This window comes from Aliiroseovarius sediminis (genome assembly GCF_022678485.1).
Lineage (GTDB): Bacteria > Pseudomonadota > Alphaproteobacteria > Rhodobacterales > Rhodobacteraceae > Aliiroseovarius > Aliiroseovarius sediminis.
In genome coordinates this window covers 342,103-427,972 of sequence record NZ_JALBYP010000021.1, presented here as the reverse complement: position 1 = coordinate 427,972, position 85,870 = coordinate 342,103, and the positions used below count along the sequence as shown (strand labels likewise).

Below are 85,870 nucleotides of genomic sequence, written 5' to 3'. Positions count from 1 at the left end.
TGTGAACTCACGGCGAAGTGCAACTATCTGATATCGTTTCTATTCTATCCCATTGCTAATTGCCAGCAGCTCGCTTTCAAAGACCTCTGCAGGCGTTCTATAGCCAAGGCATTTGCGCGGCGTGGAATTGAGGCGGTGGCAAATCGACCTCAAATATCGATTTGTCAACGCCGTCGGATCGGTCGAGCGGGGCAGGTACTTTCGCAACCTGTTGTTGGTATTCTCGACCGTACCTTTCTGCCACGGCGCCTGCGGATCGCAGAACCAGCTGTCCGCGCCGATCCCGTCTTTCAGCTTGCGCCAGGCCGAGAACTCGGTGCCTCGGTCGAAGGTAATCGACTGGCGCGCATCCGCGGGCAGAGGCGCGAGGCCCTGGATCAGGGCTTCCATGATCGGTTTGGACTGGCGGTCCTCGTTTCGCATCACCACCGTGTAGCGGCTGACGCGCTCGACCAGGGAGGTGACGTTGATCTTGCCGTGTTCCTTGCGGAACATCATCAGATCGCACTCCCAGTGGCCGAACTCGGTGCGCTCGGAGACACGTTCGGGCCTGTGTGACAGGCTTTGGCTGTCGAAGATGTGGGTTCGGTTGTGTCGCCGATACCCTCGCGGTCGGCGGCGTCTGCGATGCTCTGGGAGGTGGCGATAGAACTGTTCTTCGCGGCCGTCCTTCGAGTAGGCGAAACGGTAGATCGTCTCGTGGCTGACACGGACCGGATGGCGCTCCAGGCGCATGCGACCGGCGATCTGTTCGGGGGACCAACCGGCCTTGAGGCGGTCTTCGACGGCGGCTTTCAGCTCGGGGTTCACGATCAGCTTGCGGTGGACGGCACGGCGCTCTTCGGAGAGGCGTTGCGCGGTCACCGAGTAGTAGCCGTTCAACTCCGGGATTTCTTTGTCGTCATAGTAATTGCGCTTCAGTTCGCGGTAGATCGACGACGGTGCGCGGCCCAGCCGGTCCGCAATTTCGGGAACCGGCATTTTTGCGTCATGCCATTTGTCGATCTTGCGGCGCTCTTCGAACGTCAGGTGAGAGTAGTGGCTTCCCATTCATCAATCTCCATGCAAACCTCTGTTTGAATACAGAATTTGCACTTCGTTTGTGAATCCACCTGAAGAAAAAGCAATTACGCATAATCAGTATTATGTAATATAGTGGTCGGTTATGACTGCGCGCTGTAAATACCACATTTCGTTAGGACCGGCCTTTCTCGCAACGCGCTTCTTCCGCAATCCAAGCGGTTGGATATTATTTTGGAACCCTCTGACGGGATCGACGTTGTCTTGCTGAGCGCGCTGATGCGCTGATACGACAAACTGACAGATTAACCGTAAAGGGAGATCAAGACCATGAAACAGTTGATGTTTTCGACGGCCCTTGTTGCCGTAACCGCTTTGCCCACGATGGCGCAGGATGCAAACACCATGTTCCACGCCGAAGCCAACGCAATGGAGATTCACGCCTCTGACTTTATCGGGATGCGCGTTTATCGTGCTGAGGATGCGCAGGAAGATGCCTATGAAGGGATGCAGGATAACTGGGACGACATTGGCGAAATTAACGACGTGATTATGAATCGCGACGGCGACGTTCAAGCCGTTCTGGTCGACATTGGCGGCTTTCTAGGCATAGGTGAAAACCAAGTGGCCGTGAAGATGGATGCAATCCGGTTCGTGTCTGACAGCTCGACCATGGATGACGAGGCCGACTATTTCCTTGTCATGAATGCGCCGCGTTCGGCCTTGGAAGAGGCGCCTGGTTACGGCAGTATGGATAATTCAACTGACGATGCGAACATGTCGGATGCCGACGTCGCACCGGTCGCTGATCAATCGGAGGTCACGCCTGACACGACGCGCGCGCCGATCGTTCGCGAAGGGTATATGGCGATGGAGGAAACCGATCTGACCGCTGAGACACTGACCGGCGCACGGGTTTATGACACCAATGACGAAGATATCGGCGAAGTGTCTGAACTGCTGCTGACCGACGATGGCAAGGTCAAATCGGCGGTTGTCGATGTAGGCGGCTTCCTTGGTATCGGTGAAAAGCCGGTGGCGCTGGAAATGTCCAAAATCGACATTCTGCGCTCGGATGATGGCTCGGATGTTCGCGTCTATGTGCCCATGACCAAGGAAGAACTGGAAGGCATGCCCAACTACGACGGGTAACGCCTGATCCTAAGTTATATATTTGGGCCAGCCGTCTTGGCTGGCCCTTTTTATATAAGGGCAACGATCGTAACGTTCGCCCCCTACCCCAACGTTCGTCCACTACGCCGCTGGATGGTACGGCTAGCACAGACGCCCCGTTTTAATCTCGGTTAACCCTCGACATTTCCCGCATATGTGGCAAAGACTGTGGATAGCCAAGGGGATTATGCCGATGACGTCGCTGCTCGTATTGAACGGACCGAACCTGAACATGCTGGGCATCCGCCAGCCAGAGGTCTATGGACGCGTCACCCTTCCCGAGATTGAGGCCATGTGCCAAGATCACTGCCGCGCCCTGAATGTTGATTGCGTGGTATTTCAAAGCAACTACGAAGGCGCGCTGATTGATCAGATCCATGCCGCTCGGGGCATTCATGACGGGATTGTCCTGAATGCCGGCGCGTACACGCATACATCAGTTGCGATCATGGATGCGGTCGCCTCGGCCGAAGTGCCTACGATCGAGTTGCACCTGTCCAACGTCCACGCCCGCGAAGCCTTTCGCCATGTCAGCTTTCTGTCCAAGGTCGCGGTGGGCACGATCTGCGGTTTTGGCGCGCATGGCTATGTGTTGGCCATTGATGCGATGGTCGCTCACCTGGCCAATGACTGAGGCGCTCTTATGGATCAGCGCCTGCTCGTTTACTTGGACAAGATTTGCCACAGTCAAAGCATTGCTACGCTGTGGGATATTCACTGCGGTGCCATGCAGGATTTCGGGTTCGACCGCTTAATCTATGCGTTCAGCCATTTCATGACGCCAAATTCCTTTGGCCCGCGCGAGGATTTTTTGATCCTTTACTCGCATCCTGCCGAATATATGCAGCGGATCTATCAGGATGGCCAGCTTTACGAACATTCGCCAATGATCGAATGGGCCGCCCATAACTATGGCGCGTGCAGTTGGGGCTGGGTCCAGCAGAACCTGTCGCGACTTAGCCCGGAAGCCCGTCATGTGCTTGAGATCAACAGCGAGCTGGGCGTGACGGCAGGCTATACGATCTCATTTCCTGAAACGTCGTCATGCGCGCGCGGGGTGATGGCCCTGACTGCAAGACCCGGGCTGTCACAACAAGATGTGGATCAGATCTGGACCCAGCATGGCCGAACGATCGAGGCGATGAACCATGTGGCGCATCTGAAGATTATGTCATTGCCCCAACAGACCGACCGCGCAAAACTTTCGGCCAGGCAACGCGAAGCGTTGGAGTGGGTGGGTAATGGCAAAACCAATCAGGATATCGCCACGATCATGGGTGTATCACCGGCCACGGTCGAAAAGCACCTGCGAATCGCACGCGCCAAATTGGGCGTCGAAACGACCGCGCAGGCCATTTTGAAGATCTCTTACCTCAATCAGATTCGCTCACCTTATGGTTGACGGAATTCAGTGACACGACAAGATCAGTGATATCGTTCCAAATTGTTGTCTAAAACAGAACAAAGTATCACAGAATAGTGTGGTTACGGTAGGGAAACCCTGACTTCCATTTGTCTACGTTTTGGGGCACCATAAGGACGTTCCGTGAGTGGTGGCTTTGTAGCCGTTGGAACTTGAGAGGGTGGACGGTCTGTAATATCAGACAGTGATTCATTCTTCCGGGAAACCGGGCGCTGGTGTTGATGGAGTATTCTTCCCAGAGACACCAGCAACCTAATTTCGGAAATTCAAACAGAAACGCACATGTCCCGTGACGTTTCTTCGCGGCGTCAACACTTCCCGTTGGCGCCGCTTTCCATTCAGGTCTGCTGAATTTCCCACTGAACGAGCCGTTAAGTCGGCGCGAAGTTGGCGCGTAAAAAAGGCCGGTTGCCCGGCCCTTTTGTTATCAAGATGTCGCTGTGATCAGCCTTTAACGGCGGCGGCCACTTCGGCTGCGAAATCAGCCTCTTCTTTTTCGATGCCTTCGCCGACTTCCATGCGGACATAGCCGACGATTTCCGCACCAGCGTCTTTCGCAGCTGCTTCGACCGTCAGGTCGGGATTGATTACGAAATCCTGACCCAGCAGAGTAACTTCGGCCAGGAATTTCTTCATCCGGCCTTTGATCATGTTTTCGATGATGTTCTCGGGCTTACCGCTTTCTCGGGCTTGCTCGGTCAGGATCGAACGCTCTTTCTCGACGACGGCGCCGTCCAGCTCGGCTTCATTCAACGCCTGCGGGTTGGCGGCCGCGATGTGCATGGCTACCTGCCGACCGAACTCTTCCGAGCCGCCGTTCATGGCCACCAGAACACCAATCTTGCCCATGCCGGTCGCGGCGGCGTTGTGAACATAGGTTACGACGGTCTCACCGTCGACCGACGCCATGCGGCGCAGCGACATGTTTTCGCCAATGGTGGCGATCTTGTTGGTGATTGTGTCGGCCACGGACTTGCCACCCAGATCGGCGGCGTTCAGCGCGTCAAGGTCGTCGGCCTTCAGGGCTGCGTTTGCGATGCTTGAAACCATGTCCTGAAACTCAGAGTTCTTTGCAACAAAGTCAGTTTCCGAGTTCACTTCAACAGCGACACCTTTACCACCCGCGACGGCCACGGCCACCAGACCTTCGGCAGCGGTGCGGCCTGCTTTCTTGGCGGCTTTTGCCAGTCCTTTGGTACGCAGCCAGTCGACGGCAGCTTCCATGTCGCCATCGGTTTCGACCAGTGCTTTCTTCGCGTCCATCATGCCAACGCCGGTGGATTCGCGCAGTTCTTTGACGAGTGCAGCAGTGATTGCCATATCTCAGCTCCTTGGTATGTCGGGCGGGGCGCGCGCGGAACAGGTCGGCCGCCACCTTACCCGGATCAATTCTGTGACAAGATGCGGGGCAGATCACCCTGCCCCGCTAGTGCGCGACCCTTATTCGGCCGTGGCAGCTTCTTCGGCTGGTTCAGCAACGACTTCTTCCGCCGGGGCTTCTTCCATCGCGCCAAGATCGACGCCAGCGGCGCCAAGTTGGGCCGACATACCGTCAAGCGCGGCACGCGACACGAGATCGCAGTAAAGCGCAATCGCACGGGCTGCATCATCGTTGCCCGGAATGATGTAATCCACACCTTCCGGCGGGCAGTTGGTGTCGACGACAGCCACAACCGGGATGCCCAGCTTGTTGGCTTCGGCAATGGCCAGCGCTTCTTTTTTCACGTCGATGACGAATAGAAGATCTGGTACACCGCCCATATCGCGAATGCCGCCCAGCGAGTCTTGCAGTTTCGACTGAACGCGCTCCATGCCAAGACGTTCTTTCTTGGTCAGGCCCTCGGCGCCGTTTTCGAGCCGTTCATCATACTCTTTCAAGCGGTTGATGGATTTCGACACAGTTTGCCAGTTGGTCAGCGTGCCACCTAGCCAACGGTGGTTCATGTAATACTGCGCCGACTTCTCGGCGGCGTCAGCGATTGCACCAGCCGCTTGACGTTTGGTGCCGACGAACAACACGCGGCCGCCCTTGGCAACGGTTTCGCGCACTGCGTTCAGTGCGGCGTCCAGCATCGGCATGGTTTGTGTCAGGTCAACAATGTGAATGCCGTTGCGCTCACCATAGATGAACGGGCCCATACGGGGGTTCCAGCGTTGAGTCTGGTGACCAAAGTGAACGCCAGCTTCCAAAAGCTGACGCAGCGAGAAATCAGGCAGTGCCATGTTCTTTTCCTTTCCGGTTTCTACCTTGACGGGGCCATACGAGCGGTTCATGTCCTTGAAATTCAACCGTTTTCACGGCATTGATCGCATGTCCATTCCCCGGCTCAACCGGCGGACGTCCGAGGATTTCTCCCTCTTCTGCCCAACCCCGCCTGTGGATTGATGGGGGGCGTATAGACCTCTGATCCGGTGGTGACAAGCCCTAAATACGCGGATTGCGCCATATAATACAGGCTGATCGCGGCGGTTAGGGCGACGGCATCGCCGTCAGTGCATCCCTCTTGTGTCGCCTCGGATTTCTCGGCAAACAGGGGCATGACAAAAACACACGATATCCTGTGCATCGGATCGGTCCTGTGGGATGTGATCGGGCGTACTCAGCATCCGATGTATATCGGCTCGGACGAACCCGGTCGCATTACGCGGCTGCCGGGCGGGGTTGCCATGAACATCGCAATGACCGTGCAGCGGTTCGATCTGCGCCCCGCCCTACTGACCGCCATTGGCCGCGATGCCGAGGGCGAGGAGTTGATGACCGAATGCAGCGCGCGCGGGATGATTACGACTTACGTTCACCGCAGCTCGGGTTTGCCAACTGACAGCTATGTGGCGATCGAAGGGCCACAGGGGCTTGTTGCGGCATTGGCTGACGCCCATTCGCTTGAGGCCGCGGGCGATGCGATTCTGACACCGTTGGAAGACGGCACGCTTGGGTCCGCCGACGCGCCCTATTACGGCGTGATTGCACTGGACGGCAACCTGACGCGTCAATTGCTGGCGGATATTGCCAAACGACCCAGTTTTGCAGCTGCAGATTTGCGGGTTGCCCCGGCCGGCCCCGGAAAAGCACGACGACTGGTGCCGCTGATGTCCCATCCCGGCGCAACCCTGTACGTGAATCGGGAGGAGGCCGGTTACCTCACCGATCAGAAATTCGACAACGCTTTTGCCGCTGCTGACGGCCTGATTGCCGCTGGTGCCACCCGCGTTCTTGTGACCGACGGCGGCAGTTTCGCCGCCGACGGCTGTCATGAGGGTGGTGTGATCCAGACCCCCTGCCCCGCCGTGCGCGTGCGCCGCATAACGGGCGCCGGGGACACTTTCATGGCCGCGCATATTGCAGCCGAAATGGCGGGCAAGGGCCGGCTGGATGCCCTGGTCCATGCCCAAGAAACCGCCGCCCATTATGTATCCGGAGAAGACGACACATGACCTACCCCCTTCATTTCTCGCCTGAAGTTGCACAAGCGCGCGACAACGGTCAGCCCATCGTTGCGCTGGAAAGCACGATCATCACCCACGGAATGCCGTGGCCCCAAAACGTCGAGACGGCGCGCGAGGTCGAGGCCGTCATTCGCGAAAACGGCGCCATTCCCGCAACCATCGCCATTCTTGACGGGCGGCTGCACATCGGTCTGACTGACGCTGAGCTTGAAACTTTGGGCCAGGCTCAGGGCGTTGCCAAACTGTCACGCGCCGATCTGGCCGCCTGCATCGCGACCGGTGGCACGGGCGCTACCACCGTGGCCGCCACCATGATCGCGGCGCATCTCGCGGGTATCGAGGTCTTTGCAACCGGCGGGATCGGCGGTGTGCATCGTGGCGCCGAGACCAGCTTCGACATTTCTGCCGATCTGCAAGAACTTGCCAAAACCCCGGTGACGGTTGTCGGCGCTGGCGCGAAAGCGATTCTTGATTTGCCAAAGACGCTTGAGGTGCTGGAAACGCTGGGCGTGCCGGTCATCGCCTATGGGCAGACAGACTTCCCGGCGTTCTGGTCGCGCAGTTCCGGCCTGCCCGCCCCCTTGTCCATGGATGACCCCGCCCAAATCGCGCGGGCGATGAAGGTGCGGCGCAGCATGGACCTGACCGGAGGACATTTTGTCGCCAACCCGATCCCTGCGGCGGACGAGATCCCCACCGAGGTGATCACCCCCGTCATCGAAGAAGCTCTGGCCGCCGCCGCTGCCGAGGGGATCGCGGCCAAATCCGTGACCCCTTACCTGCTGGATCGCATCTATCACGCGACCGATGGGGCGTCATTGGTGGCAAACATCGCCCTTGTAAAAAACAACGCGCGCCTTGCGGCACGCATTGCTGCTGAACTAACGGTCTGACGAGAGTTCAGAAAAGAAAGACTGCCGATCCGACACTTTGGGCGGATCGGCAGTGGTTCAGGCGCCCATTGCGATCTTTGCATCCAGTTCGGCAGGTTCGGGGTCGCGCAGGACATAGCCGCGGCCCCAGACGGTTTCGATATGGCTGTCGCCCCCCGTCGCCGTCGACAGCTTCTTGCGCAATTTGCAAATGAACACGTCGATAATCTTCAATTCCGGCTCGTCCATGCCGCCGTAAAGGTGGTTCAGGAACATTTCCTTGGTCAGCGTCGTGCCTTTGCGCAGCGATAGAAGTTCGAGCATCTGGTATTCCTTGCCCGTCAGGTGAACCGTGCGCCCGTCCACATCGACGGTCTTCGCGTCAAGGTTGACAGCAATCGGCCCGGTCTTGATCACGGATTGCGAATGCCCCTTCGACCGGCGAATGATTGCATGAATGCGCGCGATCAGTTCTTCGCGGTGGAACGGCTTGGTCATGTAGTCGTCGGCCCCGAAGCCAAACCCCTTGATCTTGTTTTCCGTGTCATCGGCACCGGACAGGATCAGGATAGGTGTTTCGACCCGCGCCATGCGCAGCTGGCGCAGCACTTCGTGCCCGTTCATGTCCGGCAGGTTCAAGTCCAGAAGGATCAGGTCATAGTCATAGAGCTTGGCCAGGTCGACCCCTTCTTCGCCAAGGTCCGTGGCATAGACGTTCAAGTTGGCATGGGTCAGCATCAATTCGATGCTGCGCGATGTTGTCGGATCGTCTTCCACCAGAAGGATACGCATATTTCGGGTTCTCCGCTAAAAAATTCCTGTGTCGCAATCAGCATCTCGTCAAATGGTTAACCACACGTTACCCCTGCAGAACTTTTAGCGAAAACAATCTAGGGTTGTCTATATCTTTGTAGTGCCGTGGCCTTCAAAGCCGCTTCACCGTGGTCGGCAACAGCGCGCATCCACTCGGCAAGCTCTTCCGGCGACAACGCATACATTTCTTGCGCGTCCTTTTCCGCGATCAACCCATAAATCACCCCGCGCACCACGGCGGCCTTACGGCTTGCAACCCATCGCCGAGTGGTGTGAGGCGGCAGGTCTGCGCGCGTCATGATCGACCCATCCGGCAGGGTCACCGCGCGCGGCCCTTCAACTTTCTTTAGATACATACTAAGCCCTCGCTTTCCATGTCTGAGATGACTTTGCCGCGTGACGCTTAAAGAGAGATGAAGCTGCCCCTTGTTGTTCCTTCGAATTTTCATATATTCCGTATCTCTTTTGAAAAGGATGTGGTCATGCCCGCGACCGTGAAAACACAAGAAGCCCCGGTGCTGAATTCACTGGGCTTTGCCAAACTGCCCGCCGAGACCCGTGTCGTGGTCGCGATGTCGGGTGGCGTGGACAGTTCGGTTGTGGCCGCGATGCTGGCCGAAGAAGGCTATGACGTGATCGGTGTGACCTTGCAGCTTTATGACCACGGCGCGGCCTTGGCCAAGAAGGGTGCTTGCTGCGCCGGGATCGACATTCACGACGCCCGCCATGTTGCTGAAAGCATGGGATTTCCCCATTACGTTCTGGACTACGAAAACATCTTTCAGGACGCCGTGATCGAGGAGTTCGCCGACAGTTACCTGGGTGGCGCCACCCCCGTGCCCTGCATCCGCTGCAACGAACGGGTGAAGTTCAAGGATCTGCTGGAAACCGCGCGTGATCTGGGGGCCGATTGCATGGCGACTGGCCATTACATCCAACGTGCCGTGGGCCCCAACGGGCCCGAGCTTCACAGCGCCGCCGATCCGGCCCGCGATCAAAGCTATTTCCTGTTTTCGACGACACCAGAGCAACTGAATTATCTGCGTTTCCCCTTGGGCCATCTGAAAACCAAGGATGAAACCCGTGCGCTGGCCCGCAAATACGGGCTGGAAGTTGCCGACAAACCCGACAGCCAGGACATTTGTTTTGTGCCTGATGGCAACTATGCCAGCGTGATCGAAAAGCTGCGTCCCGGCGCGGCGGAACCGGGCGACATCGTGCACGCGGACGGTCGTGTGCTGGGCTGCCATGACGGCGTCATCCACTACACCATCGGGCAACGGCGCGGCCTTGGCATCGGCGGGCTGTCCGAGCCGCTTTATGTGGTCGAGCTGGACGTGGATGCAAAGCAGGTCGTTGTCGGTCCGAAAGAACTGCTGGCCACCCGCACCGTTCCTGTGCGCGAGATCAACTGGCTGGGCGACGAGCCGTTCACTGCGCGTAAAGAATGGCATGTGGGCGTCAAGATCCGATCGACCCGCCCGGCGCGCGAGGCGATCATCCGTCCGATTTCGGACACGGAAGCCGAAGTGGAGCTTTTGACCCCCGAAGAAGGTGTCAGCCCCGGTCAAGCCTGCGTGTTCTATGCACCTGATGGGCCGCGCATCTTCGGCGGCGGCTGGATCTGGCGCGGCTGAAGTTGGGTTTTTTCGCTCAACTTGACCATTGTAATGGCCAAGCACAAGAATCACGTTGATCATGGTCCAAGAAATTCACACCTGAAAAGGAGACCGCATGCGCAGAGTTCTTCCCGCCCTTGTTGCCGTGGCGTTGCTTGGCACACCTGCTTTTGCCGAAGAAACCTATGAACAGCGACTGGCGATTGCCACTGGGTATATCGAAGCCACGCTGGAAGACATCGACATGAACGCGATGGTCAAAACCATGTGGCGGCCCCTCGTGGCTGATGTCACCGCCAAGGGCATTCCGTTGAATGATGATCAGATCGCACGGATTGACCAGTTGTATCAGGACGAAATGACGGGCCCGATGTATGACATCATGCGCGATCAAGCGGTCGTTATGGCCGAGCTGTTCACGTTTGACGAGATCAAGGCCATTCGGGATTTCTATGCCACCGATCTGGGCCGCGCGGCGATGAGCAAGCTGCCGCAGGTCACGGAACGACAGACGCCCATGGTGCTGAAAATGGTGCAGGAAAAGATGCCCGAGATCATCCCCAAGGTGCAAGAGATCCTGAGCGAAGGCGCCCCTGCCGAATAACGCGAAGCCTCAGCTCGCCCGCGCCCGGGTGATTACGTCTTGAACCGCGCGGGCAGCACGCAGGCCAGGTGCGTCCCCACCCTTGCCCAGCCGTTCCATCGTAATCTGCATTGCACTGTGCTGTGCAGATGGGTCAGCCAGCGTGTCCAAAAGCGCGGGCGCGATCAGGTCGGGTCTGCAATCGGAGCCCAGAAATTCGGGCACCGTGCGGGTGTCCGAGACTAGGTTGACCAGCGTCACCGTATCGACCTGCAACAGCCGCCCGATCAACAGACGGCTAAGCCAGTTCATATCATAGGCGATGACCATCGGCGTCGAGGATGCTGCCAGTTCCAATGACACTGTGCCGGACGCCGCCAATGCAACATCCGCTGCCCGAAATGCTGCCCGTTTCTGATCGGCCAGATCTGCCGGGATCAGGATCGGGCGCACGGGCCAGTTGGCGGTCAATTCGCGCACCAGCGGATCGACGCCCTGCGCCACCGGAAGCACAACCGAAATGTCGGGATGCACACGAGCGACACGCCCCAGCGTTTCCCCGAAACGATCCGACAGCCGCGTGACCTCGCCCTTGCGTGATCCGGGCAGCGCCAGCACAAGGGGGCCTGCGCCGATCTGATGCTGGTCGCGGAAGGCTTGTGCCTCGGCGTTAGTCGCAACAGGCTCGGCCACGACCGGGTGGCCGACGAAATCGCAGCCCATGCCGGCGGCTTCCATATAAGGGGGTTCGAATGGCAGAAGTGCCAGCACATGGTCGATCCATTGGGCCATTTTCTCGGCCCGTTTGGGCCGCCACGCCCAGACCGAGGGCGCCACGTAATGCACCGTGGGAATATCGCGTCCGAAGGTCAGCCCTTCGACCTCGGCTTCCTTGACGATGCGCGCCACGCGCAGGCAGAAATCCGGGCTATCGATGGTGACGACGACGTCCGGTTTCGTGGCAATGATCGCCGCGGCCGTTTCGCGAATGCGGCGTTTCAGGTGAAAATATTTGGGCGCGACCTCGGCGATGCCCATGATCGAGAGTTCTGACATCGGAAATTGCGACCGAAGTCCCAGTGCCTGCATTTCAGTGCCGCCGATGCCCTGAAACTGGACCTCATCGACCAGTGTTGTCAGCCCTGCCATCAAGGCCGCGCCCAGCCGGTCGCCGGATGGTTCGCCCGCGATCAGGAACACCTTCATGGCGCATCCCCCCGAACGTCCAGAAACAGATCGAGTTCGCGCACAAGCCGTTCAACCTCGTCCTGCTCCATCACGATCACGCCGCCTTCGGGGATGACGATGCCGCCCAGCCGGGCCCGCGCGACCGCCGTGATCGTCGCCGGGCCGATCGTGGGAATGTCCATGCGGCCATCCTGACCCGGCTTGGGGCGTTTGACGAAAACGCCGCGCGCGCCTTGTTTCAGATGCTCGGGCGTTTCGCCCACGAAACGCAGCAGCGCATCGGTGCCCTGAATGGTCTCGATCCCAAGACACTGGCCGCCCGCCACGACCGCGCCCTGCGCCAGATCTTCGCTGACCAACGTGTCCAGGATCGACCAGCCGCGATTGGCGTCGTATCGGTCCTGATCGCTGGGCGTGCGTCCGATGGTGGTTGCGTCAAGGCTGAGGCCCTGCGTTACATCAGTCGCGGCCACAACATCGAACCCTTGTTCTTCGAAGACCTCGGCGACCAGACGCAGAAGCGCGTCATCCCCCTTGCCCAGCACCGCCTTGACCCGGGGAAACAGGCCCAAGGTCACGCGGTCCATGCGCAAAGGGTTCAGCTTGGGGCGGTCCACCTTTCCGGCAAAGACCACCCGCGCGACCCCTGCCCCGCGCATGGTCTTGAACAAGGTGCCCAGCTTTTCGTAACTCGCCTCGACCAAATCATGACCGGCGGGGCATTCCACCTCGACGCCCTTGATCGTCACGAACAGCGCATCGGGATTGCTGGCGGCGATCCGGTGCGGCAGATCTCCGGTTCCGGCGATGATGGCAAGGCGGTCGGTTGTCATCGCGGCACGCTATTTCGGGGTCAGAAAGCCGCGATCGCTGTCGCCAGTGACAAAGGCGACCAGCTCGCGGACATAGTCGCTGTCGGTTCCGTCGGCCAATGCAGCCGCGCGGTCGCGGAACGCACCATCGCCGGTCTTGAGGGCCTGAAATGCCGCGCGTAACGCCGCGATGTCGGATCGCGCCACACCGCGTCGCTTCAACCCGACCAGGTTCAGCCCGTCCAGCTCGCCCCGCGGGCCTTGCACCAGTCCGTGTGGCACCACGTCTGCCGTGACCATCGACAAGGCGCCGATAATGGCCCCGCGACCAATGCGAATCCACTGATGCAGGCCGGACAGACCACCCACGATCACGTCATCTTCTATGATCACATGACCAGCCACGGCGACATTATTGACCAGAATGACATTGTTGCCGATCTGCGCGTCATGGGCGACGTGGCAACCAGCCATGAACAGCCCGTCATCGCCGATCCGGGTGACATGGCCACCGCCCGCCGTCCCGGTATTCATCGTCACATGTTCGCGGATGCGATTGCGTTTGCCGATGATCAGGCGCGTGTCCTCGCCCGCGAATTTCAGATCCTGCGGGATCTCTCCGATCACCGAAAAGGGAAAGATCACCGTTTCGTCGCCCACTTCGGTGTCGCCTGTGATCACCACATGGGACTTCACCTCGACCCCCGCGCCAAGCGTGACCTGCGCACCAATCACGCAGAACGGGCCGATCCGGCAGTTGGCGCCGATGGTTGCCCCGTCTTCGACAATGGCGCTGGCATGAACCAGAGCAGTGGGATCAACACCCCCGTTTGCCGTCATCGGTTAGCCTTTCCCGGCGGTGACGTCGATCATAGCCATAAACGTCGCCTCGCAGGCCAGTTCATCGCCGACCATCGCCCGCCCGTCGAATTTCCACACTTTGGCACCGCCGCGAATGGTGGTTATATGCAGCTCTAGCACATCACCCGGCACAACCTTGCGGCGGAATTTCGCACTGTCGATGCCCATGAAATAAACCACGGCCCCCGACCCGACCAGACCCAGCGATAGCGAAACCATTACAGCCGAGGTTTGCGCCATCGCCTCGATGATCGTGACGCCCGGCATGATCGGCAGACCGGGGAAATGGCCCTGAAAATGAGGCTCGTTCATCGTGACCATCTTGATGCCCTTGGCAAATTCATTGGCGCGAATGTCTTCGACCCGATCCACCAGCAAAAACGGATAGCGGTGGGGAATACAGTCTTGAATCAGCTGGATATCTGCGGTGGCGGGCACATCTGCCATATGTTCACGTCCTTCATGTCAGCGCCCGATGGGGCTTTGTCTTATCTGACTATCAGTCTGGCCCTGACGAAACAATTGCTATCAGTTAGCAGATGCAGGCGCGTCTGTGTCCGGCACAATCGACTGCAAAGCGGGGGCGTCGGCAGGCGGGGTTGGGACCGCGGGCTGATCGCCTTGGTCACTGTCCTGATTGCTGCTAGGCGCTGCATCGGGCAGATCGCTGCCGTCCCCCAAGACCTGGTCGATCCGATCGACCGCTTTGCGGGTGATATCGATATTTTGCGTGGTCAGCAAAATGGCACGACGGTCCAGTATCACCACCGCCCCCAGTTCGCGGACCAATTTCCCCAGAATGGGGCCGATGCGTTCGAAAAATGCGGCCTGTTCACGTTCCAGCGTCTGCACGAATTCCTGTTCGCGCGCTGCGCCTTCTGAACGAAGTGCCTGAACCTTGGCGTCAAATGCCTTGGCCAGTTCGCGAAAGTCCTCGGGCGTCATGGTGTCCCGACGCTCGGTCAGTTGGCGTTCTTCTTCGACCAGTTCAGCCTCGACCATGCGGGTCTCGTTGGCCAGGCGGACGCGCTCGGATTCGACTGTTTCGACGACGCGGCGACCGTATTGAGTGTCGGAAAAAAGGCTTTGTCGGTCGATGGTCACAATCTGCGATACGGCACCGCCCCCGTCTTGGGCAAACACAGGCGCGCCCAACGGCGCAAGCGCCAGCCCGGCGGCAAGCAAAAGGGGACGCGCAAGCGACCCTGCGAGTCGCCGCGCTTCGCACCAGACTGGCGACGACGCCGGCCGACTTGCGCGGTCAGAATTGGGCGGAAATGGTAAGCGCGAAGCTGTTTTCTTCGTCATAATCTTCCTTGGCCAACGCGTGCGAGAAGTTGAACCGCAACGGCCCGATCGGCGTATCCCAGAAAATCGACGCCCCGATCGAGGACCGCAGATACGCGCTGTCGTCAATCGTGCCGCCCAGCGTATTATCCAGCCCCCACAAGGTGCCGGCGTCCGCAAATACACCACCGGTGATGCCATATTCTTCGGGCAGACCGATGGGGAACTGCGCCTCAAGCCGCGCGACGGCGAATTTGTTGCCGCCTAGCGTATCCTCATTGCCCGCCGTCAAGTCACGCGGACCAAGCCCATTGGTGGAAAAACCACGCAGCTTCGAGGGGCCAAGGCGAAAGCGGTCAGTAATCCGCGACGTGCCGCCATCCAACCCTTCGATTATGCCGCCTTCGACAGTTGCGGTCAGCGTAACCTGATCGTTCCAAACCTTGGTCTGGGCCTGCGCCAGCGCGGTGGCGCGGACATATTCGTAATCCGATCCGACACCGCCAACATCACCGTCGAATTGCAGCAGATAGCCGCGATTGGGGTCGAGCCCGGTGCGCCGTGTGTCATAGCTGAGCGTGAAGCCGATACCCGCGCCGATCTGCTGTCCCCGCGCGGCTTCGTCTTTCAACACCTGCGAACTGTCTGGGTCGACGTCGGTGATTTCAGCGCCATCGCCAAAGACCCGCAGGCCAAGGCGGGTATATTCGTTGATCGGAAAGGCGATGGAGGGACGAAACGCCAGCGACTGCGTGTTGTAAAACGAGTTCGCGAATTCGGTTTCCTGATAATAGACCTCAAACCCCAGCTCCAGATCGCGATCCAGAAAGTTGGGTTCCGCAAATTTGAACGAAAAACTCGATGTATCGCTGCTGCCTTGGAAGCTGGCGCTGATGAACTGGCCCCGGCCCAGGAAGTTGCGTTCCTTGAAGGCAAGGTTCAGGCCAAAGCCGTTTTCAAGGCTGTAGGCACCGCCAAAGCTGAGCGATCCGGTTGGGGCCTCTTCCAAATCCACGTCGATGACCACCTGATCAGGGGCCGACCCTTCGCGCGCCTCAACATTCGAGTTCGAAAAATAGCCAAGCGCGCGCACACGTTCGGCGGCCTCGCGAATTTCACGGGGGTTGAAGGGGTCGCCTTCCACCACGCGGAACTGGTTGCGCACCACGCGATCCAAGGTTGTGGCATTGCCTTCGATATCAATGCGTTCGACGATGATGCGAGGCCCGCGGACCAGCACCAGATCGACATCCAGCGTCCGCGCACGTTCATTGCGCGTCACGCGCGGCTCGACACGAACGAAATCCTGCCCCTTGCGAATGGCCAGCCGCTCCATACGCGCAATGGCGTTTTCCATCAGCGCCGGGCTATAGACCACACCCGAACGCAGCTTGTGAACCGACCCAAAGTCGTTTGCATCCAGCCCGTTCACCTCGGACGAGGCGGTGATTTTGCCGAACCGGAATTGCTGCCCTTCCTGCACCTTGAAGGTGATGAAGAACGCATCGCGTTCGCGGGAAAATTCACTGGTGACGCCGGTGGTCTTGAAGTCGATGTAACCGCGCGACTGATAGAAATCCTGCAATACCTTCTTGTCGAACTCGATCCGCTCGGGGGCATAGGTATCGGCCCGAATCAACGCACGCAGGATGCCGGCCTGCTTGGTTTCAAGCACCCGGCGCAACCGGCTGTCGGAGAAGACGCGGTTGCCGACGAAAGACAGGCGCTCGACCTCGACATTCTTGCCTTCGACGACTTCGAACACCACGTCGACGCGGTTGTTTGCACGTCGGATGATTTTCGGCGTGACCTTCGCCGCCAGCCGCCCCTGCGCCTGATAAAGTTCAGTGATCGTCTGCACGTCAAGTTCGGCATCGGCGGGGTTATAGACCCGCCGGGGCTGCGATTTCAGCAAGGGTGCGAAGACGTCGTCCTTGACCTTGCGGTTGCCTTCGACCGAAACGACGTTGATTGTCGGGTATTCGCGCACCTTCACGACCAGCGTGTTGCCACGCGGCAGGATCTGCACATCTTCAAAAAGACCCGATCCGACAAGCCGTTGATACCCGTCGTTCAACTGCGCTGCCGACACGCTCTCGCCTTGGGCGATTCCCAGATAGGACAGGATGGTGGCGGCCTCGATCCGTTGTGTGCCTTCGATCTCGATCCGCTGGAAGGCATAGGATTGCGCGGTGACCATCTGTGGCACCGTGCTCGTAGCCCCGGAAAATGCAAGGAAAACAGCCAATCCGCTGCCGGTCAGAACGCCTTTGGCTCCGCGCCCTGCCTTGTTGAAATGGTTGCTGCTCAACCCCGATTTGAATGCCATCGTTTTTTCTTCCCTCGGACACCTGATTGTCAAAGTGGATAAGGGGTCGGGGCGGTCTTGTCAAAGCGCGAAACCGGACTTTCGAATGGGTGCGGCGCGCTTGCAATTGGGGCGCAGCATTCGATTGATCAAGAGTGGGATCAGAAAACCCGCGCGCAGCGGGGGCTGCGGCAGGTGATCATGTCTATTCGTCTTGTGTCTGCGAGATTGGTTTTAGGGCGCTGCCTGACCGCTATATCAGACTGGCCAGCGCCGCGCTGATCCCAAGGGCCGCCACGATACCACCGGCAAAGAGCAGCTTGTCCCAGCTAAGGTCCACCAAGACAGACAGCCCCTGCGTTCCATCATCCAGATATTTTCGATCCATGACGATCCCCTTCTTACCCGATCACACCCTGCGACTATTCCAGCAGCTTAACGCTCAATTACGGCGCGGGCTTTTCAGAAGTATGGCAGAAATGGGGCAATCACGATGGCAGCACGCCGATCAAGGACAGAACAAATCGTTGGTCAGGCCAAGCACCATCAGTGACAAAACCAGTGCCAGACCAATTGCCAGCATAATGTTCAGCGCCTTGTCAGACGGCGCTTTGCCGGTGATAGCTTCATAGCCGAAGAAGACCAGATGCCCACCGTCCAGCACCGGGATCGGAAACAGGTTCAACAGACCAATGGCCGTGGACAGCATCGCAATAAAGCTGATGAAACTGGTCGCCCCCATTGACGCCGCCTGCCCCGACACTTGCGCAATGCCGATTGGCCCAGACAAGTTGCAGCTTGAGATAGCCCCAGTGATCATGTGCCACAGACCCGACAGGCTGGCGTTGATGATATAGATCACCCGATCCACGCCCGAAGTCAGGCTTTCCCACACTCCGGGTGTACGGGTCGCCGGTTCGAACACCATGCCCGAGGTAATGCCGATCAGCCATCGCGTTTCAAACCCGCCCTCGGCGCTGGGAATGTCCTGACGGCGCGGGGTCAGGGTGACGTCCATCGGCGTGCCATCACGCAGGACGCCAAGGGTCAGCGGGGCGCCATCGCCGTTTACCACAATTTCGCGCAAGGTGTTGAAGGTGGGCACAGGGGTGCCGTCAACCGTGGCAATAAAATCCCCTTCCTTCAGGCCGGCTTCGATGGCGGCGGATTTCGGGCTGACCGACCCGACAAGCGCGGGGAAAGGGTGGGTGGCGGTCACATCCATCACCTGCCCGTCACGGCGCACCCGGTAATCGACTTGTGCGGTGTCAGGCAGTTCTTCCACGATGGTATGAAACTCCGCCAGCGGCGGGGTTTCGTGCTCTGCAATCGCCAGGATTTCATCGCCAGCGCGCAGCCCATCTTCCATTCCCGGCACGTTCAGGGGCTTGGCGACAGACAACGGGTCGCGCGCAACGCCGGTCGCCAGCGCAAGGCCCGCGAAGATGATGATTGACAGGATGAAGTTGAATACTGGCCCCGCCGCAACCGTCAGCGTCCGCGCCCAAAGCGGGGCACCGTGCATGGTGTGGCGTCGTTCCTCATCGTCCATTGCCGCCATCGCTTCGTCATCGGCACTGCCCGAAGCCACGTTCGCATCACCGCGAAACTTCACATATCCACCGATGGGAAAGGCCGCGATCTGCCAGCGGGTGCCATGCTTATCCACCCGTGACGTGACCACAGGCCCCATCCCGATCGAGAAGACATCCGCCTTGATCCCAGACCAGCGCCCGACGATGTAGTGGCCATATTCATGCACCGCCACGATCACCGTCAGCGCCGCAAGAAACGCAAGGATCGTAAAGGCGAGGTTGCCGAAGTCGGGAAGCAGCCCGGTAAGTTCCATGAAATCTCTTTCCTGCTCTTTGCTGTTGTGTGCCTGTGGCGACCTAGCGGCGCGTGTCGATGACCTGTTGTGCGGTGTTGCGACCCATTTGGTCGGCGGCGCGCACATTATCAAGGGTCATCGCGCCATGAGCCAAAGACACATCGCCGTCAAGCCGGATCAGCACCTCTTCAACGATATGGGCCATGTCCATAAAGCCGATGCGCCCAGCGATGAAACCGTCCAGCGCGACCTCTTTCGCGGCGTTGAAGATCGCGCCAGACAGACCGCCCGCCGCCATCACTTCGCGCGCCAGTCGCAGCGCGGGGTATCGCGCCTCATCGGGCGCGCGAAATTCCAGCGTCGCGATCCGCGCAAGGTCCAGCCGATCAACCGGCAGGTGGCGCCGGTCGGGCCAGTGCAAGGCATAGCCGATGGCGTGACGCATATCGGGCGCGCCCAGATGCGCCATCAGCGCGCCGTCGTTGAAGCCAACAAGCGCGTGTACAAGGCTTTGGGGATGAATCACGACCTCAATCTGGTTGGCTTCAATCCCAAAAAACTCTTTGGTTTCTATGACTTCAAGCGCTTTATTGAACATAGATGCGCTGTCGATGGTGATCCGTTGCCCCATGTCCCAGTTGGGGTGTGCGCTGGCCTGATCCAGCGTTGCGCTGGCCAAATCCTCAATCGGCCAATCCCGAAACGCTCCACCCGAAGCGGTGATTATCACACGTTCCACCGCTGCCAAATCCTCGCCCACCAGCCCCTGAAACACGGCCGAGTGTTCGCTGTCTACTGGCAGGATGCGCGCATGGTGGGCTTGTGCGGTTGCCATGATCAAAGGGCCTGCGGTCACAAGGCTTTCCTTGTTGGCAAGGGCCAGCGTTGCGTGCCCCTCAAGCGCGCGCAATCCGGGCAGAAGGCCGGCGGCCCCCACAATGGCCGACATGACCCAATCAACGGGGCGCATCGCGGCGTCTTCTATCGCGGTGTCGCCCGCTGCGGCCTCGACCCCTGATCCGGCAAGGGCGTCGCGCAGCGCTGGCAGGTGTTCGTCATGCGCGGTCACAGCTACATCAGCGCCCAACCGGATCGCGTCCTGCGCCAGTTGCGCAACGTTATGTCCACCGGTCAGCGCAACCACGTCATAGGCGTCGGGATTGCGCGCAATCAGGTCAATCGTGGATTGCCCGATCGATCCCGTCGCCCCAAAGATCGAGACACGTCGTTGCCCATTGGTCATAATGCGCCCTGCCCTGTCATCCTGCCGACCAGCCCAACAGTGACGCGATCCCCGTCAGGAGCATCAAAGCCCCCGCCGCACCGATCATCGCGTCAAAGCGATCCAGCACACCGCCATGACCGGGAATGAGGTTCGAGCTGTCCTTGACCCCAACATGCCGCTTGATCGCACTTTCCACGATATCGCCCATCTGACCGGCCAGCGCGATCAGGGGGGTAAACAAGGCCTCGACCGGCGTAAACACGCCCTGACTTGCGGCGAAAAACCCGATCAGTAACGCGCCGACCCAGCCTGCAATGGTGCCTGACCATGTTTTCTTGGGACTGACGCGTGGCCAGAACTTCGGCCCGCCGATCGTGCGCCCGACGAAATAGCCCGCTACATCAGACATGATGATGATCAGCAGAAACCAGATCAGCACGGGCCCCGGCCCCATGGCAATGAAACCAAGGCTTGCCAGCATGATCAGGCCCGCATAGCCCAGAAACAGCAGTCTGTGTTGTGTCAACAAGGCCGCACCAAGCAGCGGTGGCAGCATCAGGACGAGCGTGCGCAATGTCACCAGAACACCATCCGGGTCCGCCGCGCTGTATCCAAAGCTGGCGAAGAACACCGCAAGCGTGGCGATCACGCCCAGCAATGTGAACATCGCCGGTCGGGTCGGGTCCAATAGCCGCGCAAATTCGCCGACGCACAGGCCGATCACAACCGCGATCAGGGTCAGAAAGATTGGGTCGCCCAGCAAGATTGCCAGTGCCGCGACCCCTGCCATGACGATGGCAGACAGCACACGCGGTGCCAGATCCGACCATTTCGAGGAAGAATTGCTGCTTTTCATGAAGAGTTTATGGCACTCACGCAGCGGACCCTCAAGCGGTTGATCGCCGGTAGGTCGGGCAAGTGTGCGCCGTGGCGCAAATGTCGCGCCTGCGGAGCTTGACGCTCGGTCCTATTCCGCAGCGGTCACAACCGCCCCGAACCGCCGTTCGCGACCTGCGAAGCGATCTACAACCTCGGCAAATACCGCCGACGAGAAATCAGGCCAAAGCGTGTCGATGAACTCGTATTCGGCATAAGCCGATTGCCATAGCAGAAAGTTGGAAATCCGGGCCTCGCCTGACGTGCGTATCACAAGGTCAGGATCTGGTAAAACACATGTATCCAAGTAGCTTGCCAACGTTTGTTCATCTACGCTGTCAGCGTCAAGTCGTCCCCCGGCCACATCTTGCGCCATGCGCCGCGTGGCGCGCGCAACTTCGTCACGGCCGCCATAGTTAAGCGCGATGGTCAGATGCACCCGGTCATTTTCTTCGGTCAGCGTTTCAAGCTCGGTCATCAGGGCGATCAGTTTTTTGTCCAGTCGGTCCCGATCACCGATGAAACGCACGCGCACGCCTTCGTTGAACAACGCGCGGGCTTCTTTATGGATATAGCGGCGAAACAGGCTCATCAGCCCCGCGACCTCGGTCTGGGTGCGTTTCCAGTTCTCGGTCGAGAAGGCGAAGATGGTGATGTATTTCACGCCCAGATCGGGACAGGCTTCGACGATTTCACGGACACGTTTGGCACCGGCATGATGGCCGAACAGTCGGGGCTTGCCCCGACGTTGCGCCCACCGACCGTTGCCATCCATGATGATGGCGACGTGATCGGGCGATTTTTGCGCCCTTTCGTCCTTGTCCGTGGCTTTTCTGCCCATCGACACGCCCAATTCTGCTTATCGGATCATGGTGTGCCTGCCCCAGCGGGGTCAGACCTGCATAATCTCTTCCTGTTTTACCTCAAGTGCCTTGTCGACGTTACCAACAAATTTGTCTGTCAGGCCTTGTACTTCATCATGCCAAAACTTGTGATCATCTTCACCCATCCCGTCATTCTTGGCCTTTTTTAGCTGTTCCATGCCGTCGCGGCGCACGTTGCGGATTGAGACGCGGGCGTTTTCGGCATATTGTGCGGCAACGCGCGTCAGGTCGCGACGGCGTTCTTCATTCAGCTCGGGAATCGGCAACATGATGATCGTGCCATTTAGCTGCGGGTTGATGCCCAGACCGCTTTCGCGAATTGCCTTTTCAACCGCGTTGACCATGCTTTTGTCCCACACGTTGATCGTGACCATCCGCGGTTCCGGCACATTCACGGTGCCAACTTGGTTAATCGGCGTGCGCTGGCCGTAGGCTTCGACCATAATCGGCTCCAGCATCGCGGCTGAGGCCCGCCCGGTCCGCAATGACGCGAATTCTGTGCGTAGCGCGCTGATCGCACCATCCATTCGCCGCTCCAGATCATTCAAATCCAGTTCGAAAATATCGCTTGCCATGTCCTGGCTTCCCCTTGTCTTCGTGCACGGGATGTGCGGTTTCTTTGAATAAACGCGCGCCACCCGGTCTTTCTGCTCATGCTCGTAGCCCGGTATAACGCCACAACCCACCAAATGTATAGGTCAGGTTCGCCTCAGCCCGGATTGTGTTTCAACACTGGGCGAAAAGCTGCCCCATTTTAGGACTCACCACGCGCGGTCAATTTCCAACGCGCGTATATTTGCCCGTCCCCGACAGAATGCCACGTAACCCCCCGGGTTCGTCCAATGAAAAGACGATAATGGGCAGGTTGTTATCCCGCGCAAGCGCAATCGCCGAGGCATCCATGACCGCCAGCCGTTTCGCCAGTACATCGTCATACGAGACATTGTCATATCTTACGGCATCAGGGTTAGAGACCGGGTCCATATCATAGACACCATCAACCTTGGTGCCTTTGAAGATCGCCTCGCAAGCCATTTCATTTGCACGCAAAGTTGCGGCGGTATCGGTCGTGAAATACGGATTTCCGGTGCCTGCGGCAAAGATGCAGACACGGCCCTTTTCAAGGTGGCGCACCGCGCGACGGCGGATATAGGGCTCGCACACCTGATCCATCGGAATGGCCGAGATAACGCGAGTGTAGACGCCCAGCCCTTCAAGGGCGGCCTGCATCGCCAGCGCGTTCATCACGGTTGCCAGCATTCCCATATAATCCGCCGTCGTCCGCTCCATCCCCTGTGCGGACCCTTGCAGCCCGCGAAAGATATTGCCGCCCCCAATGACCATGCAGATCTCGACCCCCATGTCATGCACTGACTTGACCTCGCGCGCGATGCGTTCGACCGTCGGGGGGTGCAGGCCATAGCCCTGATCTCCCATCAGCGCCTCGCCGGAGATTTTCAGCATGACGCGGTTATAGGTGGGTTGAGAGGTGTCGGTTTCGCCGGCGTCGGTGCCCTTTTCCGTCACCACTGAGGCCTGATCACTCATCGGTTGCCACTCTCTGCTTGTCGTGATTGTGTTGGCGGGCAAGATGACCGATCAAGGCACATTATTCAATGCGCGATCTAAGACGTGCAGCAAAAAAGAAGCCACAGGCGTGTGCCCTTGGCAATAGGACGTGATGCGCATGACCGGCGTTGACATTCAGGCCATCGCGGCCAGCGTGCCTGCCGGGCAGCCCGTCCTGATCGCGGGGCCGACAGCCGCGGGCAAATCCGCGCTGGCGCTGGCCATTGCCGAGGCATCGGGCGGCGTGATCGTCAATGCGGACGCCTTGCAGGTGTTTGACAACTGGCGCGTCCTGACCGCCCGCCCCACCCCAGCGGACGAGGCCCGCGCGCCGCACCTTTTATACGGGCATATTCCCGGTGATCAGGACTATTCCGTGGGTCATTGGCTGCGCGACGTGGCGCCCATTCTGCAAGGGGATGAACGCCCGATCATTGTGGGCGGCACCGGTCTGAACCTGTCGGCGCTGACCGAGGGACTGGCCGATATTCCACCAACCTCCGCTCATGTGCGCGCCGAAGGCGAGGCGTTGCTGGCCGAAGGTGGCCTGGCTGCGCTTCTGGATGCCCTTGATCCCCTTACACTGGCGCGAATCGACCAGCAGAACCCCGCCCGCGTCGGCCGCGCGTGGGAAGTGCAGCGCACAACAGGGCGCGGTTTGGCAAGCTGGCAGGACGACACGCCACCGCCCTTGCTGCCCCTTAGCGACGCCTGCGCCTTCGTGCTGGACGCGGATCGAGATTGGTTGCGCGACCGGATCGAACGGCGCTTTGACCATATGCTTGATCAAGGTGCGCTGGACGAGACCCGCGCCAATCTGCTCGACTGGTCCCCCATGGCCCCCAGTGCCAAAGCCATCGGCGCGCCCGAGTTGGTCGCCTACCTGCAAGGCGAGCTGACATTGGATGAGGCGCGCGCGCGGGCGATCATCGCCTCGCAGCAATATGCCAAACGGCAACGGACGTGGTTTCGCAAACGGATGCGCGATTGGCAGGTGATTCCCCTGCCCTGACCCAAGCGGCGCGCGGTGGGCCGTATCCTGCCAAAGCACCGTTCTCATTTCCGCACCAATCCGCCGACTTACCCACATTTGTTGCAGAAACGCTGTGAACAAACTGTGGATAAGCCACTCTGCCAAAAAACCGTGAGACAGGAACGGTGTTTTGCGTTACCCATGAAGAATTGAATGTTTTGCCGCTAGATGATCTGATCTGGAACAAATGACCGAAACAACAGCTACGCCGTCCCAATTCCGTATCATGCCGCTTGCCCGGCTGGGCAATGGCGGACGCTGGCGGACCGAAGCCATGCGATCCTATGGCGCGCCGGTCCTGCTCTGGTTCACTCGTGGCCAGGGACGGATCACCGTCAATGGCGTGACCGCTGGATATGGCGCCCATAACTGCCTTTACCTGCCCGCCGGCACGATGCACGGGTTCGAAATGTCCAGCCAGGTCAACGGCACGGTCGTCGTCTTTCCTCAAGGCAGCGAAGACGAGCTTGCCCTGCCGGACGAGGCCGTTCATCTAAGGCTGCGCGAAACCGACAAGCAGACGACGTTAAGTCGTATGGTCGATAACCTGCACCGCGAGATGGAAAAGAACGCCCCCACATCGCACCGCGCCATGATGTGCCATGCAGGGCTTTTGTCGATCTGGCTGGAACGTCAGCTTGGTATGACAACTGCCGCAAAATCGACGATCACCGCCACCGGCCGGCTGGTCAACGCCTTTGCCGCGTTGGTAGAGCAAAAATTCCACACCGACAAAACGGTTCGTGATTACGCTGCGGAACTTGGCGTCACGCCAACGCATCTAAGCCGCGTGTGCAACCGCACCTGCGGGCGTCCGGCCTCGGCGATCCTGCAGGACCGCGTTCACTACGAAGCGCGGCGCTTGTTGACTGAAACGCATATTCCAATCAAGGACATCGCCGCGTCACTCGGGTTTGCCTCGGCAGCCTATTTCACCCGTGCTTTCCAAAAACAGACCGGCGTGACCCCGTCCGCCTTTCGCAAGAGCCGTTGAACGGGGCTGACAGGCCGTCAAGGGCTGGTTACTGTGGCCCGCCACCGGTGCGAACCGGACCCAGATATCGTAACCGAGTGTCCGCTTCATGAATTACAAACGCGCATCAACGATCCAGTTGATACTGCTGTCCGCCGCCGCTTATGCCGCCATTCCCGTTGCCTTGTCCGAAATGGACCCCCAGCTTGTGTCAAGCTTTCCGGTGGTGCTGATCGTGTTGAAGGTCGCCATCGCGTTGCCCGTCGGGCTGTCAGAATGGGGGCGTAGCCGCTTCTTGCGGTCCCTGCGCGATCGGCAGATCATCACCCTGGCCTCGATTCAGGCTTTCTTTTTCGTGGCTTCGCTGCTGTTCTTTACCTTATCTCTGCGGTCGTTGGACACCCCAGTTGCCATCGTTATTGCCGAAATCTGGCCGATCTTTTCGGCGTTTGCGATGGGCTTATTACTAAGCGATCAGCTTAGTCGACTTGTGGGCAGCGATTATTTGTGGGGCGGGATAGCGGCGCTGGGTGTCATGCTGGTTCTGGACCTGCCGTCAAAGATGGACGGGGTTGCGGCCAGTACATGGATCGGTGCGGCGTTGGCGCTGGCCTCGGCGGTGTCGATGGGGCTGTCTGTTGCCTTCAAGGCGCGCGCGGTGAAGCTTATGAAAGAACGTCACCAGATCGGGCCGGTGCTGAGCTTTTTTCTGCTTCAGTTCTTTTTTCTACCCGCCCTGCCGCTGTTTGCCCTTTACTTTGCGCTGTTTCCCGGCGCCGAGCCGGCGATTGACCTGCCGTTGTCAACCCTTTGGGTGGCGCTGCCGTGGGTGGCGGTGATTGTTTTGTTGAATTTCAGTTCGTCAGTGCTCTATTCCTACGCGACACTAAAATTGAAGCGCGCGTCTGACGGGTTCGTGTGGTTTTTTACGCCGGCCTTTTCGCTGCTTCTGTTCTCGCTCTGGACCGGCGAGGCGTTGAAGGGGCACGAATTGATCGGGCTGACTTTTATCCTCAGTTCGAACCTGCTTCTGACGATCGCCGCCGACACGAGCCGCGCATTCAAGTCGCTGGTGCTGACGCTTTTGGCCACCGGGTCGTGGTGCTATTTTTTCGAACCGTATTTCGTCCAGAACGACTATTACTTCGACGCCCTCAGCATCCTGAGTATCTTTTTCGTCGTCATTCTGGTTGAAGGGCTGGGTCAAGTCACGCGCCACACGGACGAAGAGGAACGGCTGCTGATTGGTCTGAACCACGCGCTGGCCGACAAATCCGCGCATCTGTCCGACGCCTTTCAATATCTGTGTGGGCGGCAGAATCCGGTGTGTTTCAAGCGGCGCTATCTTGTTCTGCGGCGGGCGTTGATTGCGGACGGGTATCGCGACATCGCGCTGGAACTGGACCGCCTGGCGCACGCGCGCAACCGCGCGATCCGGTTGGGAAAGCATGTATCATTGGCCGCCTGTCTTGTGGCGACAGCCTCGATCGGGTTGCTGGCGCGGCCGGAAACATGGCTGACCGAAATGTTCATTACGGTCTACCTGCCCTCGATGGTGTTTTCCTTCTTCATCCTGATTGAAGGGCAATTGGATATCGACAACTCGCTGTTTCGCCGGTTGACGACGCCGGGGCGCGCCCATGTGATCCGTATCATGTCGCTGCGTTCGCCCCGTGACAGTGTCATCTGGTCGCTGGTGCTCAGCGCGTTCATTATCGTGATCTATGCTTATGCGCTGTCCTTGTCACCTGCATAGGGCTTGCATCCATTCCAGAACTGGGCCCGCGACACGACCCCGGGTCCGACGCGATGACAGATCATATATTCGATCCGGCACAATGCCAGACCCGTTTCTTGGGGGCAGAAAGTATCCGCGATGGATCGAGGCTTGGGATGACGTTGTCTTATTTGAAGGACAAAGCGTCGATCTGCGCGTGTAAAGACGTTCCAGATCACCTGATCGCCAGGGATTGATCCGAACTAGCTGCCTAGAATCGCAAGCACATAGCCGCGCGTTTCTTTGTAAGGCGGCACGCCCGAGTATTTCTGCACCGCTTCCGGTCCCGCATTATACGCTGCAAGTGCCAACCGCCAGGACCGGAACCGGTCGTATTGCTGGCGCAGATACCGCGCGCCGCCCTCAAGGTTCTGGGCCGGGTCGCGTGGATTCACCCCCAGTTTGCGCGCGGTGAAAGGCATTAGTTGGGCCAGACCGATGGCGCCGGCATGGCTCAGCGCGCGGGGGTTCCATCCGCTTTCCTGCTGCACAAGGCGCAGGAAAAGATCTTGCGGAATGCCGTGACGCTGCGCTGCGGCCTTCGCCAGCGGCAGGAACTGACCTTTATATTTTCCGTTGAAGGCGGGGATGCCGTAGGTTGGTGCTGCTTCTTTGTTGGGCGTCAACCGTGTGCTGGAGGAATATTGCTGCGCGGCCCGTGTATCCAGAACGCGTGTCTGCGACGTAAACGCCGCCCGCCCGCCCGAACTAGTAAACAGGTTTTCGGCGAACGCCGCCCCGCCAATCGGTGATACGCCTGCGCTCAGGCCCAAAATACAGCCAAACGCCCTCAAAATCGTTGTGCGTGACATCCCTGTCCCCTGCCCGTTCCCCGGATATGGGGACGAACATAACGAACTTCGTCTTTCTGGGGAAGAGGGTGTCGCAATCTGACAGCGCCCGCGATGACGGGGTATGATAAACAGGGTGTTGCATTGTGCATTGCGGCCCATGTCCTGTCTGTCGCCAAGGTCGGGATTTTTGCGTTTTCCTCTGCCTGCCCACATGGTGTAACCATGAGGTTGAATTACAGAATCGAAAGGACGACGGATGGCGGGTTCGCTCAATAAGGTCATGCTCATCGGCAATCTGGGCGCTGACCCGGAAGTGCGCACATTCCAGAATGGCGGAAAGGTTTGCAACCTGCGCATCGCCACGTCTGAAACCTGGAAAGATCGCAACACCGGCGAACGGCGCGAAAAGACCGAATGGCATTCGGTCGCGGTGTTCTCTGAAGGACTGGTGCGCGTTTGTGAACAATACCTGCGCAAGGGCTCTAAAGTGTTTGTCGAGGGTAAGTTGCAGACCCGCAAATGGCAGGACCAATCTGGCAATGACCGCTATTCAACCGAGGTCGTATTGCAGGGCTTCGGCTCGACCCTGACGATGCTGGATGGTCGCGGTGACGGTGGTGGCGGTGGCCAAAGCAGCAGCGGTAATTACGGCGGCGGCAGCCAAGGTGGCTATGGTGGTGGCGACCCCGGACCGGCACCTGCTGGCGGTGGGTTCGACGACGAAATCCCGTTCTGATCCCAGCAGAAACGACACACGCAGCCGCCCCTTCGGGCGGCTGTTTTCTTAGGGCCTTGCCGTCCGCGCATCATCCAGAACCGACCGCACCACATCCATATCGACGCCATCGGCCACGAAGGCTTCGCCAATGGCGCGGGCCAGGACGAAACGCAGCTTGCCCTGTTCAACTTTCTTGTCCTGCCCCATCAGGGTGATCAGGCCATCGGTGTCCGGCAGATCGCCCGGAATATCGGACAGGTCTTTCTTCATCCCCATCGCCGCCAGATGCTGCCGGAAGCGCGAGGGGCTTTCCTGGCTGATCAGCCCCAACCGGGCTGAGGTCTCGAACGCCAATGCGCAGCCGATCGCTACGCCTTCGCCGTGCAGCAAGCGGTCGGAATAGCCGGTCGCGGCCTCCAGCGCGTGGCCGAATGTGTGGCCCAGGTTCAAAAGCGCGCGGTCGCCCTGCTCGGTTTCATCCCGCACCACGATGTCCGCCTTCATCTGGACGGACCAGCGCACGGCTTCTTCGCGCAGGTCCATGTCGCCCGCAGCAAGCGCAGAACCGTTGGCCTCTAGCCATTCAAAGAACGCACTGTCGCCAAGCCCGCCGTATTTCACAACCTCACCGTAACCGGCCAGAAAATCGCGTCGGGTCAGCGTGCCCAGCACGGCGATATCGGCCAGCACCAAAGACGGCTGATGAAACGCGCCGATCAGGTTTTTGCCTTGCGGCGCATTGATCCCGGTCTTGCCGCCCACAGAACTGTCTACCTGCGCCAGAAGCGAGGTGGGCACCTGCACGAATCGGACCCCCCGACGCAGGATGGCCGCAGCGAAGCCCACCAGATCACCGATCACGCCGCCGCCAAAGGCGATCACCACATCATTGCGCTCGACCCGCTGCTCAAGCAGCCATTCGACCGTCTGCATCAGGTGTGGCCAGCTTTTCGTGCTCTCGCCGGGCGGCAGGATCAAGGCCTCGGACGCGATCCCCTTGTCCTCAAGACCTTCCTTCAACGTGGCCAGATGCAACCCTGCCACCGTCTCTTCCGTCACGACCCAGACCTTGGGACGGTGCAATAGCGGCGCGATTTCCGCGCCCGCCCGCAACAGCAACCCCGGTCCAATCCGAACATCATAGGCGCGATCACCAAGCGGAACGTGAACTGTCGTCATCTCAGGTCTCCTCAAGCACGTCGGGGCGGGTCAGCAGTGCCTGAACCACTGCGTCCGCCATGTCGGCAATGGAATAACCGGGCTGTGCCGCAACCGATAAATCGGCCTTGGCATAGATCGGAACGCGGGCGTCATAGATCTGGGTCAATGTCGCCTTGGGATCGGGCGTGCGCAGCAACGGGCGCGTGTCTTTGTGACGCACGCGGGCCCAAAGCAGTTCAAGATCAGCCTTCAACCATACCGCCACACCGCGTTCCGCGATCATGGCGCGGTTGCGCGCGGACATGAAGGCGCCGCCGCCTGTGGACAGAACCGCGCGTTCGGTATCCAAAAGCCGCCCGATCACCTCGGCCTCGCGGTCGCGGAAGAAATCTTCGCCGTCGCGTTCGAAAATCTCTGAAATCGACATGTTCGCGGCGCGCACGATCTCTTCGTCGCTGTCCAAGAACGGCACGCGCAGCCGGTTGGCGACAGCTTGCCCCACCGCGGTCTTGCCCGCGCCCATCATGCCCACCATGACGATGGATTTCTTCACCTTGAAGGCCAAAACGGCGTCCACTTGCCCAAATTCAAATTTCTTTCCTGAATGGCGTGATCTTGCTGGAAATGCCATATATAAATCCAACAAAACACCACTTGAGGCAGAAAATGGGTGGAATGACATGCTGATCCGCTTGATCAAGCTTTTACTTTTCTTGGCGATTGTCGGCTTTATCGGGCTGACGGGATTCGCGTTCTTCGGGGATATGGAGCCGCGCACAGCACCGCAAAGCAGCACCGTGACCTTGGATGGCGGCTAACATGCCCGTTGCCAGTAGACATAGGGGCGCTGCCTGTCTGAGCGGCGCTGTCTTGTATCTGCTGATTGGGATGGCACCCGCAGCGTATGCGCAAGTGGCTGAAGGGTCGCGCCCCCTGTCGGCCATCGATTGGTTGTCAGACAGCATCGCCCTGCCTCCGCCATCGTCGGATAATGCTATATTGCCGCCCGCGCTGGATGAACCCGCCACCAGCACCGGTGCTTCGGTCGCCGAGGTGACGATGACCTTGCTGAAAACGCCTGTGCTGGACGCGGTCGGTCTGTTGCCGCATATCGTCACCGGTTTGCCGCGTGATCTCTGGGGCATGTCGCGCCCGGATGATCTGGCGCGCCGTATCTCTGCGCTTGATCTGGATTTACTGCCTGCGATGCAGGACTTCCTGATGCGCCTTATGTTGGCCGAGCTTGATCCCCCCAAGGGCTCCAGCGCCGCCGAAGATCGGCTGTTCTTGGCCCGCGTTGACCGGCTTCTGTCCGTTGGCGCTCTGGATCAGGCCGAGGCACTTCTGTCCCGCGCCGGGTCCGTGAACCCGCGCGTGTTTCGCCGCGCGTTCGACACCGCTCTTCTGATGGGCAACGAAGACCAGCAATGCACGACACTGCGCGCGACGCCTGATCTTAGCCCCACTTTTACTGCCCGCGTCTTTTGCCTTGCCCGCAGCGGTGATTGGGACGCGGCTGTTCTGACCTTGGAAACAGGTCGCGCGTTGGGCTATATCAGCGATGAAGACGACGCGCTGCTGGCGCGATTCCTTGACCCCGAATTGTTCGAGGGGGAAGAGGATCTGCCACGGCCCGACCATCCCTCACCCCTCACCTTTCGCATGTTCGAGGCCATCGGGCTGCATATCGAAACATCGTCCCTGCCGCTGGCTTTCGCGCAGGCCGATCTGCGCGCCAATATTGGTTGGAAGGCCCGCGCCCAAGCGGGAGAGCGTCTGGCGCGCTATGGCGCAGTGCAGGACAACCAGCTTCTTGGTCTGTATTCCGAACGCAAACCGGCCGCATCGGGCGGGATCTGGGACCGGATGAGCGCGGTGAACAAAGTCGAACAGGCTTTGGCCGATGATGATGACAATCGGCTGGCCCGCGCAGTTTTGGACCTTTGGCCGCATTTGGAAGAAATCGGCTTGGAAGTGCCGTTCGCACAAGTGTTCGGTGCCGATCTGGCCGCGCGCAACCTGCCGGGGGATGCGGGCGATATTGCGCTGCGTATGGGGCTTTTGTCTGACCGGTTCGAAGCGGTCGCCAACGACGCGACTCCGCGCCCAGACGATCCGCTTGCCACGATCCTTCTGGGCCTTGCGCGGGGTCAGGTATCAAGCCTTGCGCCCATCGATGACAAGAGCCGCGCGGTGCTGGAAGGATTCACCGCCACCACCCTGCCCGTGCGCCTGCAATCGCTTGTCGGGCAGGACCGGCTGGGCGAAGCGATCTTGCGCGCCATCGCCCTGTTCACCAATGGCCGCACCGGCAATCTGGACGAGTTGACCGACGCACTGGCGCTGTTTCGCCATGTTGGTCTGGAACAGCTTGCGCGGCAGGCAGCACTTGAATTCCTGATCCTTGAGAGGCGCGGATGAACGCCGATCACGCCCGCTGGATTTCGACGTTTCTGGAAGCACAGGCGGCCGAGCTTGACGCGTCAGAGAACACCCTTCTGGCCTATGGCCGCGACCTCAAGGGCTTTGCCGAGTTTGCAGGTGACAAGGGGCTGAATTTTGCCGCCATCACCCGCGCCGATATCGAGGCCTTCATGGTCGATTGCGATACGATGGGGCTGGCCCAGTCCACCCGCGCCCGCCGACTGTCCGCGATCAAGCAGCTTTATCGTTTTGCCTATGAAGAAGGCTGGCGCAAGGACAACCCGGCGATCAAGATCAAGGGGCCCGGTCGGTCGAAATCCCTGCCGAAAATCCTGAGTGAAGATCAGGTCGAGGCACTGTTGACCACCGCGCGCACCCATGGCCGCAGCCCGATGGACAAGCTGCGCAACACTTGCCTGATGGAGCTTCTCTATGCCACCGGGATGCGGGTCAGCGAGCTTGTCACCCTGCCCGTCGCCGCCGCAAGGGGCGAACCGCATATGCTGCTGGTCAAGGGCAAGGGCGGCAAGGAGCGGATGGTCCCGCTGTCCGCCCCGGCCCGCGATGCGCTGGTCGTCTGGCTGGACGCGCGCGACACCGCCGAGGAGGACGCGCGGGTTCAGAAAGGCACCAAGCCCCCGCCCTTTCTGTTTCCATCAACGGGACAAAGCGGCCACCTGACCCGGCATCGTTTCTACGGCCTGATCAAAGAGATTGCTTTGGCCGCCGGCGTCGCGCCCGACGCGGTTACGCCGCACCGTTTGCGCCATGCCTTTGCCACCCATCTTCTGGCGCATGGGGCCGATCTGCGCTCGATCCAGACGCTTTTGGGCCACGCCGACATCTCGACCACCGAGATTTATACGCATGTGCTGGAAGAACGGCTGAAAGACTTGGTGCTGACCCATCATCCGTTGGCAGAACCGGACTGAGACGTTATTGCGCTATACATTCGGGGGCGAACAGGTTATCAGCCCGCTTTCGCACCTCTTCCTACAGGCCCGTAGGATGGGCCGCCCGACCTACCCCTATGAAACAACAGAATCGACGAACCGTGAAACAGCCTATCTCTGACGCGCTTGCCGAGCGTGGATATGACACCCTGACCCAAGTCCAGACCGCCGTGTCCGACCCTGATTTGCTAGGCGCGGACCTGTTGGTGTCGGCCCAGACCGGATCGGGCAAGACGGTGGGCTTCGGCCTTGCCATTGCGCCTGTTCTATTGGGGGATGACGACCAGTTCGGACCCGCCGCAAGCCCGCTGGGGCTGGTCATCGCGCCGACGCGCGAGCTGGCGATGCAGGTGAAACGCGAGCTGATTTGGCTGTTTGCCAAGACCGGCGCGGTTGTGGCGTCCTGCGTGGGTGGGATGGACATGCGCGATGAACGTCGCGCCCTGGCCCGCGGTGCCCATATCGTTGTCGCAACCCCCGGGCGTCTGCGTGACCACGTCATGCGTGGCTCGATCGACCTGTCGGCGCTGCGCAGCGTGGTGCTGGACGAAGCGGACGAGATGCTGGATCTGGGCTTTCGCGAAGACCTAGAGTTCATTCTGGACGAAACCCCCGAAGATCGCCAAACCCTGCTGTTTTCGGCGACCGTGCCTAAAAGCATCGCGACCCTTGCCGCGCGTTATCAGAAAGACGCGCACCGTGTGACAACGGTGGCCGAGAAAAGCCAGCACAGCGATATCGAATACCGCGCGATGGCAGTTGCCCCGCGTGATGGCGAGAACGCGATCATCAACGTGCTGCGCTTCTTCGAGGCACCAAATGCGCTCATCTTCTGCAACACCCGCGCGATGGTCAGCCGGCTGGCGACGCGCCTGTCGAACCGGGGCTTCTCGGTCGTGGCGCTGTCCGGTGAGTTGACCCAGAACGAACGGTCGAACGCGCTGCAATCTATGCGGGACGGACGGGCGCGGATATGTGTGGCCACAGATGTGGCCGCGCGCGGGATCGACCTGCCGAAGCTGGATCTGGTGATCCATGCCGAACTGCCCAACAACCACGAAACCCTTCTGCACAGATCGGGCCGCACCGGGCGTGCCGGGCGCAAAGGGGTCAGCGTGCTGATCGTGCCGCCGGTCGCGCGCAAGAAGGCCGAACGCCTGCTGCGCTTTGCCAAGCTGTCCGCTGATTGGGGCCCTGCCCCTTCGGCGCAAGAGGTGCAGGCCGAGGATCAGAAACGGATTCTGGCTGATGAGGTCTGGGCGCAGGAACCCACCGCGAACGAGGCTGCCTTGGCCGAGGAATTGGTGGAAACCTTCACCCCAGCACAACTTGCGGCCGCGTATCTGAAGCTTTACCACACGGCCCACGCCGCGCCCGAGGAACTGTCCCCCGCCAACGCCAAACCGGAAAAGCGTGAACCCTTCGGGCCAAGCGTCTGGTTCACCCTTGCCAAGGGGCGCAATCAGGGGGCGGACCCGCGCCACCTGTTGCCCATGCTTTGCAAAGCCGGCGGCATGTCGCGCGGCGATATAGGCGCGATCCGTCTGCAAGACGACCAGTCGTTCTTCGAAGTGAAAGCAGATAAGGTCCCCGGCTTCCTGTCGTCCATCGGCACCGGCATGTCGATCGAGGGCTTTGGGGTCAATCAATTGGACACCCCGCCCGACCTGGCGCGCGCCGGCAAGCCTGCGCCGCGCGGCAAGCCACGCAAATTCGATAAGGTAGAACCAAAGCCCCACCGCAAAGGCCCGGCCAAAAGTGCTGCGCCGTCCGATCGCAAGCCCAACCCCAAGCATAAGTGGAAAGACGACAAGGACGCAGATCGCCCGATCAAAGCCTATGCCAAGACAAAGGACGAGGATCGGAAACCTCGCAAAGCGTCCAAACATGATGATGACAAGCCCAAGGGCAAGCGGCCCACCGACGACAAGAAGGGACCGCCACCGCCGAAGGGTAAAGCCTCCAGCAAGAAAAACCGGGCGCGGGCGGCGGCCAAAGCTGTTGCGAAAGCCAAGGGCGGCGATGCGGCCCCCAAGCGGCGCAAAGGCTAGATCGCGCGTGCCATGCGGCACGTCGCGCTTGCCCCTGGATCAGACGGTGTTGTTCTGGGGGTCGTAAAGCTGGGCCGCGCGCGCTTCGAACGCGGCGACGATGCGCTGCATCGCTTCGTTAAAGACTAGCCCGATTACCTTTTGCAGAATTACGCTTTTGAATTCGAAATCCACGAAGAATTCAACCTCGCAGCCGCCGTCTGCGGGGGTAAAAATCCAATATGATTTCAAATACTTGAACGGTCCGTCAAGGTATTCTGTATCAATTCGCCGCGCGTCCTTGTCCAACCAGACGCGGCTGGCAAAACGTTCGCGGAACACCTTGAAACTGATCACCAGATCGGCATCCATCAGGTCACGCCCATCGGGCTGTGGCGTCACCCGCCGCACCCGTGCGGCTGAATTCCACGGCAGAAATTCGGGGTATCGCCCAACATCTGCGACCAGATCATACATCTGATCGGCCGTGTATGGCATGGTGCGCTTTTCCCCATGTGTCGGCATGATGAGGTTTCCCCTTCTCACTTCGCTGCGTATGTCTTAGGAATACGACCGGAAATCAAGGGGGAACACATGGCACAGCGTCCATATGTCATTGATATGATGATCTCGGCCAAACAAATCGCGGCGCGGGTCGAAGAATTGTCGCAGGATATTCAGGATGAATTCAGCGACACCGAAAAGCTGGTGGTGGTGGGCCTTCTGCGTGGATCCTTTGTCTTCATCGCGGACGTGGTGCGTGAATTGGATCTGCCGGTCGAGGTCGATTTTCTTGAGGCCTCGTCCTATGGTGATGGTACCGAAAGCAGTCGGGAAGTCCGTATTCTCAAGGACTTGCGAGGCGAGATTGCAGGGCGCGACGTACTTGTCGTCGAAGACATTGTCGACACCGGCTTCACCTTGAAACACGTCGTCGGACTGCTGAAAGCTAGATCCCCGCGCAAGCTGAAAACCATTGCCTTGCTTGATAAACCGTCCCGGCGCGAGGTCGATATCAGTGCCGACTGGACCGGTTTTGAAATCCCTGATGAGTTCGTCGTGGGCTACGGCATTGACTTTGCACAGCGCGACCGCAACCTGCCCCATATCGGTAAAGTGCGGTTTCTGGATGAAGGCTGAGGCATGAACCCGCGTTGGTTCATGCGCATGTCGCGATGGGCGCGCCGCCCGCCTTCGGCAAAACGGGTGAAGCTTGTGTTTTTCGTCTTAGCGATCTGTTTGCTGCTGGTGGTGATTGAAAAACTCTTCGGCACCCCCGACTGGATGCAGATCGAACGACTACGGTTTAGGCCGTAAATTTATTAATTATCAACCGTTTGCCAGCTGCGCCTCACGTGCTGCGCGAAGCTGCGCGAAGTCATCTCCTGCGTGATAGGATGATCGGGTAAGCGGCGTCGACGACACCATCAGGAAACCCTTGCCGTAAGCTGCGGTCTCGTAATCCTTGAACTCGTCGGGATGCACGAAGCGTTCCACCGCGTGGTGTTTCGGAGTCGGTTGCAGGTATTGGCCAATGGTCAGAAAGTCGATATCGGCGGCGCGCATGTCGTCCATGACCTGCAAAACGCCCTGACGATCTTCGCCAAGACCGACCATTATGCCGGATTTGGTGAACATCGCCGGGTCCAGCTCTTTCACCCGCTGCAACAGGCGCAGCGAATGGAAATACCGCGCGCCGGGGCGCACCTGCGGATACAGGCCTGGCACAGTTTCAAGGTTGTGGTTGAACACATCGGGTCGTGCCTCGACCACGGTTTCCAAAACGGAAGACTCGCATTTCAGGAAATCCGGCGTCAAAATCTCGATCGTCGTTGCGGGCGACTGGTGGCGAATGGCGCGGATGGTTTGCGCGAAATGATCTGCACCGCCGTCTTTCAGATCGTCCCGGTCAACCGAGGTGATCACCACGTGGTTCAGTCCCAGTTTCTTGACAGCATGCGCCACACGCCCCGGTTCAAAGGCGTCCAGATCGTCGGGTCGTCCGGTGGCGACGTTGCAGAAGGTGCAGCCGCGGGTGCAGATCTCGCCCATGATCATCATGGTGGCGTGGCCTTGGCTCCAGCATTCGCCGGCATTGGGGCATGCGGCTTCTTCGCAGACGGTGGCCAGGTTGTTTTCGCGCATGATCCTGTGCGTTTCGGCATACCCTTTGCCGCCGGGTGCTTTCACGCGAATCCAGCTGGGTTTCTTCGGCTGGGCGTTATCCGGGCGATGTGCCTTTTCAGGATGACGGCTTTCAGGAATTTTCAGATCACGCATGGTTTCCTCCGCAGCGGGAATGGCTTGGTGACGTATAACGCGATCACAGCGCCGAGTCACCTTGAAAGCCGCATGGCTGACTTGCGTTCAGCGCATGGCGGTCTTAGGCGGTCGCGCCGTATTTCCCGACCACTACCCTGCGCCTTTTCGCCGCCGTCGCGCAATGACTCCTTGTAAAATCCCGGTTGAGCCCCATTTGGAATCGTTCTAACAAACGACCAACCCGCGTCGCGTGATTCTGCGCGCGCTCAGACAGAAGGATTTTAGACATGCAAGCTGGCGTTCGCGTTCCCAGTATCACTTTCCGCACCCGCGTTAGGGATGATAGCATCGAAGGCCCCAACCCCTTCCGCTGGCAGGACATGACCTCGGACGATTACTTCAAAGGCAAGCGCGTTGTGCTGTTCTCGCTGCCCGGCGCGTTCACGCCCACATGCTCGACCTACCAGCTGCCGGGCTTTGAAAACGGTGCTGACGACTTCCGTGCCCAAGGCATCGACGAGATCTATTGCATGTCCGTCAATGACAGCTTCGTCATGAACGCATGGGCCCGCAACCAGGAACTTGAGAACGTCAAGGTCATCCCCGACGGCTCGGGCGAATTCACCCGCGGCATGGGGATGCTGGTCAACAAGGACAACCTTGGCTTCGGTGCCCGCTCGTGGCGCTATGCCGCAGTCATCAACGATGGTGTGGTCGAAGCATGGTTCGAAGAGCCGGGTCGCTGCGACAACCACGGCGAAGACCCCTATGGCGAAAGCGCACCCGAGACCGTTATGGCCTGGCTGAAAGAGGCCGGCGAAAAGGTCGCTTAAAGCGTTTCAGACTGACAGATAGAAAAGGGCCGCTGTGATCAGCGGCCCTAGTCTTTTTTGATAGAGCGACAACAACCGGATGCCTTGCCTTTTTGCACAGAAAAACGGGAGTTGATGCTGTGCAGCGAACTGCAAGAACCCACCTTGCTCAATACGTACGTGATTGGTAACTGCTTCTATCCATGTGATTAATACGAAAAAGAAGGAATAGTAGATGAAGGATCGGATTTTGAAGTCGGGTATCGTCTTGGCATCAGTTTTGGCGATGAGCGCATGTTCAGCAACTTGGGAAGAGGACGGCATCAAAGGCACCCAAGCCAACGCATCGGTTCAAGCTCAGAAAACTGCTGCAGCGCCCTCCGCGCCCAAAACAGCGGATCAAATCCAGCTGTTTGCCGACAGCACTGCAGGGCAGGACTACACTGTTATCCAAGATGTCAAAGTTGCCGTGAATAAGACAACCGCGTTTAACGCAGATCCGACTATCGAACAGGTAAAGGAGCGGTTGAAAGCATCCGCCGCAAAACTGGGTGGGGATGCCGTTATCAATGTTGTCATTTCCGAAGTGAAAGTTCGCGCCCTCAGTTGGGGAGGTCGAACTGGAACTGGCACCGTCGTAAAGTATTAACGACCCTGCGCGCCGTAGTATGCCCAGTAGCTGAAGCTCGCTTCACAAGCTATTGGGCATCAAGGTAATGGGCATTGCAGCCGAGAAAGAATGATAGGGCCGGGCTTTTTTCAAATCTATACGCACCTATCCACCAACCCCCTTCAACCCCTTCAAGAACCGCGCCGCGTTTTTCTGATAGTGCACAGCAGACTCATACAGCCCCTTGATCGTCGCTGCATCCAGATCTCGCACCACTTTGCCGGGCGCGCCCAGAACCATTGATCCATCCGGGATCACCTTGCCTTCCGTCACCAACGCCCCTGCCCCGATTAAGCAGTTATTGCCAATCACCGCCCCGTTCATCACGGTCGCGTTCATGCCGATCAGGCTGCCGTCGCCGATGGTGCAGCCGTGCAGAAGCACTTTGTGGCCGACCGTGACGTTTTCACCGATGGTCAGGGGGAAGCCCATATCGGTGTGAAAGACGCAGTTTTCCTGCACGTTGGTGCCCGCGCCCACGTCGATCAACTCGTTGTCCCCCCGCAGGGTCGATCCAAACCAGACCGAGGCGCGCGCGCCGATCCGCACCTTGCCAATCAGGTTGGCGTCGGGCGCGATGAAAGCGTCGTCAGCGATGTCAGGTGAAATTCCGTCCAATTCATAGATCATTCGCGTCCCTCCTCAAACTCAGCCTGCAACTTGCGCACATGAGCCAGCAAACCGGGTTGCTGATTGCGGCGCTGGCGTGTGGCGTTCACGATGGTGATCAACTTTTGCGCGGTTTCTTCCAGATCGTCATTGATCAGCACATAGTCATAACTGCCCCAATGACTGATCTCGTCCCAGCTTTTCTGCATGCGTTTCTGGATCACGTCATCGCTGTCCTGCCCACGTCCAACCAGACGGGCCCGCAGTTCGGTGATGGAAGGCGGCAGAATGAAGATCGACAGCGAATGCGACGCCATGGACGAATTGCGGATCTGCACTTCGCCCTGCCAGTCGACGTCAAACAAAACATCCTTGCCGCTTTCAATGGCTTTGCGCACAGGTTCCGCGGGCGAGCCATAGAAATTGCCGAAGACGTGGGCGTGTTCCAACATCTCGCCTTGTATGACCATATCCTTGAACTTGGCCTCGTCCACGAAATGGTAATGCTGGCCGTCCACCTCGCCGTCACGCGGCGCGCGGGTGGTTGCCGAGACCGAGAAACTGAGCGTCGAATCCCAGTCCATCAGCCGTCGCGCCAGTGTCGATTTCCCGGCACCCGATGGCGATGACAGGATAATAAGAAGGCCGCGTCGCTGGTTGTTCGGGGCGCTCATGTCACTACTCCACGTTCTGAACCTGTTCGCGCATCTGATCTATGACGTGCTTCAGGTCAAGGCCAATGGCGGTCAGGTCTTTGAATTGCGCCTTTGAACACAGGGTGTTGGCCTCGCGATTGAATTCCTGCATCAAAAAACCGAGCTTACGGCCCACCGGGTGATCGGCCGTCAGATGTCCGCGGGCTGCGTCGATATGGGCCTTCAGCCGGTCGATTTCCTCGCGTACGTCTGTCTTGACGGCGATCATGGCGAGTTCTTGCGCAACGCGATCCGCGTCGGCGGCTTCGGTGTTGTCCATCACCCGCGCCAACGCGTCGCGTAGGCCGGCAATCTGTGCGCCTTTGCGGGCGTCCAGCAGCGCCTCGGCGGCGGTGACAAGGCGCGCGACCTCGTCGATTTGGTCGGACAGCACCTGCGTCAGCGCCGCCCCTTCCTGCGCCCGCGAGGCCAGGAATTGGTCGATCAGACCGGGCAATTCGGCCTTGAGCGCCGCCAGCAGCGGGGCGGTGTCCTCGGCCCCCAAGGCGCGCTGTTCCAGCACGCCGCGCATTGCAGCGATTTCAGTGGGTTGGACAGTGGCAACGGGCAATCCGCGGGCTTCAGCCTCGGCGGCGATAGTGGTCAGTTGCCCCAGTGCAAGAACCAATCCCTCGGGGTTGAGCGCCAGCACGCCCGTATCGTCGCGGCGGTTGATTTTCAGGTTGATGGTGACGTTGCCCCGCGCAACCGACGCTTTCAAGATCTTGCGCAGCGTATCTTCAAGACCATCCAGCCAATCGGGCACCCGAATCTTGATATCCAGGCCCCGCGCATTGACCGACCGCAAGTCCCATGACCAGCTATAGTCCCCGTCATCGTTTGACGTGCTGGCGAACCCTGTCATGGAATGAAGCATTTGAATTAACCATTCGCTAAGTTTTTATGCAAATTGCGTCAGGAATGTGGCATATTAAAGGAACGCTAAGGAATTGCTAATTTACGGTTAACAAACGGTCACATTTAGAACAACCTCACTGATTAGCTCTTATTTTATGATATGTCTTTGTGTGTGCGGGGTACGAGAATGAAAATTGAGTATTTGAAAGATGGAAATGTCGTTGCGTTAGACTCTGCGCGGCGCACCCTCAAATTTCCCGCCATCGCGCAGATCGAGGCTTATTGGCACGGCGTACGCAACGGGCGACTGATGCCGGCGCGCAGCGACATTAATCCGCGCGGGATCGGCGATCAGTTACCCCATGCCTTTGTTCTGGAACGGATCGCACCCGGCCATGCCCGCATCCGGCTGGCGGGTCAGCAGATCAATGAAATCCTGTCGATGGAGGTCCGTGGCATGCCCCTGACCGCCTTGTTCGCCCCCGCCGCCCGCGCCGAGATTCAAGAAGCCTTGGAACGCGCCTTCGATATGCCGGCCGAGGTCAATCTGACGCTGAAAAACGAATCCGGACTGTTTCAGAAAAGCCTCAGCGCGCAGATGATCTTATTGCCGTTAAAAGATCACGAGGGCTTGGTGACCCGCATGTTGGGCGCGTTGCAAGTCGATGGCGACCTGACGCGTGGCCCCCATCGTTTCACTATCCAAACTCTTGATGTGCGCCCTTTAATGGTCGACCCGACCCCCGCCCAGATTGCCCACGATGCGGCGCGAAGGCAGAAGCGCGAGATGACCCGCCCCGGTTATTGGGACATTCGTGGCGCCGACCGATCGAAAACGTCAGAGGCGGACAAAGAGGCTTCAAGAACCAGCGTCACCCGCGTCGATATCCGCCCCGCTCGCGCCTCCGAAGGCAAAACCTCAGAGGGCCACATAATGCGCCCCTCGGGTCACGGCGGTGTGCCGGTTCCGGGTCTGGCCGAACTTGCGGCCAGTTTTGACGGCGCGCGCAAGCCGCCGCACGCCGACGCCCAGATGCGCCCCGGTGGGCATCTACGTCTTGTGCCGCAGGATTGACGACGCCCCAACCTCACACACACGACCCACAAGATGCAAAAAACCCCGACCAGAACAGGCCGGGGTTTCTTTTGTCGTCCACCGATGACCCGTGTGTCAGCTCGCCTTGGCGTTTGCCGCACTCTGACTGCGCAGCGCCGACAATTCCTCGGCCACCAAAAAAGCCAGTTCCAGCGATTGGCTGGCGTTCAGGCGCGGATCGCAGGCGGTGTGATAGCGGTCGGACAAATCCTCGTCCGTGACCGCGCGCACCCCGCCAGTGCATTCGGTGACGTCCGCGCCGGTCATCTCGAAATGCACGCCGCCGGGGATCGTGCCTTCGGACTTGTGAACGGCAAAGAACTCCTGCACCTCTTTCAGCACGGAATCAAATGGTCGGGTCTTGTAGCCGGTGGCCGATTTGATCGTGTTGCCGTGCATCGGGTCACAAGACCAGACGACATTCGCGCCTTCTTCCTTTACGGCTTGGATCAGGCGCGGCAGGTGTTCGGACACTTTCCCTGCCCCGAACCGCGCAATCAGCGTCAGGCGGCCCGCATCATTGGTCGGGTTCAGCTTGGCCATCAGCACCTTCAGATCCTCGGCGGTGGTGGTCGGCCCGCATTTCAGGCCGATCGGGTTCACGACACCGCGACAGAATTCGACATGAGCGCCGTCAGGCTGTCGGGTGCGATCGCCGATCCACAGCATATGGCCTGACCCTGCAACGGTCTTGCCGGTGGTTGCGTCCAGACGTGTCAACGCTTCTTCATATTCCAGCAACAGCCCTTCATGCGAAGTGTAGAAATCCACCGTCTGCAAGGTATGAGCCCGGTCGCTGTCCACGCCGGCGGCACGCATGAAATCAAGCGTGTCCTGAATCCGTTCGGCCATCGCACGATATTTTTCGGCTTCGTCCGATTCCGTGAAGCCCAACGTCCAGCCATGCACCTGATGCACATCCGCCAAACCGCCGGTTGAAAACGCGCGCAACAGGTTCAGCGTTGCCGCCGCCTGCGTATAAGCTTGCAACATCTTCTGCGGGTCAGGGAAGCGCGCGGCTTCGGTGAAATCAAGCTCATTGATGATGTCACCGCGGTAGCTGGGAAGTTCCACACCTTCCACGGTTTCCGTAGGGGCCGAACGTGGTTTGGCGAACTGCCCAGCCATTCGGCCAACCTTGATCACCGGCACCTTGGCGCCATAGGTCAGCACCATCGCCATTTGCAGCATAACCTTGAACGTATCGCGGATCGCATCGGCTGAAAAATCCGAGAAGCTTTCAGCGCAATCCCCGCCCTGCAACAAAAAAGCTTCGCCGCGAGATGCGCGGCCAAGTTGTTCACGCAGGCGCATCGCCTCGCCCGCAAAGACCAGCGGGGGATATTTCGCAAGCTGTGCCTCGACCTCGGCCAATTTGGCTGCGTCGGTATAGTCAGGCATCTGCACCCGAGGCTTCTTGCGCCAGGCCGACTTGTCCCAATCCGTCATGTCTTTGCTCCGTGATTGAATAATTCGTTTTGGTTGAGCCCGCCCTGCGGGTTCAGATGCCTCTTCTAGCGCGCCGGGCGCTGGCGTGCAAATATAGTTATACACAGGCGGCAAAGCCGGGTCGGACCTGAACCAAATTACCTGCTCTGCGATGGAAGTTTGGACAGGCGCCGAAGTTTCCCCCTTGTCGCACAGGATTAAACCTGCTGTGGTCGCTGCCAAACTTGTTTGACCCACCTGAGCGAGGTGACTCGGATGCCACAAAAGCCCCTTGCGACCAGCGCCGCACCGCGCCGGTTTGTCTTTGTTTTGGTCGAAGGCTTCACAATGCTCAGCTTTGCGGGTGCGGTCGACGCGTTGCGAATTGCCAATCGCGCGGCCGGACGCAGGGTGTATGAGTGGGTCATCATGGGCGAAGGCGGGCAGACGGCCACCGCATCGTCCGGGCCATCGTTTAACCTGGACAGTGATCTGGACGAGGTGCGCCGCGATGATACGGTCGTCATCTGCTCAGGTGTCAACGTGCAAGCCAATTGTACGCCCAAGCTCTTGAGCTGGCTCAGACGCGAGGCGCGGCGTGGTGCGCAAATTGCCGGGCTGTGTACCGCCGCCTATATTATTGCCAAGGCCGGTCTTCTGAAGGACAAGCGCGCAACCATCCACTGGGAAAATCACGACAGCTTCGCCGAAGAATTCGACGATGTACACCTGACCAAGCGCATTTTCGTTAGCGACGGCGGGGTGATGACGGCGGCGGGCGGCACGTCTTCAATCGACCTGATGCTAAAGATAATCGCAGATGACCACGGCGAGGATATCGCCAATATCGTTGCGGATCAGCAGATCTATACGTCGATCCGCACCGATCGTGACACGCAACGCCTGTCGGTGCCGACAAGGATTGGCGTGCGTCACCCCAAGCTCAGCGACGTGATCCAGAAGATGGAGGCGAATATCGAAGAACCGATCTCGCCCTCGATCCTTGCCGCCGATGTAGGCATGTCTACTCGTCAGTTGGAACGGCTGTTTCGCCGTTATCTGAACCGCTCTCCCAAGCGATATTACATGGAATTGCGCCTGCAAAAGGCGCGCAACCTGCTGATGCAGACGGATATGAGCGTGATCAACGTCGCACTGGCCTGTGGGTTTTCCAGCCCGTCGCATTTTTCGAAATGCTACCGGTCCCATTACGACACCACCCCCTATCGTGAACGCGGTAGTCATGCAGCCAAAGGTGGCGCATGATCTGGCAGGTAATCTGGGATGCTCGGACCTGATTATTGCGTAACCCTTGCGAAATCGGACCTTTTCTTGCCCTGTACGCTGCGTTCGGTCTTTCCTTTTTGAATTGGCTTGCCTAGTGTCAGTGCGGGATATTTTCCAACTGGGAGAGAGAGTATGAAAAAGTTTCTAATGGCCACAGCCGCAACCGCTTTGATGAGCGGTGCCGCCTTCGCTGAGGATGTGAAGATCGGCGTGCTTCTGGGCTTCACCGGCCCGCTTGAATCGCTGGCGCCCCACATTGCGGGTGGTGCCGAACTTGCGGTTCAGGAAGTGAACGATTCCGGTTTGTTCATGGATGGCTCCACCGTATCCGCCGTTCGCGCCGACGCCACCTGCGTTGATGCAGCGGCGGCAACGGCTGCGGCGGAACGCCTGATTACCAGCGATGGCGTCAAGGGCATCGTGGGGGCCATGTGTTCTGGCGCCACCGGTGCAGTTCTGACCAGCGTGTCGCTGCCCAACGGGATCGTGCAAATCTCGCCCTCGGCCACGTCGCCGGGCTTGTCGACGATCGAAGATAACGGCCTGTTCTTCCGTCTGGCCCCTTCAGACGCCCGCCAAGGCGAGTTGATGGCCGACATCATCAAAGGCCGCGGTATTGACGAAGTTGCCGTCACCTATACCAACAACGACTATGGTAAGGGTCTTGCCGACAGCTTCGCCGCCGCATTCGAAGCCGCAGGTGGCACTGTGACCATCAACGCCGCCCACGAGGAAGGCAAAGCGGACTATTCCGCCGAAGTCGGTGCGCTGGCTTCCGCGGGCGGTCAGGCGCTGGTGGTTGCTGGCTATTCCGATCAGGGTGGCTCTGGCATCATCCAAGGGTCGCTGGACACGGGCGCGTTTGACACTTTCGTCCTGCCCGACGGCATGGTGTCGGACGTGTTGACCGAAAAGTTCGGCAGCGATTTGGATGGCAGCTTTGGTCAGCACCCAAGCTCGGCCAATGATGGCGCAGGCAAGCTGGAAGAGATGCTTGCGGCCGTGGATCTTGATGGCACTTCGCCCTATGCCAAGGAAGGTTACGACTCGGCTGCTGTATTGCTCTTGGCGATGCAGGCGGCAGGGTCAACCGACGGTGCGGCCGTCAGCAAGGCGATCTTGGATATCGCAAACGCCCCGGGCGAACCGATTGGTCCGGGCGAATTGGGCAAGGCCCTTGAGATCCTCGCCGGTGGGGGCGAAATCGACTATGTCGGTGGGTCGGATGTCGAACTGATCGGCCCTGGCGAAAGCGGCGGTAGCTATCGCGAAGTCGAAATCGAAGGCGGCGAAATCAAGGCGGTCAAATTCCACTGATCGCGATGATATAGCAAACGAAGCAGCCCGGATTTTTCCGGGCTGTTTCTGTAGGTTGCGCAGCATACCTGAAGTTGCGAGAGGGGATACACATGATCGTCATCGAAGACGTTCACAAGCATTTTGGCGGCTTTCACGCGGTGGATGGTGCCACAATGCGGATCGAGGAACGCTCGATCACCGGGCTGATCGGGCCCAATGGTGCTGGCAAAACCACTTTGTTCAACGTGATCGCCGGGGTGCTGAAACCCACATCAGGCCGGATCACCATGGCGGGCGAAGATATCACGGGCCTGCCCCCGCATGACCTGTTTCACAAAGGTCTTTTGCGCACGTTCCAGATCGCGCATGAGTTCGGCTCGATGACCTGTCGCGAAAATCTGATGATGGTGCCGGGTGGGCAATCTGGCGAAAATCTGTGGGATACATGGTTTGGTCGCAAGCGCATCGCCGACGAAGAACGTGCCCTGCGCGCAAAAGCCGATGAAGTACTGGAATTTCTGACAATTTCCCATATCGCCGACCTGCGCGCTGGCGAAATATCGGGCGGGCAGAAAAAGCTGCTGGAACTGGGCCGCACGATGATGGTCGACGCCAGGATCGTCTTTCTGGACGAGGTCGGCGCCGGCGTGAACCGCACGCTGCTATACACCATCGCCGACGCGATCAAACGCCTGAACGAAGAACGCGGATACACGTTCGTCGTGATCGAACACGACATGGATTTCATCGACCGACTTTGTGACCCGGTGATCTGCATGGCCGAAGGCAAAGTCCTGGCCCAAGGCACGCTGGACGAGATCAAGGCGAACGAGCACGTGATCGAGGCGTATTTGGGCACGGGTCTGAAAAACAAGGACAAGGTGGGCGCATGAGCGGGAACCCCTATCAGAACGAACGCGGTAACAAGGATGCCTCGATCGTCAATCCGAAGGGTCAGGGGACGCTGATCACCTCGACCGGGACCGGCCACCAGATGCACACGGGCGATGCGTTTCTGATCGGCGACAGCATGACCGGCGGTTATGGCAAATCCGGACCCGATATTCTGCATGACTGCACCATCGCCGTGGACAAGGGCGAGATCGCGGTGATTGTCGGCCCCAACGGCGCAGGCAAATCCACCGCCATGAAGGCCGTGTTCGGGATGCTGAACCTGCGGCAAGGCTCGGTTCGGCTGGATGGCGAGGATATCACTGACCTGTCCCCACAAGTGCGGGTGCGCAAGGGGATGGGGTTCGTGCCGCAGACCCAGAACATCTTTACCTCGATGACCGTTCAGGAAAATTTGGAAATGGGCGCCTTCATTCGCGAAGACGACATCTCGCACACCATGGCGCAGGTGTTCGAGCTGTTTCCCATCCTTCATGAAAAACGCAATCAGGCCGCAGGCGAATTGTCGGGCGGTCAGCGGCAACAGGTCGCCGTGGGTCGCGCGCTGATGACCAAGCCCAAAGTGTTGATGCTGGACGAACCCACCGCCGGCGTCAGCCCCATCGTGATGGATGAGTTGTTCGACCGGATCATCGAAGTGGCGCGCACCGGCATTTCGATCCTGATGGTGGAACAGAATGCGCGGCAAGCACTTGAGATCGCTGACAAGGGCTATGTGATGGTGCAAGGTGCCAATGCGCATACCGGCACGGGCAAAGACCTTCTGGCCGATCCCGAAGTCCGCAAATCGTTTCTGGGGGGCTGAGGATGTATCGTATCGCCCTGCCCGCCACCTGTGCCGCGCTGCTGGCCCTGCCCGCCGTGGGGCAGACCTGCACCTTCACCACAGAATGCTACGAATCCGAGCCATGTCAGGACACTAGCTTTTCGCTGACCGCTGAGCTGGACGCCTCGAAACTTGTCACCGATTTCGGCGATCTGACTGTCGTCGGCGTGAAACGAGAAGGCAGCTTGGCCGCGGTCTTTGCTACCGGGGACGGCGCCGAATACCTGTTGTCGCGCAACGGGAACGCAGCGCGCTTCACCGCACATTCCAATGACGGCCCAACGGCGATCACCTATCTGGGTACTTGTGAGGAAGAGTTTTAATGGATTTTCTGAACGCTGTCGTGGCGCTGACCAATTTCGTTCTGATACCCGCCATCGCGTATGGCAGCCAGCTGGCACTGGGCGCGCTGGGGGTCACGCTGATCTACGGGATCCTCAGATTTTCGAACTTCGCGCATGGTGACAGCATGGCGTTCGGCGCGATGGTGACGATCCTTGTGACGTGGTGGTTTCAGTCGATGGGCGTGTCGATTGCGCCGCTGCCCACCGCGCTTCTGGCCCTGCCCTTTGGGATCGTCGGCACCGGACTGATGCTTCTGGCGACGGATCGGGTGGTCTATCGCTTCTATCGTCGGGTGAAAGCCAAACCAATTGTGTTTGTCATGGCCTCGATGGGGGTGATGTTCATCATGAACGGGCTTGTGCGCTTCGTCATCGGGCCGGACGATCAAAGGTTTGCGGATGGTGCGCGGTTCATCATCAGCGCACGCGATTTCAAGGAATGGTCGGGGCTTCGCGAAGGGCTGGCTTTCAAGACCAGTCAGGGGCTGACCATCGTGACCGCCGTGATTGTCGTGGCTGCTCTGTTCTGGTTTCTGAACAAGACGCGCACCGGGAAATCCATGCGCGCCTTTTCCGACAACGAAGATCTGGCGCTTCTGTCGGGTATCAACCCCGAACGGGTGGTTATGATCACGTGGATGATCGTGGCCGGCTTGATCACCATTGCCGGTGTCCTTTATGGTCTGGACAAGACGTTCAAACCTTTCACCTATTTTCAGCTTCTTTTGCCGATCTTCGCCTCTGCTATCGTGGGGGGGCTGGGCAACCCACTGGGCGCCATCGCGGGCGGCTTCGTCATCGCCTTTTCCGAGGTTGGCGTGACCTATGCGTGGAAGAAGGTTGTAACCTATCTGTTGCCGGAAAGTCTGGCGCCATCAAGCCTCGTCCAATTGATGTCCACCGATTATAAATTCGCGGTCAGTTTCGTTATTCTGATTATTGTGTTGTTGTTCAAACCCACGGGTCTTTTCAGGGGGCAATCGGTATGAGCCAGTCCATCCGCACACCGCTCATGTTCGCGCTTGTCGCGCTTTTGTTCATCCTTCAAGGCTCGACCGATTGGTGGATCTTCGCGGGAAGTTGGAATGCGTCCCTGGCGATCCTGAACATGGCGCTGGTCTCGGCGGTCATGGCTTTGGGGGTGAACCTGCAATGGGGCTATGCGGGTCTGTTCAATGTCGGGGTCATGGGGTTTGTCGCCCTTGGTGGCTTGGCCACGGTGCTGGTGTCGATGCCCCCAACCCCCGGCGCTTGGAGCGCGGGGGGCTTCAAGATCATTGCCGGGCTGGTCCTTGGGGCGGCCACGATCGTGCTGATGATCTGGCAATTCAAGCATATGACCAAGGGACGCAGGCGCAACCTGATCATGCTGGCAACCCTGATCGCAGGGTTCTTCCTGTTCCGTTGGATATTTGATGCGGGCGTGGCCGGTGTTGAAGCAGTGAACCCTGCCCAAACCGGCTATCTTGGCGGCTTGAATCCGGGTGGGCAGGACAATTACCGCGCGCATGGCTACATGACCTTGCTGGCTTGGCCTGTTGGTGGGCTGCTCGCGGCGGGGGCTGCGTGGATTGTGGGCAAGACCGCCCTTGGGCTGCGGTCTGATTATCTGGCGATCGCCACGCTTGGCATCGCCGAGATCATCGTTGCTATCATCAAGAACGAAGACTGGATGGCGCGCGGTGTGAAGAATGTGATCGGCTTGCCGCGCCCTGTACCATACGAGGTCGATTTGCAGCGCAGCGCCGACTTCGTGGCCAAGGCGGACGCGTTGGGCATGAACGTAACAACGGCCTCGACCATCGCGGTCAAGCTGTCCTATTCGGTCCTGTTTACTGTCGTGCTGATCGTCTTGATTGTTTTGGCGCAGCTATCGCTGCATTCGCCTTGGGGCCGTATGATGCGCGCCATTCGCGACAACGAGGTTGCAGCCCAGGCGATGGGCAAGAACGTGACCGGGCGGCATTTGCAGATTTTCATCCTCGGCTCGGCGTTGTGTGGATTGGCGGGCGCGATGATGACAACGCTGGACGGGCAACTGACGCCAGGCACCTATCAACCCTTGCGCTATACCTTCCTGATCTGGGTAATGGTGATCGTCGGCGGGTCGGGCAACAATCTGGGCGCGGTGCTCGGCGGTTTCCTGATCTGGTTTCTGTGGATTCAGGTCGAGCCCATTGGCTATTGGGCGATGACGCTTGTGACGTCAGGCTTGGCGGACGGCTCTGCCCTGAAAACGCATCTGCTGGACTCGGCGGCGCATATGCGGTTGTTCTCGATGGGGGTGATCTTGCTTCTGGTGTTGCGCTTTAGCCCACGCGGCCTGATCCCCGAGAAATAGTCGTCATGGACCCTGCCCCCAACCTAGCGGTGCTTGTGATGGCGGCCGGGCAATCGCGGCGCATGGGGCGCGACAAGCTGCTTCTGCCCGCGCGCGACGGACGGCCCTTGCTGGAACACCGCATCAGGGCCGCGCAGCGCACCGGGCACCGCGTGTTCGTGGCCCTGCCCCCTGACGCCCAAGAACGGCAGCAAGTGGTCTATAACCTGGATGCAACGCCGCTGATATGTACGGATGCGGCGCTTGGCCTGGGCCACAGCCTGTCACAAGCCACCGGGCAGTTGCCCAAGGGGGTCGCAGGCGTGCTGATCGTGTTAGGCGATATGCCGGCCCTAACAGGTGACGATCTGGTGGCGGTTTGCACTAGGTTTGATCCAAAGCGCATTCTGCGCGGTGCAGGTGGCGACGCACCCGGCCATCCGGTGTTGATCCCTGCGCGCTTTTTGAACAGGCTAAAGTCTTTGTCCGGCGATCAAGGGGCCTTGCACGCGCTTAAAGACGCGCCCACCGGTCTGGTGCCCCTTTCCGGCGATCACGCCTGTTTCGATGTGGATACGCCTGACGATTGGAAGATGTGGCTGGACCGAACCTGAACTTTGACCCCGCGGGATCAGCCGATCAACATCTGTGCCTCACGTTCATCCAGAACCGGGCGCGTGTGCATATAAGATGCAAGCCCTTGCCGACTTGCCAGCCGTGGCATCCGCTGGATGATCTCGTGTGCGGTTGCAAGATCCTCGGCGCGAATCCGGTCCATGTCGGGACGCAGGCTTTCGACCCAGTCATCACCGCATTTCACCATCTCGTGGGTATCGAATAACAAATGCACGAATACTGGGTTGACGTGCGCATCGGACCTGAACATTCCGCCGGTGCCCAGATATTTGGCAGGACACAAGACCTCAGCCGTGCCAAAAAGCAATTCGGCCCGTTGGTGACGGATCAGAACCAGGTGATCAGGCGCCAACAGCGTCGTGCACTCGCCCCCATCGGCGGTAAGCCTGCGCATCGGCAGTCCTGTGTCGTCATGTGGTCGCGACGTGCCAACCCATCGCAAGGGCGCGAAACCACCGCCCGCGATCTTGACTTGGTCACCGATCTGCAAATTCCGCGCAGCCACCTGCCCGCGCAACGTCTCAACCCGCGTGTTGGCCGACAGGCCGGACGACGCGATGCCTCGGCGCGAATGACGCCCCCGCATCGGATCGTAGGTTGGTGACGTTGTTGTGAAATCCACCCACTGAGGCGGGAGTGTTTCGTGTACTCGTATGTCGCGTAAACTCAACGCAATTACCCCTTAATGTACTGCCGGATCCAAGCCGGATCCGATTACTTTCACACATTGGAATACTATCATTTTTCGACAAAAATATGAAGATTATCTCGATAAATCAGTAGGTTTACACGCTTTTGGGGAATAATTCACGTCGCCCGCCATAATCCTGCCACAACATTCCATCTATGATGGCAAGTTGACGCTACGTCGCGTGTAATTTATCGGCGCCAACCTGCGATTTGATTCGCTGGCCGTGGTTTGAGAGCTATAAGTTGTTCAACGCGCTCAGAAAATCGTCCAGCAAAGTCCCGGTCGGCTCGCATCCGATCGATAGCCGCACGAACCCGTCAGGCACCGCATCCCCCCCACCGCGCACGCCGCTCGGCCGAGCTGTGAACACCGCCAAAAGACGTGGCGGGACGCAGCAGGCGACAGTTAGCGATAAACCGCTCAGCCTGGTCCTTGTCAGGCAAAGTCAGGCCGATCAGAAAGCCGAATGTCGACATCTGCCGTCGCGCTAGATCATGGGCGGAATCACTTGGCAGACCAGGATAGCGTATGTTTATGACCGCCGGATGGTCGATCAAGGCAGCCGCCAGAATTCCCGCGCTATGACACATCCGGGCGAAGCGAAGCTCCAACGTTTCTAGCCCGCGATGCAGAAGCCACGCGGCATTTGGCGCGGCGACAGCGCCCGAGATTGTCCGCCAGTCAAGGACCGCGCGGTGCAATGCCTCGTCCCGTGTCGCCACATGACCCATCAGAAGGTCCGAATGCCCACCGGGTGCCTTCGTGTCTGATGCCACGATCATATCCGCACCCAGATCCAGCGGGCGCTGGCCGAACGGGGTCATCGTCGTGTTATCGACGATCGTCTTTCCGCCTCTGCGGCGCACATCGCGCGCAATGGCGGCGATGTCGCACAGCTCCAAACCAGGGTTCGAAGGGCTTTCGATGAACACCACGTCGATCCCGTCAAAGCCCCCTTCGGCAAAATGACAGGTCGGGCGCTGGATCACCGTGACACCCAGCCCGGCCAGAAACCGGTCTGCCAACAGGCGCGTCACGTAATAGCCGTCCGACGGGATCAATAGCGTTTGCCCCGCCCTGAGCGTTGCAAACAGCGCCGCCGAGATCGCGGCCATCCCGGATGGAAAACACAGGCACGGCGCGTCCTCAAGCACCGACAGGCTGCATTCCAGGGCCTCGCAGGTCGGGTTGTTCGTCCGGCCATAGCTGGCCGCGCCATCGGGGTCGCCCGGCAGGTGAAACATCGAACTTGACACCAGCGGCAGCGCAATCGGGTCGCCCTTGGCCAGCCCCTGCGCCCTGTGGTGCAGAAGATCGGCGGCCCTTTTGTCTGCGTCTTTGTCCGGCATGGTCGCCCCCCGTCTGACACTTCCACAGGCCCCGCGCATCGCTGGGGCGGCAGGGATATCTGTAACTGAAATCGGAGTGGTGCCCAAGGAGAGACTCGAACTCTCACGCCCGTGAAGGCGGGGGATTTTGAATCCCCTGCGTCTACCATTCCGCCACTTGGGCACTGGGTTGGGATTACCCAAGCCCCACGGCAAGGTCAACGCGTTTTTGCCCAGTTCCGGCGATTTTGCGTGATCTAGAACATGATCGCGACCAGCCATAAGGTGATGCCCGGAAATGCGACCAGAACAACCACCCGGATCAGGTCCGACAGCACAAAGGGTGCCACGCCGCGATAGGTCGCCTGCATGGGAATATCACGCGCCATGGCGTTGATGATGAATAGGTTCATGCCCACCGGCGGCGTGATCAACCCGACCTCGACCACGATCAGGGCAAGAATGCCGAACCAGATACCGGTCTGTTCGGGGGTCAGGCCGAAATCCAGCACATTGATGATCGGATAGAAGATCGGGATGGTCAGCAGGATCATCGACAGGCTGTCCATGATGCAGCCGAAGATCAAATAGGTGACCAGCATCACCGACAGCACGGCCAGAGGCGCAAACCCCTGCCCCACCACCCAATCGGCCAGCATCTGCGGGGCTTGGGTGAAGGCCAGGAACGAGTTGAAGATCTGTGCGCCCAGCAGGATGAAGAAGATCATCGCCGTGGATTGGGCAGTCGACAGGATACTGTCCAGAAAGCCCCTCCAAGTCAGTCCTCCGGTCATGGCGCCATAAAGCCCGGTGGCAACGGCCCCCACCGCCGCGCCCTCGGTCGGGGTGAACAGGGCTTGCACACCCGCCTTCGTCCAGTTCCAATCCGCCGCGATCCCGCCAATGACAAGGCCGAAGATCACCACCACGGGCCAGATCGACAGGAGCGTCTTGAACCGGTGCGCGTAAGGCACGCGGTCCGCAGTCGTCGCGCTGTCTGGCTTGATACGCACCATGATGGCCACGGTCAGCATGTAACCCAGCGCGGCCAATATGCCGGGGATCAGGGCGGCGATGAACATTTTCACGATGTTCTGTTCGGTCAGGATCGCATAGATCACCAGGATCACCGAAGGCGGGATCAGGATGCCGAGCGTCCCACCAGCGGCCAGAACCCCGGTGGACAACGCGTCGGAATAACCGCGCTTGCGCATTTCAGGCAACGCCACCTGTCCCATCGTCGAGGCCGTCGCCAACGACGATCCACACACCGCGCCGAACCCTGCGCAGGCCCCCACGGCGGCCATCGCCACCCCGCCCTTGCGGTGGCCCAACCAATCGCTTGCGGCCTCGAACAGCGCGCTGGACATGCCGGATTTGGTGGCAAACTGCCCCATCAGCAGAAACAGCGGCACGATGGATAAGGAATAACTGGAGAACGTGTCGTAAGACAGCGTCTTGAGCTGGCTCAGCGTGACCGAGGGACGACCCATCAGATACCAGATGCCGAAAAAGCCGGTCATGCCCATGGCAAGCCCGATGGGCAGCCGCAGGAAGATCGCCAGAAGCATCAGCCCGAAGGCAAGGATCGCCAGTTCGATGCCGGTCATGCCGGTTGCTCCTTGCCGTCAATGACCCAGCCCAGTGACCGCCACACGGTAAAAAGCGCCACCACGAAGAACAGCGCAGCACCAATGACGCACAGGCCAAAGGGAATCCACAGCGGGATTTCCAGCTCATAGGTGCTTTCGGCAAAGAAGGGCTTTGCCCCCATGCCAAGCCAGTCGCGCATCGCGTCTGACCCAAAGGGGAACTTCTCGCCAAAGCCCAACCAAAGGCGCCACAGGATGACAAATGCCGCGCAGGTCAGAAGCAGATCACCGATCAGCCCAAGCACCGCCTGAACCCGGTCGGGCAATGTCGATATGAAGATATCCACCGTTACATGCCCGCGCCGCAACTGGCACCACGGCAGAAAGCCGAACACCGCCACCGCGCAGCCCATTTCGACGATCTCGTAATCGCCCCTGATCGGCCCCAACCCGGCGCCGGTCAACGCGCGGCCAGTGATGGACAGAACCGTGGTTAACGCGATGCCCATGAGGATCAGACCACCGCCATAGGCAGTCCAGCGGCTAAGATGTTCGATGATGCGGCCCACACGCGCCTGTGCCGGTCTTGCCACTCTTTGACCCTCTGCCGTAGTCCCTGCCCTGCACCTGATACCGCGCCGCGCGCCGTCTGTCAGGATTTCGCGACAGGCTTTAGCGTGTTCGGGGATGGTTGTCGCGGCAATATTTTGGAACCAGCGTCACAATTGACGCGCCGAGAACGTATCGCAGCTTCGCATATCTCCGCTTTCGTAGCCGCGTAGGAACCAATCTTGCCGCTGGGCAGATGTGCCATGGGTGAAAGTGTGCGGCATCGGCACGCGGCCCGCGTTGCGCTGCAACGTATCGTCACCGATCTGGCGGGCGGCGTTCATGGCCTCGGCAATGTCGCCTCGCTCCAACGTGCCGAACCGGGCCTGTGCTTCGCGCGCCCAAATGCCGGAATAGCAATCCGCCTGAAGCTCGATCCGTACAGAAATGTCGTTGCTTTCCGCCTCGCTGACTTGCGCGCGGATCGCATTGGCCTGCCCCAGAACACCCAACTCGTTCTGGACATGGTGCGCGACCTCATGCGCCACAACGTATGCCGCGGCGAAATCTCCGCTGGCGCCCAACTGCCGTGCCATCGTGGTGAAGAACGCAGTGTCCAGATAGACCTTGCGATCCCCGGGGCAGTAAAACGGCCCCGTCGCGCCCGAGGCCCCGCCACAAGGGCTTTGCGTCACGCCCTTGTAAAGGACCAGCGTCACGGGGTCATAGACCTCGCCCACTTGGTTGCGGAAAAGCTCGGCCCAGACCTCTTCCGTGTCGGCAAGGGTCACGGATACAAATTCGGCCTCTTGCTCGTCCGCTTGCGTGATCTCGCCGCCGCCCTCGCCGCCCAGCCCGCCGCCGCCTTGCAGCAAGGGCGTCACGTCCACCCCAAGGAAGTACCCGATCACCACCACCGCCAACAGGCCAACGCCCCCCAACTGCGCCTTGCCCCCGCCCATCCGTCGGCGGTCTTCGATGTTGCGGCTTCCTCGGCGGCCTTTCCATTTCATCAGGCGGCTCCTTGTTATGGGTCGGCGGTCTTGTCCCGACGGTGACGATGAACGATCGCTCCAGTTTACCGGCCCTTCACCCTGTATCAAGCGATGTTTGCGCCTCCCTCTCTTGACCTTGACCACCGGGCGTGGTTCGTGAGCGCAAAATAAAACAAGGCACGCAGATGATCAGGCGACTTTACGATTGGACTATGGGGTTGGCCAATACCCGACATGCGCTGTGGGCGCTGGCGGTCGTGTCCTTTCTGGAAAGCTCGGTCTTTCCGATTCCGCCGGATGTGCTGATGATCCCGATGATCATCGCGCGCCCGTCGCGGGCCTTCGTCATCGCGACGGTGGCGCTGGTGGCATCGGTGATTGGCGGGGCGTTCGGCTATTTCATCGGCTGGGGGCTTTATGAAAGCGTCGGTCAGCCGGTGCTGGAGTTTTACGGCAAAACGGATGAGTTCGGCCATTTCTCGGACACCTACAACCAGTGGGGCGCATGGGCTGTGCTGATCGCGGGGGTCACGCCCTTCCCCTATAAGGTCATCACGATCCTGTCGGGTTCGACGGGGCTGCATTTCGGCGTGTTCATGGTGGCAAGTGTCATCGCGCGCGGGCTTCGGTTCTTCATCGTAGCAGCGCTGTTGTGGAAATTCGGCGCACCAATCCGCGACTTTATCGAACGTCGTCTGGGCCTGATGTTCACATTGTTCGTCGTGATCTTGCTCGGCGGCTTCTATCTGGTGAAATACCTATGAGCTTTCTTGATCGTTTTACATCAAACCAACTGATCGCCTTCGCTGCGGTGTCCTCGGCCCTGATGCTGGGCGGGGCCTTCGGGTTTCAGGCGCTGGGATATGCGCCATGCGAGATGTGCCTGTGGCAACGCTGGCCGCACGCCGCAGCCGTCGTGATCGGCACGGCGGCGTTGGGCACGGGAAAAAAGGCGCTGGCTTGGCTGGGCGCGCTGGCCGCCGCAACGACCTCCGCGCTGGGCTTTTACCATTCGGGGGTCGAGCGGAAACTGTGGGAAGGCCCCACCTCGTGTTCCGGCGGCGGCGTCGCAGACTTGTCAGTTGATGACCTGTTGTCGCAAATCAACGAGGCCCCCCTGATCCGCTGCGACGAAATCCCGTGGGAGTTTCTGGGCGTCACCATGGCGAACCTGAACGCGGTGGGGTCGTTGGGCCTGGCGGTGATCTGGCTTATCGCGGCGACCCGCAAGACCTGATCAGTCCTGCTTGCCCCTGAGCAACTGGCGCAGGATGCCGTGGAAAATTTGCACGTCCGCGCGGGTCATCGGCATACGGCTCCACATATTCCTGAGCGCGGTTTTCATCACCGGCGCCTTGGTGGGGGGGAAGAAGAACCCGGCCTCGTCAAGACGGGTCTCATAGTGCTGCGCCAGCTTTTCGACCTCGATCGCCTGTGCGCGCTCGGACCCGGCCCATTCCATCACCTCATGCGCGACATCGCCGGTCTGAAGCCGCCATTCATAGGCCGTCAGCAACACGCATTGCGCAAGGTTCAGCGACGCAAATTCCCTGTTCACAGGGACCGAGATGATGGCGTTGGCCAGCGCGACCTCGTCATTTTCAAGCCCGGTGCGTTCCGGGCCGAACAAGACCGCGACCTTCTTGCCTGCCGCTTGCATGGCGCGCGCTTCGATCATCGCGCGTTCAGGGCTGAGGATTGGTTTCGCCAAGTCGCGCGACCGAGCGGTGGTCGCATAGACATAGTCACAATCTCCAACCCCTTCGGCCAGCGTAGCGTAAACCCCGGCTGCGTCCAGAACGCGCCCGGCGCCCGAGGCCATGGCGACCGCCGACGGGTTCGGCCAACCGTCGCGGGGCGCAATGATCCGCATCCGCCCCAGCCCGAAGTTCAACATCGCCCGTGCCGCCGCCCCGATGTTTTCGCCCATCTGCGGGCGCACCAGCACGATTTCGGGCTCCGGCCCCTGTTCTTGTGTCAACTGATCTGCCACCGCGGATCCTTCCATTTGATTGCGCGCGTGATACGCTGGCATTCGGCCCAGAGCAAGCGCGCGTGGTGCGCATGTCTGAATCACTTGCATTGACGCAAGAGCCGTCTATGAAGCTGCAAGCACCAGACGAAAAGGACCGCAAGATGGCCGAGACCGACATGGAATTTCCCCAGCTATATCTGGTGACACCGCCCGAGTTTGAACTGTCGCGCTTCCCCGACCAGTTGGCCCGCGTGCTGGATGCCCATGACACCGCCTGCCTGCGTCTGTCGCTTGCCACCTCAGACGAGGACCGGATCATGCGCGCCGCAGATGCCTGCCGCGAGGTGGCGCACGCCCGAGATGTGCCGCTGGTGATCACCGACCACGCGCTGATGGTGGAACGTCTGGGGCTGGACGGTGTGCATCTGGGCGACGGTGCGCGCCGGGTGCGCAAGACCCGTGACGATCTGGGGGCCGATGCCATCGTGGGGGCGTTCTGCAACGCCTCGCGCCATGACGGCATGACGGCAGGCGAAATGGGCGCGGATTACGTCAGCTTCGGCCCCGCGGGCACCTCCACCCTTGGCGACGGCACCCGCGCCGAAGCCGACCTGTTCGACTGGTGGTCGAAGATGATCGAGGTGCCGGTGGTTGCCGAAGGCGCGCTGGACGAAGACATCATCCGCACCCTGACCCCGTTCACCGACTTCTTCGCCATCGGGGAAGAGATCTGGAACAGCGACGACCCCACGGCCCGGCTGTCCCACCTGCTGGCGGCGATGACGGGCTAACGCGCCTCGACATTCAGATCGCCCAACCCCGCACGCACCGTGGTTTCGCAATAGCGCGCCAGATCTTTGCGGTCTGCGAAGTCTGCTACTTTGACCGGGGGATGGTAAATCACCTCGACCCGCCCCTGCCGCCGCGCGGCCAGCGTCTGCATCATATGCGGTGCGAAGACCATATCCCCCCACCAGCCGTAAAAGCGCGGATCGGCGCCATCGGGCGCGATGTAGCGCACCGTCACCGGCTGCACCCACATGAAATCGCGCAGAACAGGTGTAAATAATGCGGCAAAGAGTGTTGATTTAAATGGTAAAACCCGCCGCGAGTCGCTTGAGGTCCCTTCGGGAAAGAACAGCAGCTTGTGGCCCGCGGCCAGCCGGTCGCGAAACACCTCGACCTGCCGGGTCGCCTCGCGACGGTCGCGGTTGATGAACACCGTGCCGGTGGCGCGCGCCAGCCAACCGATGCCGGGCCAGTTCGCGACCTCGGACTTCGACACGAAATAGACCCGCTTCTTCGCATTCAGCGTGAAGATATCCAGCCAGCCCGCGTGATTTGCCACAACCGCCCCTTTTTCGCGCATCGGCGTGCCCATCGCCTTGAACGGGATGCCCATGATCACGAAGGCCGAACGACAGACGAACTGGGTGATATGCGGTGTCAGCGGGCGTTTGATGCCGCAGATGGGGCGTTCGACCAACCGAACCAGCAGCAGGACCACTAGCCCGCCAAAGATCAGACAGGCCAGCGGCAGCCCGCGCGCGACAATGCGGGGCCAGTCGGAGGCCGCGGGGCGGAAGGCGGGCGGTTCAACCTCGCCATGCCACAGGGCGCTCATGTGCGGGGCGTCCGGGTATAGATTGTGCGGTGCTTCGCGCTCATCTGTTCGGTGTCCAGCACAAGGCACACATCGGTCGTGTTGAAGTCATGATCGACAAAGGCGCCCTCGCCCACGAAGCCGCCCAATCGCAGATAGGCCTTGATCAACGACGGCACCGCGCGCATCGCGGCGGGCCGTTCGATCTGGTCCTCGGCCAGAAGGTTCATGGTCTGAAAATGTGCGGGTCGCGCCTTCACGCGCAGATGATCGGGGGCCAGATGCCGGTGATGCAGCAGCGACAGAGACGCCTTCAGCGGCGCGATATCCGTGCCGTGAAACGAGGCGACACCAAACAGCACCTCAATCTGATGTTGCGCCACATAGTCGGCCAGCCCGCCCCACAGCACCATCATGGCCCCACCGCCGCGATAGTCGGGGTGCAGGCAGGACCTGCCCAGCTCCAGCAGTTTCCGGCCCGAGGCCTTGAGGACGCTCAGATCATATTCATCTTCCGAATAGAACCGGTTCACCCCGCCGGGGCCGTCCGACAGGCAGTCGCCGCGCAACAGGCGATACACACCGACCGCGGGCATGTCCGGGCGCGCCCGGTCAAACAGGATCAAATGGTCGAAGAAAGGGTCGAACGCGTCCCGTTCAAGGCGCGCATCGTGGTCCACCAGCGCGCCGTCGCTTCCAAGTTCGCTGACGAACACGTCATACCGCAGGTGCTGCGCCGCGATCAGGTCGGCCTCGTCTCGGGCCAGGCGAAGGACAAAATCGGGCTGGGGCATCGTCTTTAACGTTTTGCTAACCTTGTTGGGCTTTTATGCAGATGGGTCTGTGTTTGCAATCGCATCGGCTGCCCGTTAGAGTAGAATATAAAAGCCGAAACGCGACCTTACGTTGCTTGCGAGGGATCAAAAACCGGTATGAGGTCAATCACGTCAGACATAATCACCCGCTTACCCGCATGTTCGAAATTCACGGTGACCTTGCCGCCGATGTTGGATTGCACCTGCCCCAGCCCCCAATCGGGCTGCCCAGGATGACGCACCAACATGCCCGGTTCCAGTAACGCACCCATGTTCATGCTTCACTCTCTTTCCCTGTTCTACAGACCAAGGCACGCCCCATGACACACCAGCCCGCCGACCTGACCGCCCTGATCGGATCACGCATCTGCCATGACCTTATCAGCCCTTTGGGCGCCATCGGCAATGGGGTCGAGCTTTTGCAGATGTCGGGCCAGCCCGACAGCCCTGAAATGGCGCTGATTGCCGAAAGCATCGCCAATGCGAACCTGCGCATCCGGTTCTTCCGTGTGGCCTTCGGCGCGGCAGCCGACGGTCAGATGATCGCTGGTGCTGAAATCGCTTCCCTTCTGTCCCCCGGTACCGACAACCGCAAGGTCGAGGTCGCGTGGCAACCTGCGGGCGATCAGCCCCGCGGCGCGGTGAAGCTGGCATTCCTGCTGCTGCAATGCTTTGAAACGGCGATGCCGTGGGGCGGGCATGTGCAGGTCCGCCGCGATGGCGAACATTGGCAAATCCGGGGCGAGGCCGAGAAGCTGAAGATCGACCCGGCGCTGTGGGCGCTTCTGTCAGACCCCCAAGCAGGCCATGACGTGCCGCCTGCTCAGGTCCATTTCGCCTTGATCGCGCCCGAGCTTGCCCGACAGGGGCGCGAGATTGGCGTGACCATCGCCGAGCGGTCGATCAGTGTGGAGTTCTGAGGCGCGTTAGCCCCGAACCGTCCCGTCCCCTTCGACCAGGTATTTGAACGATGTCAGCTGCGCGGCCCCCACAGGCCCGCGCGCGTGCATCTTGCCTGTGGCAATGCCGATCTCGGCCCCCATGCCGAACTCGCCCCCATCGGCAAACTGGGTCGAGGCATTGCGCATCAGGATCGCGCTGTCGAGCCGAGTGAAGAACCGCTCCGCCGTGGCGTCATCTTCGGTCAGGATCGCGTCGGTATGGGACGAGGAATAGCGGTTGATGTGATCAATCGCGCCGTTCACATCATCGACAATCCGCGCGGCGATGATGCTGTCCAGAAACTCTTTGCCCCAGTCATCCTCGGTGGCGGCTATGGTGCCGGTCAGCCCCTCGCCCGCATGAACCTCGACCCCGGCATCCATCAGGTCGTTCAGGATTTTTTGCCCCAAGGCGACTGCATCGCGGTGAATCAACAGACACTCCGCTGCGCCGCAAATGCCGGTGCGTCGGGTCTTGGCGTTCATCACCACCCGCGCGGCCTTGTCGGGGTCGGCGTCCTTGTCGATGAAGACATGCACGATGCCTTCGAGGTGCGCAAAAACCGGCACGCGAGCTTCACGCTGGACAAGTCCGACCAACCCCTTCCCGCCACGCGGCACGATCACGTCGATGTAATCGATCATGGTCAGCATTTCACTGACCGCCGCGCGGTCACGGGTCGGCACGCGCTGGATGGCATCTTCGGGAAGGTCGGCGGCGCGCAGCCCGTCCTGCAAACACGCGTGGATCAGACCCGCAGAATGGAAGCTCTCTGACCCGCCGCGCAGGATCACAGCGTTCCCGGCCTTTAGACACAGGGCACCCGCATCCGCTGTCACGTTGGGGCGGCTTTCATAGATCACGCCAATGACGCCCAAGGGCGTGCGCACCCGCTTGATATGAAGGCCTGAAGGACGATCCCATTCCTCAAGCACCTCGCCCACCGGATCGGCCTGCCCCGCCACGGCACGCAGCCCATCGCACATCCCTTTGATGCGATCCTCGTCGAGCATCAGACGGTCCATCATCGCGGGCGACAGGCCCTTGTCGCGCCCAAAGGCCATGTCTTTTTCATTGGCCGCGATGATCTCGGCCCGTCGGTCCCAACAGGCATCTGCCGCCGCCAGCAACGCCTTTTCCTTGGCCTCGGCCGGAGCGAAGGCAAGATCCTTGGCCGCGTCACGTGCGCGGCGGCCAATCTCGGTCATCATGGATGTGATGTCTTCGCTCATCGTGTCCTTGTCCCTTTGTTGTCGCCCTTAAAGGGCCATGTCGTCGCGGTGGATCAGGGCGGCGCGGCCCGGATAGCCCAGAATGGGTTCAATCTGGTCCGAGCGGCAACCTTTGATCGCGCGGGCTTCTTCCGCAGTATAGCGGCTCAGCCCCGCCCCCAGATGGGTGCCGTCGGGCCCGTGTATTTCAATCGGATCGCCGCGTTGGAAATCACCCCGCACAGCGGCCACCCCGGCGGGCAGAAGCGATTTGCCAGAGCGCAGAGCCCGTTCCGCCCCCTGATCGACCACCACCGCGCCACGCGGTTTCATTGACGCGATCCAATGCTTGCGGGCCGCTTTGGGGTCGGTGCGTGCGGTGAACAGGGTCGACGCCGCGCCTTCTGCCAGAGCGGTCAACGGGTTCATGCGCGATCCCAGCGTGATCGTCATGTCGCACCCTGCCCCAGTCGCGGTTTTCGCAGCCATCACCTTGGTTTTCATGCCACCCTTCGACAGACCAGTGCCTGCGTCGCCCGCCATCGCCTCGATCTCGGGCGTGATGGCGTCAATCACGTCATAGCGCGTGGCCGAGGGGTCATCTTTGGGGTTGCCGGAATAGAACCCATCCACATCGGACAAGAGCACCAGATGATCCGCCCCGACCGTGACGGCCACTTGCGCGGCCAGCCGGTCGTTGTCGCCAAAGCGGATTTCGTCGGTGGCGACAGTGTCGTTTTCGTTGACGATGGGCACGACGCCCAGCGACAACAATGTTTCCAAGGTGGCGCGGGTGTTCAGGTACCGACGCCGATCGGCGCTGTCTTCCAGCGTCACCAAGACCTGCGCGGTGGTGGCGCCCAACGGGGCCAGAGCCTCTTCATACGCTCGTGCCAGCCTGATCTGCCCCACAGCAGCGGCGGCTTGTGATTGTTCCAGAGACAAGGTGCTTACAGGCAAGCCCAACACCCCGCGCCCCAGAGCAATGGAGCCGGAAGACACTAAAACCACATCGGCGCCCCGCGCCTTCAAGGTTGCAACGTCCTTTGCCAACGACGCCAGCCAGTCGAATTTCAATGCCCCCGTGGCCGTATCGACCAACAACGCAGAGCCGATCTTGACGACGATGCGTTTGGCGTTGGTCAGGGTCGCCACGTCTGTTGCTCCTCTTGCGGGTTCAGACGGATACGATCGTCCGAGATCTGTTTGCGCAGTGCGCGCAGCACCTCGGTTGTGCCATGGTGGGCGACAGCAGACATCAACATGACGGGACCGGCGACGGCCTCAAGCGCCTTGCGTTTGTCTTCTCGTTCCTCGTCATCCAGCGCGTCGATCTTGTTCAGAACGGTCACGCGGGGTTTGCCGCCCAGAATGTCGCCATAGGCTTCGATTTCAGTGATGATGGTCTGCCAGTCGGCCACCACATCCTCGGCGGTGCCATCCACCAGATGCAACAAGACGGAACAGCGTTCGACGTGGCCCAGGAACAGATCACCCAAGCCACGCCCTTCGGACGCGCCTTCGATCAGGCCGGGAATGTCGGCCACCACGAACTCGGCCCCGTCCACGCCGACCACGCCTAGATTGGGATGCAACGTGGTGAAAGGATAATCCGCAATCTTCGGTCGCGCGTTCGAGGTGGCGGCGAGAAAGGTTGATTTCCCCGCGTTGGGAAGACCCAAAAGCCCCACGTCGGCGATCAGTTTCAGGCGCAGCCAGATTGTGCGCTCGACACCTTCTTGCCCCGGATTGGCACGACGCGGCGCACGGTTGGTCGAACTGGTGAAATGCAGGTTGCCAAATCCGCCATTGCCGCCCTTGGCCAGCACGAAACGCTGGCCGACCTCGGTCATGTCGGCAATCACGGTTTCCTGATCTTCGTCTAGAATTTCAGTCCCTACCGGCACGCGCAAAACGATATCGTCACCATCGGGCCCAGTGCGCTGCTTTCCCATGCCGGGCCGACCGTTTCCGGCGAAGAAATGCTGCTGATAGCGAAAGTCGATTAGGGTGTTCAACCCGTCGACCACTTCTACGATCACATCGCCGCCACGTCCGCCGTCACCGCCATCTGGGCCACCATATTCGATGTATTTCTCGCGCCGAAACGACACGCAGCCCCCGCCGCCGGCACCCGAACGGATATGGACCTTCGCAAGATCGAGAAACTTCATGGGGCACACGCCTTTCTTGTTGCATGATTGGCGATAGAGGGAAACCGGCCAAGGCTCAAGCCCAAGGCGCGGGTCTGCCGAAAGTGTCGGTTGTGTTCTTAGCGCGCCGAGGTCCGGATTTCACGTGGCAGATCAACGCGGATAAGTTTAACATCAAGATCTTGCGAGATGCAATTCACGCGCTCGGTCTCGCCTGTCTCTTGAAACCCGAGTTTGTATAGAACCGATTGCGAAGCTGCGTTGCCTTCGAAATATCCGGACCGGATGCAGTGGATGTCGTGGCGCGCAAAGGTCCAATCCACCAGCGCGCCCGCGGCCTCGCTCATGATCCCTTGGCCTTGATGGGCGCGGCCCAGCCAATAGCCCAGCGTCGGGTCCAGCCCGACGACCCCGACCACCTGCCCGCGCAGCTCGATCGCCAGCCCACCCAAGGACGAGGTGTCGGCAAGATGGGCCAGAAACCCGTTGAAATCGGCCAGCGTATAGGGGTGCGGCACGACGGTCAGCCAGCGCGACACCGCAATGTCATCCAATAGCCGCACCACCTGATGGCCATCGGCGGCAATCAATGGGCGCAATGTCAGCCGTGGGGTTTTAATCAATGGGCCACAGGACATTGTCAGAGGTCACGTCATCTTTCGGATATAAGTCCAGGTTGGCACATTCATCCCCCGCGCTACTGAATGGCTTTCCGCATCGCCAATATATTCAAACCCTGCATGGGTCAGAACACGGGCCGAGGCCGGGTTGTCCTGAAAAACTTCCGCAAAAATACTGCGGTTGCTCTGGGGATTGGCGCTGATCAGCGCGCAAACGGCCTCGGACGCGATGCCTGCGTTCCAGAACCCCGGCGCCACCCAATAACCAAGCTGGGATTGCCCGCGGCACAGATACGTCAGGCTGATCACACCCAGCACCTCGCGCACGTCCGAACGCGCGGCATCCATCACCCACACATCTTCGGGCCTGTCATCTTTCAATGACCGTTCGATGAATGCCTCGGTCGTTCCGGGTGGCAAGGGATGTGGGATGGATCGGGTGCCGCTGGCGACCCGTTTATCTGCCGTATACATCGACAGCATCCCCGCATCCGAGCGCCGCACGGGACGCAGCACGAAACGGTCCGCGTCGATACGAGGTTGTTGTGCGATCTCGACATGCTTCATGGCTTTCCCTCCTCTGAAAAGCGCAGAATGCACCGGGTCAGACAGCTTGCATCACGGTCATATCCGAAGAAATGGTGTGAAATAAGACAAAATTGCGACGACCCGATGATCAGCATATATGTGCTTGAAACAAAAAGAAAAGGGGCCGGCTACTGTAGCCGGCCCCTGAAAACTTGATACTTTGTCAGGTTTGGCTTACTCGGCGGCCTCCGCCACTGGCAGGACCGAAATAAAGGTGCGGCCCTTCAGGCCTTTGCGGAACGTCACTTGGCCTTCGACGGTCGCAAAGATGGTATGGTCCTTGCCCATGCCAACGTTCTCATCCGGCCACATTTTCGTGCCACGCTGACGGACGATGATGTTCCCCGGAATGACGACTTCGCCACCGAATTTTTTCACGCCAAGGCGACGACCGGCTGAGTCGCGGCCGTTACGGGATGAACCGCCTGCTTTTTTATGTGCCATGCTCTCTCTCCTTAGCTATCCGTTAGTCTTTCATCAGGTCTTTGGCTTGCTCGACCCAGCCTTCACGCTCGATCCGGCCTTTGAACGACAGTTTCTCGTCGAACTCGGTGACGTCATCAGCGCTCCAGCCTGCGATTTGGGCGAACGATGTAACGCCAGCTTCAACAAGCTTCTTTTCCAGCGCGGGGCCGACACCTGACAGTTTCTTCAGATCGTCTGCACCGGCGGGTGCGTCTGCCTTGGCGGCTTTTTTCGGTGCCGCTGTCTTGGCTGGGGCTTTTTTGGCCGGTTTCGCAGCTGCAACAGCCGCGCCCGAAACCGAGCCTGCACCGATGGCAGCTTTCACGCCCGATTTTTCCGCACCCTTTTCAAGAATGTCGGTCACGCGCAGAAGCGTCAACTGCTGACGATGCCCTTTTGTGCGTTGCGAACCATGCTTACGACGACGCTTCACAAAGTGGATGACCTTGTCGCCTTTGATCTGGTCGATAACCTCGGCCTGCACGCCTGCACCGTCCACGGTGGGGCTGCCGACGGTTGCACCAACCATCAGAATCTCGTTGAATTGAACTTTGTCGCCTGCATCAGCAGCCAGCTTTTCGACGCGCAGAACGTCGCCAGCCTGGACTTTATACTGCTTGCCGCCGGTTTTCATAACCGCAAACATGTGGTCTTCCTTCGATTTCCGCGTCCTGTGGCCCCGGTGATCCGGCGTTTGACGAAGGGATGATCCCTTCTCTTGCCTCGAACGGCGTTGCCCGCTTGGGCAAATTTACATACCCCCACGCGAGACAATCCCGGGAGGAGTGGCGGCTTATCGGGCCAAATCAGCTGCAAGTCAAGGTCATTTCCGCGGAAATCGTGGGGCGGGCGGGGATACGGCCGCCTCTTGCAGGCTGAGGCCTGACATAATAGGCCAAGACGGGAATTATCTAATGCGCCCGTGAAGCGCCCCATCGATCGACCCGAAGGAGCACCATGATGCTGCCGCTTAACGCCAACCAGATCCCGGTCATGTTCAACCGCGCAATCGGGCTTGCCCGCGCCGGCAAACCACGCGAGGCGCTGGATCTGCTAGGGCAACTGTCGAAGATGGCCCCAAAACGGGCCGAGATCCCATTTCACATGGCGCAAATCCACCTGCAGGCCGGGCGCGCAAAAGATGCTTGTGATCTGCTGGCGCGCGCGGCCAACCTTGCCCCGGCCGAGCTTAAGGTATGGCAGGCCTATGCGACCGCTGTCGCGGCACATGGCGACGCCCAGACCAAGCATGACGCGAAGGCCCTGCTGAAGACATCGAAGTTGGCGCATCGCGACCGCAAGGCCGTGGCCCGCACGATGGACGCGGTTCAGACCAGCACCGCCCGGGTATCCGCAAACGCATCAACCGCCGAGATAAATGCGCTGGTCGCACGCATCAACGCAGGCCGGATGGCCGAGGCCGAGGCCCAAGCCCGCCAATTGATCGCCACTCGCGGCAAAAGCGAAATCCTGTCCACCATCCACGGCGCGGCCCTTGCCAGCCTTGGCCGCCTGGACGAGGCCGAAGCAGCCTTTCGCACCGCTCTGAAGATCGACCCCGATTATGGCGAGGCCGCCGCGCAGCTTGGCCAGCTTCTGCGCGCAACGGGCCATAAACGCGAAGCAAAAGAAGTGCTTTTGCATGCCCGACGCCTGATCCCTCAGAACCCCATTGTGCTGGGCAATCTGGGGACGCTGTATCACGATCAGGGTGCCCCGCGTGAGGCGTTGGAATGCCTTGATCTGGTGTTAAAACAGGACCCGGACAATCAACTTGCGCTGCTGACCCGCGCACAGGCGCATCTGACGCTGGAAAACGCGGCGCAGGCGATTTCTGATCTGGATCATCTGGAAAGACTGACCCCCGCGACGGGCGAAACGCTGGCCTTGGGCGCGGTGGCGCGTAAACTGGCGGGCGACGCAGACGGCACAGGTGACCGTATTGACGCGGCCCTGACCAAAGATCCCGACAATCTGCGCGTGATTACCATTGCCGCCAATCTGCTCCAACAAGATGGCCAGATGGACGCCGCCGACACGATATTGCGCGACGCACTGGCGCGCGGCGTCCGGTCAGGGGCGATGTATCGGATGATCGCACAGGGCAAGAAACTGGCCCCCGACGATCCCCTCATCGCCGAGATGGAGGCCCTATGGTCCCGCGACGACCTGCCGGAAGACGGACGAATGGACCTTGGCTATGGTCTTTTGAAAGTGATGGAGGACGCGGGCGATTATGAGAAAGCGTGGAAATATCTTTCCCGCTCGAACAAGATCATGGCCCGTCTTCATCCTTATGACCGGGCCAAGGCGCAAAGCGATTTCGACCGTCTTAGAGCGTTTTTGGACGGATTCGACGAGGCTCGCATCGGGACGGTCGGATATCAGGAGAATCAGACCATCTTCGTCACCGGGATGCCGCGGTCGGGCACGACGCTGGTTGAACAGATCCTTGCCAGCCATTCCACCATCACCGGCGGGGACGAGTTGGGCATCCTGCACCCGATGGCCTTTCAAGCCGTCGCCCACACGGATCGCGAGGGCGGGACGGTTGCTGATATGACAGCTGACCAGTTGGAAAAACTGGGACGCGATTATCAGGCCGCGATCGACATTCGCGTGCCGCAGGCCAAGAGGATCACGGACAAGACGATCTCGACCTACCAAATCGCGCCCTTGGCGTGGTTGGCTTTGCCCAACGCAAAGATCGTCGCCCTGCGCCGCGACCCGCGCGACAATCTGTGGTCGATCTTCAAAAACCGCTTTGTGACGGGGCTGCACCTGTATTCCTATACGCAAGCCGACCTTGTGGACACGTATCGGCTCTATACCGAATACTTGGCGCTGTGGCGGCAGATGGCCCCCGACCGGATTTACGAGATCGAGTACGAAGCGCTGGTGGCCGATCCCGAAACCGAGGTGCGCAAGCTTTTGGATTTCTGCGGGCTGGCGTGGGAAGACGCCTGCCTTGATTTCCACAAGACCGACCGCAGCGTGAAAACCCTGTCACTCGCCCAGGTGCGCCAACCGCTTTACAGTTCGTCCATCGGCAAATGGCGCCGTTATGAGGGCCATCTGACCGAAATGCTGGACGGGCTGAAAGGGCTGGACGGCGTGCCGGAGGATTGAGGCCGGTGGCCTGCCACCCTGCCCCGTGTCAACAAAAAACCGCTGGATCAGGACGTCACCAAGTTCGTCTCCGCCAGATCAAGAGGGATGGAATAATTTGCCAGCGACATCATGCAATGCGGCCCAACGGTCGCGCATCTCTGTCCGAAAGTCTGCTGGGCGGGACTTTCTTGCCGTTCGCAGCGGTTTTCCGAATGGCCGCTTGTTCCGAAACGCTATAAACGTGAAAACTATGAATAGAACCGCAATGAATACGAAAGCCTCCATCATAACATGTGTGCTTCTAGCACCGCCTGCGTTTTCGCAGTCTGCAATTGAGCGCCTTGTCTGGCAGGAAGCACGGTCTTTTTCGCCGTTTAGTAGGACGGCTGTGGCGATCACGGGCGCGATCACGCTATCGGGCAATGATGCTTTCGCGACTGAAGACAGCAAGATGAGGTTGACCTTTGGGGACGGTGCAGCCGTAGGTCTGACTTCCGAGGGGGCGTCATGGCGGGAGTGGGATGTTGGCGGGCAGGGCAAACAGACGGCAGAGGTCTTCCGGCTTTCTGATAACCCTGGCTCCTTGCAGAACGGGAATACGCTGTGCGGTGATGCAGATCCGGAGCAAAGCCTCTATGCCGTATTCTATGAGCAGAGCCTCCTTGGAGGTGATCCTACGCTGACAATGGCTGTCTTCGATTCCACCGAGCCGCCGTTTGACATCAACAGTCCAGGTCTGTGTGGGACATTCAGTTACGAGATCGATCCGTCGATCAACGAGACCACCATGCCAGCGGTGCCGGTAACTTCGGATGCCGAGGGCGCAGGATCGGGCGTATGGCGCGTGCGAACAAATATCAACCCGATCGACGACACGCAAACGGTCACGTTGTCTCTTACGGCCGAGACCGGCACGTCGCGTTTGGGAGAACCCGTTACCTTCATCGCACGATGCAAGTCGAACACGACAGAAGCCTATGTGGTCTGGGGCGATTTCCTCGGCGACGATTCCGGTGATGTCTATTCCGAGTGGAAACGGGTCACCGTTCGGATCGGCGCGGGGCAACCGAGAGAAGAGCGGTGGGGCGTGTCCACTGACCGCAACGCCACCTTTGCCCCCAGCTGGGCCGGTAATTTCCTGAAGGAGCTCTTGGACGAAAACCGGCTTGTTCTTCAGACGATTCCCTATGGCGAGAATCCGAACACAGCCATCTTCGAGGTGTCTGGACTTCGTAGCGTGCTGGGAGAGCTAGCTGAAACCTGCAATTGGAGCTTTTAAGCCCATTAGGTTGCGCTCTTCCGAAACGGCGTCACAGAACAGATTATCCGTTTCAGCAAGATCGGTTCCGCTTTGTGGAACGGACGAGAGGACGGTTCTAGACCCAAATTGAGCGCTCTGGATGGATGCCGCGTGCTTCCCCAGACCGGTCATTCGTCCCGATCGCAGCATTGGTCGGTGAGGGCTGATTGTGTTGAAAAACTCTGCCATGGGAAAACCGCCTCGAAAATTCGGAACATCGCTCTCATAGAGCGTCCCTTGCAAAACGTCGTTTGCAAATCGGCACTATCGCGGAACGTTGTTCTGTCGATTTGCGTCTTCTCTGTCGGACGCCGGGTTTTTCAACACAATCGGCTCAAACCAGTCATTGCCCGCACTTGCATCATATGTCGGCAGGGTCAGATATGTGACGTTTAGGTCAATGTCATCAGACCTAGCCACACTAGATATCCTGCTGTGCATTCATCCGACCAACGGCGCGACCTAGTTCGGCGGACAGTTGGATATAGATCTCATCCAGCGCCTTGAACATGGCGTGGTTCAGGGCCTGCCCGGCCTCGGTTTGCGAGAACGCGACATAGGCGGTCAGCGCGTCGTCAGACACGGGCGCGTAGGCAGTGGACAGGAAGGCCGACAACCACTCGGACGTGTCGCGGCGGATCTCACGCTCCTGCGACCAGACCTGTAACAGGATCTGATCTTCCGTCATTCGTTCGGACGGCACCGGGTTGGCGTCGACCATCGCCCGCAGAAACGCAAAGTTGGAATTCAGCGCACCCATCACGTTCAGTTCCACCAAGTCATTGTCCTCGATGAACCGCAGGATCGTCTCATCCCGGTCACTCACGGCGCGCTCTGCCTGCCACGCGCTGCGGGCACGCTCCTCAACTTCGGGGTCCAGAAAGGCGCGGCGCGCGGTCAGTTCATGCTTGACGATGTCCTGCATGGCATCCGCGCCATAGAAGTCGCGCAGGGCGGTAAGATGCGCGGCATCCAGTGCGGCCTCCATCGCCTGTTCGGCGTCGATCTTCAGCCGGTCAGTGTCATAAATCGCATTCACTTGCCGCCGCCACCTATCACCGCCGGGATGGCCCAGCAGATCGACATCGGCGGCGATCGCCATGCTGGTCCCCTCCTGCCCCATGAGATCGACAAGTTCATCAAGATGCAGAAGCGACCACAGCGCGTCGTAGGCTTGCGCGTCGGATTGCACCACAGGGGGGACATCGCGGTTGGCAGCGTGGCTTCGAAACGGGAACGCCGCCGTGGCAACCACCACCGCGGCTGCACACAGGGCGACACGAACACCAGCGCGCATCACAATTCCTGTTCGGGGCTAAGCTCGGCCAGACGGCTGGCAAGTGTTTCATATCGATCGGCCATGATCTGATACTGCACGGCATTCAGGATTTCATACACCTGCCCCATCTTGGGGTCCTGCAATGCGGCCAGATAGTCGATCAGATCCTCGTCGCTGAGATTGCGATAGGCGTAGGCGTTGGCGACCAGGGTGTTAACCTCGATGTTCTGCCGCATCTGGCCGGACTGTTCCATCAACATCAGGCGCAGATCCTCTTCGCCGATCTCGAAATCGCTGACCCCTGCAGCCATTGCGGCCATCAGATAGCGGACCTGGATTTCCACGATGGACTTGATTGCCGTTTCGGTCGATCCGATAGCGTTGCCCATTTCGCGAAAGATCTGAATGCGAATACTGTCTTCATCCAGCAAGGTTTCGACGATACGTTCGCCTTCTTCGAATTTTTCCTTGTCGTCGGCCATATGACTTTCATTTTCGACCTTGACCAACCGTTGTCCCAGCGGGCTGCCATAGAAATCGGCGCCATGTTTCAACAGCTCCTCAGGCATTACGGCGTCCAACATTTCGACCGCTTCAGAAATCATCTCATCCGGTTCGAAAATTTCTTCCGCCAGCTTGATCCACTGGCGACCAAACACATTTGGATCCTCGCCCGTCAGCGCCGGCCCCGCCACCGCCCCTTGCTGCATTGATGCGATGGCTACATCGAACCCCGTCACCTCAAGAAAATCGCGAATGTCTTTCCGCTCTGACGCCTGCGCGACTGATGCGAGCCCCAGCACCACGAGAACGAAAGCGAATAACGGTGCCAATCTATTACGTATCATCGGGTCTGCGGTCCTTTCGAGTGGTCGATTTTCCGCAGCCTATCCCTGCACCACACTGCTGCCAAGGGCCACCCGATCACGAAACTGTCCGTTGGCGGCAAATTGTGCAAAAAATGGCTTGCACATGACGCACGGCCGAACTATCCCCCCCAAGACCCCCGCGGAGAGGTGCCGGAGTGGTCGAACGGGGCGGTCTCGAAAACCGTTGAGGGTGCAAGCCTTCCCAGGGTTCGAATCCCTGTCTCTCCGCCACTTGGCTTTGTTTTCATCGCTAAGTTAGGCAGAACGCCAAATCTACTATCGCTTCTTTGCTTTTTCCAACGGGTGTCTGACGCGCGCTTAAAACGGCGCCTCCAGATCGCCAAGGCGGACATAGACGGTTTTCAGTTCCGAGTAATGATCAATCGCTGCTTTCGCGTTCTCGCGTCCGACGCCTGAAGCCTTGGTTCCGCCGAATGGTGCCTCGACCGGCGCATCGTTATAGGTGTTGATGTAACAGGTGCCGGCCTCGAACCCAGCGACGACACGGTGGGCGCGGCTCAGATCCTTGGTGAAGACGCCAGCGGCCAAACCGAACTCGGTGGCGTTGGCGCGTGCCATCACGTCTTCTTCGGTGTCGAAGTCGAGCACGGACATGACCGGGCCGAAAATCTCTTCGCGCGCGATGGTCATGTCGTCGGCCACATCGGCAAAGACGGTGGGTTGCAGGAAGAACCCGTCGCCCGCCACCCGTTCGCCGCCATAGACAAGCCGGGCCCCTTCTTCTTTGCCTTTTTCGATATAGTTCAGGACGATGTTCATCTGTCCTTCGCTGACCATCGGGCCGAAACTGGTTGCCGGGTCTAGTGGGTCGCCGATGATCGCGTTGTCCAGACGTTCGGCCAGGCGTTTCAGAAACGCCTCTTTGATGCCTTTCTGCACGAAGACGCGTGTGCCGTTCGAACAGACCTGCCCGGAGGAATAGAAGTTACCCAGAATGGCACCCGACACGGCATTTTCCACATCTGCATCGTCAAAGACGATCATTGGGGATTTGCCGCCCAACTCCATGGTCACGTGCTTCATCTCGGCGGCGGCGGCGGCATAGACCTTCTTGCCCGTGGGCACAGACCCGGTCAGCGAGACTTTGGCGACGCGTGGGTCGGTGACAAGGGCGCCACCAACCTCTCCATAACCCTGCACGACGTTGAAAATGCCCGCAGGCGCGCCCGCTTCCATCAGGATCTCGGCCACTTTCAGCGCCGACAGCGGCGTCATCTCGGACGGTTTGAACACGGATGTATTGCCGCAGGCCAGCGCCGGTGCGGCCTTCCAGCAGGCGATCTGGGTGGGGTAATTCCATGCCCCGATCCCGACGCAGACCCCCAAGGCCTCGCGCCGTGTATAAACGAAATCGCCGTCCGGCATGGGGATATGTTCGCCCGTTAAACTGCCCGCCAGCCCGCCGAAATACTCCAGAGCATCCGCACCCGAGGTCGCGTCGGCCACACTGGTTTCCTGATAAGGCTTGCCGGTGTCCAGCGTTTCCAGAACCGACAGGTCGTGGTTGCGCTCGCGCATGATGTCGGCAGCGCGGCGCAGGATACGGCCCCGTTCGGTGCCTGTCATCGCCGCCCAGTCGGCCTGCGCCGATTTCGCGGCATCCAGCGCCTTGTCGATGATCGCGGGTGTGGCTGTGTGCAGTTTGGCGATCACCTCGCCGGTGGCGGGAAAGATCACGTCGAAAGGCGTGCCGTTCGTGTCTTCAACATAGTCACCGCCGATGAAGTGGCTTGCTTTGGGTTGCGCTCTCATGCCGTTGCCTTTCTGCAAAGCGCGGTGCCGGGACTGGTGACCAGCCGGGAATCGCGCACGTTCGTGGATTTTGACTCAGTGTCGCAGGATGGGCTGCAAAGGACCATCCGAAAGCCAGCGCCCTGCCCCGTGGTCGCCTAACCCTTGAAGCCGGTGGCAACGACGAATTTCTCGGAACTGTCCGACCGGCTTGAGGGCGGTTTGACGTTTACGACCTTGTCGAACTTCAATTTGAGCAGCTTCTGCAGCTCACCCTCGGCCCCGCCGGCCAAAACTTTGGCGACGAAGGTGCCGCCTTCGTCCAGCACGTCGAAGGCAAAATAGGCCGCCGCTTCGCACAGCGAAATGATGCGCAAATGGTCGGTCTGTTTGTGGCCGGAACTGGACGCGGCCATGTCGGACATGACCACATCAGCCTTACCGCCTAGCAAACCCTTCACGATCTCATCAGCGTCGTCTTCCATGAAATCGAGCTGGTGAAAGGTGGCCCCCGCCAAGGGTTCAACCTCTTGCAAATCAATGCCCAGAAACGTGCCGACCTTCTTGCCACTTTTTTCACCAAGCGCGTTGATACGCGGCACGGCAACCTGCGCCCAGCCCCCCGGTGCGCATCCCAGATCAACGACCCGCGCCCCGTTCACCAGAAACCGGAACTTGTCGTCCAACTCCATGATCTTGAAGGCCGCGCGCCCGCGATAGCCTTCAGCCTTGGCGCGTTGCACGTAAGGGTCGTTCAACTGTCGTTGCAACCACCGGGTCGAGCTGCTGCGCCGACCGCGGGCGGTTTTCACTTTCACGGTCAGATCACGCTGCCCCCGGCCCGAGCTTTTGCGCACTCGACCGCCTTTTTTTCCACCTGTGTCTGTCATCAGAATGATCCGCCTTCCAAAACACCGTCCGCAGACATCTGCGAATAAAGAATACCCTCGCGCAGGCCGCGATCCGCGACGCTGAGCCGGTCCGTGGGCCAGACACGCAGCAACGCCTGCAGGATCGCAGCACCGGACATGATCAGCGCCTGCCGATCCCGCCCGATATGCGAATTCATCCGCCGCCCTTGTGGTCCAAGTGCCAGATATCCCTGAATCACACGTTCAATCTGGTCCGAGGTCATCCGCAGCCCGTCGACCTTGGTCCGGTCATAGCGGCGCAGGCCCAGATGGGTCGCCGCCACGGTCGTCACGGTGCCCGAGGTGCCGATGATCTGGAACCCCTCGCGGGGCGGTTCGTGGTGAAACGGGCTGAAGCCCGCAAGCTGCTCTTCGAAATGCACCGACATCAACGCATAGCGGCCCGCGTCGTCTTCGACATCGTCAAACATCTCGCGCAGGGTGGCCACGCCCAAGGGGACTGAGATCCAGTCCACCACGCTTGCGGCGGGAAAATCGCTGACCCCGCCGATGAAGCCGTTGCCCATCCGCATGATAGCACGCGGGCGTTCCAACGGCGGGACGCGGGAAAGGTCGATCCAGACAAGTTCGGTCGACCCACCGCCGATATCGACGACCAGAAGCTGCTCGGTCCTGGTGGACACCAACGGCGCGCAGGACACGACGGCCAGCCGCGCTTCTTCCTCGGGCCTGATGATTTCCAGTGTCAAACCGGTTTCGCGCTGGATATGCTTCATGAAGTTTGTGCCGTTCGACGCGCGACGGCACGCTTCAGTCGCCACCAGACGCATCCGATTTACGTCGTGCTTGATCAGCTTCTTGCGGCAAATGCGCAGCGCCTGGATGGTGCGCGACATCGACGACCGGCTCAGCCGGCCCGAGGCTTCAAGTCCGTTGCCAAGCTGCACCGATTTCGAAAAGCTGTCCACAACGTGAAACTGGCTTCCCTTCGGTTGGGCAACCAGCATGCGACAACTGTTGGTTCCGAGGTCCAATGCCGCATACAAGCTGGCTGGATCCACGGGGGACGGCGCGGGGGTATCGACCGCTATTGGGAACGCGCCCGCACCATTGGGACGCTTGGGCGCCATAGGTCACGCCCTCCATTTCAAGTTAGCATAAAGATAGGGCCGCACCGGGTCTGTGGCAATCCCTTGCCTGTACGAGACGCGCAAAAAACGTTGCCCCACATAATCATCTTGAGAAGATTTCAGCTTCGATCCTGTGGCCCGTTGGGCCGCTTTGGCGTATCTCACAAGCGCCAATCAGATCGGCGCGTCGCTTGTGACATGCGTCGTGTCGAAAAACGACGCCGGGAAAGACAACCGCCCGCGTAGAACAAGCAAAGCGGAGGAGGAAGAATCGCATGCCGGACGTTACCATCGTTTACTGGAGGGACATTCCCGCCCAGGTTATTGTCGGCAAAGGGCGCCGTGGCTCCAAAGCCCCGCTGCCCGAGCGGTTCGAACAAGCCATCGACCGGGCTGCCATGAAGGTGAACGCGAAAGACAGCGACGCTTATCTGGCCGAATGGCGCAAGGCGGCCCCCTATTCCGTGGACGGAGACCCGCAGGAAATCGCAGCGGCCGAAGCCGCCCGGATCGACGCGGAATACGACAAAGAGCGCCTGATCGCTCTGATTGGCAACGACGGATGGGCGTAAGCCTGTCCCGTATAAAGGAGGCAGCCATGGCGCTGTTGAACTTCCGCAAAAAGCCGACCGAAGGTCAGGCCACGCCCACGTCCCCCGAACTTCAGGACTTCCTGAAGGGCTATTCGATCGAGGTGATGCCCCGCACCGCCGAAAAGGTCGAAGATTTCCGCGACCTGCTGCCCGAGGGCACCCGCGTCTATATCGCCCATATCGACGGCACGCCGATTGATGAAATGGTCGCGACTGCCAAACGCATCAACGCCGAAGGTTTTGAGGTCATGCCGCATTTCCCCGCGCGCATCATCAAGGACGAAGCGACGCTGGCCGACTGGATTGCGCGCTATCAGGGCGAGGCGAATGTGAAGCAAGCGCTTCTGCTGGCCGGCGGTGTGGAAAAGCCGCACGGCGATTTCGACAGCTCGATGCAACTGTTGGAAACGGGTTTGTTCGACAAGGCCGGGTTCACCCAGTTGAACGTTGCAGGCCACCCCGAAGGCAACCGGGACATAGACCCGGACGGATCGCGCAAGAACGTTATGGAAGCCCTTCTGTGGAAACAGGAATTCTCGGAACGCACGGATGCAAAAATGGCGATTGCCACGCAATTCGCCTTTGAAGCTGGCCCCATCATCAAATGGGCCGACGAGCTGAAAGAAGCAGGCGTTGATCTGCCCATCCATATCGGTATCGCAGGCCCCGCCAAGCTGCAAACGCTGATTAAGTTCGCGATTGCTTGCGGCGTCGGCCCATCGCTGAAAGTGCTGCAAAAGCGCGCGATGGATGTGACCAAGCTGCTGTTGCCCTATGAGCCGACAGACGTTCTGACCGAACTGGCCAACCACAAGGCGGCCAACCCCGACTTCAACATCACTCAGGTGCATTTCTTCCCGCTGGGCGGGATCAAGACCAATGCCAACTGGGCCATCGAAAATGGCGGAGAAAACACCCCCCCAGTCAACGTGACCAAAGGATAAAGAATGACCCGTACTATTGTTGAATCGCAGTCGAAAACCGCCATCATCGGCTTTGACCAACCCTTCTGTGTCATCGGTGAACGCATCAACCCGACCGGGCGCAAAGTCTTGAACGCAGAACTGGAGGCGGGCGACTTCAGCCGGGTGCAAAGCGACGCGCTGGCGCAAGTCGCAGCAGGCGCTACGGTGCTGGATATCAACTCGGGTGCGGTGTTTTCCAACAAGATGGCCGAAGACCCGCGCTATGCGGATAATAACTTTGTCGAACCCGACCTGATGCGTCAATTGGTAGAGACCGTGCAGGCAGTGACAGATTGCCCCCTCTGCATCGACAGCTCAGTGCCCGGCGCACTTGAAGCGGGGTTGAAAGCCGCCAATGGCCGCCCCCTGCTGAACTCGGTCACGGGCGAGGAAGAGCGGTTGGAAATGGTTCTGCCGCTGGTCAAGAAATACAATGTGCCGGTTGTGGCGATTTCAAACGACGACACGGGCATTTCGGAAGACCCCGATGTGCGTTTTGCGGTGGCCAAGAAGATCGTCGAACGCGCTGCCGATTTCGGCATTCCGGCGCATGACATCGTCGTGGACCCGCTGGTGATGCCAATCGGTGCAATGGGCACTGCTGGCCTTCAGGTGTTCGCCCTTGTGCGCCGCTTGCGTGAAGAGCTGGGCGTAAATACCACTTGTGGCGCCTCCAACATCTCGTTCGGGCTGCCCAATCGTCACGGTGTCAATAATGCGTTCCTGCCGATGGCTATGGGCGCGGGCATGACATCTGCAATCATGAACCCTATCGCCCTGCCCGTCGGCCCCAAAAAGCTGGCCGAAAAACGCGCCGAGGTCGAGGCGAAGGGCATCATCGTGCCCGCCGATATGGATGACGAAACCTTCTGCCAGGTATTTGGCATGGGATCGACCAAGCCCCGCGCCGGGAAAGAGATGGAGGCCATCCGCGCCGCCAACTTCCTGACCAACAACGATGATGGCGGGGCGGAATGGATTAAGTTCAATTCGGCCAACGCCGGTGGCGCTGGTGCCGCCGGTGGGCGTCGTGGCGGACGCCGGCGCCGCGGCTGAGCAGGTCCGCCTCAATTTTTCAAGAACCAAAAAGGGGTTGCATCTGCGGGCCCTTTTTCGTGACGTCCGTCTCGTATCAAAGTGTGCGCGACGCGTCCGCCTCAAAACCCTGGCCGGCCCATCAAGCATTGGCTCGGAACATCAGGCCGTCATATTTCGGATATAGACGTCGGCAGGTGCTTAGGGCATCTAACATGGCATCCGACATAAAAGCAGGGCGTGGCTCTTTGATCCAAGCCAGACTCTCCAAGCGTCTTGTGGCTCGTATTGATCGCGTCATTCAGGGCCTTCTGGCCCATCCTGTGTCTGAATTTTATCCCCGCAAAGAATGTGTTCCGCCAGACAATGTCCCCGGAAATCTTGTGGCCACAAAAATAGAGATCAACCCGCGTCCCCTTTGGGTCTTTTCCGGGCGCTTCAATCTTCATCCCAGCTTGCGATATGTCGACGATATGGGAAACGGTGCATTGATCTCCGCAAACGACGAGTATTGGCGTTCGGCAGATTTTCCGAACGTCCTTGCGTAAAAGTTTATAGAGCAATGGCGTCTGCAAGACTGTCAAAGCGATAATAAAAGGTAGGGTAAAACCCATCAGACTTATCGGTAGCGCGGATGGGCCAGACCAATTCACAGTTGTTAAGCGACCAAGCTTGCCGCGAGACTTGGCGTCGCCAATCCGTTTAGCCCCTGCCCCATCACCGCATCCAAACATGCCTTCGATCAGTATGATGTTGTTCATCTGTGCCGATAAAGCGTGATAGAGCACTGAGCGATCAATGTTGCTGTTGTGCTGTGTTGCGTTGGCGTTGTGCTCTGCCTTTTGCACAACGTTGGACAGGCCGCGACGGACGCGGGCAAGTGTCGAATTCGCGTTCATGTCTTCGATCGCTTCAAGTTCCATCACGAGGTTATCCAAGATCGACACCACATGGACTGCGCCGGATATTGACTGAGACAGGGCAGATGCTTGCTGTATGCGCGTGAGTTCAGATGTGTACTCGCAAAGGTTGTTTGGTTGGGAAACCGCCGACGTTCCTGCTGCCAAAAGGTAGCAGGTCAGCAAAGCAGCAAGCAGGTTTCTTTGAACAAGGCACGTCATGTCAATCAACGCATAGGTTAAAGCCAACAAGATTTCGTTAAATGCGGCGAGCGTTGGCTGCGCGCGTGCGAATGCCTTGCTGTTTGACGCAAGCACAATGGCAGTGAGCCGTCACGTTGACCCAGGCCATGCGACATTGTGGCTCTGTTGGGGCAATTTTCCCTGGGCTTGATCTGGCTCAAGGCCTGCGCTGCCCGTGACCGCTACTTGACCCTTACGTTAAAGGAAGGGACAGGCCGATGACCGCGCCGCTTGAAGATATCACCATTCTTGATTTGACCCATGTGCTGGCGGGTCCTTATTGCTCCATGATCCTGTCGGATCTGGGGGCAAAGGTAATCAAGGTCGAACAGCCCGGCACCGGCGATGACACAAGGCATTTCCCGCCCTTTCGCGATGGCCACAGCGCGTATTTCGCGACCATCAATCGCAACAAGCAATCCATCGCCCTGAACCTGAAGGACGATGCGGATCGTGCTGTTTTCGAACGTCTTTTGGATCAGGTCGACGTGGTGATGGAGAACTTCCGACCCGGCGTAATGGAGCGTTTGGGCTATGGTTGGGACAGCTTGAGCCAGAAATACCCCCACCTGATCTATGGCGCCGTGTCAGGCTTTGGGCATACCGGCCCGGATGCGTTGCGCCCGGCCTATGACATGGTTGTGCAGGCGCGTGGTGGTGTCATGTCCATCACCGGTGAAAAGAACCGCGAACCGGTGCGGGTTGGTGCGTCGGTTGGGGATATCGTGGCCGGGATGTTTCTGGGTCACGGGCTGCTTGCCGCTCTGTATCAACGTCTGCGCACCGGGCGCGGACAGAAGGTCGATGTGGCGATGCTGGACAGCCAGCTTGCCATTCTGGAACACGCCGTTGCAATCACCAGTGAAACCGGTGTGGCCCCTGGGCCGTCTGGGGCGCGTCACCCCTCGATCGCGCCGTTCGAGGCGTTTCACACCGCCGATGGTCTGCTGGTCATCGCCTGCGGCAACAACGCGCTGTTCGCGCAGTTCTGCAAGCTGATCGGCAAGCCCAAATGGGCCACATGGCCCGAGTTTGAAACCAACCTTGCCCGCTGCGAGAATGTCATGTTGCTGCGGCGTAAAATTGAGGCGGTCACGCTGGCCCACCCACGCGCCCATTGGATCAAGCAGTTCACCGACGCTGGCATCCCCTGCGCCCCGATCCAAACTGTGGCCGAGGCGATGCAAGACCCGCAAATCCTGGCCCGCAACATGGTTGTGGACATGCCCGCGCCCGACGGCAAAAAACCATTTATGGCGGCGGGCAACCCGATCAAGATGACGGATATGGAAGACATGGTCTCGACCGGTCCGGCACCACTGTTGGACGGGGATCGTGCGCAGATTTTAGCGTGGCTGGATCAACAGGACGACGCCGCGCGGCGCGCGGCGCGGCCGGATAACGTGCCAACAGCCCCGGCGGCGTCGCGCACGGCCTGAAAAAGACGCTTCCCGCCCGAAGATGACGCAGGCAGGCATTGCACCTGCCCTTGCCTTCCGTAGATTGAACAAAACTCATCACGGAAGACGCGCGCATGTCACAGGACCCTTTGATCATCTTCACCCCCTCCGGCAAACGTGGCCGGTTTGCCAAAGGCACCCCCATCCTGACCGCCGCCCGCCAGTTGGGTGTCGATCTGGACAGCGTTTGTGGCGGACGTGGCATCTGCTCGAAATGCCAAATTACCCCCAGTTATGGCGAGTTCTCAAAGCACGGCGTCACCGTGGCCGAGGACGCCCTGTCGGAATGGAACAAGGTTGAACAACGCTATGATGATATTCGCGGCCTGCCCAAAGGGCGCAGGCTAGGCTGTCAGGCGACTGTTCAGGGCGATGTGGTCATCGACGTGCCGCCCGAAAGTCAGGTGCACAAACAGGTGGTCCGCAAGCGGGCCGAGGCACGCGACATCACGCTCGACCCGCTGGTGAAGCTGTTTTATGTCGCGGTGGAAGAACCCGATATGCACGAACCCTCGGGCGATCTGGAACGTCTGGTTGACGCCTTGCGCGACCAATGGGGGCTTGAGGACGTGAAGGCCGATCTGCACATCCTGCAATTCATGCAACCCATTCTGCGCAAAGGCGAATGGAAGGTTACGGTCGCCGTCCATCTGGGCGACGAGGAAAACCCACCGCGCGTCATGCATCTGTGGCCCGGTTACTATGAGGGCGCAGTTTACGGCGTGGCGATCGACCTTGGCTCAACCACCATCGCCGCGCACCTGTGTGACCTTGCGACCGGCGAGGTCATTGCCTCATCCGGTCTGATGAACCCGCAGATCAGGTTTGGCGAAGATTTGATGAGCCGCGTCAGCTATTCGATGATGAACCCCGAAGGCGCGCGGGAAATGACTGATGCCGTGCGCGAGGGGCTGAACGCGCTGTACACGCAAGTCGCGTCCGAGGCCGAGATCGACAAAGGCCTGATCATGGATGTGGTGATCGTCTGCAACCCGGTCATGCACCACCTGCTGTTGGGCATCGACCCGTTTGAACTGGGTCAAGCGCCGTTTGCTCTGACCACCGCGAACGCGTTGCGACTGCGGGCCGATGATCTGGATTTCTCGGTCCACCAATCCGCGCGTGTCTATCTGTTGCCGTGCATCGCAGGCCATGTCGGCGCCGATGCCGCTGCGGTCGCCCTGTCCGAGGCGCCGGATAAATCCGACGACCTTGTGCTGGTCGTCGATGTCGGCACCAATGCCGAGATTCTGTTGGGCGACAAAACCGGCGTGATGGCCTGTTCCTCCCCCACCGGCCCCGCGTTCGAGGGCGCGCAGATCAGCGCGGGCCAACGCGCCGCGCCCGGTGCGATAGAACGGGTCGAGATTGATCCGGCAACCAAAGAGCCGCGCTTCAAGGTCATTGGGTCGGACCTGTGGTCGACCGAGGATGGGTTTGTCGAAGCCGTCGCCGCCACAGGCGTCACCGGCATTTGCGGATCTGGCATCATCGAGGTGATTGCCGAAATGCGGATGGCAGGGCTTGTCGATGCAAGCGGTCTGATCGGGTCAGCCGAACAAACCGGCACCGACCGCTGTTTTGCCGATGGGCGCACCAATGCCTATCGCCTGTGGGATGGTAACGAAGATCAAGGACCGATTGCCGTGACGAATGGCGATATTCGCGCCATCCAGATGGCTAAGGCGGCGCTCTATTCCGGTGCCCGGCTGTTGATGGACAAGCGCGGGGTTGATCAAGTGGACCGCGTGGTGCTGGCCGGGGCGTTCGGGGCACACATCTCGGCCAAGCACGCGATGGTGCTGGGGATGATCCCCGATTGCCCGCTTGAAAAGGTGACATCAGCGGGCAACGCCGCTGGCACCGGCGCCCGCATCGCACTTTTGAACCGCGCGGCACGGGCTGAAATTGAACAAACCGTGCGTAATATCCACAAGATCGAAACCGCCGTCGAGCCGCGCTTTCAAGAGCATTTCGTAAATGCCTCGGCCCTGCCAAACGCATCCGACCCCTTCCCCATTCTGCGCGGCATAGTCGACCTGCCCGATCCCAGCTTCAACACCGCTTCTGGCGACGGCGAGGATGGCGGCCGACGGCGCAGGCGGCGGCGCAGTTAACCGGTGTACGCAGCCACTTGACGCCCCCGCGCAGGTAACATAACCAAAGCCCACCGCGGGTGTAGCTCAATGGTAGAGCAGCAGCTTCCCAAGCTGACGACGAGGGTTCGATTCCCTTCACCCGCTCCAGTGTTCCCGGTACGGGCCAAACTGGCCCGACTGCGCGCGGCACCTAAAAAGGCTCTCTCCCATGTCAGATCCGTTTGCTCACATCCCGCTTGTCACCCCCCTGAACGCCGCCCAATTGCGGAGCGTCGGCGTGCCTGATGGATGGGGGTTCGGCATGGCCGACCGGGTTCGGTTTCACGAGTTGGACGCCCTGAACCATGTCAACAACGTGGCCTATTTCCGGTGGTTCGAAACCATGCGCATCGTCTATTTTTCGCATGTTCATGTGACCAGTTATGATGACGGCGACCCTCAGGTGGTCGTGGCCAGCAACTATGCGCGGTATGTAAAACCGATGCATCTGGGCGATGATTACGTCGTTACCACACGCACGAAAAGCTATCGTAATTCGTCGTTCATGATGGAATACGCGACCTTCGTGCGGGGCGAGTTGATGTGCGCGTCCGAAAGCCTGATCGTGACGTTGGAGCATGATGGCGTGACCAAACGCGCGCTGCGCCCCGAAACCATTGCGGCCTTCAAGGCCGAAGGGGCCAGCGGCCCAGCCTGACGCTTAGCCCAGCAGCGCTTTTCGTAGCATATTCAGCGCGACCAGCGTTAAAAACACCGCAAAAACCCGCTTCAACGGCTTGGGGTCCATCGCGTGGGCCAAACGCGCGCCAAGCGGCGCGGTGATCAAGGTCATTGCCACCACCAGCCCAAACGCTGGCAAGTTGACTGCGCCAATGGTGAAGGGCGGGCGTACTTCTGATGCGATGGGCACGAACAAAAAGCCCAGAACGGACGGCACGGCGATCAGCACCCCGAACCCGGCAGCGGTCGCGACTGCCTTGTGGATCGGGCGGCCATGCAAGGTCATCAGCGGCACGCCAAAACTGCCG

The 85,870-nt window shown here is 59.7% G+C and carries 90 protein-coding genes and 3 tRNA genes (1 of these 93 cut by a window edge); 42 read left to right on the top strand and 51 right to left on the bottom strand.

The genetic code is table 11. The annotated features are described in order from the left end of the window. Window positions 1-39: 39 nt before the first annotated feature. Window positions 40-1,050, bottom strand: coding sequence for an IS30 family transposase (locus MN186_RS04505; RefSeq protein ID WP_242111182.1), 1,011 nt, complete (start codon window positions 1,048-1,050; stop codon window positions 40-42). A gap of 300 nt (window positions 1,051-1,350) precedes the next feature. On the opposite strand from MN186_RS04505, the gene MN186_RS04500 reads away from it, so the two are divergent. From MN186_RS04500 to MN186_RS04490, 3 genes are all read left to right on the top strand, one after another. Then, complete coding sequence (locus tag MN186_RS04500) at window positions 1,351-2,172, top strand: PRC-barrel domain-containing protein (RefSeq protein WP_242112665.1); 822 nt, start codon at window positions 1,351-1,353, stop codon at window positions 2,170-2,172. Window positions 2,173-2,386: 214 nt separating this feature from the next. Further along, complete coding sequence (gene aroQ, locus MN186_RS04495) at window positions 2,387-2,827, top strand: type II 3-dehydroquinate dehydratase (RefSeq protein ID WP_242112664.1); 441 nt, start codon at window positions 2,387-2,389, stop codon at window positions 2,825-2,827. Between the two features lie 9 nt (window positions 2,828-2,836). Continuing rightward, entirely contained in the window at window positions 2,837-3,595 is a 759-nt protein-coding gene (locus MN186_RS04490; RefSeq protein WP_242112663.1) for a helix-turn-helix transcriptional regulator, read from the top strand. A gap of 465 nt (window positions 3,596-4,060) precedes the next feature. Here the strand turns inward: MN186_RS04490 and tsf are convergent, their stop codons facing one another. Then, a complete protein-coding gene (gene tsf, locus MN186_RS04485; protein ID WP_242112660.1) occupies window positions 4,061-4,936 on the bottom strand; it encodes a translation elongation factor Ts in 876 nt (291 codons plus the stop codon). Window positions 4,937-5,056: 120 nt separating this feature from the next. Further along, on the bottom strand, window positions 5,057-5,839 hold the full coding sequence (rpsB, locus tag MN186_RS04480; RefSeq protein WP_242112658.1) for a 30S ribosomal protein S2: 783 nt from the start codon (window positions 5,837-5,839) through the stop codon (window positions 5,057-5,059). 315 nt (window positions 5,840-6,154) lie between these two features. Here rpsB and MN186_RS04475 point away from each other — a divergent pair, with 315 nt between their 5' ends. Then, window positions 6,155-7,051, top strand: coding sequence for a PfkB family carbohydrate kinase (locus MN186_RS04475; protein ID WP_242112649.1), 897 nt, complete (start codon window positions 6,155-6,157; stop codon window positions 7,049-7,051). Next, a complete protein-coding gene (locus tag MN186_RS04470; protein WP_242112640.1) occupies window positions 7,048-7,956 on the top strand; it encodes a pseudouridine-5'-phosphate glycosidase in 909 nt (302 codons plus the stop codon). The genes MN186_RS04475 and MN186_RS04470 overlap by 4 nt, the downstream gene beginning before the upstream one ends. A gap of 57 nt (window positions 7,957-8,013) precedes the next feature. Here the strand turns inward: MN186_RS04470 and ctrA are convergent, their stop codons facing one another. Beyond that, entirely contained in the window at window positions 8,014-8,727 is a 714-nt protein-coding gene (gene ctrA, locus MN186_RS04465) for a response regulator transcription factor CtrA (protein WP_242112638.1), read from the bottom strand. A 98-nt stretch (window positions 8,728-8,825) separates the two neighbouring features. Beyond that, window positions 8,826-9,104: a CtrA inhibitor SciP gene (gene sciP, locus MN186_RS04460; RefSeq protein ID WP_242112636.1), complete on the bottom strand. Its 279-nt coding sequence runs from the start codon at window positions 9,102-9,104 to the stop codon at window positions 8,826-8,828. A gap of 126 nt (window positions 9,105-9,230) precedes the next feature. Between sciP and mnmA the strand changes: the two genes are divergently transcribed. Continuing rightward, window positions 9,231-10,385: a tRNA 2-thiouridine(34) synthase MnmA gene (gene mnmA, locus MN186_RS04455; protein ID WP_242112632.1), complete on the top strand. Its 1,155-nt coding sequence runs from the start codon at window positions 9,231-9,233 to the stop codon at window positions 10,383-10,385. Between the two features lie 97 nt (window positions 10,386-10,482). Continuing rightward, the gene (locus MN186_RS04450) at window positions 10,483-10,971 is read left to right on the top strand and encodes a DUF2059 domain-containing protein (protein ID WP_242112615.1); all 489 of its coding nucleotides are present in this window, start codon (window positions 10,483-10,485) and stop codon (window positions 10,969-10,971) included. 9 nt (window positions 10,972-10,980) lie between these two features. On the opposite strand, the gene lpxB is transcribed toward MN186_RS04450, so the two are convergent. The 13 genes from lpxB to pyrH all read right to left on the bottom strand — a co-directional run bounded on the left by lpxB (window position 10,981) and on the right by pyrH (window position 23,686). Then, window positions 10,981-12,156: a lipid-A-disaccharide synthase gene (gene lpxB / locus MN186_RS04445; RefSeq protein WP_242112613.1), complete on the bottom strand. Its 1,176-nt coding sequence runs from the start codon at window positions 12,154-12,156 to the stop codon at window positions 10,981-10,983. Beyond that, window positions 12,153-12,971 (bottom strand): LpxI family protein, encoded by an 819-nt coding sequence (locus tag MN186_RS04440; protein ID WP_242112611.1) that lies wholly within the window; start codon window positions 12,969-12,971, stop codon window positions 12,153-12,155. Before MN186_RS04440 ends, lpxB begins: the two co-directional genes overlap by 4 nt. Window positions 12,972-12,980: 9 nt before the next feature. After that, window positions 12,981-13,790 (bottom strand): acyl-ACP--UDP-N-acetylglucosamine O-acyltransferase, encoded by an 810-nt coding sequence (gene lpxA, locus MN186_RS04435; RefSeq protein ID WP_242112609.1) that lies wholly within the window; start codon window positions 13,788-13,790, stop codon window positions 12,981-12,983. A gap of 3 nt (window positions 13,791-13,793) precedes the next feature. Beyond that, a complete protein-coding gene (gene fabZ / locus MN186_RS04430; RefSeq protein ID WP_242112600.1) occupies window positions 13,794-14,258 on the bottom strand; it encodes a 3-hydroxyacyl-ACP dehydratase FabZ in 465 nt (154 codons plus the stop codon). An 81-nt stretch (window positions 14,259-14,339) separates the two neighbouring features. Further along, window positions 14,340-14,996: an OmpH/Skp family outer membrane protein gene (locus MN186_RS04425; protein ID WP_242112598.1), complete on the bottom strand. Its 657-nt coding sequence runs from the start codon at window positions 14,994-14,996 to the stop codon at window positions 14,340-14,342. A gap of 76 nt (window positions 14,997-15,072) precedes the next feature. After that, window positions 15,073-17,427, bottom strand: coding sequence for an outer membrane protein assembly factor BamA (bamA, locus tag MN186_RS04420; protein WP_242112596.1), 2,355 nt, complete (start codon window positions 17,425-17,427; stop codon window positions 15,073-15,075). A gap of 232 nt (window positions 17,428-17,659) precedes the next feature. Beyond that, window positions 17,660-17,794 carry a hypothetical protein gene (locus MN186_RS16430; protein WP_255743725.1) on the bottom strand — a complete coding sequence of 45 codons (135 nt, stop codon included), beginning with the start codon at window positions 17,792-17,794 and terminating at the stop codon, window positions 17,660-17,662. Window positions 17,795-17,914: 120 nt separating this feature from the next. Then, window positions 17,915-19,255, bottom strand: a complete 1,341-nt coding sequence (gene rseP / locus MN186_RS04415) for an RIP metalloprotease RseP (protein ID WP_242112594.1) — start codon at window positions 19,253-19,255, stop codon at window positions 17,915-17,917. Between the two features lie 43 nt (window positions 19,256-19,298). Further along, entirely contained in the window at window positions 19,299-20,480 is a 1,182-nt protein-coding gene (gene dxr / locus MN186_RS04410; RefSeq protein ID WP_242112576.1) for a 1-deoxy-D-xylulose-5-phosphate reductoisomerase, read from the bottom strand. 16 nt (window positions 20,481-20,496) lie between these two features. After that, the gene (locus MN186_RS04405; protein ID WP_242112574.1) at window positions 20,497-21,318 is read right to left on the bottom strand and encodes a phosphatidate cytidylyltransferase; all 822 of its coding nucleotides are present in this window, start codon (window positions 21,316-21,318) and stop codon (window positions 20,497-20,499) included. Window positions 21,319-21,429: 111 nt separating this feature from the next. After that, window positions 21,430-22,179 carry an isoprenyl transferase gene (locus MN186_RS04400; RefSeq protein ID WP_242112566.1) on the bottom strand — a complete coding sequence of 250 codons (750 nt, stop codon included), beginning with the start codon at window positions 22,177-22,179 and terminating at the stop codon, window positions 21,430-21,432. Window positions 22,180-22,230: 51 nt separating this feature from the next. Further along, window positions 22,231-22,797, bottom strand: coding sequence for a ribosome recycling factor (gene frr, locus MN186_RS04395; protein ID WP_242112565.1), 567 nt, complete (start codon window positions 22,795-22,797; stop codon window positions 22,231-22,233). A 199-nt stretch (window positions 22,798-22,996) separates the two neighbouring features. Continuing rightward, window positions 22,997-23,686 (bottom strand): UMP kinase, encoded by a 690-nt coding sequence (gene pyrH / locus MN186_RS04390; RefSeq protein WP_242112759.1) that lies wholly within the window; start codon window positions 23,684-23,686, stop codon window positions 22,997-22,999. A 223-nt stretch (window positions 23,687-23,909) separates the two neighbouring features. On the opposite strand from pyrH, the gene miaA reads away from it, so the two are divergent. The 3 genes from miaA to MN186_RS04375 all read left to right on the top strand — a co-directional run bounded on the left by miaA (window position 23,910) and on the right by MN186_RS04375 (window position 27,553). After that, the gene (miaA, locus tag MN186_RS04385; protein ID WP_242112558.1) at window positions 23,910-24,803 is read left to right on the top strand and encodes a tRNA (adenosine(37)-N6)-dimethylallyltransferase MiaA; all 894 of its coding nucleotides are present in this window, start codon (window positions 23,910-23,912) and stop codon (window positions 24,801-24,803) included. 208 nt (window positions 24,804-25,011) lie between these two features. Then, window positions 25,012-25,818: an AraC family transcriptional regulator gene (locus MN186_RS04380; RefSeq protein ID WP_242112556.1), complete on the top strand. Its 807-nt coding sequence runs from the start codon at window positions 25,012-25,014 to the stop codon at window positions 25,816-25,818. 88 nt (window positions 25,819-25,906) lie between these two features. Next, window positions 25,907-27,553, top strand: coding sequence for a hypothetical protein (locus tag MN186_RS04375; protein WP_242112554.1), 1,647 nt, complete (start codon window positions 25,907-25,909; stop codon window positions 27,551-27,553). Window positions 27,554-27,777: 224 nt separating this feature from the next. Here MN186_RS04375 and MN186_RS04370 read toward each other — a convergent pair whose 3' ends face one another. Next, window positions 27,778-28,386 (bottom strand): lytic transglycosylase domain-containing protein, encoded by a 609-nt coding sequence (locus MN186_RS04370; protein ID WP_242112552.1) that lies wholly within the window; start codon window positions 28,384-28,386, stop codon window positions 27,778-27,780. 238 nt (window positions 28,387-28,624) lie between these two features. Between MN186_RS04370 and ssb the strand changes: the two genes are divergently transcribed. Continuing rightward, window positions 28,625-29,104, top strand: a complete 480-nt coding sequence (gene ssb / locus MN186_RS04365; protein WP_242112545.1) for a single-stranded DNA-binding protein — start codon at window positions 28,625-28,627, stop codon at window positions 29,102-29,104. Between the two features lie 48 nt (window positions 29,105-29,152). Here the strand turns inward: ssb and aroB are convergent, their stop codons facing one another. Both aroB and MN186_RS04355 read right to left on the bottom strand, forming a co-directional pair. After that, a complete protein-coding gene (gene aroB / locus MN186_RS04360; RefSeq protein ID WP_242112543.1) occupies window positions 29,153-30,265 on the bottom strand; it encodes a 3-dehydroquinate synthase in 1,113 nt (370 codons plus the stop codon). A gap of 1 nt (window position 30,266) precedes the next feature. Then, complete coding sequence (locus MN186_RS04355; protein WP_255743723.1) at window positions 30,267-30,878, bottom strand: shikimate kinase; 612 nt, start codon at window positions 30,876-30,878, stop codon at window positions 30,267-30,269. A gap of 49 nt (window positions 30,879-30,927) precedes the next feature. On the opposite strand from MN186_RS04355, the gene MN186_RS04350 reads away from it, so the two are divergent. The 4 genes from MN186_RS04350 to MN186_RS04335 all read left to right on the top strand — a co-directional run bounded on the left by MN186_RS04350 (window position 30,928) and on the right by MN186_RS04335 (window position 35,675). Further along, window positions 30,928-31,065: a hypothetical protein gene (locus MN186_RS04350; RefSeq protein ID WP_242112541.1), complete on the top strand. Its 138-nt coding sequence runs from the start codon at window positions 30,928-30,930 to the stop codon at window positions 31,063-31,065. Between the two features lie 70 nt (window positions 31,066-31,135). Continuing rightward, window positions 31,136-32,668 carry a hypothetical protein gene (locus MN186_RS04345; protein WP_242112539.1) on the top strand — a complete coding sequence of 511 codons (1,533 nt, stop codon included), beginning with the start codon at window positions 31,136-31,138 and terminating at the stop codon, window positions 32,666-32,668. Continuing rightward, a complete protein-coding gene (locus MN186_RS04340; RefSeq protein ID WP_242112529.1) occupies window positions 32,665-33,603 on the top strand; it encodes a site-specific tyrosine recombinase XerD in 939 nt (312 codons plus the stop codon). The genes MN186_RS04345 and MN186_RS04340 overlap by 4 nt, the downstream gene beginning before the upstream one ends. Before the next feature lie 122 nt (window positions 33,604-33,725). After that, complete coding sequence (locus tag MN186_RS04335) at window positions 33,726-35,675, top strand: DEAD/DEAH box helicase (protein WP_420838897.1); 1,950 nt, start codon at window positions 33,726-33,728, stop codon at window positions 35,673-35,675. Window positions 35,676-35,714: 39 nt separating this feature from the next. Here the strand turns inward: MN186_RS04335 and MN186_RS04330 are convergent, their stop codons facing one another. Next, window positions 35,715-36,179, bottom strand: a complete 465-nt coding sequence (locus MN186_RS04330; RefSeq protein WP_242112516.1) for a type II toxin-antitoxin system RatA family toxin — start codon at window positions 36,177-36,179, stop codon at window positions 35,715-35,717. A 69-nt stretch (window positions 36,180-36,248) separates the two neighbouring features. Here MN186_RS04330 and hpt point away from each other — a divergent pair, with 69 nt between their 5' ends. Both hpt and MN186_RS04320 read left to right on the top strand, forming a co-directional pair. Beyond that, window positions 36,249-36,794, top strand: coding sequence for a hypoxanthine phosphoribosyltransferase (gene hpt, locus MN186_RS04325; RefSeq protein WP_242112508.1), 546 nt, complete (start codon window positions 36,249-36,251; stop codon window positions 36,792-36,794). A 3-nt stretch (window positions 36,795-36,797) separates the two neighbouring features. After that, on the top strand, window positions 36,798-36,971 hold the full coding sequence (locus tag MN186_RS04320; RefSeq protein WP_242112505.1) for a hypothetical protein: 174 nt from the start codon (window positions 36,798-36,800) through the stop codon (window positions 36,969-36,971). 12 nt (window positions 36,972-36,983) lie between these two features. On the opposite strand, the gene lipA is transcribed toward MN186_RS04320, so the two are convergent. Further along, complete coding sequence (gene lipA / locus MN186_RS04315; protein WP_242112502.1) at window positions 36,984-37,934, bottom strand: lipoyl synthase; 951 nt, start codon at window positions 37,932-37,934, stop codon at window positions 36,984-36,986. Window positions 37,935-38,203: 269 nt separating this feature from the next. On the opposite strand from lipA, the gene MN186_RS04310 reads away from it, so the two are divergent. Further along, complete coding sequence (locus MN186_RS04310; protein ID WP_242112483.1) at window positions 38,204-38,749, top strand: peroxiredoxin; 546 nt, start codon at window positions 38,204-38,206, stop codon at window positions 38,747-38,749. A gap of 214 nt (window positions 38,750-38,963) precedes the next feature. Further along, a complete protein-coding gene (locus MN186_RS04305) occupies window positions 38,964-39,377 on the top strand; it encodes a hypothetical protein (protein WP_242112481.1) in 414 nt (137 codons plus the stop codon). Between the two features lie 126 nt (window positions 39,378-39,503). On the opposite strand, the gene MN186_RS04300 is transcribed toward MN186_RS04305, so the two are convergent. From MN186_RS04300 to MN186_RS04290, 3 genes are read right to left on the bottom strand one after another with little or no spacing between them, the layout of a single operon-like run. Then, a complete protein-coding gene (locus MN186_RS04300) occupies window positions 39,504-40,028 on the bottom strand; it encodes a gamma carbonic anhydrase family protein (protein WP_242112479.1) in 525 nt (174 codons plus the stop codon). Then, the gene (gene gmk, locus MN186_RS04295) at window positions 40,025-40,681 is read right to left on the bottom strand and encodes a guanylate kinase (protein ID WP_242112474.1); all 657 of its coding nucleotides are present in this window, start codon (window positions 40,679-40,681) and stop codon (window positions 40,025-40,027) included. Before gmk ends, MN186_RS04300 begins: the two co-directional genes overlap by 4 nt. Before the next feature lie 4 nt (window positions 40,682-40,685). Further along, window positions 40,686-41,567 (bottom strand): YicC/YloC family endoribonuclease, encoded by an 882-nt coding sequence (locus tag MN186_RS04290; protein WP_242112472.1) that lies wholly within the window; start codon window positions 41,565-41,567, stop codon window positions 40,686-40,688. A 180-nt stretch (window positions 41,568-41,747) separates the two neighbouring features. Between MN186_RS04290 and MN186_RS04285 the strand changes: the two genes are divergently transcribed. Further along, a complete protein-coding gene (locus MN186_RS04285; protein WP_242112471.1) occupies window positions 41,748-42,635 on the top strand; it encodes a PAS domain-containing protein in 888 nt (295 codons plus the stop codon). Between the two features lie 96 nt (window positions 42,636-42,731). On the opposite strand, the gene MN186_RS04280 is transcribed toward MN186_RS04285, so the two are convergent. Then, window positions 42,732-44,105 carry a class II 3-deoxy-7-phosphoheptulonate synthase gene (locus tag MN186_RS04280; RefSeq protein ID WP_242112469.1) on the bottom strand — a complete coding sequence of 458 codons (1,374 nt, stop codon included), beginning with the start codon at window positions 44,103-44,105 and terminating at the stop codon, window positions 42,732-42,734. A 255-nt stretch (window positions 44,106-44,360) separates the two neighbouring features. Here MN186_RS04280 and MN186_RS04275 point away from each other — a divergent pair, with 255 nt between their 5' ends. From MN186_RS04275 to MN186_RS04240, 8 genes are all read left to right on the top strand, one after another. Continuing rightward, window positions 44,361-45,350 (top strand): GlxA family transcriptional regulator, encoded by a 990-nt coding sequence (locus tag MN186_RS04275; protein WP_242112467.1) that lies wholly within the window; start codon window positions 44,361-44,363, stop codon window positions 45,348-45,350. Between the two features lie 153 nt (window positions 45,351-45,503). After that, complete coding sequence (locus MN186_RS04270; protein ID WP_242112465.1) at window positions 45,504-46,688, top strand: ABC transporter substrate-binding protein; 1,185 nt, start codon at window positions 45,504-45,506, stop codon at window positions 46,686-46,688. A gap of 92 nt (window positions 46,689-46,780) precedes the next feature. Further along, window positions 46,781-47,563, top strand: a complete 783-nt coding sequence (locus MN186_RS04265; protein WP_242112455.1) for an ABC transporter ATP-binding protein — start codon at window positions 46,781-46,783, stop codon at window positions 47,561-47,563. After that, window positions 47,560-48,387, top strand: coding sequence for an ABC transporter ATP-binding protein (locus tag MN186_RS04260; protein ID WP_242112453.1), 828 nt, complete (start codon window positions 47,560-47,562; stop codon window positions 48,385-48,387). The genes MN186_RS04265 and MN186_RS04260 overlap by 4 nt, the downstream gene beginning before the upstream one ends. 2 nt (window positions 48,388-48,389) lie before the next feature. After that, entirely contained in the window at window positions 48,390-48,731 is a 342-nt protein-coding gene (locus tag MN186_RS04255) for a hypothetical protein (protein WP_242112448.1), read from the top strand. Continuing rightward, the gene (locus tag MN186_RS04250) at window positions 48,731-49,741 is read left to right on the top strand and encodes a branched-chain amino acid ABC transporter permease (protein WP_242112444.1); all 1,011 of its coding nucleotides are present in this window, start codon (window positions 48,731-48,733) and stop codon (window positions 49,739-49,741) included. Before MN186_RS04255 ends, MN186_RS04250 begins: the two co-directional genes overlap by 1 nt. After that, window positions 49,738-51,093: a branched-chain amino acid ABC transporter permease gene (locus MN186_RS04245; protein ID WP_242112437.1), complete on the top strand. Its 1,356-nt coding sequence runs from the start codon at window positions 49,738-49,740 to the stop codon at window positions 51,091-51,093. Before MN186_RS04250 ends, MN186_RS04245 begins: the two co-directional genes overlap by 4 nt. Before the next feature lie 5 nt (window positions 51,094-51,098). Beyond that, window positions 51,099-51,686 carry a nucleotidyltransferase family protein gene (locus MN186_RS04240; RefSeq protein WP_242112435.1) on the top strand — a complete coding sequence of 196 codons (588 nt, stop codon included), beginning with the start codon at window positions 51,099-51,101 and terminating at the stop codon, window positions 51,684-51,686. 17 nt (window positions 51,687-51,703) lie between these two features. Here MN186_RS04240 and MN186_RS04235 read toward each other — a convergent pair whose 3' ends face one another. The 6 genes from MN186_RS04235 to ypfJ all read right to left on the bottom strand — a co-directional run bounded on the left by MN186_RS04235 (window position 51,704) and on the right by ypfJ (window position 56,881). Further along, complete coding sequence (locus MN186_RS04235; RefSeq protein ID WP_242112424.1) at window positions 51,704-52,294, bottom strand: Hint domain-containing protein; 591 nt, start codon at window positions 52,292-52,294, stop codon at window positions 51,704-51,706. Window positions 52,295-52,716: 422 nt separating this feature from the next. Continuing rightward, a complete protein-coding gene (locus MN186_RS04230) occupies window positions 52,717-53,748 on the bottom strand; it encodes a cystathionine gamma-lyase (RefSeq protein WP_338024981.1) in 1,032 nt (343 codons plus the stop codon). Window positions 53,749-53,825: 77 nt separating this feature from the next. Then, window positions 53,826-53,911: transfer RNA gene (locus MN186_RS04225), tRNA-Leu, on the bottom strand. Between the two features lie 73 nt (window positions 53,912-53,984). Continuing rightward, window positions 53,985-55,337 (bottom strand): TRAP transporter large permease, encoded by a 1,353-nt coding sequence (locus tag MN186_RS04220; protein ID WP_242112418.1) that lies wholly within the window; start codon window positions 55,335-55,337, stop codon window positions 53,985-53,987. Then, a complete protein-coding gene (locus MN186_RS04215; RefSeq protein ID WP_242112412.1) occupies window positions 55,334-55,912 on the bottom strand; it encodes a TRAP transporter small permease in 579 nt (192 codons plus the stop codon). The genes MN186_RS04220 and MN186_RS04215 overlap by 4 nt, the downstream gene beginning before the upstream one ends. Window positions 55,913-56,038: 126 nt before the next feature. Beyond that, entirely contained in the window at window positions 56,039-56,881 is an 843-nt protein-coding gene (gene ypfJ / locus MN186_RS04210) for a KPN_02809 family neutral zinc metallopeptidase (RefSeq protein WP_242112397.1), read from the bottom strand. A gap of 167 nt (window positions 56,882-57,048) precedes the next feature. Here ypfJ and MN186_RS04205 point away from each other — a divergent pair, with 167 nt between their 5' ends. Then, the gene (locus MN186_RS04205) at window positions 57,049-57,627 is read left to right on the top strand and encodes a YqaA family protein (protein WP_242112375.1); all 579 of its coding nucleotides are present in this window, start codon (window positions 57,049-57,051) and stop codon (window positions 57,625-57,627) included. Beyond that, complete coding sequence (locus MN186_RS04200; protein ID WP_242112364.1) at window positions 57,624-58,100, top strand: disulfide bond formation protein B; 477 nt, start codon at window positions 57,624-57,626, stop codon at window positions 58,098-58,100. Before MN186_RS04205 ends, MN186_RS04200 begins: the two co-directional genes overlap by 4 nt. Here the strand turns inward: MN186_RS04200 and MN186_RS04195 are convergent, their stop codons facing one another. Continuing rightward, window positions 58,101-58,871: an RNA methyltransferase gene (locus tag MN186_RS04195; RefSeq protein WP_242112358.1), complete on the bottom strand. Its 771-nt coding sequence runs from the start codon at window positions 58,869-58,871 to the stop codon at window positions 58,101-58,103. Between the two features lie 128 nt (window positions 58,872-58,999). On the opposite strand from MN186_RS04195, the gene MN186_RS04190 reads away from it, so the two are divergent. Beyond that, on the top strand, window positions 59,000-59,629 hold the full coding sequence (locus MN186_RS04190) for a thiamine phosphate synthase (RefSeq protein ID WP_242112747.1): 630 nt from the start codon (window positions 59,000-59,002) through the stop codon (window positions 59,627-59,629). Here MN186_RS04190 and olsA read toward each other — a convergent pair. From olsA to MN186_RS04175, 3 genes are all read right to left on the bottom strand, one after another. After that, the gene (gene olsA, locus MN186_RS04185; protein WP_242112351.1) at window positions 59,626-60,462 is read right to left on the bottom strand and encodes a lyso-ornithine lipid O-acyltransferase; all 837 of its coding nucleotides are present in this window, start codon (window positions 60,460-60,462) and stop codon (window positions 59,626-59,628) included. The two genes, MN186_RS04190 and olsA, sit on opposite strands and share 4 nt — an antisense overlap. After that, window positions 60,459-61,235: an L-ornithine N(alpha)-acyltransferase gene (gene olsB / locus MN186_RS04180; protein ID WP_242112341.1), complete on the bottom strand. Its 777-nt coding sequence runs from the start codon at window positions 61,233-61,235 to the stop codon at window positions 60,459-60,461. The genes olsA and olsB overlap by 4 nt, the downstream gene beginning before the upstream one ends. Window positions 61,236-61,342: 107 nt before the next feature. After that, the gene (locus MN186_RS04175; protein ID WP_420838900.1) at window positions 61,343-61,528 is read right to left on the bottom strand and encodes a DUF3553 domain-containing protein; all 186 of its coding nucleotides are present in this window, start codon (window positions 61,526-61,528) and stop codon (window positions 61,343-61,345) included. A gap of 48 nt (window positions 61,529-61,576) precedes the next feature. On the opposite strand from MN186_RS04175, the gene MN186_RS04170 reads away from it, so the two are divergent. Further along, window positions 61,577-62,176: a histidine phosphotransferase family protein gene (locus MN186_RS04170; RefSeq protein WP_242112326.1), complete on the top strand. Its 600-nt coding sequence runs from the start codon at window positions 61,577-61,579 to the stop codon at window positions 62,174-62,176. A 6-nt stretch (window positions 62,177-62,182) separates the two neighbouring features. Here the strand turns inward: MN186_RS04170 and MN186_RS04165 are convergent, their stop codons facing one another. The 7 genes from MN186_RS04165 to MN186_RS04135 form a co-directional block, all read right to left on the bottom strand. Then, the gene (locus MN186_RS04165; protein WP_242112312.1) at window positions 62,183-63,430 is read right to left on the bottom strand and encodes a glutamate-5-semialdehyde dehydrogenase; all 1,248 of its coding nucleotides are present in this window, start codon (window positions 63,428-63,430) and stop codon (window positions 62,183-62,185) included. A gap of 27 nt (window positions 63,431-63,457) precedes the next feature. Beyond that, complete coding sequence (gene proB / locus MN186_RS04160; RefSeq protein WP_242112310.1) at window positions 63,458-64,564, bottom strand: glutamate 5-kinase; 1,107 nt, start codon at window positions 64,562-64,564, stop codon at window positions 63,458-63,460. Continuing rightward, window positions 64,552-65,583 (bottom strand): GTPase ObgE, encoded by a 1,032-nt coding sequence (gene obgE / locus MN186_RS04155; RefSeq protein WP_242112299.1) that lies wholly within the window; start codon window positions 65,581-65,583, stop codon window positions 64,552-64,554. The genes proB and obgE overlap by 13 nt, the downstream gene beginning before the upstream one ends. A 98-nt stretch (window positions 65,584-65,681) precedes the next feature. Further along, window positions 65,682-66,185 carry a GNAT family N-acetyltransferase gene (locus tag MN186_RS04150; RefSeq protein WP_242112293.1) on the bottom strand — a complete coding sequence of 168 codons (504 nt, stop codon included), beginning with the start codon at window positions 66,183-66,185 and terminating at the stop codon, window positions 65,682-65,684. A 24-nt stretch (window positions 66,186-66,209) separates the two neighbouring features. Beyond that, window positions 66,210-66,749 carry a GNAT family N-acetyltransferase gene (locus MN186_RS04145; protein WP_242112291.1) on the bottom strand — a complete coding sequence of 180 codons (540 nt, stop codon included), beginning with the start codon at window positions 66,747-66,749 and terminating at the stop codon, window positions 66,210-66,212. 195 nt (window positions 66,750-66,944) lie between these two features. Then, window positions 66,945-67,214, bottom strand: a complete 270-nt coding sequence (gene rpmA, locus MN186_RS04140; RefSeq protein WP_242112288.1) for a 50S ribosomal protein L27 — start codon at window positions 67,212-67,214, stop codon at window positions 66,945-66,947. A 22-nt stretch (window positions 67,215-67,236) separates the two neighbouring features. After that, the gene (locus MN186_RS04135; protein WP_242112279.1) at window positions 67,237-67,881 is read right to left on the bottom strand and encodes a 50S ribosomal protein L21; all 645 of its coding nucleotides are present in this window, start codon (window positions 67,879-67,881) and stop codon (window positions 67,237-67,239) included. 314 nt (window positions 67,882-68,195) lie between these two features. Between MN186_RS04135 and MN186_RS04130 the strand changes: the two genes are divergently transcribed. Both MN186_RS04130 and MN186_RS16530 read left to right on the top strand, forming a co-directional pair. Further along, complete coding sequence (locus MN186_RS04130) at window positions 68,196-70,364, top strand: tetratricopeptide repeat-containing sulfotransferase family protein (RefSeq protein ID WP_242112264.1); 2,169 nt, start codon at window positions 68,196-68,198, stop codon at window positions 70,362-70,364. A gap of 370 nt (window positions 70,365-70,734) precedes the next feature. Further along, the gene (locus tag MN186_RS16530; RefSeq protein WP_242112259.1) at window positions 70,735-71,625 is read left to right on the top strand and encodes a type VI secretion system-associated protein TagO; all 891 of its coding nucleotides are present in this window, start codon (window positions 70,735-70,737) and stop codon (window positions 71,623-71,625) included. Between the two features lie 442 nt (window positions 71,626-72,067). Here the strand turns inward: MN186_RS16530 and MN186_RS04120 are convergent, their stop codons facing one another. Both MN186_RS04120 and MN186_RS04115 read right to left on the bottom strand, forming a co-directional pair. After that, window positions 72,068-72,943 carry a hypothetical protein gene (locus tag MN186_RS04120; RefSeq protein WP_242112257.1) on the bottom strand — a complete coding sequence of 292 codons (876 nt, stop codon included), beginning with the start codon at window positions 72,941-72,943 and terminating at the stop codon, window positions 72,068-72,070. Continuing rightward, window positions 72,943-73,773, bottom strand: a complete 831-nt coding sequence (locus MN186_RS04115) for a DUF2059 domain-containing protein (RefSeq protein WP_242112253.1) — start codon at window positions 73,771-73,773, stop codon at window positions 72,943-72,945. The genes MN186_RS04120 and MN186_RS04115 overlap by 1 nt, the downstream gene beginning before the upstream one ends. Window positions 73,774-73,935: 162 nt before the next feature. On the opposite strand from MN186_RS04115, the gene MN186_RS04110 reads away from it, so the two are divergent. Continuing rightward, window positions 73,936-74,025: transfer RNA gene (locus MN186_RS04110), tRNA-Ser, on the top strand. Window positions 74,026-74,112: 87 nt separating this feature from the next. On the opposite strand, the gene betB is transcribed toward MN186_RS04110, so the two are convergent. The 3 genes from betB to MN186_RS04095 form a co-directional block, all read right to left on the bottom strand. Further along, a complete protein-coding gene (gene betB, locus MN186_RS04105; protein WP_242112251.1) occupies window positions 74,113-75,567 on the bottom strand; it encodes a betaine-aldehyde dehydrogenase in 1,455 nt (484 codons plus the stop codon). A 137-nt stretch (window positions 75,568-75,704) separates the two neighbouring features. Further along, window positions 75,705-76,436, bottom strand: coding sequence for an RlmE family RNA methyltransferase (locus MN186_RS04100; RefSeq protein WP_242112250.1), 732 nt, complete (start codon window positions 76,434-76,436; stop codon window positions 75,705-75,707). Further along, a complete protein-coding gene (locus MN186_RS04095) occupies window positions 76,436-77,548 on the bottom strand; it encodes a Ppx/GppA phosphatase family protein (protein ID WP_242112249.1) in 1,113 nt (370 codons plus the stop codon). The genes MN186_RS04100 and MN186_RS04095 overlap by 1 nt, the downstream gene beginning before the upstream one ends. A gap of 275 nt (window positions 77,549-77,823) precedes the next feature. Between MN186_RS04095 and MN186_RS04090 the strand changes: the two genes are divergently transcribed. From MN186_RS04090 to MN186_RS04080, 3 genes are read left to right on the top strand one after another with little or no spacing between them, the layout of a single operon-like run. Next, window positions 77,824-78,120 carry a virulence factor gene (locus MN186_RS04090; RefSeq protein ID WP_242112248.1) on the top strand — a complete coding sequence of 99 codons (297 nt, stop codon included), beginning with the start codon at window positions 77,824-77,826 and terminating at the stop codon, window positions 78,118-78,120. Window positions 78,121-78,146: 26 nt separating this feature from the next. Further along, a complete protein-coding gene (locus MN186_RS04085) occupies window positions 78,147-79,085 on the top strand; it encodes a methylenetetrahydrofolate reductase (RefSeq protein ID WP_242112246.1) in 939 nt (312 codons plus the stop codon). A gap of 3 nt (window positions 79,086-79,088) precedes the next feature. After that, window positions 79,089-80,162, top strand: a complete 1,074-nt coding sequence (locus tag MN186_RS04080) for a methyltetrahydrofolate cobalamin methyltransferase (RefSeq protein WP_242112244.1) — start codon at window positions 79,089-79,091, stop codon at window positions 80,160-80,162. A gap of 149 nt (window positions 80,163-80,311) precedes the next feature. Here MN186_RS04080 and MN186_RS16525 read toward each other — a convergent pair whose 3' ends face one another. Next, entirely contained in the window at window positions 80,312-81,358 is a 1,047-nt protein-coding gene (locus tag MN186_RS16525; protein WP_242112231.1) for a PilZ domain-containing protein, read from the bottom strand. 143 nt (window positions 81,359-81,501) lie between these two features. Between MN186_RS16525 and MN186_RS04070 the strand changes: the two genes are divergently transcribed. From MN186_RS04070 to MN186_RS04055, 4 genes are all read left to right on the top strand, one after another. After that, window positions 81,502-82,722 carry a CaiB/BaiF CoA transferase family protein gene (locus tag MN186_RS04070; RefSeq protein ID WP_242112222.1) on the top strand — a complete coding sequence of 407 codons (1,221 nt, stop codon included), beginning with the start codon at window positions 81,502-81,504 and terminating at the stop codon, window positions 82,720-82,722. A 95-nt stretch (window positions 82,723-82,817) separates the two neighbouring features. Then, complete coding sequence (locus MN186_RS04065) at window positions 82,818-84,860, top strand: ASKHA domain-containing protein (RefSeq protein ID WP_242112217.1); 2,043 nt, start codon at window positions 82,818-82,820, stop codon at window positions 84,858-84,860. A gap of 55 nt (window positions 84,861-84,915) precedes the next feature. Further along, window positions 84,916-84,989: transfer RNA gene (locus MN186_RS04060), tRNA-Gly, on the top strand. 61 nt (window positions 84,990-85,050) lie between these two features. Continuing rightward, the gene (locus MN186_RS04055; RefSeq protein ID WP_242112205.1) at window positions 85,051-85,539 is read left to right on the top strand and encodes an acyl-CoA thioesterase; all 489 of its coding nucleotides are present in this window, start codon (window positions 85,051-85,053) and stop codon (window positions 85,537-85,539) included. 3 nt (window positions 85,540-85,542) lie between these two features. Here the strand turns inward: MN186_RS04055 and MN186_RS04050 are convergent, their stop codons facing one another. Then, window positions 85,543-85,870, bottom strand: partial view of a sulfite exporter TauE/SafE family protein gene (locus MN186_RS04050; RefSeq protein ID WP_242112201.1) — the 3' end only. The gene runs 497 nt beyond the window's last position; 328 of the gene's 825 nt are visible here — the last part of the coding sequence; its start codon lies beyond the right edge, outside the window — the gene reads right to left on this strand; it ends in the stop codon at window positions 85,543-85,545.

Bases quoted from the DNA above. Each gene is read 5' to 3' on its own strand.
- MN186_RS04505 (WP_242111182.1), bottom strand. From the start codon at position 1,050: ATGGGAAGCCACTACTCTCACCTGACGTTCGAAGAGCGCCGCAAGATC.
- MN186_RS04500 (WP_242112665.1), top strand. From the start codon at position 1,351: ATGAAACAGTTGATGTTTTCGACGGCCCTTGTTGCCGTAACCGCTTTG.
- aroQ (WP_242112664.1), top strand. From the start codon at position 2,387: ATGACGTCGCTGCTCGTATTGAACGGACCGAACCTGAACATGCTGGGC.
- MN186_RS04490 (WP_242112663.1), top strand. From the start codon at position 2,837: ATGGATCAGCGCCTGCTCGTTTACTTGGACAAGATTTGCCACAGTCAA.
- tsf (WP_242112660.1), bottom strand. From the start codon at position 4,936: ATGGCAATCACTGCTGCACTCGTCAAAGAACTGCGCGAATCCACCGGC.
- rpsB (WP_242112658.1), bottom strand. From the start codon at position 5,839: ATGGCACTGCCTGATTTCTCGCTGCGTCAGCTTTTGGAAGCTGGCGTT.
- MN186_RS04475 (WP_242112649.1), top strand. From the start codon at position 6,155: ATGACAAAAACACACGATATCCTGTGCATCGGATCGGTCCTGTGGGAT.
- MN186_RS04470 (WP_242112640.1), top strand. From the start codon at position 7,048: ATGACCTACCCCCTTCATTTCTCGCCTGAAGTTGCACAAGCGCGCGAC.
- ctrA (WP_242112638.1), bottom strand. From the start codon at position 8,727: ATGCGTATCCTTCTGGTGGAAGACGATCCGACAACATCGCGCAGCATC.
- sciP (WP_242112636.1), bottom strand. From the start codon at position 9,104: ATGTATCTAAAGAAAGTTGAAGGGCCGCGCGCGGTGACCCTGCCGGAT.
- mnmA (WP_242112632.1), top strand. From the start codon at position 9,231: ATGCCCGCGACCGTGAAAACACAAGAAGCCCCGGTGCTGAATTCACTG.
- MN186_RS04450 (WP_242112615.1), top strand. From the start codon at position 10,483: ATGCGCAGAGTTCTTCCCGCCCTTGTTGCCGTGGCGTTGCTTGGCACA.
- lpxB (WP_242112613.1), bottom strand. From the start codon at position 12,156: ATGAAGGTGTTCCTGATCGCGGGCGAACCATCCGGCGACCGGCTGGGC.
- MN186_RS04440 (WP_242112611.1), bottom strand. From the start codon at position 12,971: ATGACAACCGACCGCCTTGCCATCATCGCCGGAACCGGAGATCTGCCG.
- lpxA (WP_242112609.1), bottom strand. From the start codon at position 13,790: ATGACGGCAAACGGGGGTGTTGATCCCACTGCTCTGGTTCATGCCAGC.
- fabZ (WP_242112600.1), bottom strand. From the start codon at position 14,258: ATGGCAGATGTGCCCGCCACCGCAGATATCCAGCTGATTCAAGACTGT.
- bamA (WP_242112596.1), bottom strand. From the start codon at position 17,427: ATGGCATTCAAATCGGGGTTGAGCAGCAACCATTTCAACAAGGCAGGG.
- MN186_RS16430 (WP_255743725.1), bottom strand. From the start codon at position 17,794: ATGGATCGAAAATATCTGGATGATGGAACGCAGGGGCTGTCTGTCTTG.
- rseP (WP_242112594.1), bottom strand. From the start codon at position 19,255: ATGGAACTTACCGGGCTGCTTCCCGACTTCGGCAACCTCGCCTTTACG.
- dxr (WP_242112576.1), bottom strand. From the start codon at position 20,480: ATGACCAATGGGCAACGACGTGTCTCGATCTTTGGGGCGACGGGATCG.
- MN186_RS04405 (WP_242112574.1), bottom strand. From the start codon at position 21,318: ATGAAAAGCAGCAATTCTTCCTCGAAATGGTCGGATCTGGCACCGCGT.
- MN186_RS04400 (WP_242112566.1), bottom strand. From the start codon at position 22,179: ATGGGCAGAAAAGCCACGGACAAGGACGAAAGGGCGCAAAAATCGCCC.
- frr (WP_242112565.1), bottom strand. From the start codon at position 22,797: ATGGCAAGCGATATTTTCGAACTGGATTTGAATGATCTGGAGCGGCGA.
- pyrH (WP_242112759.1), bottom strand. From the start codon at position 23,686: ATGCTGAAAATCTCCGGCGAGGCGCTGATGGGAGATCAGGGCTATGGC.
- miaA (WP_242112558.1), top strand. From the start codon at position 23,910: ATGACCGGCGTTGACATTCAGGCCATCGCGGCCAGCGTGCCTGCCGGG.
- MN186_RS04380 (WP_242112556.1), top strand. From the start codon at position 25,012: ATGACCGAAACAACAGCTACGCCGTCCCAATTCCGTATCATGCCGCTT.
- MN186_RS04375 (WP_242112554.1), top strand. From the start codon at position 25,907: ATGAATTACAAACGCGCATCAACGATCCAGTTGATACTGCTGTCCGCC.
- MN186_RS04370 (WP_242112552.1), bottom strand. From the start codon at position 28,386: ATGTCACGCACAACGATTTTGAGGGCGTTTGGCTGTATTTTGGGCCTG.
- ssb (WP_242112545.1), top strand. From the start codon at position 28,625: ATGGCGGGTTCGCTCAATAAGGTCATGCTCATCGGCAATCTGGGCGCT.
- aroB (WP_242112543.1), bottom strand. From the start codon at position 30,265: ATGACGACAGTTCACGTTCCGCTTGGTGATCGCGCCTATGATGTTCGG.
- MN186_RS04355 (WP_255743723.1), bottom strand. From the start codon at position 30,878: ATGGCATTTCCAGCAAGATCACGCCATTCAGGAAAGAAATTTGAATTT.
- MN186_RS04350 (WP_242112541.1), top strand. From the start codon at position 30,928: ATGCTGATCCGCTTGATCAAGCTTTTACTTTTCTTGGCGATTGTCGGC.
- MN186_RS04345 (WP_242112539.1), top strand. From the start codon at position 31,136: ATGGCACCCGCAGCGTATGCGCAAGTGGCTGAAGGGTCGCGCCCCCTG.
- MN186_RS04340 (WP_242112529.1), top strand. From the start codon at position 32,665: ATGAACGCCGATCACGCCCGCTGGATTTCGACGTTTCTGGAAGCACAG.
- MN186_RS04330 (WP_242112516.1), bottom strand. From the start codon at position 36,179: ATGCCGACACATGGGGAAAAGCGCACCATGCCATACACGGCCGATCAG.
- hpt (WP_242112508.1), top strand. From the start codon at position 36,249: ATGGCACAGCGTCCATATGTCATTGATATGATGATCTCGGCCAAACAA.
- MN186_RS04320 (WP_242112505.1), top strand. From the start codon at position 36,798: ATGAACCCGCGTTGGTTCATGCGCATGTCGCGATGGGCGCGCCGCCCG.
- lipA (WP_242112502.1), bottom strand. From the start codon at position 37,934: ATGCGTGATCTGAAAATTCCTGAAAGCCGTCATCCTGAAAAGGCACAT.
- MN186_RS04310 (WP_242112483.1), top strand. From the start codon at position 38,204: ATGCAAGCTGGCGTTCGCGTTCCCAGTATCACTTTCCGCACCCGCGTT.
- MN186_RS04305 (WP_242112481.1), top strand. From the start codon at position 38,964: ATGAAGGATCGGATTTTGAAGTCGGGTATCGTCTTGGCATCAGTTTTG.
- MN186_RS04300 (WP_242112479.1), bottom strand. From the start codon at position 40,028: ATGATCTATGAATTGGACGGAATTTCACCTGACATCGCTGACGACGCT.
- gmk (WP_242112474.1), bottom strand. From the start codon at position 40,681: ATGAGCGCCCCGAACAACCAGCGACGCGGCCTTCTTATTATCCTGTCA.
- MN186_RS04290 (WP_242112472.1), bottom strand. From the start codon at position 41,567: ATGACAGGGTTCGCCAGCACGTCAAACGATGACGGGGACTATAGCTGG.
- MN186_RS04285 (WP_242112471.1), top strand. From the start codon at position 41,748: ATGAAAATTGAGTATTTGAAAGATGGAAATGTCGTTGCGTTAGACTCT.
- MN186_RS04280 (WP_242112469.1), bottom strand. From the start codon at position 44,105: ATGACGGATTGGGACAAGTCGGCCTGGCGCAAGAAGCCTCGGGTGCAG.
- MN186_RS04275 (WP_242112467.1), top strand. From the start codon at position 44,361: ATGCCACAAAAGCCCCTTGCGACCAGCGCCGCACCGCGCCGGTTTGTC.
- MN186_RS04270 (WP_242112465.1), top strand. From the start codon at position 45,504: ATGAAAAAGTTTCTAATGGCCACAGCCGCAACCGCTTTGATGAGCGGT.
- MN186_RS04265 (WP_242112455.1), top strand. From the start codon at position 46,781: ATGATCGTCATCGAAGACGTTCACAAGCATTTTGGCGGCTTTCACGCG.
- MN186_RS04260 (WP_242112453.1), top strand. From the start codon at position 47,560: ATGAGCGGGAACCCCTATCAGAACGAACGCGGTAACAAGGATGCCTCG.
- MN186_RS04255 (WP_242112448.1), top strand. From the start codon at position 48,390: ATGTATCGTATCGCCCTGCCCGCCACCTGTGCCGCGCTGCTGGCCCTG.
- MN186_RS04250 (WP_242112444.1), top strand. From the start codon at position 48,731: ATGGATTTTCTGAACGCTGTCGTGGCGCTGACCAATTTCGTTCTGATA.
- MN186_RS04245 (WP_242112437.1), top strand. From the start codon at position 49,738: ATGAGCCAGTCCATCCGCACACCGCTCATGTTCGCGCTTGTCGCGCTT.
- MN186_RS04240 (WP_242112435.1), top strand. From the start codon at position 51,099: ATGGACCCTGCCCCCAACCTAGCGGTGCTTGTGATGGCGGCCGGGCAA.
- MN186_RS04235 (WP_242112424.1), bottom strand. From the start codon at position 52,294: ATGCGGGGGCGTCATTCGCGCCGAGGCATCGCGTCGTCCGGCCTGTCG.
- MN186_RS04230 (WP_338024981.1), bottom strand. From the start codon at position 53,748: ATGCCGGACAAAGACGCAGACAAAAGGGCCGCCGATCTTCTGCACCAC.
- MN186_RS04220 (WP_242112418.1), bottom strand. From the start codon at position 55,337: ATGACCGGCATCGAACTGGCGATCCTTGCCTTCGGGCTGATGCTTCTG.
- ypfJ (WP_242112397.1), bottom strand. From the start codon at position 56,881: ATGAAATGGAAAGGCCGCCGAGGAAGCCGCAACATCGAAGACCGCCGA.
- MN186_RS04205 (WP_242112375.1), top strand. From the start codon at position 57,049: ATGATCAGGCGACTTTACGATTGGACTATGGGGTTGGCCAATACCCGA.
- MN186_RS04200 (WP_242112364.1), top strand. From the start codon at position 57,624: ATGAGCTTTCTTGATCGTTTTACATCAAACCAACTGATCGCCTTCGCT.
- MN186_RS04195 (WP_242112358.1), bottom strand. From the start codon at position 58,871: ATGGAAGGATCCGCGGTGGCAGATCAGTTGACACAAGAACAGGGGCCG.
- MN186_RS04190 (WP_242112747.1), top strand. From the start codon at position 59,000: ATGGCCGAGACCGACATGGAATTTCCCCAGCTATATCTGGTGACACCG.
- olsA (WP_242112351.1), bottom strand. From the start codon at position 60,462: ATGAGCGCCCTGTGGCATGGCGAGGTTGAACCGCCCGCCTTCCGCCCC.
- olsB (WP_242112341.1), bottom strand. From the start codon at position 61,235: ATGCCCCAGCCCGATTTTGTCCTTCGCCTGGCCCGAGACGAGGCCGAC.
- MN186_RS04175 (WP_420838900.1), bottom strand. From the start codon at position 61,528: ATGGGTGCGTTACTGGAACCGGGCATGTTGGTGCGTCATCCTGGGCAG.
- MN186_RS04170 (WP_242112326.1), top strand. From the start codon at position 61,577: ATGACACACCAGCCCGCCGACCTGACCGCCCTGATCGGATCACGCATC.
- MN186_RS04165 (WP_242112312.1), bottom strand. From the start codon at position 63,430: ATGAGCGAAGACATCACATCCATGATGACCGAGATTGGCCGCCGCGCA.
- obgE (WP_242112299.1), bottom strand. From the start codon at position 65,583: ATGAAGTTTCTCGATCTTGCGAAGGTCCATATCCGTTCGGGTGCCGGC.
- MN186_RS04145 (WP_242112291.1), bottom strand. From the start codon at position 66,749: ATGAAGCATGTCGAGATCGCACAACAACCTCGTATCGACGCGGACCGT.
- rpmA (WP_242112288.1), bottom strand. From the start codon at position 67,214: ATGGCACATAAAAAAGCAGGCGGTTCATCCCGTAACGGCCGCGACTCA.
- MN186_RS04135 (WP_242112279.1), bottom strand. From the start codon at position 67,881: ATGTTTGCGGTTATGAAAACCGGCGGCAAGCAGTATAAAGTCCAGGCT.
- MN186_RS04130 (WP_242112264.1), top strand. From the start codon at position 68,196: ATGCTGCCGCTTAACGCCAACCAGATCCCGGTCATGTTCAACCGCGCA.
- MN186_RS04120 (WP_242112257.1), bottom strand. From the start codon at position 72,943: ATGCGCGCTGGTGTTCGTGTCGCCCTGTGTGCAGCCGCGGTGGTGGTT.
- MN186_RS04115 (WP_242112253.1), bottom strand. From the start codon at position 73,773: ATGATACGTAATAGATTGGCACCGTTATTCGCTTTCGTTCTCGTGGTG.
- betB (WP_242112251.1), bottom strand. From the start codon at position 75,567: ATGAGAGCGCAACCCAAAGCAAGCCACTTCATCGGCGGTGACTATGTT.
- MN186_RS04100 (WP_242112250.1), bottom strand. From the start codon at position 76,436: ATGACAGACACAGGTGGAAAAAAAGGCGGTCGAGTGCGCAAAAGCTCG.
- MN186_RS04095 (WP_242112249.1), bottom strand. From the start codon at position 77,548: ATGGCGCCCAAGCGTCCCAATGGTGCGGGCGCGTTCCCAATAGCGGTC.
- MN186_RS04090 (WP_242112248.1), top strand. From the start codon at position 77,824: ATGCCGGACGTTACCATCGTTTACTGGAGGGACATTCCCGCCCAGGTT.
- MN186_RS04085 (WP_242112246.1), top strand. From the start codon at position 78,147: ATGGCGCTGTTGAACTTCCGCAAAAAGCCGACCGAAGGTCAGGCCACG.
- MN186_RS04080 (WP_242112244.1), top strand. From the start codon at position 79,089: ATGACCCGTACTATTGTTGAATCGCAGTCGAAAACCGCCATCATCGGC.
- MN186_RS04070 (WP_242112222.1), top strand. From the start codon at position 81,502: ATGACCGCGCCGCTTGAAGATATCACCATTCTTGATTTGACCCATGTG.
- MN186_RS04065 (WP_242112217.1), top strand. From the start codon at position 82,818: ATGTCACAGGACCCTTTGATCATCTTCACCCCCTCCGGCAAACGTGGC.
- MN186_RS04055 (WP_242112205.1), top strand. From the start codon at position 85,051: ATGTCAGATCCGTTTGCTCACATCCCGCTTGTCACCCCCCTGAACGCC.